At 68.4% G+C, this 115,343-nt stretch carries 96 protein-coding genes, 2 tRNA genes and 2 pseudogenes (2 of these 100 cut by a window edge); 55 read left to right on the forward strand and 45 right to left on the reverse strand.

Translation table 11 applies throughout. The features are described 5' to 3' along the window. The 4 genes from holA to rlmH all read left to right on the forward strand — a co-directional run. Window positions 1-264, forward strand: partial view of a DNA polymerase III subunit delta gene (gene holA / locus G7B67_RS03365; RefSeq protein WP_166207838.1) — the final stretch only. 774 nt of this gene lie to the left of the window's left edge; 264 of the gene's 1,038 nt are visible here — the last part of the coding sequence; its start codon lies off the left edge, out of view; its stop codon occupies window positions 262-264. Then, window positions 261-923 carry a nicotinate-nucleotide adenylyltransferase gene (nadD, locus tag G7B67_RS03370; RefSeq protein ID WP_166207841.1) on the forward strand — a complete coding sequence of 221 codons (663 nt, stop codon included), beginning with the start codon at window positions 261-263 and terminating at the stop codon, window positions 921-923. Before holA ends, nadD begins: the two co-directional genes overlap by 4 nt. 101 nt (window positions 924-1,024) lie before the next feature. Continuing rightward, window positions 1,025-1,438, forward strand: coding sequence for a ribosome silencing factor (gene rsfS, locus G7B67_RS03375; RefSeq protein WP_166207844.1), 414 nt, complete (start codon window positions 1,025-1,027; stop codon window positions 1,436-1,438). A gap of 34 nt (window positions 1,439-1,472) precedes the next feature. Beyond that, a complete protein-coding gene (gene rlmH, locus G7B67_RS03380) occupies window positions 1,473-1,943 on the forward strand; it encodes a 23S rRNA (pseudouridine(1915)-N(3))-methyltransferase RlmH (RefSeq protein ID WP_166207847.1) in 471 nt (156 codons plus the stop codon). A gap of 42 nt (window positions 1,944-1,985) precedes the next feature. On the opposite strand, the gene G7B67_RS03385 is transcribed toward rlmH, so the two are convergent. Together G7B67_RS03385 and G7B67_RS03390 are read right to left on the reverse strand one after the other, a co-directional pair. Beyond that, on the reverse strand, window positions 1,986-2,657 hold the full coding sequence (locus tag G7B67_RS03385; RefSeq protein ID WP_166207850.1) for an energy transducer TonB: 672 nt from the start codon (window positions 2,655-2,657) through the stop codon (window positions 1,986-1,988). Between the two features lie 262 nt (window positions 2,658-2,919). Continuing rightward, the gene (locus tag G7B67_RS03390; protein ID WP_166207853.1) at window positions 2,920-3,666 is read right to left on the reverse strand and encodes an SIMPL domain-containing protein; all 747 of its coding nucleotides are present in this window, start codon (window positions 3,664-3,666) and stop codon (window positions 2,920-2,922) included. Between the two features lie 118 nt (window positions 3,667-3,784). Between G7B67_RS03390 and G7B67_RS03395 the strand changes: the two genes are divergently transcribed. The 4 genes from G7B67_RS03395 (at window position 3,785) to tldD (ending at window position 11,452) form a co-directional block, all read left to right on the forward strand. Beyond that, the gene (locus G7B67_RS03395; RefSeq protein WP_166207856.1) at window positions 3,785-4,444 is read left to right on the forward strand and encodes a Maf family protein; all 660 of its coding nucleotides are present in this window, start codon (window positions 3,785-3,787) and stop codon (window positions 4,442-4,444) included. Next, window positions 4,441-5,934, forward strand: coding sequence for a ribonuclease G (rng, locus tag G7B67_RS03400; RefSeq protein WP_166207859.1), 1,494 nt, complete (start codon window positions 4,441-4,443; stop codon window positions 5,932-5,934). Before G7B67_RS03395 ends, rng begins: the two co-directional genes overlap by 4 nt. 96 nt (window positions 5,935-6,030) lie before the next feature. Continuing rightward, window positions 6,031-9,921, forward strand: coding sequence for a YhdP family protein (locus G7B67_RS03405; RefSeq protein WP_166207862.1), 3,891 nt, complete (start codon window positions 6,031-6,033; stop codon window positions 9,919-9,921). An 88-nt stretch (window positions 9,922-10,009) separates the two neighbouring features. Then, window positions 10,010-11,452: a metalloprotease TldD gene (gene tldD / locus G7B67_RS03410; RefSeq protein ID WP_166207865.1), complete on the forward strand. Its 1,443-nt coding sequence runs from the start codon at window positions 10,010-10,012 to the stop codon at window positions 11,450-11,452. Window positions 11,453-11,583: 131 nt separating this feature from the next. Here the strand turns inward: tldD and yjgA are convergent, their stop codons facing one another. Further along, window positions 11,584-12,132 carry a ribosome biogenesis factor YjgA gene (gene yjgA, locus G7B67_RS03415; protein WP_166207868.1) on the reverse strand — a complete coding sequence of 183 codons (549 nt, stop codon included), beginning with the start codon at window positions 12,130-12,132 and terminating at the stop codon, window positions 11,584-11,586. 64 nt (window positions 12,133-12,196) lie between these two features. Here yjgA and pmbA point away from each other — a divergent pair, with 64 nt between their 5' ends. The 3 genes from pmbA to G7B67_RS03430 all read left to right on the forward strand — a co-directional run bounded on the left by pmbA (window position 12,197) and on the right by G7B67_RS03430 (window position 14,639). Further along, window positions 12,197-13,576: a metalloprotease PmbA gene (gene pmbA / locus G7B67_RS03420; RefSeq protein ID WP_243412237.1), complete on the forward strand. Its 1,380-nt coding sequence runs from the start codon at window positions 12,197-12,199 to the stop codon at window positions 13,574-13,576. A 105-nt stretch (window positions 13,577-13,681) separates the two neighbouring features. After that, window positions 13,682-14,053 carry a DUF4870 domain-containing protein gene (locus G7B67_RS03425; RefSeq protein WP_166207874.1) on the forward strand — a complete coding sequence of 124 codons (372 nt, stop codon included), beginning with the start codon at window positions 13,682-13,684 and terminating at the stop codon, window positions 14,051-14,053. A 109-nt stretch (window positions 14,054-14,162) separates the two neighbouring features. Beyond that, a complete protein-coding gene (locus G7B67_RS03430) occupies window positions 14,163-14,639 on the forward strand; it encodes a DUF4870 domain-containing protein (protein WP_166207877.1) in 477 nt (158 codons plus the stop codon). Window positions 14,640-14,700: 61 nt separating this feature from the next. On the opposite strand, the gene G7B67_RS03435 is transcribed toward G7B67_RS03430, so the two are convergent. The 23 genes from G7B67_RS03435 to rpsB form a co-directional block, all read right to left on the reverse strand. Then, on the reverse strand, window positions 14,701-16,041 hold the full coding sequence (locus tag G7B67_RS03435) for a M48 family metalloprotease (RefSeq protein ID WP_166207880.1): 1,341 nt from the start codon (window positions 16,039-16,041) through the stop codon (window positions 14,701-14,703). 83 nt (window positions 16,042-16,124) lie between these two features. After that, window positions 16,125-17,987: a CHASE2 domain-containing protein gene (locus tag G7B67_RS03440; protein WP_166207883.1), complete on the reverse strand. Its 1,863-nt coding sequence runs from the start codon at window positions 17,985-17,987 to the stop codon at window positions 16,125-16,127. 155 nt (window positions 17,988-18,142) lie between these two features. Beyond that, on the reverse strand, window positions 18,143-19,048 hold the full coding sequence (locus G7B67_RS03445) for a polyprenyl synthetase family protein (protein WP_166207886.1): 906 nt from the start codon (window positions 19,046-19,048) through the stop codon (window positions 18,143-18,145). Continuing rightward, complete coding sequence (locus G7B67_RS03450) at window positions 19,041-19,304, reverse strand: exodeoxyribonuclease VII small subunit (protein ID WP_166207889.1); 264 nt, start codon at window positions 19,302-19,304, stop codon at window positions 19,041-19,043. Before G7B67_RS03450 ends, G7B67_RS03445 begins: the two co-directional genes overlap by 8 nt. A gap of 178 nt (window positions 19,305-19,482) precedes the next feature. Then, window positions 19,483-20,742 (reverse strand): tRNA lysidine(34) synthetase TilS, encoded by a 1,260-nt coding sequence (gene tilS / locus G7B67_RS03455; RefSeq protein ID WP_166207892.1) that lies wholly within the window; start codon window positions 20,740-20,742, stop codon window positions 19,483-19,485. A 74-nt stretch (window positions 20,743-20,816) separates the two neighbouring features. After that, the gene (locus G7B67_RS03460; protein WP_166207895.1) at window positions 20,817-21,776 is read right to left on the reverse strand and encodes an acetyl-CoA carboxylase carboxyltransferase subunit alpha; all 960 of its coding nucleotides are present in this window, start codon (window positions 21,774-21,776) and stop codon (window positions 20,817-20,819) included. A 115-nt stretch (window positions 21,777-21,891) separates the two neighbouring features. Next, window positions 21,892-25,461, reverse strand: a complete 3,570-nt coding sequence (gene dnaE / locus G7B67_RS03465) for a DNA polymerase III subunit alpha (protein ID WP_166207898.1) — start codon at window positions 25,459-25,461, stop codon at window positions 21,892-21,894. A gap of 113 nt (window positions 25,462-25,574) precedes the next feature. Then, window positions 25,575-26,210 carry a YkvA family protein gene (locus G7B67_RS03470; RefSeq protein WP_166207901.1) on the reverse strand — a complete coding sequence of 212 codons (636 nt, stop codon included), beginning with the start codon at window positions 26,208-26,210 and terminating at the stop codon, window positions 25,575-25,577. A gap of 167 nt (window positions 26,211-26,377) precedes the next feature. Beyond that, entirely contained in the window at window positions 26,378-27,094 is a 717-nt protein-coding gene (locus G7B67_RS03475; protein WP_166207904.1) for a ribonuclease HII, read from the reverse strand. Continuing rightward, window positions 27,091-28,287: a lipid-A-disaccharide synthase gene (gene lpxB, locus G7B67_RS03480; protein ID WP_166207907.1), complete on the reverse strand. Its 1,197-nt coding sequence runs from the start codon at window positions 28,285-28,287 to the stop codon at window positions 27,091-27,093. Before lpxB ends, G7B67_RS03475 begins: the two co-directional genes overlap by 4 nt. A gap of 49 nt (window positions 28,288-28,336) precedes the next feature. Further along, window positions 28,337-29,119: an acyl-ACP--UDP-N-acetylglucosamine O-acyltransferase gene (gene lpxA / locus G7B67_RS03485; RefSeq protein ID WP_166207910.1), complete on the reverse strand. Its 783-nt coding sequence runs from the start codon at window positions 29,117-29,119 to the stop codon at window positions 28,337-28,339. A 1-nt stretch (window position 29,120) separates the two neighbouring features. Further along, window positions 29,121-29,582, reverse strand: a complete 462-nt coding sequence (gene fabZ / locus G7B67_RS03490; RefSeq protein WP_166207913.1) for a 3-hydroxyacyl-ACP dehydratase FabZ — start codon at window positions 29,580-29,582, stop codon at window positions 29,121-29,123. Continuing rightward, entirely contained in the window at window positions 29,579-30,604 is a 1,026-nt protein-coding gene (gene lpxD / locus G7B67_RS03495) for a UDP-3-O-(3-hydroxymyristoyl)glucosamine N-acyltransferase (RefSeq protein ID WP_166207916.1), read from the reverse strand. The genes fabZ and lpxD overlap by 4 nt, the downstream gene beginning before the upstream one ends. 53 nt (window positions 30,605-30,657) lie before the next feature. Continuing rightward, entirely contained in the window at window positions 30,658-33,183 is a 2,526-nt protein-coding gene (bamA, locus tag G7B67_RS03500; protein ID WP_166207919.1) for an outer membrane protein assembly factor BamA, read from the reverse strand. 108 nt (window positions 33,184-33,291) lie between these two features. Next, window positions 33,292-34,641, reverse strand: a complete 1,350-nt coding sequence (gene rseP / locus G7B67_RS03505; RefSeq protein ID WP_166207921.1) for an RIP metalloprotease RseP — start codon at window positions 34,639-34,641, stop codon at window positions 33,292-33,294. 12 nt (window positions 34,642-34,653) lie between these two features. Then, window positions 34,654-35,895, reverse strand: a complete 1,242-nt coding sequence (locus G7B67_RS03510) for a 1-deoxy-D-xylulose-5-phosphate reductoisomerase (protein ID WP_243412229.1) — start codon at window positions 35,893-35,895, stop codon at window positions 34,654-34,656. A gap of 49 nt (window positions 35,896-35,944) precedes the next feature. Continuing rightward, the gene (locus G7B67_RS03515) at window positions 35,945-36,784 is read right to left on the reverse strand and encodes a phosphatidate cytidylyltransferase (protein ID WP_166207927.1); all 840 of its coding nucleotides are present in this window, start codon (window positions 36,782-36,784) and stop codon (window positions 35,945-35,947) included. Further along, window positions 36,781-37,536, reverse strand: a complete 756-nt coding sequence (uppS, locus tag G7B67_RS03520; RefSeq protein ID WP_207780866.1) for a polyprenyl diphosphate synthase — start codon at window positions 37,534-37,536, stop codon at window positions 36,781-36,783. Before uppS ends, G7B67_RS03515 begins: the two co-directional genes overlap by 4 nt. Window positions 37,537-37,664: 128 nt before the next feature. After that, the gene (frr, locus tag G7B67_RS03525) at window positions 37,665-38,222 is read right to left on the reverse strand and encodes a ribosome recycling factor (RefSeq protein WP_166207933.1); all 558 of its coding nucleotides are present in this window, start codon (window positions 38,220-38,222) and stop codon (window positions 37,665-37,667) included. Between the two features lie 69 nt (window positions 38,223-38,291). Then, complete coding sequence (locus G7B67_RS03530) at window positions 38,292-39,224, reverse strand: cation diffusion facilitator family transporter (protein ID WP_166207935.1); 933 nt, start codon at window positions 39,222-39,224, stop codon at window positions 38,292-38,294. A 196-nt stretch (window positions 39,225-39,420) separates the two neighbouring features. Next, window positions 39,421-40,143, reverse strand: a complete 723-nt coding sequence (gene pyrH / locus G7B67_RS03535) for a UMP kinase (protein ID WP_166207938.1) — start codon at window positions 40,141-40,143, stop codon at window positions 39,421-39,423. A gap of 112 nt (window positions 40,144-40,255) precedes the next feature. After that, window positions 40,256-41,134, reverse strand: coding sequence for a translation elongation factor Ts (tsf, locus tag G7B67_RS03540; protein WP_166207941.1), 879 nt, complete (start codon window positions 41,132-41,134; stop codon window positions 40,256-40,258). Window positions 41,135-41,295: 161 nt separating this feature from the next. Continuing rightward, the gene (gene rpsB, locus G7B67_RS03545) at window positions 41,296-42,168 is read right to left on the reverse strand and encodes a 30S ribosomal protein S2 (RefSeq protein WP_166207944.1); all 873 of its coding nucleotides are present in this window, start codon (window positions 42,166-42,168) and stop codon (window positions 41,296-41,298) included. Window positions 42,169-42,484: 316 nt separating this feature from the next. On the opposite strand from rpsB, the gene map reads away from it, so the two are divergent. The 5 genes from map (at window position 42,485) to dapE (ending at window position 48,595) form a co-directional block, all read left to right on the forward strand. After that, window positions 42,485-43,261, forward strand: coding sequence for a type I methionyl aminopeptidase (gene map / locus G7B67_RS03550; RefSeq protein WP_166207947.1), 777 nt, complete (start codon window positions 42,485-42,487; stop codon window positions 43,259-43,261). Window positions 43,262-43,425: 164 nt separating this feature from the next. Next, complete coding sequence (glnD, locus tag G7B67_RS03555) at window positions 43,426-46,071, forward strand: [protein-PII] uridylyltransferase (RefSeq protein ID WP_484482026.1); 2,646 nt, start codon at window positions 43,426-43,428, stop codon at window positions 46,069-46,071. Continuing rightward, complete coding sequence (gene dapD, locus G7B67_RS03560) at window positions 46,044-46,967, forward strand: 2,3,4,5-tetrahydropyridine-2,6-dicarboxylate N-succinyltransferase (protein ID WP_243412240.1); 924 nt, start codon at window positions 46,044-46,046, stop codon at window positions 46,965-46,967. Before glnD ends, dapD begins: the two co-directional genes overlap by 28 nt. A 113-nt stretch (window positions 46,968-47,080) precedes the next feature. After that, window positions 47,081-47,437, forward strand: coding sequence for a Spx/MgsR family RNA polymerase-binding regulatory protein (locus G7B67_RS03565; RefSeq protein ID WP_166207956.1), 357 nt, complete (start codon window positions 47,081-47,083; stop codon window positions 47,435-47,437). A gap of 30 nt (window positions 47,438-47,467) precedes the next feature. Next, complete coding sequence (gene dapE / locus G7B67_RS03570; protein WP_166207959.1) at window positions 47,468-48,595, forward strand: succinyl-diaminopimelate desuccinylase; 1,128 nt, start codon at window positions 47,468-47,470, stop codon at window positions 48,593-48,595. A gap of 24 nt (window positions 48,596-48,619) precedes the next feature. Here the strand turns inward: dapE and G7B67_RS03575 are convergent, their stop codons facing one another. From G7B67_RS03575 to rnk, 4 genes are all read right to left on the reverse strand, one after another. Then, window positions 48,620-51,058: a penicillin acylase family protein gene (locus G7B67_RS03575; protein WP_243412230.1), complete on the reverse strand. Its 2,439-nt coding sequence runs from the start codon at window positions 51,056-51,058 to the stop codon at window positions 48,620-48,622. A 45-nt stretch (window positions 51,059-51,103) separates the two neighbouring features. Then, the gene (locus tag G7B67_RS03580; RefSeq protein ID WP_166207962.1) at window positions 51,104-51,760 is read right to left on the reverse strand and encodes a thiopurine S-methyltransferase; all 657 of its coding nucleotides are present in this window, start codon (window positions 51,758-51,760) and stop codon (window positions 51,104-51,106) included. 258 nt (window positions 51,761-52,018) lie between these two features. Beyond that, window positions 52,019-54,262, reverse strand: a complete 2,244-nt coding sequence (gene parC, locus G7B67_RS03585) for a DNA topoisomerase IV subunit A (RefSeq protein ID WP_166207966.1) — start codon at window positions 54,260-54,262, stop codon at window positions 52,019-52,021. A gap of 32 nt (window positions 54,263-54,294) precedes the next feature. Then, complete coding sequence (rnk, locus tag G7B67_RS03590) at window positions 54,295-54,720, reverse strand: nucleoside diphosphate kinase regulator (protein WP_166207969.1); 426 nt, start codon at window positions 54,718-54,720, stop codon at window positions 54,295-54,297. 196 nt (window positions 54,721-54,916) lie between these two features. Between rnk and G7B67_RS03595 the strand changes: the two genes are divergently transcribed. The 8 genes from G7B67_RS03595 (at window position 54,917) to G7B67_RS03630 (ending at window position 63,851) form a co-directional block, all read left to right on the forward strand. Further along, window positions 54,917-55,003 (forward strand) — tRNA-Leu (locus G7B67_RS03595). Between the two features lie 164 nt (window positions 55,004-55,167). Then, a complete protein-coding gene (locus G7B67_RS03600) occupies window positions 55,168-57,066 on the forward strand; it encodes a TOL_0244 family TonB-dependent receptor (protein WP_166207972.1) in 1,899 nt (632 codons plus the stop codon). Window positions 57,067-57,082: 16 nt separating this feature from the next. Next, window positions 57,083-57,709 carry a YfiR family protein gene (locus tag G7B67_RS03605; RefSeq protein ID WP_166207974.1) on the forward strand — a complete coding sequence of 209 codons (627 nt, stop codon included), beginning with the start codon at window positions 57,083-57,085 and terminating at the stop codon, window positions 57,707-57,709. Between the two features lie 2 nt (window positions 57,710-57,711). Then, window positions 57,712-59,571 (forward strand): ATP-binding response regulator, encoded by a 1,860-nt coding sequence (locus G7B67_RS03610; RefSeq protein WP_166207977.1) that lies wholly within the window; start codon window positions 57,712-57,714, stop codon window positions 59,569-59,571. Window positions 59,572-59,626: 55 nt separating this feature from the next. Then, the gene (locus G7B67_RS03615) at window positions 59,627-59,902 is read left to right on the forward strand and encodes a hypothetical protein (RefSeq protein ID WP_243412231.1); all 276 of its coding nucleotides are present in this window, start codon (window positions 59,627-59,629) and stop codon (window positions 59,900-59,902) included. Window positions 59,903-59,999: 97 nt separating this feature from the next. Further along, window positions 60,000-62,507, forward strand: a complete 2,508-nt coding sequence (rnr, locus tag G7B67_RS03620) for a ribonuclease R (protein ID WP_166207980.1) — start codon at window positions 60,000-60,002, stop codon at window positions 62,505-62,507. A gap of 320 nt (window positions 62,508-62,827) precedes the next feature. After that, window positions 62,828-63,574: a 23S rRNA (guanosine(2251)-2'-O)-methyltransferase RlmB gene (rlmB, locus tag G7B67_RS03625; RefSeq protein WP_166207983.1), complete on the forward strand. Its 747-nt coding sequence runs from the start codon at window positions 62,828-62,830 to the stop codon at window positions 63,572-63,574. A 13-nt stretch (window positions 63,575-63,587) separates the two neighbouring features. Next, a complete protein-coding gene (locus tag G7B67_RS03630; RefSeq protein WP_207780860.1) occupies window positions 63,588-63,851 on the forward strand; it encodes a CBU_0592 family membrane protein in 264 nt (87 codons plus the stop codon). A gap of 116 nt (window positions 63,852-63,967) precedes the next feature. Here G7B67_RS03630 and rnt read toward each other — a convergent pair whose 3' ends face one another. The 7 genes from rnt to pstS all read right to left on the reverse strand — a co-directional run bounded on the left by rnt (window position 63,968) and on the right by pstS (window position 70,480). After that, window positions 63,968-64,615, reverse strand: a complete 648-nt coding sequence (rnt, locus tag G7B67_RS03635; RefSeq protein ID WP_243412232.1) for a ribonuclease T — start codon at window positions 64,613-64,615, stop codon at window positions 63,968-63,970. Window positions 64,616-64,845: 230 nt separating this feature from the next. Then, on the reverse strand, window positions 64,846-65,547 hold the full coding sequence (gene phoU, locus G7B67_RS03640; protein ID WP_166207986.1) for a phosphate signaling complex protein PhoU: 702 nt from the start codon (window positions 65,545-65,547) through the stop codon (window positions 64,846-64,848). A 19-nt stretch (window positions 65,548-65,566) separates the two neighbouring features. Next, window positions 65,567-66,409, reverse strand: a complete 843-nt coding sequence (gene pstB / locus G7B67_RS03645) for a phosphate ABC transporter ATP-binding protein PstB (protein ID WP_425482406.1) — start codon at window positions 66,407-66,409, stop codon at window positions 65,567-65,569. Beyond that, window positions 66,402-67,253, reverse strand: a complete 852-nt coding sequence (gene pstA, locus G7B67_RS03650) for a phosphate ABC transporter permease PstA (protein ID WP_166207989.1) — start codon at window positions 67,251-67,253, stop codon at window positions 66,402-66,404. The genes pstB and pstA overlap by 8 nt, the downstream gene beginning before the upstream one ends. Then, a complete protein-coding gene (gene pstC / locus G7B67_RS03655; RefSeq protein ID WP_166207992.1) occupies window positions 67,250-68,212 on the reverse strand; it encodes a phosphate ABC transporter permease subunit PstC in 963 nt (320 codons plus the stop codon). The genes pstA and pstC overlap by 4 nt, the downstream gene beginning before the upstream one ends. 107 nt (window positions 68,213-68,319) lie before the next feature. Next, a complete protein-coding gene (locus G7B67_RS03660) occupies window positions 68,320-69,351 on the reverse strand; it encodes a threonine aldolase family protein (RefSeq protein ID WP_166207995.1) in 1,032 nt (343 codons plus the stop codon). 106 nt (window positions 69,352-69,457) lie between these two features. Beyond that, entirely contained in the window at window positions 69,458-70,480 is a 1,023-nt protein-coding gene (gene pstS, locus G7B67_RS03665; protein WP_166207998.1) for a phosphate ABC transporter substrate-binding protein PstS, read from the reverse strand. A gap of 235 nt (window positions 70,481-70,715) precedes the next feature. Here pstS and G7B67_RS03670 point away from each other — a divergent pair, with 235 nt between their 5' ends. Further along, entirely contained in the window at window positions 70,716-71,936 is a 1,221-nt protein-coding gene (locus G7B67_RS03670) for a carbohydrate porin (protein ID WP_166208001.1), read from the forward strand. 46 nt (window positions 71,937-71,982) lie between these two features. Here the strand turns inward: G7B67_RS03670 and nth are convergent, their stop codons facing one another. Genes nth through G7B67_RS03685 form a run of 3 tightly spaced genes read right to left on the reverse strand, consistent with a single transcriptional unit; the run spans window position 71,983 to window position 73,846 of the window. Further along, a complete protein-coding gene (gene nth, locus G7B67_RS03675; protein ID WP_207780861.1) occupies window positions 71,983-72,672 on the reverse strand; it encodes an endonuclease III in 690 nt (229 codons plus the stop codon). Further along, complete coding sequence (locus G7B67_RS13565) at window positions 72,669-73,010, reverse strand: hypothetical protein (protein WP_166208004.1); 342 nt, start codon at window positions 73,008-73,010, stop codon at window positions 72,669-72,671. Before G7B67_RS13565 ends, nth begins: the two co-directional genes overlap by 4 nt. Before the next feature lie 53 nt (window positions 73,011-73,063). Next, window positions 73,064-73,846: an enoyl-CoA hydratase/isomerase family protein gene (locus G7B67_RS03685; RefSeq protein WP_166208007.1), complete on the reverse strand. Its 783-nt coding sequence runs from the start codon at window positions 73,844-73,846 to the stop codon at window positions 73,064-73,066. Window positions 73,847-74,036: 190 nt separating this feature from the next. Between G7B67_RS03685 and G7B67_RS03690 the strand changes: the two genes are divergently transcribed. From G7B67_RS03690 to G7B67_RS03700, 3 genes and pseudogenes are all read left to right on the forward strand, one after another. Continuing rightward, on the forward strand, window positions 74,037-74,717 hold the full coding sequence (locus G7B67_RS03690) for an FKBP-type peptidyl-prolyl cis-trans isomerase N-terminal domain-containing protein (protein ID WP_166208010.1): 681 nt from the start codon (window positions 74,037-74,039) through the stop codon (window positions 74,715-74,717). Window positions 74,718-74,794: 77 nt separating this feature from the next. Then, window positions 74,795-75,609: pseudogene (locus G7B67_RS03695) on the forward strand (NUDIX hydrolase). Next, a complete protein-coding gene (locus G7B67_RS03700; protein ID WP_166208013.1) occupies window positions 75,606-76,454 on the forward strand; it encodes a sulfurtransferase in 849 nt (282 codons plus the stop codon). Before G7B67_RS03695 ends, G7B67_RS03700 begins: the two are co-directional and overlap by 4 nt. Before the next feature lie 113 nt (window positions 76,455-76,567). Here the strand turns inward: G7B67_RS03700 and G7B67_RS03705 are convergent, their stop codons facing one another. Continuing rightward, on the reverse strand, window positions 76,568-77,341 hold the full coding sequence (locus G7B67_RS03705; protein WP_166208016.1) for an enoyl-CoA hydratase/isomerase family protein: 774 nt from the start codon (window positions 77,339-77,341) through the stop codon (window positions 76,568-76,570). A gap of 64 nt (window positions 77,342-77,405) precedes the next feature. Between G7B67_RS03705 and G7B67_RS03710 the strand changes: the two genes are divergently transcribed. Next, on the forward strand, window positions 77,406-77,867 hold the full coding sequence (locus G7B67_RS03710) for a copper chaperone PCu(A)C (RefSeq protein WP_166208019.1): 462 nt from the start codon (window positions 77,406-77,408) through the stop codon (window positions 77,865-77,867). 117 nt (window positions 77,868-77,984) lie between these two features. Here G7B67_RS03710 and G7B67_RS03715 read toward each other — a convergent pair whose 3' ends face one another. Together G7B67_RS03715 and uvrA are read right to left on the reverse strand one after the other, a co-directional pair. Then, complete coding sequence (locus G7B67_RS03715; RefSeq protein ID WP_243412243.1) at window positions 77,985-78,380, reverse strand: acyl-CoA thioesterase; 396 nt, start codon at window positions 78,378-78,380, stop codon at window positions 77,985-77,987. 194 nt (window positions 78,381-78,574) lie between these two features. Further along, window positions 78,575-81,412: pseudogene (gene uvrA / locus G7B67_RS03720) on the reverse strand (excinuclease ABC subunit UvrA); the annotation flags it as partial. Between the two features lie 458 nt (window positions 81,413-81,870). Between uvrA and rplU the strand changes: the two are divergent. The 3 genes from rplU to obgE all read left to right on the forward strand — a co-directional run bounded on the left by rplU (window position 81,871) and on the right by obgE (window position 83,710). Next, the gene (gene rplU / locus G7B67_RS03725; protein ID WP_166208028.1) at window positions 81,871-82,191 is read left to right on the forward strand and encodes a 50S ribosomal protein L21; all 321 of its coding nucleotides are present in this window, start codon (window positions 81,871-81,873) and stop codon (window positions 82,189-82,191) included. 12 nt (window positions 82,192-82,203) lie between these two features. After that, complete coding sequence (rpmA, locus tag G7B67_RS03730; protein ID WP_166208031.1) at window positions 82,204-82,461, forward strand: 50S ribosomal protein L27; 258 nt, start codon at window positions 82,204-82,206, stop codon at window positions 82,459-82,461. A gap of 130 nt (window positions 82,462-82,591) precedes the next feature. Continuing rightward, window positions 82,592-83,710 (forward strand): GTPase ObgE, encoded by a 1,119-nt coding sequence (gene obgE / locus G7B67_RS03735; protein WP_166208033.1) that lies wholly within the window; start codon window positions 82,592-82,594, stop codon window positions 83,708-83,710. Between the two features lie 70 nt (window positions 83,711-83,780). Here the strand turns inward: obgE and rpsT are convergent, their stop codons facing one another. Further along, window positions 83,781-84,050 carry a 30S ribosomal protein S20 gene (gene rpsT / locus G7B67_RS03740; RefSeq protein ID WP_166208035.1) on the reverse strand — a complete coding sequence of 90 codons (270 nt, stop codon included), beginning with the start codon at window positions 84,048-84,050 and terminating at the stop codon, window positions 83,781-83,783. Between the two features lie 182 nt (window positions 84,051-84,232). Here rpsT and murJ point away from each other — a divergent pair, with 182 nt between their 5' ends. The 22 genes from murJ to G7B67_RS03850 all read left to right on the forward strand — a co-directional run bounded on the left by murJ (window position 84,233) and on the right by G7B67_RS03850 (window position 113,270). Beyond that, the gene (gene murJ, locus G7B67_RS03745) at window positions 84,233-85,816 is read left to right on the forward strand and encodes a murein biosynthesis integral membrane protein MurJ (protein WP_207780867.1); all 1,584 of its coding nucleotides are present in this window, start codon (window positions 84,233-84,235) and stop codon (window positions 85,814-85,816) included. A 32-nt stretch (window positions 85,817-85,848) separates the two neighbouring features. Continuing rightward, the gene (locus tag G7B67_RS03750) at window positions 85,849-86,832 is read left to right on the forward strand and encodes a bifunctional riboflavin kinase/FAD synthetase (protein ID WP_166208041.1); all 984 of its coding nucleotides are present in this window, start codon (window positions 85,849-85,851) and stop codon (window positions 86,830-86,832) included. 86 nt (window positions 86,833-86,918) lie between these two features. Beyond that, the gene (gene ileS / locus G7B67_RS03755) at window positions 86,919-89,726 is read left to right on the forward strand and encodes an isoleucine--tRNA ligase (RefSeq protein WP_243412244.1); all 2,808 of its coding nucleotides are present in this window, start codon (window positions 86,919-86,921) and stop codon (window positions 89,724-89,726) included. Window positions 89,727-89,863: 137 nt separating this feature from the next. Then, window positions 89,864-90,361, forward strand: a complete 498-nt coding sequence (gene lspA, locus G7B67_RS03760) for a signal peptidase II (protein WP_207780862.1) — start codon at window positions 89,864-89,866, stop codon at window positions 90,359-90,361. Between the two features lie 7 nt (window positions 90,362-90,368). Continuing rightward, window positions 90,369-91,319, forward strand: coding sequence for a 4-hydroxy-3-methylbut-2-enyl diphosphate reductase (gene ispH, locus G7B67_RS03765; RefSeq protein WP_166208050.1), 951 nt, complete (start codon window positions 90,369-90,371; stop codon window positions 91,317-91,319). A 162-nt stretch (window positions 91,320-91,481) separates the two neighbouring features. After that, window positions 91,482-91,557 (forward strand) — tRNA-Thr (locus G7B67_RS03770). A gap of 161 nt (window positions 91,558-91,718) precedes the next feature. Next, on the forward strand, window positions 91,719-92,153 hold the full coding sequence (locus G7B67_RS03775; RefSeq protein ID WP_166208053.1) for a low molecular weight protein-tyrosine-phosphatase: 435 nt from the start codon (window positions 91,719-91,721) through the stop codon (window positions 92,151-92,153). Between the two features lie 263 nt (window positions 92,154-92,416). Next, window positions 92,417-94,813 carry a UDP-N-acetylglucosamine 2-epimerase gene (locus tag G7B67_RS03780; RefSeq protein WP_166208056.1) on the forward strand — a complete coding sequence of 799 codons (2,397 nt, stop codon included), beginning with the start codon at window positions 92,417-92,419 and terminating at the stop codon, window positions 94,811-94,813. Between the two features lie 98 nt (window positions 94,814-94,911). Continuing rightward, on the forward strand, window positions 94,912-97,146 hold the full coding sequence (locus tag G7B67_RS03785) for a polysaccharide biosynthesis tyrosine autokinase (protein ID WP_243412235.1): 2,235 nt from the start codon (window positions 94,912-94,914) through the stop codon (window positions 97,144-97,146). 59 nt (window positions 97,147-97,205) lie between these two features. Then, the gene (locus G7B67_RS03790; RefSeq protein WP_166208059.1) at window positions 97,206-98,594 is read left to right on the forward strand and encodes an asparagine synthase-related protein; all 1,389 of its coding nucleotides are present in this window, start codon (window positions 97,206-97,208) and stop codon (window positions 98,592-98,594) included. Beyond that, window positions 98,591-100,162 (forward strand): asparagine synthase-related protein, encoded by a 1,572-nt coding sequence (locus G7B67_RS03795; RefSeq protein WP_166208062.1) that lies wholly within the window; start codon window positions 98,591-98,593, stop codon window positions 100,160-100,162. Before G7B67_RS03790 ends, G7B67_RS03795 begins: the two co-directional genes overlap by 4 nt. Window positions 100,163-100,230: 68 nt before the next feature. Then, the gene (locus tag G7B67_RS03800) at window positions 100,231-101,262 is read left to right on the forward strand and encodes a right-handed parallel beta-helix repeat-containing protein (protein WP_166208065.1); all 1,032 of its coding nucleotides are present in this window, start codon (window positions 100,231-100,233) and stop codon (window positions 101,260-101,262) included. A 262-nt stretch (window positions 101,263-101,524) separates the two neighbouring features. Continuing rightward, complete coding sequence (locus G7B67_RS03805) at window positions 101,525-102,664, forward strand: right-handed parallel beta-helix repeat-containing protein (protein ID WP_166208068.1); 1,140 nt, start codon at window positions 101,525-101,527, stop codon at window positions 102,662-102,664. A gap of 525 nt (window positions 102,665-103,189) precedes the next feature. Further along, window positions 103,190-104,356, forward strand: coding sequence for a glycosyl hydrolase family 28-related protein (locus G7B67_RS03810; protein ID WP_166208071.1), 1,167 nt, complete (start codon window positions 103,190-103,192; stop codon window positions 104,354-104,356). A gap of 311 nt (window positions 104,357-104,667) precedes the next feature. Further along, window positions 104,668-105,921 carry a lipopolysaccharide biosynthesis protein gene (locus G7B67_RS03815; RefSeq protein WP_166208074.1) on the forward strand — a complete coding sequence of 418 codons (1,254 nt, stop codon included), beginning with the start codon at window positions 104,668-104,670 and terminating at the stop codon, window positions 105,919-105,921. A gap of 68 nt (window positions 105,922-105,989) precedes the next feature. Continuing rightward, a complete protein-coding gene (locus G7B67_RS03820; protein ID WP_166208076.1) occupies window positions 105,990-107,171 on the forward strand; it encodes a hypothetical protein in 1,182 nt (393 codons plus the stop codon). Beyond that, entirely contained in the window at window positions 107,171-108,361 is a 1,191-nt protein-coding gene (locus G7B67_RS03825) for a glycosyltransferase family 4 protein (protein WP_166208079.1), read from the forward strand. Before G7B67_RS03820 ends, G7B67_RS03825 begins: the two co-directional genes overlap by 1 nt. Before the next feature lie 7 nt (window positions 108,362-108,368). Next, window positions 108,369-109,235: a YdcF family protein gene (locus G7B67_RS03830; RefSeq protein WP_166208082.1), complete on the forward strand. Its 867-nt coding sequence runs from the start codon at window positions 108,369-108,371 to the stop codon at window positions 109,233-109,235. Between the two features lie 161 nt (window positions 109,236-109,396). Next, entirely contained in the window at window positions 109,397-110,491 is a 1,095-nt protein-coding gene (locus tag G7B67_RS03835; protein WP_166208085.1) for a polysaccharide biosynthesis/export family protein, read from the forward strand. Window positions 110,492-110,628: 137 nt separating this feature from the next. Further along, window positions 110,629-110,928, forward strand: coding sequence for a hypothetical protein (locus G7B67_RS03840; RefSeq protein ID WP_166208088.1), 300 nt, complete (start codon window positions 110,629-110,631; stop codon window positions 110,926-110,928). 67 nt (window positions 110,929-110,995) lie between these two features. Beyond that, window positions 110,996-112,387: a DNA repair protein RadA gene (gene radA, locus G7B67_RS03845; protein ID WP_166208090.1), complete on the forward strand. Its 1,392-nt coding sequence runs from the start codon at window positions 110,996-110,998 to the stop codon at window positions 112,385-112,387. A 331-nt stretch (window positions 112,388-112,718) separates the two neighbouring features. After that, on the forward strand, window positions 112,719-113,270 hold the full coding sequence (locus G7B67_RS03850; protein ID WP_166208093.1) for a hypothetical protein: 552 nt from the start codon (window positions 112,719-112,721) through the stop codon (window positions 113,268-113,270). Window positions 113,271-113,360: 90 nt separating this feature from the next. Here the strand turns inward: G7B67_RS03850 and G7B67_RS03855 are convergent, their stop codons facing one another. Continuing rightward, a complete protein-coding gene (locus G7B67_RS03855; RefSeq protein WP_166208096.1) occupies window positions 113,361-113,588 on the reverse strand; it encodes a hypothetical protein in 228 nt (75 codons plus the stop codon). A gap of 199 nt (window positions 113,589-113,787) precedes the next feature. Here G7B67_RS03855 and G7B67_RS03860 point away from each other — a divergent pair, with 199 nt between their 5' ends. After that, window positions 113,788-115,343, forward strand: the 5' portion of a protein-coding gene (locus tag G7B67_RS03860) for a transferrin receptor-like dimerization domain-containing protein (protein ID WP_207780863.1). Its footprint extends 769 nt past the window's final position; 1,556 of the gene's 2,325 nt are visible here — the first part of the coding sequence; the start codon lies at window positions 113,788-113,790; its stop codon lies off the right edge, out of view.

Here is a 115,343-nt window from a genome sequence, read left to right on the forward strand (position 1 = left end):
TGCGCGGCGATTGCGCGGGTGCAGGCGCGTGGCGGCAACCTCGCCGCCGAATTCCGCGCGCAACAGATCTGGGAGTCGCGGCAGGCGGCTTACCGGCGCGCGCTCGCCCGCCATCCGGCACCGCGCTGGGAGCGCTTCGTTGCCGAGGCCGCGCTGGTCGACCGGATCGCGAAAGGCCGTGCGGCAGGCGATGCCTGGGTCGCGCTGGAGCGCCTGCTGCTGGCGGTCGCCGATCCGCGCGCGCAGGCGCTGCTGGCCTCGTGACACCAAACGACAGCCTGCGCATCTTCTACGGCGGCACCTTCGATCCGGTGCACGACGGCCACGTCGCTGTCGCCTGCGCCGCGCGCGATGCCTGCGATGCGGACGTGCGCTTCGTGCCCGCCGGGGATCCGGCGCATCGAGCCCTGCCGGGCGCCGGCGCGCCCGACCGCGCGGCCATGGTGGCGTTGGCGATCGCCCGGATTCCGGGGCTGTGCATCGACCTGCGCGAAGTCGAACGCGGCGGCCGCACCTGGACGGTCGACACGCTGGCGGGACTGCGCTCCGAATTCGGCCCGCAAGCCCCATTGGCGTGGCTGGTCGGCGCCGACAGCTTCCGCGGCCTGCCGAGCTGGAAGCGGTGGGGCGAGCTGCTCGGGCTGGCGCATTTCATCGTTGCCGAGCGCCCCGGCAGCCCGCTGGACGCCAGCCTGGCGCCCGAACTCGACACGGCGCTGGCGGGCCGCCTGACCGACGATCCCGCCCCACTGCACCAGCAGCCGCACGGACGGGTGCTGCGCCTGCGCCAGCCGCTGCAGGCGCATTCGGCGACCGACCTGCGGCAGCGGATCGCCGCCGGGTTGCCCTGGCGCGGGCTGGTGGCGCCGGCGGTGGCCGACTACATCGTGGCGCACCAGCTCTACGGGACGCGGGGAGCCTGACTGTCATCGGGCCCCGACCGGCAGCCCGGCTATAATCCGGGCGCCTCTCCGCGCTCCGGCGCCGGAAGCGCAACCCGCGACCCTCCACGAGTCCATTGCATTTGGCCACCCAAGCCCAGGTCATCAAGACCCAACTTCCCAATCCTCCCCCGCCGACCGACGTGCTGCTGCAGACGGTCATGGACGCGGTCGAAGAACTCAAGGCGCGCGACGTGGTGGAAATCGACGTCCGCGGCAAGAGCAGCGTCACCGACTTCATGGTGGTCGCCTCGGGCACATCGACCCGCCACGTCAAGTCGATCGCCGACGAAGTGGTGAAATTCGCCAAGAAGCTCGACGTCCAGCCGCTGGGCGTGGAAGGCGAGCGTGAGGCCGAATGGGTATTGGTCGACCTGGGCGACGTCGTGGTCCACGTCATGCTGCCGCGCGTGCGCGAGTTCTACGCGCTGGAGCGGCTGTGGACGGTGGGCGACCAGCCGCCGGAAATCGAGACCGCAGCCGAAGGCCGGTTCTGACCGGCGCCTTCGCCGGCGTCGTCGCGACGGCACGTTGAAAGCCAGGCTCATCGCCGTCGGCGAACGCGCACCCGCCTGGGTGTCCGAAGGGTTCGGCGAATACCGCAAGCGCCTGTCGCACTGGCTGCCGCTGGAACTGGTCGAGGTCGAGCCAGGACTGCGTGGCAAGGGTCGCGACGCCACCCGTGCGACCGCCGACGAAGGCGCACGTGTCCTGGCTTCCCTGCCCAAGGGTGCGCACGTCGTGGCGCTGGATGTCCCCGGCAGGCAATGGACATCGGAGCAATTGGCCCAGCGGCTGGAGCACTGGCGCGGGCTCGGATGCGACCTGGCCTTCCTCATCGGCGGTCCGGAAGGACATTCGGGGGAGGTGACCGCACGCGCGGACGAAAGCTGGTCGCTGGGACCCCTCACACTGCCGCACATGCTGGTACGGCTGCTGGTCGCCGAGCAGCTCTATCGTGCCGCGGCGCAACTGGCCAACCATCCTTACCACCGCGGTTGAGCGCCGATGGCCGGCCTGCGCCGGCCATCTTCCACCGAAGGCTTACCGCAGGTTGAAACCGATCGGCACCAGCCCGATCGCCTGCATCGCACGCCCGTCCTTCATCGCCGGACGGAAGCGCCAGTGCTCAAGCACCTGCCTGCGTGCGGCCAGGTCGAGCCGGCGATCGCCACTGCTGCGCTGCACGTCGACCTGCAACGGGCGGCCGTCGACGTCGACCAGCACCCGCAGCAGCACCGTGCCCTCGATGCCATCTCGCAGCGCGTCGCGCGGATAGGCGGGCGCGGGGGCGTCGGCATATTCCAGCCGCACGCCGGGCAGCGGTGTGCCGCTGTCTCCGGTCTCCCGGGTCTGCGTCTGCTGGGTGATCGCGGGCGGATCGGATGCTTCGACGTGCATCGGATCGGCCTGGACGAACACTGGCGCCACCGGCGTCGTCTGCGCCGGCCGGGTTACCGCGGCATGGTGCACGGCGGTGTGGTGGTGCTCGACCGGCACCACCGGCGGATTGGGCGTTTCCGGCTTCGGGACGATCCAGGTCAGGACCGGGCCGCGGTCCGGCAACGCGATCCCGGGCGGCGCATGCAGCGGGACCGCGAGCAGCATGAACAGTCCGACGTTGAACATGATCGCCATCGACAGTCCGGCAATGCGCTTGCCGTCTGGATGCAGGTGGTTGAATGGTTGGGACGAGGGGTGGGTTGCATGGGCCATGTGCCGCCTCCTGTTGTCTGCCGCTGCGTGGATGCGCAGGCGGCATGACAGCGCGCCTGCACGGTCGCGAACGCGCCGGCGGCGGGGAAGGGGTTGGTTGCTGCCCGGTCACGGCCGCGCTTCGAATGTGCGCCGCGCCCATAGGCCTGGATAGCCGCGCCGGACCGCCGGGAGGATCCCAGCGACCGGCGGCGCGGTCGGCCGCATCGAGGCGGCGCGTCCGTCATCGACACGCCCCAGCGGGGTCGGTCGTCGTCAGCGCTCAGCGCCCGAGTTCGAAGACGACGTCGAGCGTTGCGCTGAGCGAGGTCTCGCCGGGTGAAATCGCGGTGTCGCTCTCGGCCTTGGCGCGCGACATCAACATCGGCACCGGACCCGGCGGCCGAAAGCCGCCCCCTTCGCTGATGCTGACGATCCGCCGCACGCGCATCCCGAGCGTCTTGGCGTACATCGCGGCACGTACCTGCGCCTGTTGCAGGGCATCGCGGCGGGCTTCGTCATAGACCGGCTCGGGCTGGTCGATCTCGAAGCTGGGCCCGTTGACCTGGTTGGCGCCGCTTGCGACCAGCGCATCGAGCACCTTGCCGAGCCGGGAAATGTCGCGGACCTTCAGGTTCACCGTGTTGCTGGCCTGGTAGCCGGTGATGACGGGATTCTGGTTCTCGACGTAGCGATACTGCGGATTGAGGCTGACGCCTGCGGTCTGGATGTCGCGCGCAGGGATGCCGGCCGCCCTGATCGCCTGCATCACCTTGTCCATCGTGGTGGCGTTGTCGCGCATCGCGGCGTTGGCATCGGCGGCCTGGGTCACTACACCGGCCGAAACCGTGGCCACGTCTGGGGCGTGCGTTGCTTCGGCTTGCGAAGTGACTTCGAGCAGCGTGCCATCGCCGGGGGCGCCGGTTGCCCCCGTGGGATCCACGGTTGCCTGCGTCGCGGCGGCACCGGCGGCGAACGGGAAGACGAGGGCCAGGATGGCTACGGTCAGGGGCTTGGCGATCGGGGACATGCGGGACTCCGTGGTTGCGGGCGAGGGTCGAGCCGGCCCGGTGAACGAACCGTGAGCCCATTCGGGGTTTGCGCGCGCGACGGCAAGGCCGCCCGGGCACGCGGGTTATTCTTCCCCGATGCTGCATCTTGCCTCGCAATCCCCGCGCCGTCGCGACCTGCTCGCGCTGCTCAATGTCGATTTCATCATCGTCGGGGTCGATGTGCCCGAACATCGGCGGCCGCTGGAACCCGCTGTCGACTACGTTCGCCGTGTGGCTTGGGACAAGGCCATGGCCGGCTTGCGACAGGTGCCGGATGGCTGGGTTTTGGGGGCCGACACCGAAGTCGTCCTCGACGATGTCGTCTTCGGCAAGCCGCGGGACGCCGCCGATGCGGTGGGGATGTTGCGACGGCTGTCCGGCCGCACCCATCGGGTGCTGTCTGCGGTGACCCTCGTCTCGTCGGGCCAACAGGCGCATGCGCTGTCGGAATCGGAAGTCACCTTCGCCGAACTCGACGACGCCACCATCGCGGCCTACGTCGCCAGCGGCGAACCCGAGGGAAAGGCTGGCGCGTACGGCATCCAGGGTGCCGCACAGGCGTTCGTCGCGCACCTGTCGGGCAGCTACTCCGGCGTGATGGGATTGCCACTGCACGAGACAGCGCGTCTGCTGGTCGCCGCCGGCGTGGTTGCGGGTGCGCCACGCGTGGCCGGCGGGCCTCGCGGCCCGAAACCCGCGGGCGACCCCGCCTTCCAGCGCGAGACGCGCGTCGTCCAGCCGGGCACCACGGCATGACCGAAGAAATCCTCGTCAACGTCACGCCGCGCGAGACACGGGTGGCCGTGGTCGAGAACGGCATGCTGCAGGAACTGCACATCGAACGCGGCTGGAGCCGTGGCGTGGTCGGCAACATCTACAAGGGCCGCGTGCAGCGGGTGATGCCCGGCATGCAGGCGGCCTTTGTCGAGATCGGCCTCGAGCGGGCGGCGTTCCTGCATGCCAACGACATCCTGCGCCCGGCGCCCACCCGCGCCATCGATGGCGACGCGACCCCCGTGCCGCCGAGTCCGGCACCGGTGCCTTCGATCACCGAGTTGCTGCGCGAGGGCGCCGAGGTTGTCGTGCAGGTGGTCAAGGATCCCATCGGCAGCAAAGGCGCGCGGCTGACCACCCAGCTGAGCATTCCCTCGCGTTACCTCGTGCTGCTGCCGCAGTCGCGCCTGGTCGGGGTTTCGGCGCGGATCGAGGACGAGACCGAGCGCGCGCGCCTGAAAGGCATCGTCACCGAATTGTCGACCGGGGTCGGCAGCCCCGGCTACATCGTGCGCACCAATGCCGAGGGCCAGCCGGCCGAAGCGCTGGGCGAGGACATTGCCTACCTCGACCGCGCCTGGAAACTGATCGAACAACAGGTCCGATCGACCCGCGTCGGCGCCTGCGTGTACGAGGACCTGAGCCTGCCGATGCGCGCGGTGCGCGACCTGATGCGCCGCGGCGTGGAGAAGGTGAAAGTCGATTCGCGCGAAACCAGCGAGCGCCTGCGCACCTTCGCCGCGCAGTACATGCCCGGGCTTGCGGAGAAGATCGAGCACTACGGCGGGGCGCGACCGGTGTTCGACCTCTACGGCGTCGAAGACGAGATCAAGCGTGCGCTGGAAAAGCAGGTGCCGCTGAAATCCGGCGGTTACCTGGTCATCGACCAGACCGAGGCGATGACGACGGTCGACGTCAACACCGGCTCGTTCCTGGGCCAGCGCAACCTGGAGGAAACCGTCTACCGCACCAACCTGGAAGCAGCCCAGGCGGTCGCGCGGCAACTGCGCCTGCGCAACCTGGGCGGCATCATCATCATCGACTTCATCGACATGCACGACGCCGAGCATCGCCGGCAGGTCCTGCGCACGCTGGAGAAGTCGCTCGCGCGCGACCATGCCAAAACCACGGTCTACGATTTCTCGCCGCTTGGCCTGGTCGAGATGACGCGCAAGCGCACGGTCGAATCGCTCGAGCGCCAGCTATGCGAACCCTGCCACGAATGCGGCGGCCGCGGCATGCTCAAGACCGCCGAAACCGTCACCTACGAGATCTTCCGCGAGATCACCCGCGCCGTCCGCCAGTTCGAGGCCGCGCGCCTGCTGGTGATGGCCTCGCCGAAGGTGGTCGCGCGGATCACCGACGAGGAATCCGCCGCCGTGGCCGAACTCGAGGAATTCCTCGGCAAGTCGATCCGCTTCCAGGCCGACGCGCAGTACCTGCAGGAACAGTTCGATGTCGTGCTCCTTTGAACGACGCGCGCATGGCGGAAGGTGGGTGAGCAGGGCAGCCGGGGGCGTGCCCGGGGCCACTTCCTGCAACCATGGCGTAGGCAGCGGAGTGGAGGCATGACCACGCCGCTGCGCCGCCGCCTGCGGCTCGCACGTCGCGGCGCCTGGTATGCCGTCGCGATCGCGCTGGTGACGATGGCGCTGCTCGCCGGCGTGGTCAGCCAGTTGCTCCCGCTGGCCGAGCGCCACCCAGATCGGATCGCCGCCTGGTTGAGCGAACGCGCGGGACGCCCTGTGCGTTTCGACAGGGTCGAGACGCAGTGGACGCGGCGTGGCCCCCTGCTGCGCCTGGATGGCATGCGCGTGGGCCAGGGTGCCCAGGCGGTGGTGATTGGCGACGCGGAAATGCTGGTGTCGCAGTACGCCGGGTTGCTGCCGGGACATTCGTTCACCCAGTTGCGGTTGCGCGGCCTGGACCTGACGCTCGAGCGCGATCCCGATGGGCGCTGGCGCGTGCATGGACTCCCGGGCCAGGACCAGGCTGCGGCGGGCGATCCGCTCGATACGCTCGAGGGCCTTGGCGAGCTGCAGATCATTGGCGCACGCCTGCGGGTGATCGCCGCGGACCTGGCGGTCGACGCCCGGTTGCCGCGCGTGGATGTCCGCCTGCGCGTGGATGGCGGACGCCTTCGCGCGGGAGTGCGCGCGTGGTCGCAAGCCGGGCGGTCGCCGGTCGAAGCGGTGCTCGATTTCGACCGCGGCAGCGGCGATGGCCGCGCGTGGTTCGCTTTGAAGCGCGCCGACCTGTCGGCATGGGCGCCATTGCTGCACGGCGCGGGCGTCGGGATCATCGGCGGCAGTGGGCAGGCGCAGGCCTGGGCCGAACTGCGGGCGCATCGCGTGACCGCTGTGACGATCGATGCCGCGCTCGACCACGTCAGCCTGCGTGGCGCCCCGGTGCCGGGCGTGGCCGGTTCGGCGGGCGTCGGCAACGTCTATGGGCAAGTGCGGGCGCTGGCACGCTGGCGCGTGGTGCAAGGTGGCTGGCGCGTCGATGCGGCCCAACTGCGGATCGCCAACGATGAGCGAAAGCAGGTTCTCGACGGGCTGGTCGTCGCCGGCGGTGAACGCTACGGGCTGCTTGCGGACGAAGTCGATGCGGGTCCGTTGTTTTCAGCGCTCGCACTGAGCGATCGCCTCGCCCCGGGGTTGCGTCGCTGGCTGCTGCAGGCACGGCCCCAGGCATCGCTGCATGCCATCGTCGTCAGTGGCAGGAGGGGCGGCGCAATGCATGCCAGCGGCCGCATCGATGGACTGTCGTTCGCCGCGATCGGCAACGCCCCCGGGATATCGGGCCTGTCCGGCACGCTCGACGGCGACGATCGCGGCGTGCGTTTCGCATTCGATCCGTCCTCGCTGTTCCGCTTCGATTGGCCCGCCGGTTTCGGACAGCCGCACGGATTCGGGCTGCATGGAGAAGTGGTGGCCTGGCGCACGGACGACGGCTGGGCAGTGGCGACGCCGGCATTGCGCCTTTCGGGAGCCGACGTCGACGCCACGGTGCATGGCGGGTTGGTGTTCGGTGGTCCCGGCGGCGCCCGCATCGACATGACCGCCGAGCTGGGCGACGTGCCGGTGGTGGCTTCGCACGGATTCTGGGTGCATTACCTGATGGCGCCTGCCACGACGAAGTGGCTGGACCAAGCGCTGCTCGGTGGCACGGTAAAGGACGGACGCGCGGTGATTTCCGGCGATCTTTCCCAATGGCCGTTCGCCGGCCAGGCCGGGCCGGTGGCGGGCGTGGCCAATGCACGCACCGCCAAGCGGGCCGGCATCTTCCAGGCGACCGGCCGGATCCACGACGCCTTGCTGAAGTTCGATCCCAAGTGGCCGGCCCTGGAACATGTCGACGCCGACGTGGCGTTCGCGGGGAACGGTTTCCACGTCGCGGGCAAGGGCATCCTCGATGGCGTCGGCGTCCGCCATTTCGATGGCCGGATTGCCGATTTCGCCGAGCCGGAATTGCTGGTGACCGCCGATGGCGGTGGCGATGCGTCGCGGCTGCTGGTGCTGCTGCGCCACAGTCCGTTGCACGACAGTTATGGCGACGCCATCGACAGCATCGTCGCCACCGGATTGGCGGCGGTGACCTTCCGGCTGCAGCAGCCGTTCCATGCCGATGTCCATGGCACGCTCGATGGCACCGTTGCGCTTGCCGGCGCGCGGCTGGTGGAGAAGCGCTGGGACATCGCCTTCGACAACGTCCGTGGGCGCGCGCGTTATGGCGACGGCGGCTTCGAGGCCGATCGGCTCGCTGTCGTCCACGACGGCCAGCCCGGCAGGCTGTCGCTGCGCGCTGGCGGATTCACCCGCGATCGCCGCCAGGCATTCGAAGCCGATCTGGCGGCCACCGTCGCCGCCGATGACCTGCTGCGTCGCGCGCCGGCGCTGGATTGGCTGCAGCCTTACGTGAGTGGCAGTTCGCTGTGGACGGTGGGTGTCGCGATCCCGCGCACCAGCGGCGGCAAGGGCGATGTGGCACCGAGTCGGCTGCGCCTGCGTTCGGACCTGGTGGGGACCGCGTTGAGTTTGCCCGAGCCGCTGCGCAAGGCGGCGGCGGTGGCGCTGCCTGCCAGCATCGATGCCGCACTGCCGCTGGGCAATGGCGAAACCACCGTGGCGCTGGGCAACCTGCTGGCGGTGCGTGCCCGGGGCGGCGACAACACGCCGGTGGCGATGCGGATCGCGTTGGGCAGCAATACCGTCGCACAGGCGCCACCGGCGTCGGGCCTGGTGATCGGCGGCCACGCCGGCACGCTGGACGCGCTGGACTGGATCGCGGTCGTCAAGGGCAAGGGGAGCAACGACAGCGCCGGCGGTGCGGGCGGCAATGCATCCATGCCACTGCGCGCGGTGGACGTCAGCGCCGATCGCCTGCGGCTGGTGGGCGGCATGTTTGGACCCGCCCGCGTGCAGGTCGCGCCGACCGCCGGTGGCACCGCGGTGCAGGTGCAGGGCGATTCCCTTGCCGGCGTGGTGCGCATTCCCGATGCCGACGGCGCGGCGATCAGCGGCCAGTTCCAGCGCGTGCACTGGCGCGCGGTTCCGGCGTCGGCGCCAGGCGCGGCGGCGGCGACGGGACCCGAGATCGACCCGTCGAAGATCCCGCCGCTCTCGCTGGATGTCGCCGACTTCCGGCTGGGCGATGCCAGGCTGGGCGGGGCGATCCTGCGCACGCGGCCGCAGGCTGGCGGCCTGCATGTCGACAGGCTGCAGACGCGCGCACCCGGGCAGCGCATCGACATCGCGGGCGACTGGACCGGCCGCGGCAGCAACGCACGCACGCACCTGTCGAGCACGCTCGACAGCGACGACTTCGGCGCCCTGCTGGCGGCGCTGGGCTATGGCGGCCAGCTCGCACGCGGGCAGGGCAAGGCGCAACTGGATGCGTCGTGGAGCGGCGCTCCGGCAGCGTTCCGCCTGCAGGCGCTCAGCGGCACGCTCAAGCTGGGCGTGCGCGATGGCCAGCTGACCGAAGTCGAACCTGGCGCCGGGCGCGTGCTCGGGCTGTTGAGCCTGGCGCAGATCCCCCGGCGCCTGACCCTGGACTTCCATGATTTCTTCTCCAGGGGCTTCGCCTTCGACAAGCTCGAAGGCGACGTGCGCATCGATGGCGGGCAAGCGCGCACCGACAACCTGGTGATCAACGGGCCGGCGGCCGAGCTGCGCATCCAGGGGACGACGGACCTCGCTGCGCAGCAGTTCGACCAGACGATCGACGTGTTTCCCAAGGCCGGCAACCTGCTGACCGTGGCCGGCGCGCTGGCCGGCGGTCCGGTGGGGGCGGCGATCGGCGCGGCGGCCAATGCGGTGCTGAAAAAGCCGCTCGGCCGCCTGGCCTCGAAGACCTATCGCGTGACCGGGCCGTGGAAAGACCCGAAAGTCGAGATCATCAGCCGCGAACAGTCGCGGCAGGAAACTGCGACCCTGGAATCACCGCCGGGTTGATTGCGACCGCCTGCGCCCGCACTTCCTGCAGGCGGCCTGCACGTCCCCTGCACATCACCTCCCACCGCATCAACTTCCGGACCTGTCGATGACCCAACTGCTGAGTCTTGCGCAATCGCGCCTGCTGCTGCCCGCGGGCCTCGACGCCAACGGCCTGGACCGTGCCTTCGGCACCCTGCTCGGACCGGGCATCGATTTCGGCGATCTCTATTTCCAGCACGCACGGCGCGAAAGCTGGACGGTGGAGGACGGCATCGTCAAGGACGGCGCGCATTCGATCGAGCAGGGCGTGGGCGTGCGGGCGATTTCCGGCGAGAAGACCGGCTTCGCGTACTCGGACGACATCAACGCGCAGGCGCTGATGGAAGCCGCGCAATCGGCGCGCGCGATCGCGCGCGATGGCAACAGTCACGCGCTGCGCGCGCTGGTGCCGGCCAATGCGCGATCGCTGTACGCCGGTGTCGACCCGATCGACGCACTCGGCAACGAGGAGAAGGTCGAGGCGCTGCGGCAACTGGACAAACTGCTGCGCGCCAGCGATCCGCGCGTGCAGCAGGTGATGGTCGGGATTTCCGGTGGCGTCGACACGGTGCTGGTCGCGCGCAGCGACGGCATCATCGCCGCCGACGTGCGGCCGCTGGTGCGGCTGAACGTGCAGGTGATCGTCGAGCAGGGCGGCCGCCGCGAAAGCGGCTATGCCGGCGGCGGCGGACGCTACTCGTATGCGGAGCTGCTGGCCGACGGCAAACCCGAGCGCTGGGCGCGCGAGGCGCTGCGCCAGGCGCTGGTGAACCTGGAAGCGATCGATGCGCCCGCTGGCGTGATGCCGGTGGTGCTGGGCAGCGGCTGGCCCGGCGTGCTGCTGCACGAAGCCGTCGGCCACGGCCTGGAAGGCGACTTCAACCGCAAGGGTACCTCGACCTATGCCGGCCGCATCGGCCAGCGCGTGGCATCCCCGGGCGTGACCATCGTCGACGACGGCACCCTCGAAGGCCGGCGTGGCTCGCTCAACGTCGATGACGAAGGCACGACCACGCAGTGCACGACGCTGATCGAGGACGGCGTGCTCGTGGGCTACATGCAGGACAGCCTCAACGCGCGCCTGATGGGCATGGCGCCGACCGGCAACGGTCGCCGCGAATCCTTCGCCCACCTGCCGATGCCGCGCATGACCAACACCTACATGCGCGCCGGCACCCACGATCCGGAAGAGATGATCCGCTCGATCAAGCGCGGCCTGTACGCGGTCAACTTCGGCGGCGGCCAGGTCGACATCACCAGCGGCAAGTACGTGTTCTCCGCCACCGAGGCCTATCTGATCGAGGATGGCAAGGTCACCGCGCCGGTGAAGGGCGCGACCCTGATCGGCAACGGACCGGAAACCATGCAGCGCGTGACCATGATCGGCCACGACCTGGCGCTGGACGAAGGCGTCGGCGTGTGCGGAAAGGACGGGCAGTCGGTGCCGGTGGGTGTCGGCCAGCCATCGCTGCTGATCGACCAGATCACCGTCGGCGGGACGCAGGCGTGACGCGTTTGTTCCATTCCCTTCTCCCTGCGGGAGAAGGTGGCGCGAAGCGCCGGATGAGGGTCCGGTGCGGCCGTGGAACGGCATCGGCTTCCCGAACCCTGATCCCAACCCCTCTCCCGTCGGGCGAGGGGCTAAAGCTCGGTGTCCCCGCTCGACTCCGCGCTTTCAACCAGCAACTCACGCAACGCACGGAACAGCTCCCGCGCCGCATGCGGCGGCTTGTTGCGGTTGCGCTCCTCGATCGCGTTGCGCACCAGTTGCCGCAGGTGTTGCCGATCGGCGTCGGGATGCTCGACCAGCAGGTCGGCCAGCGCGGCGTCGCCATCGGCCAGCAGGCGGTCGCGCCAGCCTTCGATGCGGTGCAGCAGCGCGGTTTCACGTCGCCCGGCTTCGCCACCGGCGTCCAGCGCGTCGCGGATCGCATCCAGCGTGGCGTCCTCCTCCCGGCGCATCTGTTTGGCCAGGAACGCCAGTTGCCGCTTGTGCGCGACATGCGAAGTGATGCGCTGGGTCTCGCGGATGTGCGGCAGCAGGTCTTCCGGGATCGGCAGCTTGGCCAGCTGCGACGCGCTCAAACCCGACAGCTGCTGCGCCAGCGCCAGCACGTCCAGCGCCGCGCGCCGCTGCTCGCTGCGGCTGGGGCCGAGGTAGTCGCCGGTGTCCTCGTCGCGTCCGCGCATGCTGCGTCGTGCTCCCGATGGGATCGAAACTCTTGCACGCAAGGATAAGCCATTGAACGCAGTCATCCCCTCCACGGGCCATGCCATCGCCGGCGACGACAGCCAGGCCACGCTCGACCGCCTGGCCGACATCGCCCGACAGCTGGTCGAGCGCTGCCGTGAGCGCGGCGCCAGCCAGGCCGAAGTCGCCTGCAGCGAAGAGCACGGCCTGAACGTCAACGTGCGCATGGGCGCGGTCGAAACCGTGGAATCCACCCGCGACCGGGGCATCTCCGTCACCGTGTATTTCGGCAGGCGCAAGGGCAGCGCGAGCACCGCCGACCTGCGCGAGGACAGCCTGGATGCGACGGTCGAGCAGGCCTGTGCGATCGCGCGCTTCACCGAGGACGATCCCGCCTCCGGGCTGGCCGATCCCGAACTGATGGCGACGCCGCCGCCGGGCGGGCGCTTTCCGGATTTCGATGCCTGGCACCCATGGGCGCTGGACGCCGACCATGCCATCGACCTGGCGTTGGCCTGCGAAGCCGCCGGGCGCGACAGCGACGCGCGGATCGAGAATTCCGACGGCGCGTCGGTCGGCACCAGCGCGTCGCTGCACGTGTACGCCAACTCGCATGGTTTCGTCGGCCGCGACCACGGCACCCAGCACACGATCGGCTGCGCGCTGATCGCCGGGCGTGGCGACGGCATGCAGCGCGACGGCTGGTACACGACCGCGCTTGCGGCGGGCGACCTGGAACCGGCTGCGGCGGTCGGCCGCCATGCCGCCGAACGCGCGGCGGCGCGCCTGCAGCCGCGTTCGCTGCCGACAGGCGAAGTGCCGGTGCTGTTTTCGGCCGAAATGTCGCGCTCGCTGGTCGGGCACCTGCTGGGCGCGATCTCCGGCGGCGCGTTGTACCGGCGCGCGAGCTTCCTGCTCGACAGCGCCGGCACGCGAATCTTCCCGGAGTGGTTCGGGATCGACGAATTGCCGTTCCTGCGCCGGGGCTTCCGCTCGGCGGCGTTCGATGCCGAAGGCGTCGCGACGCGCGATTCGGCCATCGTCGACGCGGGCGTCCTGCAGCGTTACGTGCTGGGCAGTTATTCGGCGCGCAAGCTGGGGCTGCAGACGACTGGCAACGCCGGCGGCGTCCACAACCTGCAGGTGCGCGCCAATGCGGGCGACCAGGCGTCGTTGCTGCGCCAGATGGGGCGCGGACTGTTCGTCACCGAACTGATGGGGCAGGGCGTTAATCCGGTGACCGGCGACTATTCGCGTGGCGCCGCCGGTTTCTGGATCGAGGACGGGCAGCCGGTATTCCCGGTCGACGGCGTCACCGTGGCCGGCAACCTGAAGACGATGTTCCAGGCCATCGAGGCGGTGGGCAGCGACGTCGACCCGCGCTCGCACATCGGCACCGGCTCGATCCTTCTGGGGCGGATGACGGTCGCCGGCGAACACTGAATCCGTGACCGCTGACGGCCCAGGTTGACGTTGTGGTGTTCAGGTGGTCCGATGGGCTGCCAACGCTGGCAATACACCCGTCCATCTGTCCATGGGGATCGAATCATGAGTGATATGAACGAAGCCGCTGCTCCCGCGGCCGCCGTCGGTGCTTCGCAGGAAGACAAGACGCTGGCGATGTTGACGCACCTGTCGGGCATCGTGCTCAGCTTCATTGTTCCGCTGGTCATCTGGTTGATCAACAAGGACAAGGCCGACAAGGCGTTCCTGACCGACCAGGCCAAGGAAGCGCTCAATTTCCAGATCACGATCGCGATCGGCTACGCGATCTGCACCGTGCTGGCCGTGATCATCATCGGTGGGCTGCTGATGCCGCTGGTCTGGATACTGAACTTGGTCTTCTGCATCATCGCCGGCATCAAGGCCAACGAGGGCGTGTCCTATCGCTATCCGTTCGCATTGCGCCTGATCAAGTAAGCGCCCGCGGGCGCGCCCTTGGCCACATAGGCCATCGGTTGGGTTGCACGACGCCGGCCTGTCCCCATCATCGGGACAGGCCGGTCCGTTTCCGGGCCAGGAGCGCGCCATGATCCAGGCATCCCAGGCCTTTCCCGCCAGCGGCCACCTGCCCGGAGCCGACGCGCAGGCACCCGGCGAAAACGAGCGCCATTGGGCCGCCAGCGCGCATCTTTCGGCACTCGTGCTGGCGATGCTGACCAGTTGGGTCGCCGGCGGCGCCGGGGTTGCCGGCGCCGGGGTGGTCTATGCGATCAAGCACCAGGAATCGGCGTTCGTCGCCGACCACGCCCGCGAGGCGATCAACTTCAACCTCAGCATGTTCATCTATGCCTGCGCGGCGGTCGTGATCGCGATCGCGCTGGTCGGGGCGACGGTGCTGACGCTGGGCCTGGGGCTGATCCTGACGATTCCGGCCGGCATCGCTCTGGCATTCGCCGCAGCGGGCATCGCGGTGCTGTGGCTGGTGTGCAGCATCGTCGCGACGGTGCATGCGTTCAACGGGCAGCCGTACCGCTATCCGCTGTCGCTGCGGCTGTTCCGGTGAGCGACCGGCGAGGCTGTCCGAAGCGGGCAGCCTGGCAGGAGCGGCCTTTCGCAGGAGCGGCTTACTTGCGCTGGGTGTAGCGCTCCAGGCCGGCGAACGCGCGCTTGTCGATGCGGTCCAGGCGCTCGGCCAGCGGCGGATGGGTCTTGTAGAGCTGCGCCAGGCTTGCCGATCGGGTGCCCAGCGCGGTCATCTTCTGCAGCACCGAGTACAGGCCCAGCGGGTTGTAACCCGAACGCGCGAGGTAGATTTCGGCCGCCTCGTCCGAGCGGTACTCCGCGCCGCGATCCAGGCTGGTCAGCATCACCGCCGCGCCGTGCCTGCGCACGTAGTCCTTGGCCAGGCTGCCGGCAAGGCCGCCGCCGACGTTGACGTTGTCGGCGATGGCGTTCTCGCTGGCCGACGCCATCTCCTGCTTGCGGATGACGTTGTAATGGTCGCGCTGCACGACATGGCTGATCTCGTGGCCGAGCACGCCGGCGACTTCGTCGTCGTTGGCCAGCAATGCGTACATGCCGCGCGTGATCAGGATGTAGCCGCCCGGCGCGGCGAAGGCATTGACTTCGGGCGCCTCGATCACGCCGAACGTCCAAGGCAGTTCCGGACGGGACGAATGCGAGGCCATCCAGCGGCCGATGCGGTTCACCCGGCGCTGTGCCTCGTCATCGGGAATGAGTTTCGCGGCACCCAGGATGCGGCCGGCGATCTCCGGTCCGAGCGCCAGTTCCTCGGCGGTCTGTTCTTCCTCCGACTTGCCGACGGCGGCATCGGCGACATCCAGCGCTGCGTCGCCCGCGGTACCGGTATCCAAGCCCACCGTCGACAGCAGCCCGCGCATCATCGACAGGCCGCCGCGCTTTTTCGCCTGGGTGGCGGCGCCTGTCTTCGCCGATGCCGGTTTTGCCTCGACGGCGTACGCCACCTGGGTGTCGCCCAGGCCCCGTGCGTGCGCCTGCGCGGCGGCGGCTTCCGGCGACAGGCGGTAGCTTTCCAGCTTGGCCAGCTGCGCGGCGTCGAAGCCCGCCGACTTCAGGTCGCTTTCGTCCAGGCCGCGCACGCCCGCGGTCTCGGTGACCCGGCCCTTGCCGGCCTTGCCGGTGAACAGCGCGCTGAGGTTGGCACTGGAGTTTTCCTTCCCCGCATAGGCCATCCGCACCTCGTTGACGCGCACGTAACCTGATTTGCCTGCCGGCAACGCCAGCTCGTACCACAGGCCCTGCTGGCCAGAGACGCTCACCGGCGTGTCGCGCTTGAGCGTGGCCACGGTGGGCGAGGCGAAGTCCGGCCCGCTGTGCACGTCCACGCTTGGTTTGTGGATGACGCCGGCCAGGTCGGCGGCCAGGACCATGGGCGCGAGGGCCACGAGGGCAAGGGCCAGCAGGGAGCGAAGCGAAGCGGGCATGGGATTCTCCGGACACACGGACGGTGCAGTGGTGGATACAACGGATTCGCTGGCGCGCAGGGGCCAGCGTCGCAGCACGGGTTTCATTCGACCAGCGCCGCGGGTACGGGCGTCGTTGCCTGCTCGATCGGCGAAGTCGCCGTCTCGTCGGCGGAAAACGGATCGCGCATCGACAACGGCCGCTCGTCCTGGCTTTGCAGCAGCCGCCCCAGCACCGCGCAGGTGCGTGCGCGCGTCTGCGCGATGGTTTCATCGTCGGCGACGGCGACGCTGATCATGCTTGCCACGCGTACGCTGCCGTCGTCGGGCAGCAGGTGTTCATGCGCGGTGAGGTGCGCGTGCAGCGCACGCAGTTCGCGCTCCGCGGTCGCGGCGACGGCGGCGCGGTCCGGGCCGCCCCACATCAGCACGGTGACGTCGTTCATCGCTTCCCACAGCCAGCTCTTGTATTCGACGATGCCTTCCAGTGCGACCGCGTCGGTGCCCAGGTAGAGGAAACGGCGCAACCGCCGCCGGTATTCGCGCAAGCGCCGCTCCAGCGCAGGCTCGTCGACCCCGGCGTCGGGCACGAAGCGCAGCCGCGCCAGCGCCAGCCAGCGATGCTGGTCGGGATCGAACTGCGGCCGGTAATCGTCATTGCCGATCGCACGTCCGCGCTGGGTCGCGGCATAGATGCGGCAGAAGCCGAAGCACAGGCTCACGAAGCCCAGCGCGGCGAAGATGTCGAAGAACACGCCGAACGCCGTGAGCCCGATGAACGACACCGCCAGCAGCACCAGGTTGCTGGCAACGAAGATCGCATCGATCTCCCAGGCCGGCTCGCCGCGATGGAAGACGAAACCGGTCAGCAGCACCAGCACGGCGGCCAGCAGGTATTTGAAGCCGGCCGGCGGCATCCAGATCGCGCTGTCGTTGAGCAGCGCCTCGACCGCTTCGGCATGGATTTCGACTCCTGGCGTGGCGGCGTTGACCGGCGTGGGCTTGATGTCGCTCAGGCCGGCGGCGGTGTAGCCGACCAGCACGGTCCTGCCGCGCAGGTCCGGCAACGCGGCGTGGCGGTCGCCGCAGACCGTGCGGCCCTCGATCAGGTTGGCGGCGCTGACGTAGGACAGGCGGTCAGCGGGCTTGCTGCGCCAGTTGATGCGGATGCTGTCCGGATACGAGGCCGGGGAACGCCCGCTCGCCGCCGCCGCGACCTGGGTCCCCAGTGAGGGCAGCGCCCAGTCGCCGATGGTCTTGCGCAGTGGTACGTCGCGCATGATCGCGTCGCCGTCGCGCACGACATCCAGCAGCGCGCTGTGTTGCGCCATCGCCTGGCCGTAGGGCAGCAGCAACGCGATGCGCTCGCCCGGGCGCCGCGGATGCGCGACGACCGGGAATGCGCCCGGGGCTTTCGACACCGGCTTCGCGCCCGGCCCGCCGGCGAATGCATCCGGAGCCACCGTCGACCCGAACACGAAGCGGCCATTGCCACCTTCGGCCATGGCCTCCAGCGTGCTGTCGCCCATGGGGTCCGCGCGGGAGGGCTCGACGAACATCACGTCGTAACCGACCGCGCGCACGCCGGCGCGATCCAGTGCATCGAGCAGGTCGGCATGCTGCGCGCGGCTCCAGGGCCAGGGACCTTCGGCCGCGATCGAGCAGTCGTCGATCTCGACCACGACTACCTTGCCCGAAGGCTGGGGTTCCCACGGTCGCAGCTGGATCACCTGGTCGAAGATCGCGTCCTCGGCGGCGTTGAGGCTGCGGCCGTGGTTCCAGTCCCAGGCCAGCCAGCCGACCGCGCACAGGGCGAGCGCGGGATACAGGCCGAAGCCCAGCCGCAACGCGATCTTCGCGAACGGACGCCGGTAGCCGCGCTCCAGCGCGCCCCAGCGATCGACGAAGCTGAAACCCAGCCAGGCGAAGCCGGCTTCCAACGACGACAGCAACTGGCGCCAACGCATGCGCACCCGCAATCCCCATGCGCGCCCCCCGGCGCGCGCCCGCCCGAGCATCGGCCTGCGCGCGCGCGGGTGTCAAGGACGCGACGGATCAGGATCGTGAATTCATGCCCGCTTACCGGACGTGGAATGGCCGGGCGGTCGCCATCCCACCGCCTTCACGACACGCGGTCGATCGCCTGCTGCCCAAGCCGCTGCAGCATCGCGCCACGCGCGCCAAGGGGTGCGAGCGCATCGCGCATCGCGCCGGCCAATTCCTGCAGGCGCTGCCGCGAGCCTGCGATGCCCAGCAGCGCGGGAAACGTCGCCTTGGCCTGCGCCTGGTCCTTGCCGGCGGTCTTGCCCAGGGTGGCGCTGTCACCTTCGATGTCGAGCAGGTCGTCGCGGATCTGGAACGCGAGCCCCAGTGCATCGGCGAAAGCATCCATCCGCAGGGTCGTCGCGGCGTCGATGCCGGCGAAGATTCCGCCCAGCCGCACCGAAGCCCGCAGCAGCGCGCCGGTTTTCAATGCATGCAGGCGTTGCAGCGCCATCGCGTCGGGCAGCGCGAGGGTGCCGGCCGCGCTGCCAGTGGCGGCCAGGTCCAGCGCCTGGCCACCGCACATGCCGCGCGCGCCGGCCGCGATCGCGAGTTCGCGCAGGGCGGCGACGCGGATGTCCGCCGAGGCGGGTGCTTCGACCAGCAGTTCGAAGGCGAGCGACTGCAAGGCATCGCCGGCGAGGATCGCGGTGGCCTCGCCGAACGCGACGTGCACGGTCGGCTTGCCCCGGCGCAACGCGTCGTCGTCCATCGCCGGCAGGTCGTCGTGCACCAGCGAATAAGCGTGGATCAACTCGACGGCGGCGGCAGGCGCATCCAGCGACGATTCCGTCGCGCCGAAGGCCGTCCCGGCCGCATAGACCAGCAACGGGCGCATGCGCTTGCCGCCATCGAGCGTGGCGTGGCGCATCGCGGCATCGAGCCTGGAAGGCGCGGTGCCCAAGGACAGCGCGCGCTGCAGGCAGGCCTCGACGCGCGCGCGCCATCCGGCGGCGCGATCGGCCGCCTCGGACGACTCAGGCATCGGCCGCGGGACCGCCCGGGAAGGCCTCGGCGCTGGCCGGGTGCTCGGGATCGCTGAGCAGGCGCACGCGTAATTCTGCCTGCTCCAGCGCGGCCTGGCAGCGCCGGTACAGCCCGACGCCGCGTTCGTACGCGGCCAGCGATTCCTCCAGGCTCATTTCGCCCTGTTCCATCTTGCCGACCAGCTGCTCGAGCTGGTCGAGCGAGGCTTCGAAGTCGGCGACGGGGGAGGGTTCTTCGACAGGTTTGCGGGCCATGGGGCAAGTGTGCGGCGGCGCCGCGGGACGGTCAATCGAGCCGGCCAGAACGCGCGTCATGCTCGCTGTAGGGGTCGCAGACAGCCGTTGCGGGGCGGCTTCAACCGCGGCGATCCAATGCGTTGAATGACGAAGGACACCTCGCGCGGCGATTGGCTGGACGCGTTGCCGCGCCTCGCTATCCGCGCGACCAGGCCAAGCTCGCCCCGCGTTCACGCAACCACCCTTCCATCGCGGATGAAACCACCACGTCACCCGCCGCCAGGACCTCATCCCCGGTGGAACACAGCAACGGAACGCGCGCGCGCTCCCAGGGTGGCAGCCCCGCGTCCTGCAGGACGTGCTTGAGTGCGTGCGAATGCGTCCTGCCGGGCAGCAGGATGCGCTCCCCGCCCTGCCGCGCGCAGGCGAATACCGGCATGTCGAATGTGCTGGCGCCGACGAGTTCGATCGAGCCGCCAACCGGCAACGGCAATGGTCGGCGGCCATCCCATGCGACGCGCCATGAGGCGGGCCATCCGGGGTGCTCGCGCGCGCCGTGCAGCCGTCCACGCCACTGGCGTACGGCAGCGCCCGACCACGCGAAACATGCCTGCGCATCGGGAGCGGCATGCAGCAGATCGCGTTCGATCCGTTCCACGCCTTGCGCTGGCAACGGTGGCAGGCCCAGCGCGCTGATCCAGGCGCGCAGGACGCGGCTGCGACGCGTGGGCGGCAACGCGCGCAATCCCGCGACATCGAGCGTGGCGCCGTCGCCTGCCTGCAGTTGTTCGAGCAGCCGCGCATCCTCTGCCGCCAGGAGCGTGGAGGCTTCCGCGCAAAGTGCTGCACTGCGCGCCATCACCTGCGCGGCATGAGGCCAGCGTGTCCGCAGCGTGGGCAGTACGTTCAGGCGCAGGAAATTCCGGTCCGGCCCGTCGTTGTCGTTGGACGGATCCTCGATCCAGGCCAGGGCGTGTTCGCGCGCATACGCCAGCAGTCCCGAGCGCGGCACGCCCAGCAACGGTCGCCACAGCCAACCGCGCCCGTACGCGCGCCACGGCCGCATCGACGCCAATCCATCGGGTCCGGACCCGCGTAGCGCACGCAACAGCAATGTCTCGGCCTGGTCGTCCTGGTGATGGGCCAGCACCAGCGTTTCATCGCCGTGCAGTGCCGCCTCGAAGGCGGCGTGGCGCGCGTCGCGTGCGGCGGCCTCGATGCCGTGGCCACTGCACGTAGCGACATCGACCGCGACAACGGTCAACCCGATCCCAAGTCCCTCGCAGATCGCCCGGCAATGCGTGGACCAGCGCGCCGCGTCGGGATGCAGCCCGTGGTCGACGTGGATCGCGCGCACGCCAAGCGCGCGGCAGGCGGGATCGGCGACGAGCAGGTGCAGCAGGACGGCCGAATCCAGGCCGCCACTGAAGCCGACCAGCAGCGGTCGGCCGGTCATGGGAGCCGGGGGTGGGGCGAGGGCGATCACCGGTTCGATCGCTGTCGGCTGGGCGGCGTCGCGCGCGCCTGCGCCTACGCCGCCTCGTAGGCGCCGTAGCCCCGCAGGCGCTCGTAGCGGCGTTGCAACAGGTCCTCGGCAGGCAGTTGCTCGAGCGCGTCGAGTTCGTTGACCAGCACCGCCTTCAGCCGTCGCGCCATCTGGGTCGGGTTGCGATGGGCGCCGCCGATCGGCTCACGGATGAGCTTGTCGATCAGGCCCAGCTCGAGCAGGCGCTTGGCGGTGATGCCCATCTGCTCCGCGGCGTCGCGCGCCTTGTCCGCCGACTTCCACAGGATCGACGCGCAGCCTTCGGGGGTGATCACCGAATAGGTGCTGTATTCCAGCATCAGCGTGCGGTCGCCGACGCCGATCGCCAGCGCGCCGCCCGAGCCGCCTTCGCCGATCACGGTGCAGATGATCGGCACCTGGAGCTCGGACATCTCCAGCAGGTTGCGCGCGATGGCCTCGGACTGGCCGCGCTCCTCGGCGCCGACGCCGGGATAGGCGCCGGGAGTGTCGATGAAGGTCAGGATCGGCAGGTCGAAGCGCTCGGCCAGCTTCATCAGCCGCAGCGCCTTGCGGTAGCCCTCAGGGCGCGGCATGCCGAAGTTGCGCCGGACCTTGCTCTTGGTGTCGCGGCCTTTCTGGTGGCCGATGATCATGACGCTGCGGCCGTCGATCCGCCCCAGGCCACCGACGATGGCCGCGTCGTCGGCGAAGGCGCGATCGCCGGCGAGCTCCTGGAACTCGTCGCAGATCACGCGGATGTAGTCGTTGGTGTACGGCCGTGCCGGGTGCCGCGCCAGCTGCGAGACCTGCCAGGGGTTGAGGTCGCGGAAGATGTGCGCGGTGCGCTGGCGCAGTTTCTCGCGCAGGGCATGGACTTCGGCATCGACGTTGACCGCCGGGCCATGGCTCGCATGGCGCAGTTCCTGGATTTTCGCTTCCAGATCGGCGATGGGCTGCTCGAAATCGAGGTAGTTCGGATTCATCGAGGGCAGGCGGGCGGAAAGCGACAGTCTAGCCGACGGGGGCGGCCAGAGCCCCATTCCCGCCGGGAGAGGGTTGGGGTGAGGGGGAGAAGAGGAAACGGGTGCTCCGACGGCGTCAGCTCGCCCAGGGCTTGGCGATCGCCAGCTTCACCGTGCGCACCCCGGGAAGGCTGCGCAGCAGGCCGGGCAGGGCGGCGTCGACCCGCACGCCCTTGCCGCCGTTGATGCTCAACCGGCCCACCGCCGCGCCGGTGATGGCCTCGACCAGCAGCGGGGTGCTGCCGTGGTGGCCCTGCAGGACCTTCGCGAACTGGCCCAGCGCGTCGCCTTCGCGCAGGTCCAGCTTCACCGACAGTTTCTGCGCATGCTGGGTGCACACCTGCACGTAGTCCCAGCAGCGGCGCGCGCGCAGCGAGAAGCCGCCGCTGAATTCGTCCTCGCGCAGCCCGCCCTCGACCACCAGGATGCGGTCGCGCGTCAGCAGGTGCGCACACTGGTGGAAGGCTTCGGCGAAGAACGCGCACTCGATGCGTCCGCGTCCGTCCTCCAGCTGCACGAACGCCTGGCTGTCGCCGCGCTTGCGCAGCGCGGTGATCTGTCCGGCGACGATGATCGTGGTTTCCTGGCGCCAGCCATGGCGCTCGCTCTCCGGGCGCTCGTTCCAGATCCGGTCGAGGTCGCCCAGGTCGTTGCCGACCAGGCCGTGCAGTTCGTCGCGATACGGATCCAGCGGATGGCCGCTGAGGTAGTGGCCCAGGGTGTCGCGCTCGCCCTGCAGCTTCTGCAGCAGCGGCCAGTCGTCGGCGACGGGCAGGTCGATCTGCAGTTCCGGCTCCGCAGCGCCGCCGCCCGACGGCGCGCCGCCGAACAGCGACACCTGCCCGGCCTCGCGCTCGCGCGCCAGCTGCTCGGTCGCCTTCAGCACCTCGGGCAGCTGCAGCATCAGCGACGGACGGTTGCGGCCCAGCGCATCCAGCGCGCCGGCATGGACCAGCGCCTCCAGCGCGCGGCGGTTGAGCCTGGACGAGTCCACCCGCCGGCAGAATCCGAGCAGGTCGTCGAACGCGCCTGCTCTCGCGCGTTCTTCCGAAATCGCCTCGCAGGCGCCGCGGCCAACCCCCTTCACCGCGCCCAGGCCATACCGGATCGTGGCCGCATCGATCGCCTCGAACATGTAGCGCGAGGCGTTGACGTCCGGCGGCAGCACGGTCAATCCCAGCGCGCGCGCTTCGTCCAGGAAGCCGACCACCTTGTCGGTGTTGTCCATGTCCGAGGACAGCACCGCGGCCATGAATTCGGCCGGGTGATGCGCCTTCAGCCACGCCGTCTGGTAGGACACCAGCGCATAGGCCGCGGCGTGCGACTTGTTGAAGCCGTAGCCGGCGAACTTCTCCATCAGGTCGAAGATCTGCGAAGCCGTGCGCGCATCGACGCCGCGCTCGGACGCGCCGGCTTCGAACTTGGCGCGTTCCTTCGCCATCTCCTCGACTTTCTTCTTGCCCATCGCGCGGCGCAGCAGGTCGGCGCCGCCGAGCGAATAGCCCGCCAGGACCTGGGCGATCTGCATCACCTGTTCCTGGTACACGATCACGCCGTAGGTCGGCGCCAGCACCGGTTCGAGCTTGGGATGCGGATAGCTGACTTCCGCGCGCCCGTGCTTGCGCTCGATGAAGTCCGGGATCAGGTCCATCGGGCCCGGTCGGAACAGCGAGACGAGCGCGATCAGGTCGCCGAAGCGGTCGGGCTTGGCGCGCTTGAGCAGTTCGCGCATGCCGCGCGACTCGAACTGGAACACCGCGTGGGTGTCGCCGCGCGCGAACAGCTCGTAGGTCTTCGTGTCGTCCAGCGGGAGGGTGGTGATGTCGAGGTGCGCGGGTGCGCCCTCCGCCGGGCCCCGGGCCATGTCCCCTGCGAGCGTGGCAAGGGTGCGCCGCGCATTGATCGCCTTCACCGCCCAATCGATGATCGTCAGCGTGCGCAGGCCGAGGAAGTCGAACTTCACCAGCCCGATCGTCTCGACGTCGTCCTTGTCGAACTGCGTGACGGGATTGCGACCGCGGCCGCCGCCATCGTGTTCGGCGAACAGCGGGCAGAAGTCGGACAGCGGGCTGGGCGCGATGACGACGCCGCCGGCGTGCTTGCCGGCGTTGCGGGTCAGGTCCTCGAGTTCGCGCGCAAGCGACAGCAGGTCGCGCACGTCTTCTTCAGCGGCGTGGCGCTGGATGAGCTCGGTCGACGCGAGTTCGGCATTCTTGCGCGCTGCTTCCGACTCGCCCAGCGCATCGTCCAGCGACACGCCCAGCGTCATCGGGATGAGCTTGGCGATGCCATCGACGAAGCCGTACGGATGCCCGAGTACGCGCCCGGTGTCGCGCACCACGGCCTTGGCCGACATCGTGCCGTAGGTGATGATCTGGCTGACGCGGTCGCGGCCGTATTTGGCGGCAACGTAGTCGATCACCTCGTCGCGCCGGTCCATGCAGAAGTCGATGTCGAAGTCGGGCATCGACACGCGTTCGGGATTGAGGAAGCGCTCGAACAGCAGGTCGTACGGGATCGGATCCAGGTCGGTGATGCCCAGCGCCCACGCCACCAGCGAACCGGCACCCGAGCCGCGTCCGGGCCCCACCGGGATGTCGTGGTCCTTGGCCCAGTTGATGAAGTCCGCGACGATCAGGAAGTAGCCGGGGAACCCCATCTTGACGATGACGTCGAGCTCGGCCTCCAGCCGCGCCTCGTAGGCGTCGCGGCCGCCGAATTCGTCCGATGGCGGATGCTTTTCCAGCCGCGCGCGCAGGCCGTCGCGCGACTGGCTGCGGATCCAGCTGTCGAGCGTCTCGTTGGCGGGCACCGGGAAGGCCGGCAGGTAATACGTGCCCAACGACAGTTCGAGGTTGCAGCGCGTGGCCAGCGCCAGCGCGTTGTCGATCGCATCGGGCGCATCGTCGAACAGCGCCTCCATCTGCTCGGACGTCTTCAGGAACTGCTCGCCGCTGTACTCGCGCGGCCGCTTGGGATCGTCGAGCACGCGCCCGGTGGAAATGCACACGCGCGCTTCGTGCGCGCCGAAGCCGTCGGCATCGAGGAAGCGCACGTCGTTGCTGGCGATCACCGGGATGCCGCGCCGCGCGGAGGCCTGCAGCGCGAAGGCATTGAAGGCCTCCTCGCCGTCGCGTTGGGTACGCGTGAGTTCCAGGTGCAGGCGCTCGCCGGTGTGGCGCTGCCAGTCGGCGAGCCATTGCTCGGCCAGGTCGTGCTTGCCCGCGGCGGCCAGGCGACCGGCTTCGCTGTGCCGGCCGGCGAGCGCGAACAGGCCCGTGTTGCCGTCGCGCAGCCACTCCGGGCGCACGACCACGCCATCGGTGCGATGGCCTTCCATCCACGCCCGCGTCAGCAGCCGCGACAGCGCGAGGTAGCCATCGCGGTCGCGGCACAGCAGTGTCAGCCGCGACGCGGGCTCGTTGCCTTCGGCCAGCAGGATGTCGGCGCCGATGATCGGCTTGATGCCGGCGCTTTCGGCGGCCTTGTAGAACTTGACCAGCGCGAACAGGTTGTTCTGGTCGGTGACCGCGACCGCCGGCTGCTGCAACGCGGCGCAGCGCGCGACGAGTTCCGGGATGCGGATCGTCGAATCGACCAGCGAGTACTCGCTGTGCAGGTGCAGGTGGACGAAGCGAGCGGACATTCAAGGAGCCGTCGTAACAGCACCCAGAGTAGGGGCCCGGCCTGTGCCAGACAAGGCTTGACGCCGGGCGCCCGGGCACGGTCCCGCGAATCGGTGCGGCGCTCCCTGAACGGCTATCCGCCGACGCGGAAGGGCTCGGTAGGCGATCCGCCGATCGCGTAGTGGGTGCCGCTGACCCGCTGCTGGTGTTCCACCAGCGCCAGCGCGGCCAGCCGCTCGCGGATCCACGTCGCACGCTGTTGTTCGCCGGTTCCGGTGGGATGTTCGTCCTCGCGGTACCGGCAGAAATCCTCGTACTCGTCGACCTCGGTCGCAAGCGCGTCCCAGGTCAGTTCCAGCAGCAGGATGTCGTCGAGTTTCCCGAGCATCGGCGTGCGGTCGGGGATCAGGGTTTCCTCCTGGTCCAGGTAGCCGAGCATCTTCTCCACGTTCACGCGGTCGCGGTCGGCGCAGTCCCAATCGGGATCGGCGACCATGCGGCGCAGTTCGTCGATGCGCGTGAGCCGTTCGCCCAGGACCTGCGTGGCGCGCGCTTCCGGCATCGCCAGCAGCCAGCGCGCAACATGGGCCACCTGGTCGGCATCCACGCGAGGTGCACCGGGGTGCACCTCGTGCACGAGGGTGTCGAATTTGGCGACTTCCTCCGCGCACAGCGTCCAGTCGCCGACGCGCTTGCGCCGGCACGGATCATTCGACAGGCGCCAGGGAATCTCGTTCTGCCCGGGAAGGTGTTGCTGCAGGTTGGCCATGGGGAACCTCGCGATTGCCGGCTTTGTTGGCGATCGGAAAGCGACCGGCAGGCATTCCGGTGGCATCGCATCGATGCGCCGACAGCATGCGCCCGTGGATTTCGAATGTCGCCATCTGGAAGTCATGCCGACCTTCGATCGAGCGACATGAATGCAGCCTACGGCCGCTAAGCCGGCAGTGGATCGCGCTGCAGAGTCGCGAACAGATCGTCGCTGGCGCGCACCGGCGCGAAACTGCGCCGGTGTTGCGGGCACGGTCCGTGCCGCATCAACGCCGCCAGGTGCCCGGGCGTGGCATAGCCCTTGTGCTCGTCGAACCCGTACTGCGGCCATTGCTCATGCAGTGCGCGCATGTGCCGGTCGCGCGAGACCTTGGCCAGGATCGATGCCGCCATGATCGAGCGGTCGCTGGCGTCGCCGCCGACGATTGCCTCGGCGGCGCAGGGAAGCCCGCGCGGCAGCGCATTGCCATCGATCCGCGCAAGGCAGCCGTGTCCATCGCGCGCGACGTGCAGCACGCCGTCCAGCGCGCGGCGCATGCCGAGCAGGGTGGCGTGGTAGATGTTGAGGCGGTCGATCTCTTCGACTTCGATGAAAACCACGCACCACGCCAGCGCGCGTTCGACGATGCGCGCGTAGAGAACTTCGCGCCGATCCGCGCACAACTGCTTTGAATCGGCCAGGCCATTGATCGGCGTGCGGCCCGGTTCGAAGACGACCGCGGCGACGGACACCGGCCCGGCGAGCGGACCCCGGCCGGCTTCATCGACCCCGGCGATGTACCGCCGCGGCGTCGGTTCGGGTCCTCCCGACTGCGCGACACAGACGCCATTCCCCGGCGGTTGCGCTTTCGGATGGCCGGCCTCTGGCGTGTCGTTGTTCATCGCGTTCCCGGCCCATTGCTTCCGGCCGACAGCAATCCTGCCACCGCCTGCGCGGCCTGCGTCGAGGCACCGCGTCGCAGTTCGGCATGCAGGCCGTGGAAGCGTGGTTGCAGTGCGGTCATCGCCTCCGGGTGGTGGAACCAGTCCAGCACCGAGGCCGCCAGTTGTTCCGGCGTGCAATCGTCCTGCATCAGCTCCGGGACCACGCGGTCGCGGGCCAGCACGTTGGGCAGCGAATAACTGGCGACCTTCAGCATTCCCATGCCCTTGACGATCGCGTGCGTGAGCGGCGCGATCCGGTAACCGACCACCATGGGGCGTTGCGCGAGCATTGCTTCGAGGGTGGCGGTGCCCGATGCGAGCAGCACCACGTCGCTGGCGACCATCGCGGTGCGCGCCTGCCCGTCCAGCAGCCGGGAATGGGGGATCGGGGGGGACCGGGCCAGCAGCGATTCGATCGCCGCCCGGCAGGCGGGGGTCGCGGCGGGTATCACCACGCGCAATCCGGGGACCTGCGCCGCAACGAGCGTGGCGGCCTTCACGAACGCGGGTCCGAGACGCCCGATTTCGCCCAGGCGGGAACCCGGCAGTACGGCCAGCACGGGCGCGTCCAGCGGCAGCGCCAGCTCCTCGCGTGCCGATGCGCGGTCTGGATCCAGCGCCATCGCATCGGCCAGCGGATGGCCGACGAAGCGGGCGTCGACGCCGTGGCGCGCGTAGATCGTCGGTTCCATCGGGAACAGGCACAGCACCAGGTCGGCGCTGGCGCCGATCTTCGCCGCGCGGTTCTCGCGCCAGGCCCAGACCGACGGGCTGACGTAATGCACCGTGCGCACGCCGCGCTGCTTGAGCCAGCGCTCGACCCCCAGGTTGAAGTCGGGCGCGTCGATGCCGATGAAGACATCGGGTTTCCACGCGAGCACCTGCCGGCGCAGCGTGCGCCTCAGCCGCAGCAGCCGCGGCAGGTGGCGCAGGACTTCGCTCAGGCCCATCACCGCCAGTTCGGAGGCGTCATGCCAGGCGTCGAATCCCACCGCACGCATGGCATCGCCGCCGATGCCGGCGAATTCCGCATCCGGAAAGCGCTCGCGCAACGCCGCGACCAGTCCGGCGCCGAGCAGGTCGCCGGACGCCTCGCCGGCGACGAGCGCGATCCGCGGCGCGCGGGTGGTCATGACGGGCGCCCGTGCCATGTCGATCCATGGATCCAGGATGCGGGCTCACCCATCCGGAGCCGCGCCTTCACCGCAACAACGGCCGCTCGCCGCGCTCGATGAAGTCCAGCAGCGCGCGCACGTCGTCGCTGTCGCGTGCCAGCTGCGCCAAGTGCAGGCGCGCCTCGTCGAGCTTGGCTCCGGACGCATAGAGCGCGCGGTAGGCGCGCTTGATCGCGGCGATCCGCGCGCTGTCGAAGCCGCGGCGCTTGAGCCCCTCGGCGTTGATGCCGCGCGGGCGCCCGTAGCCTTCCTGGGCCACCAGCACGTAAGGCGGCACGTCGCCGTTGACGAATGCGCCCATGCCGACGAAGGCGTGGGCGCCGATGCGGCAGAACTGGTGCACGCCGACGAAGCCGCTGAGGATGACGTGGTCGCCGACCTCGACATGCCCCGCCAGCGTGGCATTGTTGGAGAACACGCAATGGCTGCCGACCTGGCAGTCGTGCGCGATGTGCACGTAGGCGAGGAACCAGTTGTCGTCGCCGATGCGGGTGACGCCGCCGCCGTTGCCGGTGCCCCGGCTGATGGTCGCGAACTCGCGGATCGTGTTGCCGTCGCCGATGACCAGCTCGGTGCGCTCGCCGGCGAACTTCTTGTCCTGCGGATCGCCACCAATCGCGGCGAAGCCGTGCACGTGGTTGTCGCAACCCATCCGCGTCGGGCCCAGCACGCTGGCATGCGCGTCGATGACGCTGCGGTCGCCGATCTCGACGTCGGCACCGATGGTGCAGAAGGCGCCGATCGAGACATCCGCCCCGAGCCGCGCCGACGGATCGATGACGGCGCTGGGATGGATGCCGCCAGCCACGTCAGTCCTTCGCCTCGGCGCAGAGGATGTCGGCGCAGGCGACCTGCTCGCCGTCGACGCGCGCGATGCCGGTGTAGAGGGCCATGTTGCGGATCATCCGGCGCAGGGTGACGTCGAGCTCGAGGCGATCGCCCGGCACGACCATGCGGCTGAACTTGGCGTTGTCGATCTTGACCAGATAGAAGATCTTTCCGGTCGCCGGCACGCCGCTGGCCGCCAGGTCCGACAACTGCGTGATCAGGCCGCCGGCCTGCGCCAGGGCTTCGATCACCAGCACGCCCGGCATCACCGGTCGGCCGGGGAAATGGCCCTGGAAGAACGGCTCGTTGAAGGTGACGCTCTTGGTGCACAGCACGCGCGTGTGCGGCTCGAACTCGACAACTCGGTCGACCAGCAGGAACGGGAAGCGGTGCGGGAGCAGTTTCTGGATGTCGACCACGTCGACCGGGAGTTGCAGGCTCATTGCGGGTCCTTGTCGACGGCCTGCACGCGGCGTGCGAGGGCGTCGAGCTGCTTGAAGCGGGCGGCGCTGCGACGCCAGCTGCGATTGTCCATCACCGGGGTGCCGGATGAATACTCGCCGGGCTCGCGGATCGAATGCGTCACCAGCGTCATCGCGGTCACGACGACGCGATCGCACAGCTCCAGGTGCCCGAGGACCCCCGCGCCGCCGCCGATCAGGCAGTAGCGGCCGATGCGCGCGCTGCCGGCGACCGCCGAGCAGCCGGCCATCGCCGTATGGGCGCCGATGTGGACGTTGTGGCCGACCTGGATCTGGTTGTCCAGGCGGACGTCGTCCTCGAGCACGGTGTCATCGAGCGCGCCACGGTCGATGGTGGTGTTGGCGCCGATCTCGCAGTCGTCGCCGATCACGACGCCGCCGAGCTGCGGCACCTTGAGCCAGCGGCCGGCTTCCATGGCCAGCCCGAAGCCATCGGCACCGAGTACCGCGCCCGGGTGGATGAGGACGCGTTGCCCCAGGCGCACGCGGCGCACCAGGGTGACGTGGGCGCCGAGTTCGCAACCGGCTCCCACCACGCAGTCCTCGCCGACAACGCACCCGGCACCGACGACGGCGCCGGCGGCAACCGTGCTTCGAGGGCCGACGACGGCTAGCGGACCGATCTGCGCGGCGGGATCGACCTGCGCCGTCGCATCGACAATGGCAGAGGGATGGATGCCGGGAGCAGGCGGCTCGCGAACGTCGAACAGCGATGCGATGCGTGCGAATGCGGAATAAGGATCATCGGCGATCAGCGCGGTGCCTGGATAACCTTCGGCATCGCCGGCGGCCATCACCACGATGCCGGCCTGGCTGTCCTCCAGCTGCGCACGGTAGCGCGGATTGGCCAGGAACGACAGTTGGGTCGCGTCGGCGCCGGCCAGCGTGGACACGCCGGCGACCCGGATGCCGCCATCACCGTGCAGCAGCAGCCCGAAACGCGCGGCAAGTTCGGTTGCTGAGAATTGGCGAAGGCTAGGCATGCCCGTGGGTCGTCGGCGGATCGCGGCAGGCCGCGCGTCGCTGGCCGCGATGGTCAGTACGCGCCCTGGAAGGTGAACTGGAGGTGCTCGATATCGTCGCCGGGCTTGCTGTTGAGCGGGACCGCGTAGCTGATCGAAATCGGACCGACCGGCGCGCGCCACAGCATCGAGATGCCCGCCGAATACCGCAGCTCATCGACGTTGAAATCATCGGCGTTGCGGTAGACGTTACCGAAATCGACGAACGCCGAGACCCGCGCCGAGGGCGACTTGATCAGGGTCGGGAAGTACATCTCGAACGAGCCGACGGTCTTCACCGCACCGCCCAACGCCTGGTTGCCCTCGCGCGGGCCAAGGGTGTTGTCGCGGAATCCGCGGACGGAATTGGTGCCGCCGGCGTAGAAATTCTCGAAGAACGGCAGGCCGTCGGCGGTCAACGGCGGATCGATCACGTGGTAATCCGGGGACGACGGCAGGCAGGGGTCGCTGGACGGCGGCCGCGGCGGCTGGACCGGCGGCGTCTTCGGGTCGTTGTCGTCGTCCACCGCCGGGGGCAGGGGCTGCAGGCAATAGTTGTCGCGGGTGACCGGGTTGCCGTAGCTGTCCCCGTAGCCCAGTTCGATCCGGGTATCGAGCACGAGCGCGCGCGAGATCGGCCAGTACTTCGAGAACTGGTAATTGAGCTTGTAGTACTGGACGGTCGAGCCCGGCAGCGTGGTTTCGAACGAGACCCGCTGGAAGATGCCGCTGGTCGGAGTGAAGTAGTCGTTGCGGGTGTCGCGGGCCCACGCCAGCTGGCCGCGCCAGGCATGGAAGGTGCGCTGGTCGAGGGCATCCACGTAGCGGATGATCGACAGCGGCGTCGAACCGAGGAATGTGAAGATCTGGTTGCTGTCGACCCCGAACAGCGCCGATACGGTGTCGTTTTCCGTGATGGGCAGCCCGGCAACCACCTGGGCCGAATGGCTGGTGGTCGAGTACGAGGCGGTGTTGAAGTTGGAGTTGTCGAACTCGCGCCAGCTCAGGTTGTAGCCAAGCGACATGCCTTCGTCGGTGAAGTACGGATTGAGGAACGAGAACGCGTACCGCTGCAGGTACGAGTTGCGCTGCGCCTCGATCGAGACCCGGTTCCCGTTGCCCAGGAAGTTGTTCTGCGACACCGAGATCGAGGTTGTGAGGCCCGACAGCTGCGAATAGCCCAGGCCGACCGAGAAGCTGCCCGACGTGGTCTCCTTGACGCTGAAGACGACGTCGACCTGGTCGTTGCTGCCGGGGACCGGTTGCTTGTCGACATCCACCGTTTCGAAGAAGCCCAGTCGCTGCAGGCGGATCTTCGACCGGTCGATGGCGGCCTGCGAGTACCAGGCACCTTCGAACTGGCGCAGTTCGCGGCGCATGACCTCGTCGGACGTGCGCGTGTTGCCCTTGAACACGATCCGGTGGACGTTGACGCGCGGACCCGGCTGGACCTGGAGGTTGATGCCAACGGTACGCTTTTCACGGTCGATGTCAGGGACCGGATTGATCTGCGCGAAGGCGTAACCGATGTTGCCCAGGGTCGCGGTGATGGCGTCGGAAGAGCGCTCCAGCATCTCCCGCGAGAAGACCTGGCCCGGCTTGACCAGCACCATCTTCTCCAGCTCTTCCTTGGGCAGGATGGTGTCGCCGCTGATGGTGATCCCCGAGACCGTGTATTTCTCGCCTTCGGTGAGCCCGGCGGTGATGAACATGTCGCGCTTGTCCGGGCTGATCGCGACCTGCGTGCTGTCGACGCTGAAGTCGATGAAGCCACGGTCCAGGTAGTACTCGTTGAGCTTCTCCAGGTCGCCGGACAGCTTCTCCCTGGAGTACTGGTCGTCGTGGCGGTACCAGCTGAGCCAGTTGCTTTCCTGCGACTCCCAATTGTCGGTGACGGCCTTCTGCTTGAAGGTCTCGTTGCCGATCAGGTTGATGTGCCGGATCCGCGCAGCCTTGCCTTCAGTGACCTGCAGCGTGATGTCCACGCGGTTGCGGTCGAGCTTGGTCACGATCGGATCGATCTTGACGTTGTACTTGCCGCGGTTGTTGTACTGGCGGGTGAGTTCCTGCGTGACCTCGTCCAGGTCGTGGCGATCGAAGGTGCTGCCTTCGCTCAGGCCGATGTCGTTGAGGCCCTTCTGCAGGTCCTCGGTATGGATATCCTTGTTGCCCGTGATGGTGAGCTTGTTGATGCTCGGACGCTCGACCACGGTCACGACGAGGATGTCGCCCTGCCGGCCGAGCCGGACGTCGTCGAAGAACCCGGTCTTGTACAGCGCCCGGATGGCTTCGGCCTCGCGGGTGGAGTCGATCGTGTCGCCGCGCTCGATCGGCAGGTAGGTGAATACCGTGCCCGACGAAATGCGCTGAAGGCCATCGACGCGGATGTCGGCCACGGTGAACGCGTCCAGGCCGGTGGGAGCCGGCGCGGCATCCGGCGTCCCGTCGGCCGCAGCCGCCCCCGTGAACGGATTGGCCGACTGCGCCAGTGCGGGGAATGCCGGCGCAAGCGCCGCGGCAAGGGCGAGGGCGAGCAGGCGGCGGGCGGGGGTTCGCGTCATCGGTACGTCCAATTGGGGGCTATCGAGCGGGGCTTTGGAGCGGAATCTTTCGGCCCATCGCAGGCGTGCGGCGATGGTGGGGTCGCGGGCGTGGTTTCGCGCAGTCGGTCAATGCAGCAGTCGCAGGATGTCGTTGTAGAACGCCAGGCCCATCAGGCCGGCCAGCAGGCCCAGACCGATATATTGGCCGACAGCCATCGCGCGTTCGCTCAACGGGCGGCCTTGGGCCAGCTCGATAAGGTAATACAGCAGGTGGCCGCCGTCCAAGACGGGGATTGGCAGGATGTTGACGATCGCCAGACTGAGTGACATCAGGGCGAGGAAGTTCAGGAACCAGGCCGGCCCCAGCTGGGCTGATGCATTGGCGTAACGGGCGATGGTGATCGGCCCGGAGACGTTGTCGGCCGAGGCGCGGCCCCGCAGCAGGCGGCCGATCATGCCGACCGAATCGGCGGCCAGCTTCCACGTTTCGCGCACCGCCGCCGGCACCGCGGCCACCGGCCCGTACTGCAGTTTCGCGTCGTAGGCCGGCGTGGCGGCAGGGGCCGGAGCGATGCCCAGGGCCCAATAGCGGCCGCCGGACCCATCCCGGCGCAGGCGCGGATGGATCTCCAGTGCCAGCCGGTCGCCGTCGCGCAGGACCTCGACCATGGCCTGGCGGCCACCGAACCGCTGGACCAGGGGTCCGATGTCGTCGAACGCGTGCACCGGCGTGCCATCGACGGCCGTGATCCGGTCGCCGTCGGCCAGCACGCCCCACGCGGCGGATCCGGGTTCGATCCGGCCGACCAAGGGGGGCAACAACTGGTGGCGCGGGGTGAGTCCGATGTCGCGCAGCAGCTGATCCTGGTCGGCAGCGGGCGGCAGTTGCGACAGGCGCAGCGTGCGGACCACCTCGTCGCCATCGGCGGTTTGCACCCGGATGCGGACGTCCCTGCGGTCGAGCGCCGCGGTCGCCAGCGCCAATGCCGCTTCGCTCCAGGTCGGGGTGTCGCGGTCGCCGACCGCCAGCAGCCTGTCGCCTCGCTCGAGCCGCGCCTGCGCCGCCAGCGCTTCGACGTGGCCGACGACCGGCGAGAAATCCGGCCGCCCGATCACGAACATCGCCCACAGCAGCGCCACGCACAGCAGCAGGTTGGCGAACGGGCCAGCGGCGACGATCGCGATCCGCCGACCGACCGACTTGCGGTTGAACGCCTGGCCCAGGTCGCGCGCGTCGACGTCGCCTTCGCGCTCGTCGAGCATCTTGACGTAGCCGCCGAGCGGGATCGCCGCGACAACGTACTCGGTGCCGTCGCGCCCACGGCGCAGCCACAGGGGCTGGCCGAAGCCGACCGAGAACCGCAGCACCTTCACCCCGAACCGGCGCGCGACCCAGAAGTGCCCGAACTCATGGAACGTCACCAGCACGCCGAGGCTGACGATCATCCACCACACCGAACCGAAGAAATCACCCATGGCGTGCGCTCCTCATGACAGCGCGCGTGGACGGACGGCGGTGGGGTTGCGCGCAATCGCCTGCTCGACATGGCGGCGCGACAGTGCGTCGGCGTCGCGTAGCACGTCCAGCGAATCGGCGGCGACCACTGGAAGCGAGGCCAGCGCGTCCTCGACCAGAGCCGGGATCTGCAGGAAACCGATGCGCCCGTGCAGGAAGGCGGCGACCGCAACCTCGTTGGCCGCATTGAGCACGGCCGGCGCGGTACCGCCGGCGGCGAGTGCGTCGAAGGCCAGCCGCAGGCAGGGGAAGGCATCCAGATCCGGCGCTTCGAAGTCCAGCCGGCCCTGCGCCAGCAGGTCCAGCCCGGCGACGCCGGACTCGATCCGCTGTGGCCAGCCGAAGCCCACCGCCAGTGCGGTCCGCATGTCCGGGAGGCCGAGTTGGGCGAGGGTCGAGCCGTCGATGAATTCCACCAGTGAGTGCACCAGGCTCTGCGGGTGCACCAGCACGTGGATCTGCGTGGCGGGCACGCCGAACAGGTGGTGGGCTTCGATCACCTCCAGGCCCTTGTTCATCAGCGTCGCCGAGTCGACCGAGATCTTCGGTCCCATCGACCACTTGGGATGCGCGATCGCCTGCGCCGGGGTGACGTCGGCCAAGGCCGCGCGGGCACGCCCGCGGAAGGGGCCGCCGGAAGCGGTGAGCAGGATCCGTCGCAGCCCGTGGCTGCCCCCGCCCGCTGCGCACGCGCCGATTCCCGCCGGTGCCACCGGCAGGCACTGGAAGATCGCGTTGTGCTCGCTGTCGATCGGGACGATGCAGGCGCCGGCGGCGCCGGCGGCGGCTGTCAGCAGTTCGCCCGCCAGGACCAGCGATTCCTTGTTGGCGAGCAGCAGGCGCTTGCCGGCGCGCGCGGCGGCCAGCGTCGAAGGCAGCCCGGCGGCGCCCACGATCGCGGCGACGACGGTATCGCAGGCATCGCTGGCGACCAGTTCCCCCAGCGCGGGGTCGCCGGCATGGGCCTGCGTGGGCAGCCCCGATTCGCGCAACCCGTCGCGCAGGCGCGCGTGCGCCCCGGTATCGGCGATCACCGCGTGGGCGGGGCGATGGCGCCGACAAAGCGCCAGCAGGGCTTCGACATTGCTTCCGGCCGCCAGCACCGTTACCCGCAGGCGGTCGGGATGGCGCGCGACCACGTCCAGCGCCGACGTGCCGATCGAGCCGGTGGCGCCGAGCACGGCGATGTCGCGAAGGGGAGGTTGGTCGTTCAAGGGGAGCCGGTCTGGAAGGGGGCAGCGGGCGCGGGGAGCGCGGGCGGCCTCAGAATCCGAGCCAGGCCTTGCCAAGCGCGAACACCGGCAGCGCGGCGATGACGCCATCGATGCGGTCCAGGACCCCGCCGTGGCCCGGGATCAGGTCGCCCGAATCCTTGGCCCCGACGTGGCGCTTGAGCAGGCTTTCGAACAGGTCGCCGACCACCGAGAACGCCACCGCGACGGCGGCGACCAGCGCCACCGCCGGCAGTTGCCCGAAGCCGGCACCGGCCAGCGGCGCGAAGGCGACCGCGACTGCGACGCCGGCGACAAGCCCACCCAGCAGGCCTTCGATGGTCTTGTTCGGGCTGATCCGCGGGCTGAGCTTGTGCTTGCCCAGGTGACGCCCGACGAAATAGGCGCCAGTGTCCGCAGCCCAGACCATCATCAAGGCCACGAACAGCCAGCGATGCCCCATCGGTCGCTCGGCGTGGATCCATGCCAGCGCGCACCAGGCGGGCACGATCGCCAGCGTGCCGGCGGCGAGCTTGAACACCCGCGCATGGGTGTCGTGGTCGGAGGCGAATCCGAAGTGCTTCAACCACAATCCCGCCAGCAGCCACCAGATGACGCCGGCCACCGTCGCCAGCTTGAACAACACGAGCGACAACCCTCCGGCGTGGCTGCGCGATCCCCAGACGATCGCCACCATCAGCGCAAGGTTGGCAACCAGCAGCACGGTCCGCGCCAGCGTGTCCTCGACATCGGCCAGCCGGAACCATTCCCATAGGCCGGCCAGGAACACCACCGCGGCCAGGGCCACCAGCCACGGGGTCGGCAACAGCAGGATGGCCGCGATCGCGATCGGGGCGAGTACCAGCGCCGCGAGCACGCGGGTCTTGGTCATGCAGGGGTCTCGTCTGGAGTGGTGGCATTCCCGGCGCCGGCCCCGGGCTGGCCCTGCGCACCGGTCAGCCCGAAACGGCGCTCGCGGCTGGCGAATTCATCCAGGGCGCGCTGCAGTGTGGCGGCATCCAGCGCCGGCCACAATGTCTCGGTGAACCAGAGTTCGGTGTAGGCCAGCTGCCAGAGCATGAAATTGCTGATGCGGAAATCGCCGCCAGTGCGGATGAACAGGTCCGGCGGCGGCAGGTCCGCCAACGCGACGCGGCTGGCGAACAGGCGCTCGTCGATCGCATCCGGATCCAGCCGTCCCGCCGCCACGTCCCGCGCCAGCGCGCGCGCCGCCGCGGCGATGTCCTGGCGGCCACCGTAACTGGCGGCGATCGTGAGAACCAGTGCGTGGTTTGCGCGGGTGAGGGTTTCGGCCCCATCCATGCGCGCCCGGATCGCAGCGCTGAAGCGTTCACGCTCGCCGATGAAGCGGACCTGCACGCCGCGCCGGTGCAGCTCGGCGACCTCGCGGTCGAGCGCGTTGATGAACAGCTTCATCAGCGCCCCGACTTCTTCTTCGGGACGGCCCCAGTTTTCGCTGGAGAAGGCGAACAGGGTCAGCGCGGCGATGCCGCGCTCCAGGCAGAAGTCGATGCAGACATTCACCGCGCGCGCTCCGGCGCGATGGCCGATCACGCGCGGACGCCGACGCTGCTGCGCCCAGCGTCCGTTGCCGTCCATGATGATGGCGATGTGGGCGGGAATGGTCACTGGTCGGTCGCCTGGGGTCGCGCATCGGGGATCGACCCATGCGTGGTCCTCGGCCGGGGACCCGGCAAGCGGCTGCGTACGCGTCCGGATCCGCGATGCTTCATTCGGTAAGGCTCGCCGCCTCAGACCGCCATCAATTCCTGTTCCTTGGCGCGCACGACGTCGTCGACGTCCTTGATGGCCTTGTCGGTGAGCTTCTGGATGTCCGCTTCGCTGCGCGAGGCTTCGTCCTCGGTCACCTGCTTGTCCTTCAGCAGTTCCTTGACCTGGTGGTTGGCGTCGCGGCGGATGTTGCGGATCGCCACCTTGGTGTCCTCGCCCTCCCCGTGCACGACCTTGGACAATTCCTTGCGGCGCTCCTCGGTCAGGGCCGGCAGGTTGAGCCGGATCACGGTACCGGCGGTGTTCGGAGTCAGCCCCAGGTCGGAACCCAGGATCGCCTTTTCGACCGCGCCGACGATCTGCTTCTCCCATGGCGTGATCACCAGCGAGCGGGCATCGGCGACGGACACGCTGGCGACCTGCGACAGCGGGACTTCGGAGCCGTAGTAGTTGACCTTGATGTGCTCGACCAGCGCGGGAGAGGCGCGGCCGGTGCGCACCTTGACCAGCGTGTGGCGAAGCGCCTCGATGCTCTTGGACATGCGCGCCTGCGCGTCCTTGTGGATGTCGTTGATCATGGCCGGCTCCGGAGCTGATGCATCGCGCCAGTATAGCGAACGTCGACGCCCGGCCCCGGCCGCGGCCAGCTATCCGCCGTGCGGGGCGCGATCGTGGCGGTCGTGCTCGCAGGCACTGCCACGCTCGATCTGCAGGGTGGGATGGTTGATCCCGAATCGCTCGTCCAGGCCATGCGCGAGCCGATCGATGAAATCGTCGTGGTCGCCGTCCCCCGGCCGCACGAGGTGCGCGGTCATCGCGACTTCGCCTGCGCCCAATGACCAGATATGCAGGTGGTGCACCGCGACCACGCCATCCTGCGCCTGCAGGAAGGCGCGCACCGCGGCCTGGTCGATGTTCGACGGCACCGCATCCATGGCCGCGTTGAAGGCGTCGCGAAGCAGGGCGAACGCGCTTGCGGCCACCACCACGCCGACCAGCAGCGCCGTCACCGGGTCCAGCCACTGCCAGCCCAGGCGCAGCATCCCCAGCCCCGCCAGCACCGCGGCCAGCGACACCGCCGCATCGGCCATCAGGTGCAGGAAGGCGCCGCGCCGGTTGAGGTCGTGCGCATGCGCGTGGCCATGGCCGTCGCGGATCAGGAAGGCCGCACCGAGGTTGACCACGATGCCGATCGCCGCGACCACGATCACCGGCAGCGCCGGGATCTGCGGCGGCGCGCCGAGCCGGCGCAGCGCCTCCCACGACAGCGCGCCGGCGAAGGCGACCAGCAGCAGCGCGTTGGCCAGCGGCGACAGCAATGTCGCCCGCCGCCAGCCGTAGGTGTGGCGCGCGGTCGGCGCGCGCCTGGCCAGCACGGCCGCACCCCAGGCCAGGCCGAGCCCGAGCACGTCGCCGAAGTTGTGCAGCGCATCGGACAGCAGTGCCAGCGAATCGGTGGAAAACCCGTAGCCGGCTTCGACCAGGGTGTAGGCGAGGTTGATCAGGGTGACGGTGGCGAAGGCGCGGGTCGCGGAGCCGCCGCCGTGGCCATGTCCACCTTCGTGGGAATGTCCGTGCATCGGCCGATCGTGCCGCAATGCCGGCGTGGACACTATTGCGCGAAGCCGTCACGCGCGCGGTGCGCGGGAACCCCAACGCTGGATCCGGTCGCCATGGCCACGTCCGGAGATCGAGCCAAGGTCGCCGGAATGCAGGGCGCGGCTGCGCCTTGCCCGGGCTACGGATGACGCGCGAGGCCCTCAGCGATGCGGCAGATCAGGCGCGACCCTGGACCAACGTGCCGATCGGCTCCCCGTGCAGGATGCGCAGCAGCACGCCCGGCTGGCTCATGTCGAAGATCCGCAGCGGAAGGTCGCTGTCGCGGCATAGCGCGAAGGCAGCGGTGTCCATCACCTGCAGGTCGCGGGCGATGACCTCGTCGTAGTCGAGTTTCTCGAAGCGGGTGGCATCGGCGAACTTCTTCGGATCCCTGTCGTAGACGCCGTCGACCTTGGTCGCCTTGAGCAGCAGGTCGGCGCCGATCTCGATCGCACGCAGCGCCGCGCCCGAATCGGTGGTGAAGAAGGGATTGCCGGTACCGGCGGCGAAGATCACCAGCCGGCCTTTTTCGAGGTGCCGGATCGCGCGACGGCGGATGTAGTCCTCGCACACGTCGTTGATCTTGATCGCGCTCATGACGCGTGCCTTGGCGCCGAGCTTTTCCAGCGCATCCTGCATCGCCAGCGCGTTGATGACGGTGGCGAGCATGCCCATCTGGTCGCCGGTGACGCGGTCCATGCCACCTGCGGCCAGCCCCGCGCCGCGGAAGATGTTGCCGCCGCCGACCACCAGCGCGACTTCGGCGCCGGCCTGCTGGGCCTCGATCACCTCGCGCGCCAGGCGTCCGATCACCTTCGGATCGATGCCGTAATCCTCGTCCCCCATCAACGCCTCGCCGGACAGCTTGAGCAGGATGCGGCGATAGGCGAGTTGGGACATGGCAGGCTCCGATGGCGGACGGCGGATTGTAGCGGATGCGTCGAAGGCGTCCCCAGGGCAACAAAAAACCCGCGGTTTCCCGCGGGTTTCCCGGGTCGCGCGGCGCGATGGCTTACGCCAGGCCGGCCTGCTTCATCACTTCGGCCGCGAAGTCGTCGGCCTGCTTCTCGATGCCTTCGCCGACCGCGAGACGGACGAAGTTCAGCACCTGCGCGCCGCCGGCGGCCTTGAGCGCGGCCTCGACGGTCTGGTTGGTGTCCAGCACGTACGGCTGCCCGGTGAGGGTGATCTCGGACACGGTCTTGGCGACCTTGCCGGAAATCATCTTCTCGAGGATCTCGACCGGCTTGCCGGAATCCTTCACCTGCGCCATCGCGATTTCCTTTTCGCGCGCGACGAAATCGGCCGGCACGTGCGCGGGCGAGATGTACGGGGGATTCATCGCCGCGATGTGCATCGCCAGGCCACGGGCCAACTCTGCATTGCCGCCCTTGACCTCGACCAGCACGCCGATGCGGCCGCCGTGGACGTAGGCGCCGATGGTGTTTTCGCTCTCGAGCTTGGCCATGCGGCGGACCTGCACGTTCTCGCCGACCTTGGCCACCAGCCACTGGCGGGCTTCGTCGACGGTCGGGCCGTAGGAAGTCTTGGTCGACTTCAGCGCCTCGACGTCCTGCGCGTCGCCGTTGAGCGCGGTCTGCGCCACTTCATCGGTGAACTTGACGAAGTTCTCGTCCTTGGCGACGAAGTCGGTCTCGGAGTTGATTTCGACCAGCACCGCCTTGTGCGCCTGTTGCGCCATGGCAATGCGGCCTTCGGCGGCGACGCGGCTGGACTTCTTGTCGGCCTTGGCCAGGCCGGTCTTGCGCAGCCAGTCGGCGGCGGCCTCGATGTTGCCGTCGTTCTCGGTCAGTGCCTTCTTGCACTCCATCATGCCGGCGCCGGTGCGCTCGCGCAGTTCCTTGACCTGGGATGCGGTGATTTCTGCCATGGGGTGGACCTCGTAATGGTTGAAGACGTCATCCCCGCGAAGGCGGGGATCCAGGGCATCGAGCCATCTAAAGCAACGTCGCTGGATTCCCGACTTCGCGGGAATGACGAAGCAAAAAGTAAAGAGCGGCCGCGACGTGCGCGGCCACAGGACGGCCGCGATTACTCGGCGGCCGGGGCTTCTTCGGCAGCGGCCGCGGCGTCGGCGACAGGCGCGGCGTCGGCCTGCGTTGCAGCGGCCTTCTTCGCCGGTGCCTTCTTGGCCGGGGCGCGGCCACGCGGGGCCTTGACCGGATTGCCTTCGGCGTCGAGTTCGACGAACTCGTCCTCGCGCACGGTCGCGGCCTGCGGCGCGGCGGCCTTGCCTTCGAGCACGGCGTCGGCGGCGGCGCGCGCGTACAGCTGCACGGCGCGGATCGCGTCGTCGTTGCCCGGGATCGGGTAATCGACCAGCGCCGGGTCGTAGTTGGTGTCGACCACCGCGATCACCGGGATGCCGAGCTTCTTGGCTTCCTTGATGGCGATGTCTTCATGGCCGATGTCGATCACGAACAGCGCGTCGGGCAGGCGGTTCATTTCCTTGATGCCGCCGAGCGAGGCCAGCAGCTTCTCGCGCTCGCGGCGCAGGCCGAGCACTTCGTGCTTGACCAGCTTCTGGAAGCTGCCGTCGGTTTCGCCGGCTTCGAGCTCCTTCAGGCGCGAGACCGACTTCTTGACCGTGGCGAAGTTGGTCAGCGTGCCGCCGAGCCAGCGCTGGGTCATGTACGGCATGCCGCAACGCTCGGCTTCTTCCTTCACGGCGTCGCGCGCGCTGCGCTTGGTGCCGACGAACAGGATCATGCCGCGCTTCTGCGCGATGGCCGAGATGAAGTTCATCGCGTCGCCGAACAGCGGCACGGTCTTCTCGAGGTTGATGATGTGGATCTTGCCGCGGGCGCCGAAGATGAACGGAGCCATCTTGGGGTTCCAGTAGCGGGTCTGGTGGCCGAAATGGACGCCGGCTTCCAGCATCTGGCGCATGGTGATCTGGGGCATTGCTGACACTCCGAATGGGGAATCGTCCGCCAGTGGATGGGGCGGTCGCCGCTGCAGCGACAGGCTGCGGTGGCGAAGATTCCGGGGTTGGGCCTCCCCGTCGTCACTGCGTCCGAACCCGCTTGCGCGGGCACCCCGGAGCAGGGGTTGTCGACGGGTGTGGATTCGCCTGCATCCCGCGGGATGCTTCGCCGGCGTGGGCGCCGCCCGGCATGGACCCGGGACAGCCGCGGAAGTGTAGTGGCAACAGGCGGTTACGGCAAGCCGAGGGGCGTGCCGCCGGCCCGGGTCGGGCGTGATGGGCGATAATGGACGGATGACGATCCAGCCCAAGACCCCCGAAGAGATCGAGAAGATGCGCGTGGCCGGCCGCCTGGCCGCCGAGGTCCTGCAGGTCGTCGCCCCCTACGTGAAGCCGGGCGTGAGCACCGAGGAGCTGGACCGCATCTGCCACGACCACATCGTCAACGTGCAGCAGGCGATCCCGGCCAACGTCGGCTATCGCGGCTTCCCGGCGACGGTGTGCACGTCGGTCAACAACGTGATCTGCCACGGCATCCCGAGCCCGGTGAAGATCCTGAAGGACGGCGACATCGTCAACATCGACGTCACCGTGATCAAGGACGGCTGGCACGGCGACACCAGCCGCATGTATTTCGCCGGCACGCCGTCGGTGATGGCGCGGCGCCTGGTCGAGGTGACGCGCGAGGCGATGTTCCGCGGCATCCGCGCGGTGCGGCCGGGCGCGACGCTCGGCGATGTCGGCGCCGCCATCCAGTCCTACGCCGAGGCCGAGCGCTTTTCGGTGGTGCGCGAGTACTGCGGCCACGGCATCGGGCAGGTCTACCACGACGATCCGCAGGTGCTGCACTACGGGCGCCCGGGCGAAGGCCTGGTGCTCAAGCGGGGCATGACCTTCACCATCGAACCGATGATCAACGAGGGCACCCGGCAGACACGCCTGCTGCCCGATGGCTGGACCGTGGTCACGCGCGACCGCAAGCTCTCGGCGCAATGGGAGCACACCGTGGCGGTGACCGACGACGGCGTCGAGATCCTCACCCGCCTGCCGGGCGACGACAACGACCTGTGAGCACCTCCGGCGCCGCTCGAGGGACGACGCCGCGCCCGGGTGCTCCTGTCGGTGACGTTGGCGAAAGCGGGCCCGTCGAGCACGCGCCCGTCGAGCACGCGCCTGTCGACCACGCGGCAGCCGGCCACGCCTCAATCGATAGCGACCATGTCGCTGCGACGGCGGTGGCGGATGCATCCGCCGGCGAAGTGCTGGCGGGCGACGCCGGCAACAACAGCGACAGCGCGTGGTCGAGCACCAGCCGCACCGCGCTGGCCAAGGTCGACGTCGCGCTTGCCGAACGCTTCGATCGTGGCGACGACGTCGACCTGCTGCTGGCGGCGCGCACGCGCGCGGTCGATGCGATCGTGCGCGAGGCCTGGCAACGCTGCCTGCCGCAGCCGGCATCGACGGCGTTGTTCGCGGTGGGCGGCTACGGCCATGGCGAGCTGTTTCCGCAATCGGACATCGACCTGCTGGTGCTCGCCGACCCGGCGGCGCAGGCAGCGCATCACGAGGCGCTGGCGCGCCTGTTCGCGCTGCTGTGGGACGTCGGGTTGCCGGTCGGACATGCGGTGCGTTCGCCTGAACAATGCGCGCAGGCGGCCGCGGCCGACATCACCGTGCTCACCGCGCTGATGGAGGCGCGCCCGCTGGCGGAAGACGCCGATGCGCAGGCGACGCTCGCGGCCGCCGTCGCGCCGGGCCGCACGTGGCCGCCGGGCGAGTACTTCGTCGCCAAGCGCGAGGAGCAACGGGCGCGCCACGCACGCTTCGACGACACCAGCGACAACCTCGAACCCAACCTCAAGGAAGGACCCGGCGGCCTGCGCGACGTGCAGACGCTGCGCTGGATGGCCCTGCGCGTGCTGGGCGCGCGCGGCCTGGATTCGCTGGTCGAGCTCGGCCAGCTCGGCCGCGATGAACTGGCGACGATCGAACGCGAGCGGCGGGCGTTGTCGCGGCTGCGCTTCGGCCTGCATCTGGTGGCCGGCAAGCGCGAGGAGCGGTTGCGCTTCGACTACCAGAAGACGCTCGCCGCGCGCCTGGGCCATGTCGACTCCGCGGACGCGCTGGCGGTCGAACAGTTGATGCAGGGCTTCTACCGCAGCGCCGCGCTGGTGCTGCGGGTCAACGAGCGATTGCTGCAGCGGTTCGAGGAGCAGCTCGAAGGCGAGGCGGCCGCCGAGCCGCTGGTCGACGGTTTCGTCATGCGCCGCGGCTACCTGCAGGCGACCGACGCTGCCTGGCCGCGCGGGATCGCGGACGTATTCGCGCTGTTCGCCGCCTGGGCCGCGCATGCGCAGTTGCGCGGATTGCATTCGCTCACCGCGCGCGCGCTGGCCGAAGCGCTGCGTTGGTTGCCCGCCTACAACGAAGCAGAGCATGCGCAGCGCGATGGCTTCATGGCGCTGCTGCGCGGACCGCAGCCGGTCGAGACCCTGACGCGGATGGCGCGGCTGGGCGTGCTCGGCCGCTGGATCCCGGCATTCGCCAATGTCTCCGGGCGCATGCAGTTCGACCTCTTCCACGTCTACACCGTGGACCAGCACACGCTCGCGGTGCTGCGCAACATCGCCGGTTTCGCCTCCGGCACCGCCGACGAGCGCTTCTCGATCGCGCACGAAGTCTGGCCGCGCCTGCGCAAGCCGGAGCTGCTGCTGCTGGCCGGACTCTTCCACGACATCGCCAAGGGTCGCGGCGGCGACCATTCCGAACTGGGCGCGGTCGACGCGCGCGCGTTCTGCACCGCGCATGGGCTGTCAGCCGGCGATACCGCCCTGATCGAATGGCTGGTCCGCCGGCACCTGCTGATGTCGGTGACCGCACAGAAGCAGGACATCGGCGATCCGGAGGTCATCCATCGCTTCGCGACCGAGGTCGCCGATCGCGAGCGGCTGGACCTGCTGTATTTGCTGACCTGCGCCGACATCGCCGGAACCTCGCCGAAGCTGTGGAATGCGTGGAAGGACCGGTTGCTGGCCGATCTGTACCTGGCCACGCGGCTGGCACTGCGCCGTGGGCTGGAACACCCGCTGGCGCGCGAGGAACGGGCGCGCGAGACGCGCGAGGAGGCGCATGCGCTGCTGCGCGCCCAGGGCGTCGCCGAGGATGGCATCGAGCGCATGCTCGCGCGTCTTCCCGTCGCCGCCTTCCAGCGCGGCCGCAGTGCCGACATCGCCTGGCAGGCGCTGGCCTTGCGCGACGTGCATGACGGGGCAACGCTGGTGAACGCGCGGCCGCTGGTGCGCCATGCCGGCGCGCTGGAGGTCTTCGTGCATTCGGCCGATCGCGACGGCCTGTTCGCGGCGATCGTGGCCACGCTCGACCGGCTCGGACTGGCGATCCAGCAGGCGCGGCTGTTCGATGGCCCGGAGGGCAACGTCTTCGACACGTTCGAAGTCATTCCCGCCGAGCAGCACGGCAAGGTCGATGCCGGGCATGTCGCGCGCAGGCTCTCCGACGTGCTGGCCACGCCGGACCTGGACGCCGTGCGGCCGACGCGCCGCGCCCGCCCACGGCACCTGAAGCATTTCCGGATCGCGCCCCAGGTGAGGCTGGAAACGATCCCGGCCAGGGAGCCAAACGGTGCCCGCACCCTGCTCAGCGTGGTTTCGACCGATCGCCCGGGATTGCTCGCCGACGTGACCCAGGCGCTGCGCCGGCAGCGGCTGCGCGTGCACGATGCGCGCATCGCGACCTTCGGCGAGCGCGCCGAGGACGTGTTCCATATCACCGACGAGCGCGACCGCGCGCTCGACGATCCGCAACGACAGCAGGCGCTGCGCGACGCGCTGCTCGCCTGCCTGGAAGGAGACGCACCGCAATGACCGAGCGCAAGGCCAGCAGGAAAGTCGCCAAGGCGAAGGCAAAACCCAAGCCCCGCGGCACTGGCGTCGATGAGCTGAAGTTCATGGTCGACAGCGCCTGGGAAAGGCGCACGATGCTGACGCCAGAGGAACTCGAAGGGTCTACCCGGCCGACCGTGGAGCGCGTCGTCGACGGCCTGGAAAGCGGCGAATTCCGCGTCGCCGAGCCTGACGGAAAGGGCGGCTGGAAGGTCAACGAGTGGCTGAAGAAAGCCGTGCTGCTTTACTTCCGCACCCAGGAGATGGAGCTGATCGAAGCCGACCCGGCGCCGTTCTGGGACAAGGTCCCGGCGCGCTTCGCGGACTTCGACGAATCCAGCTTCCGCAAGCTCGGCGCGCGCGTGGTGCCGGGGGCGATCGTGCGTCGCGGCGCGTTCGTCGGCAAGGACGTCGTGCTGATGCCGAGCTTCCTCAATATCGGTGCGCACGTGGGCGCGGGCACCATGGTGGATACCTGGGCCACGGTCGGCAGCTGCGCCCAGGTCGGCCGCCATTGCCACCTGTCCGGCGGCGCGGGCATCGGCGGCGTGCTCGAACCGCTGCAGGCCAGCCCGACGATCATCGAGGACCATTGTTTCATCGGCGCACGCTCGGAAGTGGTCGAGGGATTCGTCGTCGGCCATCACAGCGTGATCGGCATGGGCGTCTTCCTCGGCCAGTCGACCCGCATCTACGACCGTGCGACGGGCGAGGTGAGCTATGGGCGCGTGCCCCCGGGCAGCGTGGTCGTGTCCGGCCAGTTGCCGGCGAAGGATGGCAGCCATTCGCTGTACTGCGCGGTGATCGTGAAGAAGGTCGACGCCAGGACGCGGGCCAAGACCTCGATCAACGAGCTGCTGCGTGGGCTGGCGGATTAGGAATTGATGCGTGTCGTTCCTGCGCAGGCAGCAACCCAGGGCCCTTACCATGGCGGGTCAAAGTCGCCGGATCCTGGTGTTGCAGGGACGGCGGCAATAGCGGAGCAGCATCCATGACCACCGTCTACGGCCTCTCCAACTGCGACACCTGCCGCAAGGCGCGCAAATGGCTCGACCGCTTTGGCGTCGCGCACGCCTTCGTCGACTATCGCGAGCAACCGCCAACCCCGGACATGCTCGCGCAGTGGAAGGAACAGGTCGGCGGCTGGGACCTGATGGTCAACAAGTCGTCGACCACGTGGCGCAACCTGTCCCCGCATCGAAAGGCGCCAGGCTCCGACGCGGAGTGGCGTTTGTTGTTGCGTGAATATCCCCAGTTGATCCGGCGCCCGTTGGTGGTGACCGACAACGGCGTCGTCTCGCAGGGCTTCAGCGACAAAGGCTTCAAGCAGCGATTTTCGATCGACTGAAACGCGCAGTGGCTGCGCCGAGGAGACTGCGTGTCGGACGTTCTTGACCTGGCCTGTGAACTGATCGGAAAGCCGTCGATCACGCCCGACGATGCGGGCTGCCAGGCGTTGATCGCCGCGCGCCTGCAGGCGGCGGGCTTCGCCTGCGAATCGATGCCCCATGGTGCGGTCGACAACCTCTGGGCCAGCCATGGCAATGGCGCGCCGGTGCTCATGCTGCTGGGCCACACCGACGTCGTGCCCCCGGGCCCTCGCGAGGCATGGAGCAGCGATCCGTTCGTGCCGACGGTGCGCGACGGCGTGCTTTATGGCCGCGGCAGCGCCGACATGAAAGGCAGCGTCGCCGCGTTCGTGATCGCGCTGGAGCGTTTCGTCGCCGCCCATCCCGGCCATCGCGGCACCGTGGCGCTGTTGCTGACGTCGGACGAGGAAGGAGATGCGATCGACGGCGTGCGCAAGGTCGCGGCGGATTTCGCCGCGCGCGGCCGGTCGATCGACTGGTGCATCACCGGCGAACCCTCGTCGACGCGCGCGCTTGGCGACCTGCTGCGCGTCGGCCGTCGTGGCACGCTGTCGGCGACACTGACCGTGCAGGGCATCCAGGGCCATGTCGCCTATCCGGACAAGGCGCGCAACCCGATCCACGAGGCGTTGCCGGCGCTGGCCGAGCTCGTGGCGCGCCGCTGGGACGATGGCTATGCGACGTTCCCGCCGACCAGCCTGCAGGTCAGCAACGTCCACGCCGGCACCGGGGCCAACAACGTCATCCCTGGCGAACTGCAGGTGATGTTCAACCTTCGCTTCAATCCCACATGGCGCGCGGAACAGCTGGAACACGAATGCGAGGCCATCCTGCGCGCGCATGCGCTGGATTACGCGATCCACTGGTACCGCGGCGGCGAGCCCTTCCACACCCCCGAAGGCCCGCTGCGCACGGCGGCGCGCGATGTACTGACCCGCTTCTCCGGCGCGGCGCCGGAGGAAAGCACTGGCGGCGGGACCTCGGACGCGCGCTTCATCGCGCCGCTGGGCGCCCAGTGCATCGAGATCGGCCCGGTCAACGCCAGCATCCACAAGGTGGACGAACATGTGGCGGTGGCTGATCTCCAGGCGTTGCCGGAGCTGTATCTCGCGCTGATCGAGCGACTGCTGCGGTAGAACGGCGACGACGCGCTGTCGGCGCTACTGCGCCGGCAGCAGTCGCAGGGTGTGCAGCGGCTCGCCCGGCAGGAACGCCGTCGGCGCGCCATGCACCCAGGCGGCATGGCCGGCGCCCCAGAAGGGAGAGAGCGGGTTGTCGCTCTGGCCGCCGGGCATGTGGATGATGCCGTCGGCCTCGTGCCCGGGCGAAACCACCATGCGTTCGGACGCACCGAAATCAGGTGCGGTGACGCGCGGCATGTTGCTGTCGCCACGCAGCTGGTCGGGTGGCATGCAGAGCAGTGGTCGCACGAACCCCGGCACTGCGGCGGCCAGCGGATGGCAGATGTTCGCGGTGTTGCGCTCGCCCCACGTACGTTGCGCCAGGGGGCCGTGCGCGGTGAGCTGGTCGCGCACCTGCTGCGCGGCATCCTCGAACAGCGCATCCCAGCTGGCGAACCGTCGCGGCAGCAGGTTCGCGGGCCGCTGGCTGGCCAGTGCCCACGCCACGCCTTCGAACTGAGGCAGGTTGGGCAGGATGAAGTTGTCCCCCAACGTCGCCTGCGCCGGCGCGGTCAGTCCGTCGAGCAGGCGGGCATGTACCGCCAGCCGCCACGCGCGCACGATCCGGTAGCTGGTCGAGCCCGTGCTGGCATGGCCCTGCCAGGTCGCGGCGGCATCGGACAGCGCGCGTAGCGCCGGCGTCCGCGCACGGGCCGCGTCGTCGCGCAGCAACGTCCACCAGCGCTTGAGGAAAACCGCACGGTCGTCCAGTTGCACCGCGAGCAGGTCGCGCTCGTCCCATTGCGGTTGCGCCAGCAGGTCGTCGCGGATCTGTTGCGCACGCGCGCCCAGGGCATATTCCGATCCGCCGATGCGGGCCAGCTCGCTGCCGTCGAGGGTGCGGTTGTTCGCCGTCCACAGGCGCGTGTAGGCGGGCGACTGCCGGGTGACACCCGATTCGCCGACCGCCCAGGGCGGACAGGTGGGCGTCACCAGTACCGGGCGTGGCGCGGTGGACTGGCACTTGCCGATCCGCCGTGGCAGCGGGCCGGCGATGTGCCAGGCGATGTTGCCGCCCGTATCGGCGAGCAGCACGTTCTGCGCCGGAATCGCGGTGGTCCTGAGCGCGGTGAGCGCGGTGCCGACGTCGCGCGTGGTGGCCAGTTGCAGCAGGCCCAGGTTGACCGCGCCGGGACGCTGCCCGACCCAGCGCAGGGCCAGCGCATTGCCGCGCGGATCCTTCGCCAGCACCGGGCCCCAGGCGGTTTCGTTGATGTCCAGGTCCACCGGCGCGGCCCCGGCCACGTCGATGCGCTCGCGATGATGGGTGACCGGCGTGCATGTTTGTCCCGCCGGTCGTGGACAGGGCGCGACCACAGCCCAGTCGGCGACATCGGCATAGCTGTTGGTGAATCCCCAGGCCACGTGTCCGTTGCTGCCGACGATCACCATAGGCAATCCGGGCAGGGTGAATCCGGAGACATCGACCCGCCCGCCCGGGGCGCGGCGATCCGGATAACGCAGGCGTGCGCGGAACCAGATGTTGGGAACGCGCAACTGCAGGTGCATGTCATCGGCGACGATGGCCCGGGCGTCGCGCGTCAGTGCACCGGAGACGGCGAAATTATTGCTGCCGATGACGCGGGTGGGCGGCAGGATGGCAGCCAGTGCGTGCGGATGGGCAGGCACTGGCAGCTGTCGCAGGTCGAGCGTGCCCGGCCCGGGGAGCGAAACTTCACCGCGCGCCGCGCCCACCAGCGGCGCGTCCCAGAGCGTGCCGTCGCGGTCGAGCAAGGCATACAGCGGCGCCGGCAGTGCCTGCCGCAGCTCCCACATCGCAAGTTCGCGCTGGTTGCTGGCGTCCTGCAGGTCGAAATACATCGCAATGCCGACCAGTGGCGAGTCCTCGGCCAGCCAGCGGCGCGGCTTGCTGCGCAACAACAGGTACGGCCACGGCTGCACCTTCAGGCTCGCGAGCCCGGCATTGACGCCGTCGACATACGCATTGAGCACGCCCGAGTCCGCACTGGCGATCGCCGGCAGATGCTCGCGCACGCGATCGCGCATGCGATGGACGCGATGCCTGCGGTCGGTGTCGACGGCGACCGGGCCGAACAGCTCGGCCAGTTCTCCTGCGGCCGAACGCCGCATCAGGTCCATTTCGAAGAACCGCTCCTGCGCATGCACGTAGCCCAGTGCGCGCACCGCATCGGCCTCGCTGCCGGCATCGATGGTGACCACGCCCAGCGCGTCGCGCTGGATCTTCACCGGCGCCGACAAGCCGGTCAGCAACTCCTCGCCATCGATGGTTGCGAGGCTGCCGCGCAGCAACGCCCACGCGGTCACCGCCAGCAGTCCAAGCAGCAACAGCAGCGCCAGGGCCACGCGCTTGAGCCATGTCGCCAGTCCGGCGCGCGGCCGCTGCGGCCGGATCGACCTGGGCGTGGATTGGCGCGTGTCGTTCCGTCGCAAAGCCATCGGTCTTGCAGTCCGGTGTTTTCCCCAACCGCGAGGATAACGGACTCAGCGCCGGCGCAGGCCCCAGGCGCTGGTGTGCAACGCACTCACGCCTTCGGCGACAAATCCGGGCTGGCTGCCGAGGATGTCCCTGCGCTCGAACAGGTCCAGTGTCCAGTCCGTGCCGAAGCGCGCGCGGACCTCCGGCGCGTGGACCGAAAACGGCGGGCCGGCTTTTTCACCTTGCGGATACTCCAGCGTGACCAGCAGGCCACGGCAGCCTGCTGGCAGGTGCCCGTACACGTCGCAGGCGTAGCGGTCGCGCAGCGCCGGCGGCAGCGCAATCAGTGCGGCGCGATCGTAAACGCCGGTGCAGCTGGCGATGAGGCCCGGCTCCAGCGCGAACACGTCGCCCAGGATGATTTCGATATCCCCGGCGACGTGGTGCAGGCCGCTGGCGGACGCATGTATCCGCGGCTCCAGGCCGTGTTCGGTGAAAAACTGCTGCACGGCGATCGGCGACAGCTCGACACCCAGCACCCGGTGGCCGCGCGCCGCCAGCCACGGCAGGTCCAACGACTTGCCGGCCAGCGGCACCAGCACGCGGGCACTGGCCGGGATGCCGGCGGCGTCCCAGTACTGCTCCAGCAGCGGCGTGACCTGCGGCTGGTGGAAGCCGATCCGGCCATCGCGCCAGCGTTGCTGCCAGAAGTCAGGATCCATGTGTCGTGTGTCCCGGTTTCAATTGAATGTGGATTTCGTAGCCCGGGTAGGGCGAAGGCGCACCCGGGAAGGCAATACGACTAAATCCCCGGGTGCGCTGCGCTTTCCCGGCTACGGGATACGGGCCTGCATGTTTCATCCGGTTCCGGGATGTGTTGATTTGTAGCCCGGGTACGCCGTCGGCGCACCTGGGAATGCATTGCCGCCAAACCCCGGTGCACTGCGCTTACCGCGGCTACGGTTATGTCAGGACCGGCGTCATTCGACCGACAGGCCATCGACCTTCTGCCACCCCCGCGGCAACAGCCCGCCGCGCGTGGCCCGGCTGCCCACGTACTCGCCCAGGTCCTTGAACGACAGCGACATCGTGCGTGCGCCCGAGCGCACCTGCAGCGTCGCCCCCGGACCCACCACGGCCACCGCGACCACGCGCTCGGTGCCGAGCTTGGCTTTCGGGATGTCGATGATCTTGTTGCCCTTGCCGCGGTCCAGTTCCGGCAGTTCCGACACCGGGAACGCGATCAGGTGGCCGGCCGTGGTGACGGCGACGACGCGATCGCTGTCGAGGCTGGTGATCGCCGCCGGCTGCACCACGCGCGCGCCGGGCGTCAGCGACAGCAGTGCCTTGCCGGCCTTGTTGCGCCCGGTGAGGTTCTCGAAGCGGGTGACGAAACCATAGCCGTGCGAACTGGCGATCACGAAGCGCGCATCGTCGTCGCCGGTCGCCAGCGCCTGGAACGAGGCGCCGGGCGCGGGGGCGAAGCGTCCCGTCAGCGGCTCCCCGTTGCCGCGCGCGCTGGGCAGCGTGTGCGCGGCGGTGGAATAGCTGCGCCCGGTCGAATCCAGGAAGGCCACCTGCTGCGTGCTGCGCCCGCGCACCGCGGCCAGCAGGCGATCGCCCTCGCGATAGCTCAGTGTCGAGGCGTCCACGTCGTGGCCCTTGGCCGCGCGCACCCAGCCCTTGTCGCTGACCACGATCGTCATCGGTTCGCTGGGGACCAGTTCGGTTTCGTCCAGCGCCTGGGCCGCGCCACGCGCGACCAGCGGCGAACGGCGTGCGTCGCCGAACTTCTTCGCATCGGCCAACAGTTCGTCCTTGACCAGCTTGCGCAGCTTGCCCTTGTTGCCGAGGATCGATTGCAGGCGCTCGCGTTCGGTGGCCAGCTCGTCCTGCTCGCCGCGGATCTTCATCTCCTCCAGCCGCGCGAGCTGGCGCAGTTTCGTCTCGAGGATGTAGTCGGCCTGGTCGTCGCTGAGCCCGAAGCGCGCGATCAGCGCCGGCTTGGGTTCGTCCTCGCCGCGGATGATGCGGATGACCTCGTCCAGGTTGAGGAACGCGGTCAGCAGGCCTTCGAGCAGGTGCAGCCGGCGCTCGACCTTGTCCAGCCGGTGCTGCAGCCGGCGGGTGACGGTGTCGAACCGGAACGCGAGCCACTCGGTCAGCAGCACGCGCAGGTTCTTGACCTGCGGGCGGCCGTCGGCGCCGATCACGTTCATGTTGACGCGGAAGCTCTTTTCCAGGTCCGTGGTCGCGAACAGGTGCCCCATCAGCTGTTCGGCGGCGACCCGGCTGGAGCGCGGGATCAGCACGATGCGGGTCGGGTTGGCGTGGTCGGATTCGTCGCGGATGTCTTCCAGCCACGGCAGCTTCTTGGCCCGCATCTGCGCCGCGATCTGTTCGATCACCTTCGACGGCGACACCTGGTAGGGCAGCGCGGTGACGACGATGTTGGCCGCTTCCCGCATGAACGTGGCCCGCGCGCGCACGCTGCCGCCGCCGCTTTCGTACATCGCCATGAGGTCGTGCGCGGGGGTGATGATTTCCGCTTCGGTCGGGTAGTCCGGGCCGCGCACGTGCTCGCACAGGTCGCGCACGCTGGCGTCGGGATCGTCCAGCAGGCGCACGCAGGCGCTGACGATCTCGTTGAGGTTGTGAGGCGGCACGTCGGTGGCCATGCCGACGGCGATGCCGGTGGTGCCGTTGAGCAGCAGGTGCGGCAGGCGTGCCGGCAGCCACATCGGCTCTTCCAGGGTGCCGTCGAAGTTCGGCGCCCAGTCGACGGTGCCGTGCGCGAGTTCGCCGAGCAGGACCTCGGCGATCGGCGTCAGCTTGGACTCGGTGTAGCGCATCGCCGCGAACGACTTGGGATCGTCGGAGGAGCCGAAATTCCCTTGGCCATCGATCAGTGGATAGCGGTAGGAGAACGGCTGCGCCATCAGCACCAGCGCTTCGTAGCAGGCGCTGTCGCCGTGCGGATGGAACTTGCCGATGACGTCGCCGACGGTGCGCGCGGATTTCTTCGGCTTGGCGCCGGCGCCGAGCCCGAGCTCGCTCATCGCGTAGATGATCCGGCGCTGCACCGGCTTGAGGCCGTCGCCGAGGAAGGGCAGGGCGCGGTCGAGCACCACGTACATCGAGTAGTCGAGATACGCGCGCTCGGCGTATTCGCGCAGCGGGATCTGTTCGAAGCCGTGGAAGGCCGGTCGTACGGTGTCGTTCATGCAGGGTCCGGTGGAGGCGTCGGGACGGCGGATCAGCGATGCAGTTCGCCGGCCGCTTCAGGTTGGTGCCCGATCGATAGCACCTGCAGGCGGGCGTTGCGTCCGCCCGGCATCGGCCACTGGATCGCATCGCCCACGCGCAGCCCGAGCAGCGCACTGCCGACCGGGGCCAAAATCGAGACGGCGTCGGGGCGTTGCCCGGCGTCGCGCGGATAGACCAGGGTGATGTCGCGCTCCTCGCCCGATTCCTCGTCGCGGAAGCGCGCGGTGGAATTCATGGTGATGACGTCGGCCGGCATGTCGCGCGGCTCGACGATGCTGGCGCGCGCCAGTTCGGCCGCCAGTTCGCGGGTGTCCACGCCCGGCTGGCTTTCGAGCAGCGCTTCCAGCCGGTCGCAATCCAGGCGGGAGAGCAGCAGCGGCGGTCGTTCCGTGGGTGCGGGAGGCGGATTTTCCATGGTCGATCTCCAAAAGCTGGCGCCGGCGATGCGCTGGGCGCGACCGCCGCGTCGGGACGTGGGTTGCGGCCGAAGTTAGCCGCGAACGCCGGAGAGGGCAACACCGCCCGCGCCCGACGGATCGGCCCGGACCGCTTCGTTCAATCGCCTCGTTGACAAGCCCATCGCCGCACCGCAACATACGCGCCCTGCACCTGCCCGGGTGGCGGAATTGGTAGACGCACTAGCTTCAGGTGCTAGCGGGGGCAACTTCGTGGAGGTTCGAGTCCTCTCCCGGGCACCAGGTCATGAGACCCCTGAGCAATCAGGGGTTTTTTTTTGCCCGCCCGCTGCGGCGCCCGGGTCATTTGTATGCCGCCGATGCGTGAATCCGGGCATGCATGCATGCGCTAGGCTGCGGGCTTTCACCCTCCAGTCACCTGTGCGACCGCCGGGGAAGGCCACGCGATGTCGAAGTCCACCGTCCTGCTGCTTGCTGCCATCGGCCTGGCGGCGATCGCGCCGCGGGCGCGCGCCGACGCGGCCAGCGACCAGGCGTCGCTGCTCAACCTGAGCCTGGAGCAGTTGGGCGACGTCAAGGTCACCGCGACCTCGCGGCGCGCGACGCCGCTGAGCGACACGCCGGCATCGGTGTACGTGATCCAGGGCGACGACCTGCGCGCGCTGGGCATCCGCACCCTGCCCGAGGCATTGCGGCTGGCGCCCAACCTGCAGGTCGCCCAGATCAACAGCGCCGGCTACGCGGTGTCCGCGCGCGGCATGAAGACCTCGCTGAGCGACAAGCTGCTGGTGATGGTCGATGGGCGCCCGATCTACACCCCGCTGTTCGCGGGCGTGCTGTGGGACCAGCAGAGGGTGCTGGTCGAAGACATCGAGCGGATCGAAGTCGTCAGCGGCCCCGGCGCCGCCGCGTGGGGCGCCAACGCCGTCAACGGCGTGATCAACATCGTCATGCGTCCTGCGCGCGATACCTCCGGCGGCTTCGCCAAGGGCTGGGCTGCCGCCGATGGCCACGGCGTGGCGGCTGCGCAGACGATCGCGGCGGGTAGCGATGGTGCGATCCGGTTGTATGCCGCGCGCGACCAGCACGATGGGTCCGAAACCGCCGATGGCATGGCCATTCCCGACGACTGGACGCAGGACCAGGGCGGCTTCCGCGGCAACTGGCGCAAGGGCGCCGATACCTACTCGTTGGAAGGCGATGCCTTCACCGCGCGCTCGGCGCCGCGCGGCTTCGGTCCCGTCGAAGTGCGGGGCCACAACGTGGTCGGGCGCTGGGCGCGCGAACTGTCCCCCGACGACCAGTGGTCGCTGCAGGCGTATTACGACTATGTCCATCGCCTGGACCCGGCCGTGATCGACGACCGCATGGCGATCGCCGACGTGGAATTCGTGCAGGACAAGCGCGCCGGCGCGCATCAGTTCACCTGGGGACTGGGTTACCGGCAGGCGCGCGACGACAGCCGGCCCGGCGCATTGGCGAAACTGGTGCCGGACGATCGCACGCTGCGCTGGGCCAATGTCTTCGTCCAGGACCAGTTCGCGATCAGTGGGCGATTGACGGCGAACTTCGGCCTGCGCCTGGACAGCAATTCCTATACGGGCGTCGAGGTGCTGCCGACCGCGCGCTTCTCCTGGCGGCAGGACGGCGGCGCGCTAATATGGGGTGCGTTGTCGCGCGCGGTGCGTTCGCCGGCGCGGTTCGACCGCGACTTCTTCTTTCCGGCGAACGAGCCTTATTTCATCCGCGGCGGCCCGGACTTCCAGTCTGAAGTATCGAATGTCGCCGAAGTCGGCTACCGGGCGCAGCCCACCGACTGGATGTCGTTCTCGCTGACCGCCTTCCACCACTGGCACAACCGGTTGCGCGGCGGCACACCGGCGCCGCAGGGCGGCGTCTACGTGGCCAATACGGTGCAGGGCCGCACCTGGGGCGCCGAAGGCTGGGCGACGTTGCGGATGCCGGGGCAGTGGGAAATCGCGGCTGGCTTCCTGGAGTTGCGCGAGCATTTCGAGTTGATGGACGGCGGCGGCGACTCGCCGGCGATCGCCGACCAGGGCAACGATCCGGAACATCAATACCTGCTGCGCGCCACCCGCCGGATCGGCACGCGACAACAGCTGTCCGCCTTTGCCCGTTACGTCAGCGCGCTGCCGTCGCCGGCGATACCGGGCTATGTCCAGCTCGATGCGCGCTGGAGTTTCAGCCCCACGCCGACGACGGAGATCGGGGTCGGCGCGCGCAACCTGCTCGACCATCGCCATGCCGAGTTGCAGCCGTCCGACGGCCTGCAGCCATCGGATTTCGGGCGCGTGGCCTACGTGGACATCACGGTCGGCTGGTGAGCGCATGAGCGGCCGCATGAGCCCGCGCACGGCACCGACCGGTGTCACGGCCGCCATGCGCCAGTGGGCGTCGTGGCTGTTGTGCGCGTGCATGCTTGCGGCGCTCCCCGGCGGCGGTGCGCAGGCGCTGGATGCCGAAAGCATCTACGAAGCCTACGTCCTGAATTTCGTCCGCTACAGTCGCTGGCCCGATAGCGACAGCGGCAACGGCGACTACGTGATCGCTGTCATCGGACCGTCCGCCATCGCCGCCGACCTGCGGCGGCTGGCCGAACGTAACGGACCGGTGCAGGGGCATGCGCTGCGGGTGCGGGCGATCGCGTTGAATACGCTCGCACCCGTGCGCAGGGAAGCGGTGCGCACGCTGCAGGCGACGCTGGACGACGCGCGCGTGGTATTCGTCGCACCCAGCCACCGTAGCTGGAACGGCGCCGTCATCGCCGCCACCGCGGGCAAGCCGGTGCTGACCGTCGGCATCGGCGGCGACTTCGTGCGCCAGGGCGGAATGCTGGCGCTGTTCGATCACCAGGGACGGGTCAACTTCTGCGCCAACGAAGCCGCGATCAAGCAGTCCTCGGTCGATGTCAGCGCGCGCGTCATGGTCCTCGCGCGGACCGCGCCAACCTCACTGGACGAGGAGTGAACATGCGCAACCCGCTGCACCGCCTGGGCACGGTCGGCGCCAAGATCGTCTGGCTGGTGGCGCTGATCAGTGGCACGGCCGCGTTGGCGGTGTCGGTGGCCGCCGGCATCCGCGGCTACACCACCTACCGGCAGTTGCTGATCGAATCGATCACCGCCCAGTCGCTGATCGTGGCCTCCAACGCGAGCGCGCCGTTGTCCTTCGGCGACAGCGAGATGGCCGGCAGCGCGTTGTCGGCCTTGAAGGTGGTGCCCGATGTCGACAACGCGCGCCTGGTCGACATGCATGGGCAGGTGCTGGCGAGCTTCACGGCGCCCGGTGCGCCGCGGCCTTCGGCAAAACTGTATCCACCGGGCCAGTGGCGGGTGGGCCGCGGCTTCGTGCTGGTGGTGCCGGTGCGCGACATGGCCGGCGCACATGGCCGCCTGCAGGTCGGATTCAACGACCGCCGGCTGGCGTCGCGCGCGTTGATGTTGGCCGTGCAGACCGGCGTGCTGTCGCTGGGCGGCGTGCTGCTGGCGGTCGTGCTCGCGCGCGGATTGCGGCGGGTGGTGACCACGCCGGTGCTGGAACTCGAACGCGTCAGCCGGCGCGTGCGCGACAGCGGCGACTACAGCCTGCGTGCGCACCGCATCAGCAGCGACGAACTGGGCAACCTCACCGACGCCTTCAACGAAATGCTCGAGCGCATCCAGGGCAATCGCCAGGCGTTGCTGGAAGCGCACCGGCAGGCGGAGGAATCCAGCCGGCTGAAGGACGAGTTCGTCGCCACCGTGTCGCACGAACTGCGCACGCCGCTGTCGCCGATCCTGGCGTGGATCCAGATCCTGCGCCTGCCGCGCGGCGCGGAGGAACTCTCCAGGGGCCTGGAAGTGATGGAGCGCAACGGCAGGATCCTGGCGCGCATCATCGAGGACCTGCTGGACATGAGCCGGATCGTGTCCGGCTCGCTGCGCCTGGACGTGCATGCGGTCGACATCAATGCGGTGATCCGGGCGGCCGAGGAAACGCTGGCCCATGCCGCCGCCAGCCGGCAGGTGTCGCTGAACGTGAAGCTCGCCTCGCCGCCACCGCCGTTGCGCGGCGACCCGGCGCGCCTGCAGCAGGTGGTGTGGAACCTGTTGTCCAACGCAATCAAGTTTTCGCCCCCCGGCAGCGAAGTCAGCGTGCGCACGGTGCACGCCGGGCAGCAGCTGGACATCATCGTGGAGGACCAGGGCGCGGGCATGGATCCGGCGTTCCTGCCGTACGCCTTCGACCGGTTCCGGCAGGAGGACGGTTCGATCACGCGCGCCCATGGCGGCCTGGGGCTCGGCCTGGCGGTGGTCCGGCAGCTGGTGGAGCTGCACGGAGGCACCGTGCATGCCGAAAGCCGGGGTCGAGACCAGGGCACGCGGTTCGTGGTGTCGCTGCCGATCGCCGTCGAGTCGCGCCGGACGCCGCGCATTGCCGCGCCGCCGGAGGCGACCCCGGCCGCGGCGCTATCCGGCCTGTGGGTGCTGGTGGTCGAAGACCACGACGACATGCGCGCGGTGATCCGCAACATCCTGGAATCGGCCGGCGCCATCGTGGCCGAAGCCGGCAACGCGCGCGACGCCTTCGACCGGCTTGGCGCCGGCCGCACCGACGTGCTGGTCAGCGACATCGGCCTGCCCGACCTCGACGGCTACGATCTCCTGCGGCGCGTGCGCGCAACCCAGGCCGGTGCCCACCTGTCCGCGATCGCGCTGACGGCCTACGCGCGTCCCGAGGAGCAGCGCCGGGCACTCGACGCCGGTTACCAGATCCACCTGGCCAAGCCGGTGGAACCGGACACGCTGGTGGCGGCGGTCGCCAGCGCCGCGGGCATGACGCCCGCCTGAGGCCGTGACGGGAGCCGCGGCTTCATGCAACATCCAGCGCGGGAACGGGGCACCTGTGCGGATTGAAGCCAAGGGGGCGGCGGTGTTCGGTAGCGAGCGTCGACAACAATCCGAGCGGGAGAAGGCGGTCGCGCTGCGCCGTGGACTGACCGCGGCGCAGCTGGACGCGCTGGTGACGCTGGAAGCCTTCGGCTGGCGGCTGGCCTTCGTGCGCAGGCCACTGTTCCGCGATCCGATCCCGGTGCTGTTCCACGCTGGCCAGAACCGCCATGTCGTGCTCCAAGCCGATGGACACATCGATGCCGAGCCCGACCTGCACATCCGTTGCTGACGCCGGCGCCGCCTGCCCACATCGCTGACCGGGCCATCGCGCGACAGGACCTGCCATCGCGACGGGCCCGCCGCGGGCGCCGTGTACCATCGTCGCGATGACCAAACCCCCCAGCAAGCGCAGCGGCGGTCGTGGCCGCGGCAAATCCCCCGGTGGCGATGCCCCGGCACCCCGGGCCAGGAAGAGCGGCGGCGATGCCCCGGCGGCGCGATCGCGCAAGACCAGCGACGCCCCCGCGCGACCCGGCTGGATGCCCGACCCCGGACTGGCACGCGCCATGGGCGGCGCAGGCGCCAGGTCGGCGGCACCCGGGCGCGCGGCGGCGACGCCCGATAGCGGCACGCCGTCGCCGGACCTGCGCGATCCGCACGCCGAGCGCGAAGCCGCCCGTTACGAACAGCCGATCGCCAGCAGGCAGATGATTCTGCAACTGCTGGCGGCGTCCGATGGGCCGATGGATGCCGAGGCGCTGGCCGGGAAGCTCGGCCTGGCCGCGCCCGATCGTTTCGATGCGCTGAACAAGCGCCTGGGCGCGATGCTGCGCGACGGCCAGCTGCTGCAGAACCGCCGCGGCGGCTATGCCCCGGCCGCGCGCATGGACCTGGTTCCGGGCGTGGTGATCGCCAATCCCGATGGCTTCGGATTCCTGCGCCCGGATGCGGGAGGCGGAGACGACCTGTTCCTGCCGCCGTTCGAGATGCGCAAGGCGATGCATGGCGACCGCGTCCTCGGCAGCGTCACCGGCGTGGATCGCCGCGGCCGCCGCGAAGGCGCCATCGTCGAGGTGCTGGAGCGTCGCGTCACCCGCCTGATCGGGCGTTTCACCCTCGAGGCAGGCATCAGCTACGTGGTGCCGGACGACAAGCGCATCCAGCGCAACATCATGATCCCGCCGGACGCGCGGCTCGAAGCACAGGCCGGGCAACTGGTGGTGTGCGAGATCGTGCAGCCGCCCGACGCCCGTCGGCCGCCGATCGGACGCGTGCTGGCCGTGCTCGGCGATCGGCTCACCGCGTCGCTGGCGGTCGAAGCGGCGATCCATGGCCACGAAATCCCGCACGAGTTCCCGCCCGAAGTGCTGGCGCAGGCCGCGGCGGTCCCGGTGGACGTCGATCCCGCGGCCGCCGCCGCGCGCGTCGACCTGCGCGCGCTGCCACTGGTGACGATCGACGGCGAGGACGCGAAGGACTTCGACGACGCGGTGTACTGCGAGCCCAACCGCGACGGCTTCCGCCTGGTGGTCGCCATCGCCGACGTTTCGCACTACGTGCAGCCGGGCACGCCGCTGGACGAGGAAGCGACCCGGCGCGCCACGTCGGTGTACTTCCCGGGCTTCGTGGTGCCGATGCTGCCGGAGACGCTGTCCAACGGCATCTGCTCGCTCAAGCCGAAGGTGGACCGGTTGTGTTTCGTCTGCGACATGCAGGTCGACCGCAACGGCATCGTCGGGTCCGCGAAGTTCTACGAAGCGGTGATGTACTCCCATGCGCGCCTGACCTACACCCAGGTCTGGAATGCCGTCGGAGAGGGCGTTCCGGACGAGGATCGCGACCAAGCGCTGGTGTACGTCGGATCGCTGCTGCCGCAGGTGCAGCGCCTGCACCAGCTCTATCGCGTGCTCGACAAGGCGCGCGCCAAGCGCGGCGCGATCGAGTTCGAGACGTCCGAGGTGCGCTTCGTGCTCGGCCCGCAGGGCGAGGTCACGCAGGCCGGAATGATCCAGCGCAACGACGCGCACAAGCTGATCGAGGAATGCATGATCGCGGCCAACGTGCAGGCGGCCGAATTCCTGCTCGGTTCGCATGTGCCTGCTCCGTACCGCGACCACGACAAGCCGCCGGAAGCCAAGTACGCCGACCTCGTCGAATTCCTCAAGGAGTTCAAGCTGCGCCTGCCGCCCTGGGGCAAGGTGCAGCCGCGCGATTTCCGCCAGTTGCTCGAGACCATCCGCGACCGCCCCGACGCGGCGCTGCTGGAGTCCGTGGTGCTGCGCAGCCAGAGCCTGGCCGTGTACGCGCCGGACAACATCGGCCACTTCGGGCTGGCGCTGTCGGCGTACGCGCATTTCACCTCGCCGATCCGGCGCTATCCCGACCTGCTGGTGCATCGCGCGATCAAGCACGCGCTTGCCGGCGGCCGGCCGGACACTTACCAGTACTCGCCGCATGCGATGGCGGCGCTGTCGCTGCAATGTTCCGAGCGCTCGCGCCGCGCGGACGAAGCGCAGCGCGAAGTCGACGAGCGCTATCGCGCCGCATGGATGGAGCAGCACGTGGGTGGCGAGTTCCGCGGCACGATCAGCGGCGTCACCAGCTTCGGCCTGTTCATCGAGCTGGACGAATCCAAGGTCAACGGCCTGGTGCACGTCACCCAGTTACCGAAGGACTTCTACCACTTCGACCCGATCCGCAAGACGCTTACCGGCGAGCGCCGCGGGCGCGAGTATCGCCTCGGTGATCGCGTGGAGATCGTCGTGCTCAAGGCCAGCGTGGAGGATCGGCGGATCGATTTCCGGTTGGTGGAGGAACGCGACGACGCCGCGGGCGGCCTTCCCCCGCCGCCCCCGCGTGGACAGCCGGCCAAGCGCAGGAAGGCAAAGTATTGACGCCGTCGGCAGGCGCACCTGGTAGAGCGGCTGCGGCCGCGCACTCCCGGCACGGCTCCGGCAACGCCAGCGCTCGCGGTTGAAGCCGCTTCCACCGAACAGCTGCCATGGCGCGCACGGACGTAGCCCGGCTCAGCGCAGCGCACCCGGGATCGCCGATGGAAGGCCATCGGGCGGCCCTGGCCAACCAGCCGCACCGGGCACCGCTGCCCCGGCCGGGTGTGGCCTTCGGCCTTGCCCGGACAGCAGCGACGCCAATGGCGCCTGCAGACACGATCGATCATTCGCGCAACGACAGCCCAACCCGGCACACTACGCACATGAGCAAAGACAGCCAGTGGATCGCCGGCATCAACGCCGTGGCTTCGGCCATCGAGCACGACGCCGACAACGTGCGCGAGGTGCTGCTCGAGGCCGGCGCGAAGAACCCGCGCATCGTCGAGATCGAAGGCAACGCCCGGCGCGTCGGCATCGAGGTCCGTCGTGTCCCGCAGCAGGCGCTCGATGGCGTCGCCGGCGGCCTGCGCCACCAGGGCGCGGTCGCGCGCTACGCCGCCGTGAAGACTTGGGACGAAGGCGAATTGCAGGGGCTGGTGGAGGCAGCCGCGGGCCGTGCGCTGGTGCTGGTGCTCGACGGCGTGCAGGATCCACACAACCTCGGCGCCTGCCTGCGCAGCGCCGCGGCCGCGGGCGTGACCGCGGTGGTGATCCCCAAGGACAAGGCGGTGCAGGTGAATGCCACCGTGCGCAAGACGTCCGCGGGCGCCGCCGACAGCATCCCGGTGATCCGCGCGACCAACCTCGCGCGCTGCATGCGCGACCTGCAGCAGATGGGCGTCTGGATCTACGGGCTGGCGGGCGAGGCAACGGCATCGCTTTACGCCATCGACCTGCGCGGCAATGTCGCGCTCGTGCTCGGCGGCGAAGCCGACGGCCTGCGCCGGCTGACGCGCGAGCATTGCGACCAGCTGGTGAGGATCCCGATGCCCGGGCAGACCGAGAGCCTCAACGTCTCGGTGGCGACGGGTGTGACGCTGTTCGAAGCGGTGCGGCAACGCCAGGGCTGACAGGAGCGGCACGATGACGCTGCAACTGGCGTGGTACGACTGGATCGGGCTCGTGGGCACCCTGATGGTGCTGGTCGCCTTCTTCCTGCTGCAGGCCGGCCGCGTCGTCGGCACCGGGATCGTCTACCAGTTGCTGAACCTGTTCGGCGCCGCCGGCGTGCTGGTGTCGCTGCTGGGCAGCTTCAATCCGGCGGTGTTCCTGCTGGAGCTGACGTGGGTGCTCATCAGCGGCTACGGCATCGCGAGGACGTTGCGGGCGCGCGGCCGCACGCCGTAGCCGCGGCACCCTTCGCGGCGTGCCGCCGCTGGCAGGAGCGGCTTCAGCCGCGAGCTCCTGCCAGCTTGCATGCCTTGAAACCAGCTCGCGGCTGAAGCCGCTCCAACGCAAGGAACCTACGGCGCAGTCGCCGGCTGCCACGCATTGGCGATCTTGCAGAAAAGCTCCGCCGTGCGCTCGGCGTCGTAGACGGCCGAGTGCGCTTCGTCGCCGTTCCACGCCAGGCCCGCGGCCTGCAGCGCGCGCCCGAGCACGGTCTGTCCGTAGGCGATGCCGCCCAGCGACACCGTGTCGAACACGCTGAAGGGATGGAACGGATTGCGCTTGTGCTCCACGCGCGCGACCGCGGCGTTGAGGAAGTTCAGGTCGAAGTGCGCGTTGTGCCCGACCAGGATCGCGCGCTGGCAGCCGTGCCTTCGCACCGCCGCGCGCACCGCGGCGAAGATGTGGTCGAGCCCTTCCTTCTCCGCCTTGGCCATGCGGAACGGATGGCCGATGTCGATCCCCGTGACTTCCAGTGACTTGGGATCGATCTCCAGGCCGGGCGCCGGGTCCAGGTGCACGCAGGCGACCTCGCCGGGCACGAACCTGCCTTCGGCATCGAGCTCGATCGGAATCGCGGCGATCTCCAGCAGCGCGTGCCGGGTCCAGTCGAAGCCGCCGGTCTCCACGTCGACCACCACCGGCAGGAAGCCGCGGAAGCGCTCGGCCATCCGCCGGAACGGCGGTGGCGCGGCGGGTGTCGACGATGGTTCCTGGGTCATCGCGCAAGCCTAGCAGAGGCCCTCGGCGGCACCGCGCGCCGGGTCGACCCGCGCGTCGCCGTTGTCGCCCGCGCCGGCCAGGCGGCGGGCCCTGGCGAGCAGGCGCGGGCGTTGCGGCCAGGCGTTTGCCGTCCCCGCCTTGGCCCGGCCGACGCGATCCAGGCTTCGCGCGACGACGCCGGCGCGATCGATGTCGCCTTCGGGCCGGCAATCCGCAGGCAGCGGCGCGCCTACGCGATCCGTGAGGTACCGTCGCGACGCTCGCGGCGCGGCAACGCATCCTCGCCATGCGCACGGAACCAGATGTTCTCGGCGATGTTGGTGACGTGGTCGCCGATGCGTTCGATGTTCTTGGCCATGAACAGCAGGTGGGTGCAGGCGGTGATGCTGGTTGGATCCTCCATCATGTAGGTCAGCAGCTCACGGAACAGGCTGGTGTACTGCATGTCGAGTTCGGCATCGCGCGCGCGGATGCGTTGGGCGGCATCGGCGTCGTTGTCGCGGTAGGCGACCAGCACGTCGCGCAGCTGGCGGCCGGCGACCGCGCCCAGCGCGGCCAGGCCGCGGACCTGCGGCAGCGGCGGTGCCTGGTTGAACGCCATCGATCGCTTGGCGACGTTGGACGCGTAGTCGCCGATGCGCTCGATGTCGGAGGCGATGCGCAGCGCGGCGAGCAGTTCGCGCAGGTCGCGTGCCATCGGGCCGCGCAGCGCCAGGCGCATGACTTCGTGGCCGGTCTCGTGCTCGAGCGCGTCGATGGCCTCGTCGTCCTCGATGATGCGCGCTGCAGCCTTGTCGTCGCGTCGCTCGACCACGTCCAGCGCGGCCTCCAGCTGCGCCGCCGCCAACTCGCCCATCCGCACGAGTTCGCCGACCAGGCGACGCTGCTCTTCGTCGATGCTTTTCACCATGTGTTCGTGGAACTCGCTCATGAGGGATCCTCCCGGCGCTTCAGCCGAAGCGGCCGGTGATGTAGTCCTCGGTCTGGCGCTTGACCGGGTTGGAGAAGATGGTTTCGGTGCTGCCCTGTTCGACCAGGTCGCCCAGGTACATGAAGGCGGTGTAGTCCGAGACGCGGGCGGCCTGCTGCATGTTGTGGGTGACCATCACGATGGTGTAGTCGCGCTTGAGCTCGTCGATGAGGTTCTCGATGCGGCTGGTGGAAATCGGATCCAGCGCCGACGTCGGCTCGTCGAGCAGCAGCACCTCCGGCCGCAGCGCCACGGCGCGCGCGATGCACAGGCGCTGCTGCTGGCCGCCGGAGAGGCCGAGCGCACTCCCGCGCAGCTTGTCCTTGACCTCGTCCCACAGCGCCGCCTGGCGCAACGCCGCCTCCACCCGCGAGGCCATCTCGGCCTTGGACAGCCGTTCGTGGTGGCGGATGCCGTAGGCCACGTTCTCGAAGATGGTCATCGGGAACGGCACCGGCTTCTGGAACACCATGCCCACCTTGCTCCGCAGCAGCGCCAGCGGATAGTCGGGCTCCAGGATGTCCAGCTCGTCGAGCAGCACCTCGCCGCGCGCCACCTGGCCCGGGTAGAGCGCATAGATCCGGTTGAACACGCGCAACAGCGTCGACTTGCCGCAGCCCGACGGGCCGATGAGCGCGGTCACGCGCCGCTCGGGGACTTCCAGGTTGACGTCGCGTAGCGCCTGCGTGCGTCCGTAGTGGAATTCCAGCGCGCGGGTGGACAGCTTGGTCCGGGGCGACGTCCGCAGCGCCAGCCGCAAGTCCATGCCGGCTACGGCATCGGGGGTGTCGATCATGGTGGAGTTCCGGGCGAGGTCAGTCATGGGTCATCCGATGTCGCGACACGATGGCGCGCGCAACCAGTCCGACGAGCAGCACGAACAGGGTGAGGAAGAACGCGCCGGCCCAGGCCAGGCTGTGCCAGCTGTCGTAGGGGCTCATCGCGTACTGGAAGATCACCACCGGCACGTTGGCCATCGGTGCCGACAGGTCGGTGGTCCAGTACTGGTTGTTGAGCGCGGTGAACAGCAGCGGGGCGGTTTCGCCGCTGATGCGCGCTAGCGCAAGCAGGATGCCGGTGACGATGCCCGGCAGGCAGGCGCGGTACAACACCTGCGTGGTCACCTTCCATTGCGGGACGCCGAGCGAGAGCGCGGCCTCGCGCATCTGTCCCGGCACCAGTCGCAGCATCTCGTAGGTGGTGCGGACCACCACTGGCAGCACGATCAACGCCAGCGACAGCGCGCCGGCGAGCGCGGAAAAGTGTCCCGTGCGCGCGACCACCAGCGTGTAGACGAACAACCCGAGCACGATCGACGGCGCCGACAGCAGGATGTCGTTGACGAAACGGACCAGCTCGCCAAACCACGCACCGCGCCCGTACTCGGCAAGGTAGGTCCCGGCCAGCACGCCGATGGGAGCGCCGATCACGATGCCCAGGCCACTCATGATCGCGCTGCCCGCGAAGGCATTGAGCAGCCCCCCCGTCTCGCCGGGGGGCGGTGTCATCTGCGTGAACAGCGCCAGGTTGATCGACGACAGGCCGTAACGCAGCGTCGTCCACAGGATCCAGCCAAGCCAGAACAGGCCGAATGCGGTCGCCAGCGTCGCCAGCACCTGCGCGATCGCATTCTTGGCCCCGCGTACGCTGGCGTGCCAGGGACTCATCGGTTGCCTTCCTGCCGCGACAGGCGGCGCAGCATCAGCCGCGCGGCGGCGAGCACGACGAAGGTCACCACGAACAGGACGAACCCCAGTGCGATCAGCGACGAGCGGTACATCGCCGAATCGGCTTCGGTGAACTCGTTGGCGATGGTTGCGGCGATGGAATTGCCGGGCATCAGCAGCGATGCCGTCAGGTCATGCGAATTGCCCAGCACGAAGGTCACCGCCATGGTTTCGCCCAACGCACGCCCGAGGCCGAGGAAGATGCCGCCGACGACCGCCGAGCGGGTGTAGGGCAGGACCACGTCCCACACCACTTCCCAGCGCGTGGATCCCAGTGCGTAGGCCGACTCCTTCAGGCGCCCCGGCACGGTCAGGAAGACCTCGCGCATCACCGATGCGATGAACGGGACGATCATGATCGCCAGCACCAGCCCGGCGGTAAGCATGCCCAGCCCCAGCGGCGGGCCGGAAAACAGCGGACCCACCAGCGGCCAGCCGCCCATGTGCGCATCCACCCACGGATAGACATGCGTCGCCAGTGCGGGTACCAGCACGAACAGGCCCCACATGCCATAGATGATCGACGGGATGCCGGCCAGCAGTTCCACCGCCGCACCGATCGACCCGCGCATCCACCGGGGCGCGATCTCGGTGAGGAACATGGCGATGCCGAAGCTGACGGGCACGGCGATCACGATGGCGATCAATGCCGTGACCAGCGTCCCGTAGATCGGGATCAGTGCGCCGAACTGCTGTGCCACCGGATCCCAGGTGCGCGATACCAGGAAGCCAAGTCCGAATTTTTCGAATGCCGCGCGGCCCCCGGAGAGCATCGAGCCGGCCGCGCCGCCCAGCGCCAGCAGCACCAGCAGCGCGGCGCCGGTGGCAAGCCAGCGGAAGCCGCGATCGGGAAGATCGTCGGCAATGCGTCGTGGTCGTGACAGCGGGAGCGCGCTCATGCATCAAGGCGACACCGGCGGCGTGCCGGTTGGCCCGTGCATCTAACCTTGCGCAGATGACATCCCGATGACACCCGCCGGTGCCGGGCCGCACACCGCGGCAGGCGTCACGCCAGGGCGCGGAAGTCGGACAGGAAGCGGTCGACTGCTTCGGATGGCGTCGCCCACGAGGTCACCAGCCGGATCGCGGCATGCGATGCGTCCACGCGCGCCCAGGTGTGGAAGTCGTACTTGGGCCGCAGGCGCGCGATGCGGTCGTCGTCGAGGATCGGGAACACCTGGTTGGCCACCGGCTCGCTGAGGAAGCGCACGCCCAGCGGCCGCAGGCCATCGGCCAGCCGCGCCGCCATCGCGTTGGCGTGCTGCGCCAGGTCGAAGTACAGCCCGCCCTCGAGCAGCGCCGCGAACTGCGCGCCCAGCACCCGGCCCTTGGCCAGCAGCGCGCCGCGCTGCTTGAGGTGGTAACGGAAATGGTCCTGCAGCCGCGGGTTGTTGATGACGATCGCTTCGCCCAGCAGCGCCCCGTTCTTGGTGCCGCCGAGGTAGAACATGTCCAGCAACGACGACAGTTCTGGCAGCGTGATGTCGTTGAAGCGGCTGGCCAATGCAGGCCCGAGCCGCGCGCCGTCCATGTACAGGTACAGGCCGAGCTCGCGGCAGGCCTGCGACAGGGCGAGGAGTTCGGTCTTGCTGTAGAGCGTCCCCGACTCCGTCGCCTGGGCGATGAACACCACCCGCGGCACCACCATGTGTTCGTCGCCGTGCGCGGCGAGGGTGGCGCGGACCTGTTCCGGTTCGAGCTTGCCGTCGCGCGCCGGCACCAGGTTGACTTTATGCCCGGTGGCTTCGATCGCGCCGGTCTCGTGCACGTGGATGTGCGCGGTATCGGCGGCGATCACCGATTCATACGGTTTGAGCATCGACGCCAGCGCGATGGCATTGGCCTGGGTGCCGCCGGAGGCGAAGTGCACGTCGGCCCGGGGATTGCCCGTCGCCTCGCGGATCAGCGCGATCGCGCGCCCGGACAACGCATCGGCGCCGTAGCCAGGCTGCTGCTCCAGGTTGGTCGCCGCCAGCAGTTCGAGCACGCGCGGATGCGCGCCCTCGGAATAGTCGTCCATGAAACGGTATCGGGACATGCGGCGTGGCTGCCTGTGGTCGCGGCCGGCCATCATATCGGCGCATCGCCGACAACAAAAAGGCGGCCCGCAGGCCGCCTGTTCGTCATCGCACGCGCGCTCCGGCTTACTTGAGGTTCTGCGCCCAGTAGGCCTCGATCTGCTGCACCAGCTCCGGCGGCAGCGGCACGTAGTCCAGCGAGGCGGCCTGCGCCTGGCCCTGCTCGAAGGACCACTTGAAGAAGGCCAGGGTCGCCGCCGCCTGCGTCGGCTTCTTCGCGTGCTTGTACATGATCGCCCAGGTGGTGGCGGTGATCGGCCAGGCCTTGTCGCCAGGCGCATTGGTCATGATCAGGTTGAAATCCTTCGCCGACTTCCAGTCCGCGCTGGCGGCGGCGGCGGCGAACGCCTTGTCGTCGGCCAGCATGAAGTTGCCGGCAGCATTCTTCATGCGCGAATAGGCCAGCTTGTTCTGCAATGCGTACGCGTATTCCACGTAGCCGATGCCGCCGCTGATCTGCCGCACGTAGGCCGACACGCCTTCGTTGCCCTTGCCGCCGATGCCGGCTGGCCACTGCAGCGAGGTGCCTTCACCGACCTTGGCCTTCCACTCGGGGCTGACCTTGGACAGGTAGTTGGAGAAGTTGAAGGTGGTGCCGGAACCATCCGAGCGGTGCACGACGGTGATGCGGGTGTCGGGCAGCTTGATGCCGGGGTTCAACGCGGCGATCTCGGGCGCGTTCCAGTGCGTGGTCCTGCCCAGGAAGATGTTCGCAAGCACCGCACCGTCGAGCTTCATGGCACCGGTCGGGACGCCCGGCACGTTGATGACCGGCACGATGCCGCCGATGACGATCGGGAACTGGCCCAGGCGGAACTTCTTCAGCTCATCCGCCGAGAGCGGCTTGTCCGAGGCGCCGAAGTCCACGGTCGCCGCTTCGATCTGGGCGATGCCGCCGCCCGAACCGATGGACTGGTAGTTGACCTTGTTGCCGGTCTTGTCGTGGTACATCGCCGACCACTTGGACAGCACCGGGTAGACGAAGCTGGAACCGGCGCCGGTGATCTCGGTGGCCTGGGCCGCCAGCGCGAGCGATGCGGACAGCAGCGTGGCCGACAGGGCCAGGCGCAGGCGATTGTTGCGGGTCATGCGGGTCTCCATGGGGACGGGAACTGACGACCGCCATTGGAGGGCCGTGGCATGACAGGCCCGCGTCGCCCGGATGACATTCCGATGACAGCCCGCCGCGATTCACGCAATCCGAACAATCTTCGCGACTGTCGTGAAATGGTCATGTTGCGCAGGGAACATCCGCATCGCTCCCTCCATGCCGGCGCCGCCGGCGGCAGGGCGGATGCCTACCCAACCCAACGGAGATCGCTCCATGCGCCACAACCTGCTTGCGGCCGCGATGTCGGCCGGACTCGGCCTCGCGGGCCTGGCCTGCACCGGAAACGCACTGGCCGCCGATGCGGCCACCGACGCACAGATCCAGGAACTGCGGGCGCAGATCGCGTCGATGCAGGAGCGGCTGGACCAGCTGCAGCAGCGCACGGACGCGCAGTCGGACATCAACATCGCCAGCGCGCAGTCGGCCGAGGCCGCCAAGGCCACGCAGGACAAGGTCGATGCCCTGGCCAAGACGGTCAACAGCAACCAGTTCAGCGGCAAGATGTTCTTCGACCTGACCAACATCGACCAGACCAGCCGGGGCACGACCACCGATGCCAGCGGCAACGGCTTCGACGTCAAGCGTTTCTACCTCGGCGTCAACCACACGTTCGACGACACCTGGTCGGCCAACCTCACCACCGATTTCCAGTACGTGTCGAGCCTGGACAGCGCTGCCGACGTCTACGTCAAGAAGGCGTACCTGCAGGGCAAGTTCAGTGACGCATTCGTCGGCCGCATCGGCTCGGCCGACATGCCGTGGATCCCGTACGTCGAGAACTCCTACGGCTTCCGCTATGTCGAGAACACGCTGGTCGACCGGCTGAAGTTCGGCGCCTCGGCCGACTGGGGCCTACACGCCGGCGGCGACCTGGCCGGCAAGCGGGCCAACTACGCGGTGTCGCTGGTCAACGGCGGTGGCTACAAGAACACCAGCCGTAGCAGCAAGATGGACGTCGAGGCGCGCCTGGGCTTCGTGCCGGTCGACGGCATGGTGGTCGCGATCGGCGGTTACTCGGGCACCCTGGCCAAGGACACCCAGTCGGTCGACGCGCAACACACCGCGCAGCGTGGCGACGTCCTGGTGGCCTACGCCAAGGATCGCGTGCGCGTGGGCGGCGAGTATTTCCGTGCCAGCAACTGGACCACGGTGCTGAGCCCGTTGTTGGACTCCGCCGATGGCTACTCCTTGTGGGGCAGCTACGCGTTCGGGTCGTCGGGAATCAGCGCCTTCGCCCGCTACGACCGCGCCAACCTGAGCAGCGACCTCGATCCCAGCCTGACCGACAGGTATTACAACTTCGGCGTCGAATTCCCGGTGCGCAAGGGCGTCAAGCTCGCCGCGGTGTACAAGCAGGACAAGCGCCAGAACGAAAGCAACACCGTCGACCTGGACACGAAGGAAATCGGCGTGTGGGGCGAAGTCGCGTTCTGACCTCGATGCAATTGGAACAACGACGGCGGCCGCAGGGCCGTCGTTTTCATTTTGGCGACTGCTCGACGGTCTTGTCGGGATAGCGGCACAGGTCGCGGATCGGGCAGCGCCAGCATTCGGGCACCCGCGCCTTGCAGGTGTAGCGGCCATGCAGGATGAGCCAGTGGTGCGCATCGAGCTGGAATTCGGGCGGCACCACCTTGAGCAGCCTGTCCTCCACGTCGCGCACCGTCTTTCCCGGCGCGAGGCCGGTGCGGTTGCCGACGCGGAAGATATGCGTGTCCACCGCGATCGTCGGTTCGCCGAAGGCGGTGTTGAGCACGACGTTGGCGGTCTTGCGGCCGACGCCGGGCAGGGCTTCCAGCGCTTCGCGCGTGCGCGGCACCTGCCCGCCATGCAGGGCGATCAGCTGCCGGCACATCGCGATGACGTTGGCGGCCTTGGTATTGAACAGGCCGATGCTGGCGATGTAACGCTTCAGGCCTTCCTCGCCCAGCGCGAGGATGGCCGCCGGCGTGTTGGCGACGGGAAACAGGCGCCGTGTCGCCTTGTTGACGCCGACATCGGTGGCCTGCGCCGACAGGATTACCGCGACCAGCAGTTCGAACGGCGTCGAATACGCCAGCTCGGTCGTCGGCTTGGGGTTGAGTTCGGACAGGCGTGCGAACAGTTCGCGGATCGCGTCCGGGCGCAGGCGGCTTGCGCGCGCCGCGCGCTTCCTGGCGACCGGGCTCACTTGCGATGTCGCCCGGCCGCGCGTGCCATCGCGCGCTCGAGCGCCGCGGCGGCCGCGGGCGGCAAGGGCGTCGTTGCCAGTGTCGGCGCGGTGGCGTTCGCGATCGGAGAGGAATCGCGACTCGCCGCGCGTTCGGCCTGCCTGCGCGCCAGCCGCGCCTGGCGCGCGCGAAAACGTTCGCGGGCCTTTAGTGCGATGCGGCGTTCGTCGCGCGCCGACAGCAGCGCTGCGCGGCATGCGGGCGTGCAGCCGTCGCAGGGGGCGCTGTCGAGCAGGCCGGCGCCCATCGCTGCATCCAGGTCGCCGTCGGCCAGGGCTGTGGCGATGCGGTGCGCCATGCCAGCGCCGGCATCCGTGCAGCCGCAAGGGCAGGCGGCACCCGCATCCATGCTCAGCGGCCGACGAAGGCCGGCGTGCGCCGGGAGAGGAACGCGGCCGTGCCTTCGCGCATGTCGTCGGTGGCGAACATCAGCCCGAACTGCGTGCTCTCGAAGGCGAGGCCTTCCTCGATCGCGCACTCACCGCCGTAGTTGACGCAATCCAGGATCCCGCGCAACGCCAGTGGCGCCGCCGCGGCGAGCTGGCCGGCGAGCTTCATCGTCTCGGCTTCGAGTTCGGCGGCCGGCACCACGCGGTTGACGATGCCCAGCTGCTGCGCGCGCGTGGCGTCGATCGGCGCCCCGAGCAGGCACAGTTCCAGCGTCGCCGCGCGCCCGGCCAGACGCAGCAGGCGCTGGCTGCCGCCGAAACCGGGGATCAGGCCGAGGTTGATTTCCGGCTGGCCCACTTTCGCCGTGTCGGCGGCGATGCGCAGGTGGCAGCACATCGCCAGTTCCAGCCCGCCACCGAGCGCGAAGCCGTTGATCATCGCGATCACCGGCTTGGGCAGCGTTTCCACCGCGCGCATCATCCGCTGCCCGCGCAGGGAGAAGTCGCGGCCCTGCACCGGTGTGAGCGCATTCATCTCGGCGATGTCGGCGCCGGCGACGAACGCCTTCGGCCCCGATCCGGTGAGCACGATCGCGCGCACGGCATCGTCGGCCCCGGCGGCGATGAATGCGTCCTGCAACGCATCCAGCGTGGCCAGGTTCAATGCGTTGAGTTTTTCCGGGCGCGCGACGGTGATGGTGCGGATCGGGCCGTGGTCGGCGATCCGCAAGGGTGAATCGATCATGAGTGGCTCCTGGCAGGAAAGAGGCCCGGCCCACGGCGTTGGAACTTGTGGGCGCGCATCCGGTCCGAGGGGGGCGTCAGTGGCGGTCAAGCCCTGGCGCCAGTATCCTAACGTGTCATCGTGTCCTGTCTGGCGGGGCGGCTCGGCCGCCCCGTTCCATGACCGGACTCCACTCCGGAGGTCGCACCGAATGAAGTTGCGTTTGCTTGCCGCCGCCACCCTGGCGGCCATGACCCTGACCGCGGGCACGGCCCTCGCCCAGGACACCACCTCCGCCAAGGGCCAGCTCAGCTACGCCCTGGGATACCAGCTTGGCCGCGAAGCCGCCGAAAGCGGGGAAGCCCTCGATGTCGCCACCATGACCCGCGCGCTGCAGGACGGCTTCGCGAAGAAGGAACCGACGGTGCCGGTTGCGCAGATGCGCACCGCCTACCAGGGCATGCAGCAGCGGCTGCAGGCCAAGGCCAAGGCCGCGTTCGACAAGGCCGCTGCCGACAACAAGGTCAAGAGCGATGCGTTCCTTGCCCAGAACAAGGCCAAGGCAGGCGTCAAGGTGCTGCCCAGCGGCGCCCAGTACCGCGTGATGGAAGTCGGCACCGGCGCCAAGCCGACGATGGCCAGCACGGTTTCGCTCGAATACGCCGGTCCTTACCTCTTCGGCGATCGCAGCCACGCCCAGCCTGCGCAGAAGGTTCCGGAGATGAAGATCAGCCAGATCGACATGCCGGGGATGCGTGAAGTGCTGATGCAGATGCCGGCGGGATCCAAGTGGGAAATCGTCATCCCCTCGGCCTGGGGTAACGACATCCGCTCCCAGATGCCGCCGAATGCCGCCGCGGTGTACGAAGTCAAGTTGCTGTCGGTGAAGTGACGGGCAACCGTATCCGCTGTTTTCCCATGTAACGCGACAACGCCGGCCCTGCGCCGGCGTTGTCGTTTGAGAGACCGATGACGACCCCGTTCCGCGCCGTGCTCAGCCCATGCATCGGCATCTGCGCCCTCGATGCGACGGGCCACTGCCTGGGCTGCCATCGCACTTCCTCCGAGATCGCGCGCTGGATCCAGATGGGCGATGACGAGCGCCTGCGCTTGATGGAAACGGTATTACCGCTGCGCGAAGCCCGCGCCGCCGAGCGCGCGTGATCACTTCGCCGTCGCTGGATCGAATCCGCCTGGCGGTGCATCCACTGGACCAGCTGCCCCGCGGCCGGTGCTGGAACCATGCCGAAGTGGACGGACTGTTGCCGCCCTCGTCGCCGGTCGCCGCCGCCGTGCTCGTGGGTTTGGTGCCGCGTCCGCAAGGGCTACGCGTGTTGTTGACGAGGCGCACGGACGCGCTGCGCCACCATGCCGGCCAGGTTAGCTTTCCCGGCGGCCGGATCGAGGACTTCGACCTCGACCCCGCGGCAGCGGCCATCCGCGAGACCAGCGAGGAAATCGGCATCGGCCCGGCCAGCATCACCCCGTTGGGCTACCTGGACCCGATCGCCACGGTCACCGGATTCCGGGTGTTGCCGCTGGTGGCCGCGATCGACGTTGGTTACGTGGCCGCACCGGATCCACGCGAGGTGGACGAGGTGTTCGAGGTGGCGTTCGAGGCCTTGATGGCGCCGTCCAACCTGCAGTCGATTCCGATCGACCGGGGCGGGCGCACGCGGTCGGTGCTGCAGTTCGCCGATGCCGTGCATCCCGGCCAGCGCATCTGGGGCGTCAGTGCATCGATCCTGTTGAACCTGCGACACCGACTGGAGGCAAGCCGATGAGCGGATGGACCACGCTGGTGCAGGCCGAAACGCTCGCCACCGCACTCGGGCGCGATGACCTGGCCATCGTCGATTGCCGCTTCGCACTGGTGAATCCTGGTGCGGGCGAGTCCGCCTACCTCCAGGGCCACATTCCCGGTGCCGTCTACGCGCACCTGGAGCGCGACCTGTCAGATCACGCCCGCCATGGCGAAGGCAGGCACCCCTGGCCGGACGAGGCAGCCTTCCTCGCCAAGCTCGGCCGCTGGGGTATCACCCCGCAGCACCAGGTCGTAGCCTATGACGATGGCGGCGGCATGATGGCGGCGCGCTTGTGGTTCTTGTTGCGCACGCTCGGGCACCAGAAGGTTGCTGTGCTGGATGGCGGGTGGGCGCGCTGGACCGCACTGGGGCTGAAGGTCGACAGTTCGGTGCCGCCACCTTCCAGCCTGCGTTACCCGGGCCGCTTCGATCGCAGCCGGCTCCTCGATGCCAGCCAGGTGCAGGCACGCCTGGCGCAGGGCGACCTGCTGGTCGATGCGCGGGCGGCCGACCGCTTCCGCGGCGAGAACGAGATGATCGATCGCCTCGGCGGGCACGTTCCGGGCGCGCGCAGCCGTCCGTACACGGACAACCTCGTCGACGGGCGCCTGCGCTCGCCGATCGAACTGGCCGCGGCATTCCGTGCGCTGATCGACGGCCACGCGCCGGAAGACGTCATGGTGATGTGCGGCAGTGGCGTCACCGCCTGCCATCACCTGCTGGCGATGGAGCGCGCGGGCATCACCGGCGCGAAACTGTTCACCGGATCCTGGAGCGGCTGGATCAGCGACCCCGATCGTCCGGTTGCGACCGGCCCGGAGTGAGGCCGGCGACCCGCGCCCGCTGGCGGAAGGGCGCGCAACGGCACGGCCGACATTCCGCGTTGCGGCTTTGGGGCGGGGAGAAAGCGATCACCTTCCCATGCCGAGGCGGGGCGTTACTTGCCGAGTTTGGCGACCAGCGCCCGCAGCCCGGCCTGGGTGTCGGCGGCGAACCAGGCGTCGATGAAGGCAGGCAGGTGGATGCGTTCCGGTCGCAGCGCGTCGACGAGATCCGCGCGCGCGATCGCGCGCGTCTGCAGCATCGGTTGCGACGGCAACGCGAGCAGCGTCCCCAGCCAGGCCACCGCCCGCGGCGTCACGGCATCGAGCGCGACCACTTCGTCGACGAGCCCGATCGCGAGCGCCTGTTGCGCATCGACCAGTTCGCCGGCCACCAGCAGCCGTTCGGCGCGATGGGCACCCACGACGCGTGCCAGGACGTGCTGGATGCCTTCGGGCGCGACCAGCCCGACCTGGGTCTCGTTCAGTCCGATCCGGAACGGCGATGCGTCATCCGGTGCGCGTCCCATGATCCGGTAGTCGCAGCACAGCGCCAGCACGCAGCCGCCGGCAGGCGCATGGCCCGCAAGCGCTGCGACCACCGGTACGGGTGCCGCGGCCAACGAGCGCGCAGCGGCGAAAAAACAGTTCCAGGCGCTCGCCAGCGCCTGCCGGTCCGGGCCCAGGGACAACAGCAAGGGCACGTCCAGGCCGGCAGAAAACACCTTCGGCCCCCCGGACAGCACGATCCCGCGCGCACCGGCGTCGATCGCCTGCGCCAGGGCGTCGACCAATGCCGTGCACAGCGCCGGATTCAAGGCGTTCACCGGCGGACGTGCGAGTTGCAGCTCGTGGATGTCGCCGTGGACGACGCGTCGGACCAGTTCCATGGGTGCCTCGTGCAGTCAGTGGGCCCGCACGAATTGCGCTGCGGGAGGGCGGTATCATAGGACGATGCACGTCAACCGACCCGGTCTGTCCCTGCGACTCGCCGCTTTCGCGGTATTTTCCTGCCTGGTCGCGGGCCAGGCGTGGGCCGCGGCGGGCGATTGCGCGCCGCAGGTCCGCGATGGCTGGATCCGGGATCCGATCGGGCCGATGCAGACGATGCTCGCGGGGTATGGCCGCATCGAGAACCCATGCCCGGCGACGGTCGTCGTCGTCGGTGCGGAAAGCGCCGCATTCGCGGATGTGTCGATCCATCGCACCACCGTGGCCGATGGCATGAGCCGCATGCGCGCGGTGCCGGAGCTGCCCATCGCGCCGGATGATGCCGCCGTGCTCGAACCGGGCGGCATGCACCTGATGCTGATGCAGCCCGCGACGACTCCCGTGGTGGGCGACCATGTCCGGATCGACCTGCGCCTGCAGGACGGTCGCCGGATCCAGGGCGACTTCGTCGTCCGTTCGCCCTGAACATCGGGCGCTTCACGGGTTGAAACAGCGCGGCGGGTCGCCGCGGACTGTCCGGGATGAATCAATCGCCGCATGAGTCCCGCCTGCAGGTCGCGCCTGCGGAACTCCGATCGGGCGTCAGTCCTGCGCCTGGCAGGCCTTTCGCACGGCGTCCGGCAGTGGCGACGGCTGCCCGCGCTGCTTGTCGATCCAGACCATCACCACGTTGCCGTCGGCGTACAGCACCGATGCATCGTCGGCATGCACGATGCGATGGCCGATGGTCAGGCTCGTCCCGCCCAGCCGCTCGACGAACAGCTCGACCACGACCTCATTGGGCCAGGCGATCGGACGCCGGTAGTTGACATGCGCCGCGGCGACGACAGGCGCGACGTTGTCGTCGATCCATTCGCCCGGCAACTGGATCATCCAGCGCAGGCGCGCTTCCTCCAGGTAGCTGAGGAACTTGGAATTGTTGACGTGGTTGAACGCGTCCAGGTCGCGCCAGCGCACGGAAAGCGGCACGCGGATCAGGCTGGTCGGCGGCGCCCCCGGGGGCGTCGCCGGTGCGGCTGGCGCGACAGGGTCGGCGCCGGTTTTCGCCTGCTTTCGCGGCGGGCCTTTGGGAGCGCTTTTCGCCCCCGGTGCCTTCCGGGCGCGCTTCTTCGACGCCGGTTGCTCGTCGCTCATGCAGCCGATTTCCTCTTGGTGGATTTGGCGTCCATGCCCAGCGACTTGGCGAGGAACTGCCCGGTCCAGGATTGCGGGATGCGCGCCAGCTCCTCCGGCGTGCCCTGGGCGATGATTTGGCCGCCGCGATGGCCGCCTTCCGGCCCCAGGTCGACGACCCAGTCGGCGGTCTTGATCACGTCGAGGTTGTGTTCGATCACCACGATCGTGTTGCCGTCGTTGCGCAGCTTGTGCAGCACGACGAGCAGGTGCTCGATGTCGTGGAAGTGCAGGCCCGTGGTCGGCTCGTCGAGGATGTAGAGCGTGCGCCCGGTGTCGCGGCGCGAGAGTTCCTTCGACAGCTTCACCCGCTGCGCTTCGCCGCCCGACAGGGTGGTCGCCGGCTGCCCGAGCTTGATGTAGCTCAGGCCGACGTCGAGCAGTGTTTCCAGCTTGCGCGCGATCGACGGCACCGGCTCGAACAGCTTCAGCGCGTCCTCGACCGTCATGTCGAGCACGTCGTGGATGCTGAAGCCCTTGTAGAGGATCTCCAGCGTTTCGCGGTTGTAGCGCTTGCCGTGGCAGACGTCGCAGGGCACATAGACGTCAGGCAGGAAGTGCATCTCGACCTTGATCAGGCCGTCGCCCTGGCAGGCCTCGCAGCGTCCGCCGCGCACGTTGAAGCTGAAACGCCCAGGTGAGTAACCGCGCGCACGCGCTTCCGGCACCTGTGCGAACAACTCGCGCAGCGGCGTGAATAAGCCGGTGTAGGTCGCCGGATTCGAACGCGGCGTGCGTCCGATCGGCGACTGGTCGATGTCCACGACCTTGTCGAACAGGTCCAGCCCCTCGATCTCCCGGTGCGGCGCCGGGATGTGCGAAGCGCCATTGATCTCGTTGGCGGCCAGCGCAAAGAGCGTGTCGTTGATCAGCGTCGACTTGCCCGAACCAGACACACCCGTGACGGCGGTGAACAGGCCGGCCGGGATCTCGAGGTCGACGTTCTTCAGGTTGTTGCCCGATGCGCCATGCAGGGTGAGCATCGCCTTGCGATCGGGCTTGTGGCGCTTGCCGGGCACTTCGATCCGCTTCTTGCCACTGAGGTACTGGCCGGTCAGCGAACGCGGCGCCTTGAGCACGTCGGCGTAACTGCCCTCCGCGACGACATGGCCGCCGTGCACGCCCGCGCCGGGACCGATGTCGACGATGTGGTCGGCCAGGCGGATCGCATCCTCGTCGTGTTCGACGACGATGACGGTGTTGCCGAGGTCGCGCAGCCGGGTGAGCGTGCCGAGCAGGCGCTCGTTGTCGCGCTGGTGCAGGCCGATCGAGGGCTCGTCGAGCACGTACAGCACACCGACCAGCCCGGCGCCGATCTGGGACGCGAGGCGGATGCGCTGCGCCTCGCCACCCGACAGGCTGCCGGCCTTGCGTTCCAGCGTCAGGTAGTCGAGGCCGACGTCGACCAGGAAGCGTAGCCGGTCGCTGATCTCCTTGACGATCTTGGCTGCGATCTCGCCGCGCCATCCGGGCAGCTCGAGCCGGGCGAAGAACGTCAGCGCCTCGTCGATCGGCAGCACCGCGATCTGCGGCAGCGCGGTCTCGCCGACGAAGACATTGCGCGCGCTGCGATTCAGTCGCGCGCCGCCGCAGTCGACGCAGGGGCGCTCGCTGATGTACTTGGCCAGCTCCTCGCGCACCGCGGCCGATTCGGTTTCCCGGTAGCGGCGTTCGAGATTCGGCAGGATGCCTTCGAAACGATGCCGGCGCTGGCTGCGCCCGCCGGCATCGGTGAGGTAGGTGAAGGCGATCGTTTCCTTGCCGCTGCCGTACAGCACGGCCTGCCGCGTGGCCTCCGGCAGGTCCTGCCACGGCGTGTCGACGCTGAAGCCGTAGTGGCGCGCGAGCGAGGCGATCAACTGGAAGTAATAGGCATTGCGGCGATCCCAGCCGCGCACGGCGCCGGCGGCCAGCGACAGGTCCGGATGCACGACCACGCGCGAGGGGTCGAAGAACTGGCTGACGCCGAGGCCGTCGCAGGTCGGGCACGCACCGACGGGCGAGTTGAAGGAGAACAGGCGCGGTTCGAGTTCGGGCAGCGAGTAGTCGCAGACAGGGCAGCTGTATTTGGACGAGAACAGCAGCGGCGCGATGTTGGCGTCGTCGATCGACTGCACCTGTGCCATGCCGTCGCCGAGCTTGAGCGCGGTCTCGAAGGATTCGGCCAGCCGCTGCTTGAGGTCCTCGCGCACCTTGAAGCGGTCGATCACCGCTTCGATGGTGTGCTTGACGCGCAGCGCCAACGGCGGCACGGCGTCGATCTCGTGCAGCGCGCCGTCCACGCGCACGCGCACGAACCCCTGCGCGCGCAGCTGCTCGAACACTTGCGCATGCTCGCCCTTGCGCTCGCGGATCACCGGGGCCAGCAGCATCCAGCGCTGCTCGGCGCGCACGGGATCGTTGGCCAGCGCCAGCACCTGGTCGACCATCTGGCTGACGGTCTGCGCCTCCAGCGGATAGCCGTGGTCCGGGCAGCGCGGCGTGCCGACGCGGGCGAACAGCAGGCGCAGGTAGTCGTAGATCTCGGTGATCGTGCCGACGGTCGAGCGCGGGTTGTGCGAGGTCGATTTCTGCTCGATCGAGATCGCCGGGCTCAGGCCCTCGATGTGGTCGACGTCGGGCTTCTCCATCACGCTGAGGAACTGCCGGGCGTAGGCCGACAGCGACTCGACGTAGCGGCGCTGGCCCTCGGCGTAGATGGTGTCGAAGGCGAGCGAGGACTTGCCCGAGCCCGACAGCCCGGTGATCACGATCAGCTTGTCCCGGGGGAGGTCGAGATCGATGTTCTTGAGGTTGTGCGTCCGCGCGCCGCGGATGCGGATGGTGTCCATCGCCATCGGTGGCAGGGTCTCTGGTTCCCGGCAGGGCCGGCAGGGGGAGGGAAGCCCGGCGCGGAGCGCAGGACAACAGGGGAGCGTAACGAGCCATCCAGATGGGGGCAAATCGGCACATTTGCCAGCATCTCAGCGCCGCATCGCAGCACCTGCGACGGCTGGATTCAGGCAGGTGAGGGCGAGGCCGGAGAGCCCGCGGCCTGGAGGCGGGTGGAGGCGGGTGGCGTCCCGGTCGGCGCGGTCCAGTCCGGGCGGCGATGGATCGCGCGGGCCCCGGCCGGGCAGGGGCGTGTCCGCCGGCAGCCCGGGCGATTGCCCGGCGGCGGCCAGCTGGTCCGGGTCCCGGGTGGTCAGGGCGGCGGCAGGTTGACCCTAAGCCACTGAAACCCCTACAATTCCGCTTCTGTCCGCCCTCGATGGCGCGACAGGCGACCAAAAATAACTACAGAGGAAGTCTGGTCATGTACGCAGTTGTTGTTACCGGCGGTAAGCAGTACCGCGTGATGCAGGGCGAGCGGCTCCGCGTCGAGTTGCTCGATCTGGAAGCGGGCAAGGATGTCACCTTCGACCAGTTGCTGATGCTTGGCGACAGCGACGGGGTGAAGCTGGGCGAAGACCTCAAGGGTGCCAGCGTCACCGCCAAGGTGCTCGGCCACGGCCGCGCCGACAAGATCCGCATCGTCAAATTCCGTCGCCGCAAGCACCATCGCAAGCAGATGGGGCATCGGCAGCACTACACCGAAATCGAGATCACCGGCATTGCCGGTGGCGACAAGAAGTAAGGAGAAGCAGCCATGGCACATAAAAAGGGCGTAGGTTCCTCGCGCAACGGCCGCGACTCCAACCCGAAATACCTCGGCGTCAAGATCTATGGTGGCCAGGCGATCGAAGCCGGCAACATCATCGTCCGCCAGCGCGGCACCCAGTTCCATCCGGGCATGGGCGTCGGCCTGGGCCGCGACCACACGCTGTTCGCGCTGGTCGATGGCAAGGTCGAGTTCACCGTCAAGGGGCTGAAGAAGCGCCGCACAGTGAACGTCGTCGCGGCGTAAGCCCGACGCGCTTTAGATGAGAGGCCCCGCTTCGGCGGGGCTTTTCGTTTCTGCCGCCGTTTCCAGCAACCGCTGGAATGACGTGCCCGACACTTCGCGTTAGCCTTCCCGCACAACCGATTCCGATCCCATGAAACTCGTCGACGAAGCTGAAATCACCGTCACTGCCGGCAACGGCGGCAATGGCTGCATCGGCTTTCGCCGCGAGAAGTTCATCCCGCTCGGTGGGCCCGATGGCGGCGATGGCGGCAATGGCGGCGACGTCTGGCTGCAGGCCGACGAGAACCTCAACACGCTGGTCGACTTCCGCCACCAGCGCCAGTTCAAGGCGCAGCGCGGCGAGAACGGCATGGGCCAGCAGCGCTACGGCAAGGCCGGCGAGGACATCACGATCACCGTGCCGATCGGCACCGTGGTGATCAACGTCGGCACCGACGAGGTGATCGGCGACCTCACCACCCATGGCGAGCGCCTGCTGGTCGCACGCGGCGGGCAGGGCGGCCTGGGCAACATGCATTTCAAGAGTTCGATCAACCGCTCGCCGCGACGCGCCACGCCCGGCAGCGAGGGTGAGCAGCGCCTGCTGAAGCTCGAGCTCAAGCTGCTCGCCGACGTCGGCCTGCTCGGGTTTCCCAACGCAGGCAAATCGACCTTCATCCGCGCCGTGTCGGCGGCGACGCCGAAGGTCGCCGATTACCCCTTCACCACGCTCTATCCCAACCTCGGCGTGGTCAGCGTCGAGGTCGGCCGCAGCTTCGTCATCGCCGACATCCCCGGCCTGATCGAAGGCGCCGCGGATGGCGCGGGGCTGGGCAGCCTGTTCCTGCGCCACGTGCAGCGCACGCGGTTGCTGCTGCACCTGGTCGACATCGCGCCCATGGGCTTCGAAGGCGGTGAGGGCGTCGACGTGGCGCCGGCCGAGCAGGTGCGCGCGATCGAGAACGAACTGCGCAAGTACGATCCGGCGATGCTGGACAAGCCGCGCTGGCTGGTGCTCAACAAGGCCGACCTGATGTTCGAGGACGAAGCCCGCGAGCGCGCGCAGCAGATCGTCGACGAGCTCGGCTGGACGCAGCCGTGGTTCCTGGTGTCGGCGATCGGCCGCGAAGGTACCTGGCCGATCATGCTGGCGGTGCAGGCGTTCTTCGACCGCCTGCGCGAGGATGCGGCCGAGGCCGCGAGCGAACTGGCGGCGAGCCAGCGTTCGCATGGCGACACCGACACCGGCGCGGATGCCGATGCACGCTGATCGCGATACGCATTGCCCAACAAAAAACCCGGCCGAAGCCGGGTTTTTCGCTGCCGTGTCGCTGGCGGCCTCAGGCGGCCTGAAGCGCGCGGATGCGTGCGGTCAGGCGGCTCTTGTGGCGGGCGGCCTTGTTCTTGTGGATCAGGCCACGCGCACTGAAACGGTCGAGGATCGGCTGCGCGATCGCGAATGCGGCATTGGCGCCGGCGGCGTCGTTGGCGTCGATCGCCTTGATGACTTTCTTGACGGCGGTGCGCAGCATCGAGCGCTGGGCGCCGTTGCGGGCATTGCGCACGACAGCCTGCTTGGCGCGCTTCTTGGCGGACTTGATGTTGGCCACGATGGAATCCTGGAAATTTGGGATGGAGAAAAAAGGAGTGGAACCGGGTCGGCTGGAGCAGGAAAAGCCGAGGGCATCCGGCCAGCCAGACCGAAAAGTATGGGCGATTCAGCCACTTGCGTCAACCTGGAGGGGGCGGCCCGATGAGCGGCCCCATCGCCCCGGCCGCCCCCCGCGCCAGCCTGCTGCGCGGGCTGCTGTCGTTCAGCAGCATGACCATGGTTTCGCGGGTCCTGGGCCTGGTCCGGGACCAGTCGATCAGCTACGTCTTCGGCGCCAGCGCGGCCACCGACGCCTTCATGGTGGCGTTCCGGATCCCCAACTTCATGCGCCGGCTGTTCGCGGAAGGCTCGTTCTCGACCGCCTTCGTCCCGGTGTTCACGGAGGTCAAGGAAACCCGCCCGCGCGAGGAACTGCGGGAACTGCTGTCGCGGGTCGCCGGCACCCTGGGCGCGGTGTTGATGGTGGTTACCGCCCTGGGCCTGCTGCTGGCTCCCCAGCTGGCGGAAGTCTTCGCCCCGCATGATCCGCACAAGTTCGGGTTGCTGGTGCAGTTGATCCGGCTGACGTTCCCGTTCCTGCTGTTCGTCTCGATGACGGCGCTGGCCGGTGGCGTGCTCAACAGCTTCCATCGCTTCGGCCTGCCGGCGCTGACGCCGGTGATCCTCAACCTGTGCATGATCGCCGGCGCCTTGTGGCTGGCGCCGCGGCTGCAGGTGCCGATCCTGGCAATGGGCTGGGCGGTGCTCGCGGCGGGCGTGCTGCAGCTGCTGTTCCTGCTGCCGGCGCTGCGCGGGCTGAACCTGCTGACGCTGCCGCGCTGGGGCTGGACGCATCCGGGCGTGCGCAAGGTGATGAGGCTGATGGTGCCGACGTTGTTCGGCTCGTCGGTGGCGCAGATCAACCTGCTGCTCGACACCTGGATCGCCGCTTATCTCATCACCCGCTCGCAGACCTGGCTGTCGCTGGCCGACCGCTTCCTGGAGCTGCCGCTGGGCGTGTTCGGCATCGCGCTGGGGACGGTGATCCTGCCGGCGCTGTCGCAGCATCACGTGCGATCGGATCGCGAGGGCTTCTCGCGCGCGCTGGACTGGGGCCTTCGCAACACGTTGATGATCGCGGTGCCGGCGGCGCTGGGCCTGATGCTGCTGGGCGAGCCGCTGGTGGCGACGATGTTCCAGCACGGCCGCTTCAGCGCGTTCGATACCCGGATGACGGCCTTGTCGGTGTTCGGCCTGAGCTTTGGCCTGCCGGCATTCGCCTTGGTGAAAGTGGTGCTGCCGGCGTTCTACGCGCGCCAGGACACGCGCACGCCGGTGCGCGCCGGGGTGACGGCGCTGATCGCCAACATGGTGCTGAACATCGCGATCCTGGCGCTGATGTACGTGTTCTGGGTTCCCGAGGCCTCCAAGGCGGGCGGGGTCTGGGCCACGCTTGCGCAAACCCCGGGACTGCACCTTGCGCTCGGGATCGCCAGTGCCCTGTCCAGCTACATCAACCTCGTCCTGCTGTGGCGCTGGCTCAAGCGCGATGGCGTGTACCAGCCGCAACCCGGCTGGGGCCGCTTCAGCCTGCGCCTGGCGCTGGCGAGCGCAGCCCTGTGCGTGGCGGTGCTGGCGGGCAAGTCCCTGGCGCCCGACTTCACCAGCGCTCCGGTGCTGGCGCGGATCGGCTGGCTGCTGGCGCTGGTCGCGGCCGGCGGCGGCGCCTATGCCATCGCGCTGCTGGCGATGGGCTGGCGCCTGCGCGAGTTGCGCGAGCATTGAGACTCGGCCGCGTGGCTATACTTCAAGGTTCCATGAGCAGGCTGTTCCGTGACGTCGAAGGCGGGCTTTCGTGCCCCCAAGGCAGCGTGGTCTGCATCGGCGCTTTCGACGGCTTGCACCTCGGCCATCGCGCGCTGGTGCGCCACGCGGTCGCGCGTGCGCGTGAACTCGGCGTGCCATCGGTGGCGCTCGGCTTCGAGCCGCTGCCGCGGGAATTCTTCGCCAGCGACGCGCCGCCACCGCGGCTGACGCTGCCGCGGCAGAAGATCGAAGGCCTGCGCGCGCTGGGCGTGGATGTCATCGGCCTGCTGCGCTTCAACGCGCGGCTGGCGGCGATGTCGGCGCAGGACTTCGTGCGCGCCGTGCTGGTCGTGCGGCTGCAGGCGAAGGAAGTCTGGGTCGGTCCCGGATTCCGTTTTGGCCACGGTCGCGAAGGCGATCTGGCGTTGCTGCGCCAGCTCGGGATGCAATTTGGATTCAGCGCGCACGCCATCGCGCCGGTCGCCGTGGATGGCGAACGCGTGTCGAGCACGCGCATCCGCGAGGCGCTGGCGGCGGGCGATTTCGCCACCGCCACGCGCCTGCTCGGGCGTCCGTATTCGATCGCCGGCCGCGTCGTGCGCGGCAACCAGCTCGGACGCACGCTCGGCTTCCCGACCGCCAACCTGCGCTTCGACGGCAAGCAGCCGGCGCTGTCCGGCATCTTCGCCACCCGCGTGCACGGCGTGGGCGATCGGCCGATGCCGGCGGTGGCGAGCTTCGGCACGCGACCCACGGTCGCCGGCACCACGCCGCTGCTGGAAGCGCACCTGTTCGATTTCGACGGCGATCTCTACGGCCGCCACATCGACGTCGAATTCGTCGCCCGCCTGCGCGACGAGCAGCACTTCGCCGGCCTGCCGTCGCTGGTGGCGCAGATGCGCGTCGATGCCGCGCAGGCGCGTGAACGGCTCGCTCCCGATCCCGGATCCGCTCGCCCGCGTGCGGACCTTCCACTCCAACCACAACGAGCCTGAGCGTGAGCGCAGATTCCACCGACAGTTCCGCCAGCGACCCGAACCGCTACAAGGCGACGATCCACCTGCCGGCGACCGACTTCCCGATGCGCGGCGACCTGCCCAAGCGTGAACCCGAGACGCTGAAGCGCTGGCAGGACGAAGGCCTGTACCCGCAGTTGCGCGCCAGGGTGCAGGGACGGCCCTCGTTCGTGCTGCACGATGGCCCGCCGTATGCCAACGGCGCGATCCACCTGGGGCACGCCGTCAACAAGGTGCTCAAGGACGCGGTGGTGAAGTCGAAGCTGCTGGCCGGCTTCGACGCGCCTTACGTGCCGGGCTGGGATTGCCACGGCCTGCCGATCGAGATCGCGATCGAGAAGAAGTGGGGCAAGGTCGGCGACAAACTCGACGCGGCCCAGTTCCGCGCCAAATGCCGCGAATACGCCAACGCGCAGATCGACCTTCAGCGGGTGGATTTCCAGCGCCTGGGCGTGATCGGCGATTGGGCGAATCCCTACCGCACGATGGATTTCAGCTACGAAGCCGACATGCTGCGTGCGCTGGCGAAGATCATCGAACGCGGCCATCTCGCCCGCGGCGTCAAGCCGGTGCACTGGTGTTTCGACTGCGGCTCGGCGCTGGCCGAGGCGGAGATCGAGTACCAGGACAAGCGCTCGCCCGCCGTCGACGTGGCCTACGCCGCGCGCCAGGCGCAGGCGCTGGCCTCGGCCTTCGGCGCCGCACTTACGGATGGCGTTGGCATCGCCGTGCCGATCTGGACCACGACGCCGTGGACGCTGCCGGCAAGCCTCGCCGTCGCGCTCGGGCCGGAGCTGTCCTACGTGCTGGTCGAGGGTCCATCCCGCGATGGCGCCCGCCAATGGCTGGTCCTGGCCGAAGACCTCGCGGCACGCGCGCTGCAGCGTTACGGCGTCGACGAGGTGGTCGTGCACGGTCGCGTGCAGGGCACCGAACTCGAAGGCCAGCGCCTGCAGCATCCCTTCTACGCCGATCGCGAGATTCCGCTGATCCTCGGCGACCACGTGTCGGCGGAAGAGGGCACCGGCGCGGTGCACACCGCTCCCGGCCATGGCCAGGAAGACTTCGTCGTCGGTCAGCGCTATGGCTTCATCGAGCAGTACAGCGCCGCGCAGCTTAATCCGGTCGACAGCCGCGGCGTCTACCTGCCGACGACGCCGCCGCTGGGCGAGCGCGTACTGGCGGGCATGCATATCTGGAAGGCCAACGATGCCATCGTCGAGGGCCTGAAGGACAACGGCTCGCTGCTCGCCTTCTCCACCCTCACCCACAGCTATCCGCATTGCTGGCGCCATCGCACGCCGGTGGCGTTCCGCGCCACGCCGCAGTGGTTCATCTCGATGGAGCAGGAAGGCCTGCGCCGCAATGCGCTGGCCGCGGTCGGCAAGGTCGGCTGGATTCCCGAGTGGGGCGAGGCGCGCATCTACGGCATGGTCGAGGGCCGCCCGGACTGGTGCATCTCGCGCCAGCGCACCTGGGGCGTGCCGATCGCGTTGTTCTTCGACCGGGTGACCGGCGAGCCGCATCCGCGCACGCCTGAACTGATGCGCCAGGTGGCCGATCTCGTCGAGCGCGACGGCGTCGATGCGTGGTACGCGCTGGATCCGGCGACGTTGCTCGGCGGTGACGCCGCGCGCTACGAGAAGGTCACCGACATCCTCGATGTTTGGTTCGACTCCGGCGTCACGCACGCCTGCGTGCTCGCGCAACGACCACAGGACGGGCTGCACAAGCCGGCCGATCTCTATCTCGAAGGCTCCGACCAGCATCGCGGCTGGTTCCAGTCCTCGCTGCTGACCGGCGTGGCGATGGATGGCGTGGCGCCTTACCGCAATTGCCTCACGCACGGCTTCACCGTCGATGCGCAGGGCCGCAAGATGTCCAAGTCGCTGGGCAACGGCATCGAGCCGCAGGACATCATCGGCAAGCTCGGTGCCGACATCCTGCGCCTGTGGATCCTGTCGACCGACTACCGCAACGAGATGTCGCTGTCGGACGAGATCCTCAAGCGCACCGCCGATGCCTACCGCCGCATCCGCAACACCGCGCGCTTCCTGCTGGGCAACCTGCACGGCTTCGTGCCCGCGCGCGACCGCGTGGCCGATGCCGACATGGTGGCGCTCGACCGCTGGATCGTGCATCGCGCGCATGAGCTGCAACAGCGCATCGCCGACGCCTACGCGCGCTACGACTTCGCAGAAGTCGTGCATGCGATCTCCAATTTCTGCAGCAACGATCTCGGCGCGCTCTATCTCGACGTCACCAAGGATCGTCTCTACACGATGGGCGAGGACTCGCCCGGACGACGTTCGGCGCAGACCGCGATGTACCGCGTCAGCGAGGCGTTCGTGCGCTGGATCGCGCCGATCCTGAGCTTCACCGCCGACGAGATGTGGCGGTATCTCCCAGCGCCCGGTGCCGAAAGCGCACGCGAGGGCAACGTGCTGTTCGCCACCTGGTACGACGGCCTGTCGCCGCTGGGCGAGGACGCAGGGCTGTCGGTCGCCGACTTCGATCGCCTGCTCGCGTTGCGCGACCAGGTCGCCAAGGTCCTGGAGCCGATGCGCGCCGAGGGCCGGATCGGCGCGGCGCTGGACGCCGAGATCGCACTGCGTTGCGGCATCGCCGACCAGAACTGGCTGTCGCCGCTGGTGGACGAACTGCGCTTCCTGCTCATCAGCGGCGACGTGCAGGTGGTGGCCGACGCGTCGGCGACCGAGATCGGCGTGGCCGCGGACGTCACCAGCAAACCCAAGTGCGTGCGCTGCTGGCAGCGTCGCGGCGACGTCGGCGTGCACGCGCAGCACCCGCAGTTGTGCGGGCGCTGCGTGGCCAACATCGAGGGGCCGGGGGAAGTGCGGCGGTGGTTCTGAAGCCGGCCGGCGGCCGTGCACGATCCAATGCCCGCGCGCGCACGCCCGCACGCCGCTGGCCTGGATCGCGCCATACGACAAACAACGCCCATGGAGTCCCGCCTGTGCGGGAATGACGGCGACAAATGAAGGCATCCATGCACAACCGCAACTCGGCACTTCCCTGGCTCGCGCTGTCCGCGCTCGTGATCCTGCTCGACCAGCTCAGCAAGGCGTGGGTCCTGGCGACGCTTCCGGAGTTCCAGCCGGTGCCGGTGGTCGACGGCTTCTGGAACTGGTTCCGCACCTACAACACCGGCGCGGCGTTCAGCTTCCTCAGCGATGCCGGCGGCTGGCAGAAATACCTCTTCGTGGTGCTTGCGGTCGCGGTCTGCGCCGGGCTCACGCGCGCGCTGTGGCGGATGCCGCGCAGCGACTGGCGCACCGCGTTGCCGTTCGCGCTCGTGATCGGCGGCGCGCTGGGCAATGTCATCGACCGGCTCGTGCACGGGCATGTCGTCGACTTCATCCAGTGGTACTGGCGCGGCCACTACTGGCCGGCGTTCAACATCGCCGACTCGGCGATCGTCGGCGGCGCCATCGGCATCGCACTGTTCGGCCTGCTGCAACGCAGTCCGGCGAAAAACGCGGGATAATTGCCCGATGGACATCGTCCTCGCCAATCCCCGCGGCTTTTGCGCCGGTGTCGACCGCGCGATCGAGATCGTCAACCGCGCACTCGACACCCTCGGCGCGCCGATCTACGTGCGCCACGAAGTCGTGCACAACCGCTACGTGGTCGACGACCTCAAGCAGCGCGGGGCGATCTTCGTCGAGGAACTGGACGAAGTGCCCGACGGTGCCACCGTCGTCTTCAGTGCCCATGGCGTCTCGCAGGCCGTGCGCGCGGTCGCCGCGAAACGCGGCCTGAAGGTGTTCGACGCCACCTGTCCGCTGGTGACCAAGGTGCACCTGGAAGTCGCGCGGCAGTGCCGCGCCGGGCGCGACATGGTGCTGGTCGGCCATGCCGGCCATCCCGAAGTCGAGGGCACCATGGGCCAGTGGCGCGGCGAGGAAGGCGATGGCCGCATCTACCTGGTGGAAAACCTCGCCGACGCCGCCACGCTGGTCGTCAGCCAGCCCGACAACCTCGCCTATACCACCCAGACGACGTTGTCGGTCGACGATACCCGCAGCATCATCGGCGCGCTGCGCGAGCGCTTCCCGGCGATCCAGGGTCCACGCAACGACGACATCTGCTACGCCACCCAGAACCGCCAGGACGCCGTGCGCGAACTCGCCCAGGGCTGCGACCTGGTGCTGGTGGTGGGCTCGCCCAACAGCTCCAATTCCAACCGCCTGCGCGAACTGGCCGAGCGCGAAGGGGTCGAGGCGCACCTGATCGACGGGGCGGGGGAGATCGACCCGCGCTGGGTGCAGGGCAAGCGCCAGGTCGGCGTCAGCGCCGGCGCCTCCGCGCCCGAGGTCCTGGTGCGCGGGGTGATCGACCGCCTGCAGGCGCTCGGTGCCGGCTCCGTGCGCGAACTGGCCGGCAAGCCCGAGGACATGGTCTTCGCGCTGCCGCGCGAGCTGCGGGTGCAGCTGGTCGACTGAGGCGCACGCCGTCCGGCAGGAGCGGCTTCGGCCGCGAGTTTTCTGCCCGGCAGGGAAGCGCTTGCGGCTGAAGCCGATCCCACGAGGGCGCTCTTGCCATTGGCGGCAGGCGGCGCTCCCCGATTGACCCGCCCGCGCGGCCTACCTACACTTCGCGTCCACGCCGGAATAGCTCAGTTGGTAGAGCGGCGCATTCGTAATGCGTAGGTCGTAGGTTCGATTCCTATTTCCGGCACCACTTTCCCCCGACACGGACCGCCCGGCGTCACCAGGCGGCGGCTCGCGTGCGACAAAAAGCCCGCTATTGCGGGCTTTTTCGTGGCCCGCGTCGACGAGGGCGGCCGTGGTGGCGGGCGCGCCGGTGAATACGCGTTGTGCTTGCCTGGCTAGACTGGCCGGATGATCAACCGCGTGCTCGTCGTCTGCGTCGGCAATATCTGCCGAAGCCCCATGGCCGAATTCCTGTTCCGCGAACGCATCCGCCGTGCGGGCGTGGTGGTCGAATCGGCCGGTCTTTCGGCGCTGGTCGGCAACCCGATCGATCCGATGGCGGCGGCGGTGCTCGCCGAGCACGGCATCCGCGCCGACACCCACGTCGCAAGGCAGGTGTCGGTGGACATGCTCAGCGCCGCCGACATCGTTCTGGCGATGGACAAGCGGCACCTGTCGGCGATCCATGCGCAGGCGCCGCATGCCCGCGGGAAAACGTTCCTGCTCGGCCGCTGGGAAAAAGACGCCCCGATCCCCGATCCCTACGGGCAACCACGGGCGGCCTTCGAAAACGTATTCAGCATGGTCGACGTGGCCGTCGAAAGCTGGCTTCGGCGTTTTTGAAAAAAGCCGCCACGGCGGCGATTCCCTTCGCGGGATTCCCGCGCAACGCCCCTGTTCAGTGCGCGAGACCAAAGTCTCGCTGAACACGTGTCGTGTTCTTCATCTTTTCATCAACAGCCGCCCACTAGCCTCGTTTGCACTTTCGCACGCGACGGATTTTTAACGGCGGCGCGCGCGGATTCAGATCCAGGCCATGGCTTCGCGCACCCATCCACCGTGCACGGGGCGACGATTAACATGAATGCGGTTCCAAGAGGGCGCACATGGATGATGCAAAGCTGGTAGCCGCAAGTGCGATCGCGTTGGCGGTGACATTGTTCTCCATTTTTTCGATGCGCCCGATCGCGCGTCGGCTCGGGCTCGTGGACAGGCCCGACGCCCGCAAGCGGCACCGTGGCCGGGTGCCATTGATCGGCGGGCTTTGCTTCTTCTTCGGGACCATCGCCGGGCTGCTCTACCTGGGCTACATCGACCGCTTCGTCGCCGCGCTGCTGGTGCCTTGCGCGCTGATCGTGATGACGGGCCTGGTCGACGACATGCACGACCTGAGCGTTCGCTCGCGCCTGGTGATCCAGTCCTGCGCCGCCGGGCTGGTCATCGCCGCGTCCGGCGTCTACCTCGACCACACCGGGGAATTGTTCGGTTCGCCCGGATTCGACCTGGGGATGTTCGGCATCCCGCTCACCATCGTGGCGATCATCGGCCTGATCAATGCCTTCAACATGCTAGACGGAATCGACGGGCTGGCCGCCAGCCTGGCGATGGTGAGCATCGGCTCGATCATGCTGTTTTCCGGTGCCGGCCTGCCGATGCTGGGCGTGATGCTGCTGCTGCAGGTACTGTTCGCATCGCTGATCCCGTACCTGTTCGTCAATCTCGGCTGGCCCGACGGCCGCAAGATTTTCATGGGCGATGCCGGCAGCACGTTGATCGGTTTCCTGCTGGGCTGGAGCCTGGTCTTCCTCAGCCACAAGGGCGTGCAGCGGATCGAGCCGGTGGACGCGCTGTGGTGCGTGGCCTTGCCGGTCATGGATACGTTGGCGGTCATGTTCCGGCGCATTCGCAACGGGAAGTCGCCGTTCAAGCCGGACCGCCAGCACCTGCACCACCTCCTCCAGGATACCGGTTGCTCGGCGCGCACCACGTTGGCGGCAATCGTCGTTTCCGGCGGCATGCTGGCGCTGACCGGCTATGCGCTTCGGGACGCGCCCCAGGTCATCAGCGTGGCGGCGTTCGCCGTGTTGCTTGCCCTCTATGTGCTGCGGTTCCAGGACGTGCTCGAGTGGTTGTGCCGGTACATCCCCGGGGCTGTCGATGAAGGGGAAGGGCCGGAACCGTCCCCGGTGTCGGTCGAGACGCGCGCGACCGTCGGTTCGGTACCGGCGAAAATCCGCGCGCTGTGCATGATGGCCACGCCATCGGACGCGATCCGCATGGCGCCGCTGGCGCGTCGATTGTCGGCTGATGTCCGTTTTGAGACCCGGGTCTGCATAACGGCACAGCCCGACCAGACGCCAGTGCAGGTGCTCAAGCTTTTCGGCATGCGCCCGGACATGCAGTTGCGCGTGGCGCCCCGCCCGGGACAGCCTGACGACGTCACCTCGATGACCCTGGGTGGCATGAAGCGCGTGCTGCGCGAATTCAAGCCCGACGTGGTGGTTGTGCCGAGCGAAGCATCCTCCACCCTCGGCACCACGCTGGCGGCGTTCTACCAGCAGATCCCGGTCGTCTGTGTCGAACCCGATGCCGCCGCGTCCACGCGGGGCATGGCGCATGCCAGCCGCCATATCGCGGCCGAACTGGCGGCGCTGCATTTCACTCCCAATGAGCTGGCAGGCAGGCTGCTGCGCGAACATGGCGTGCCCGATGAGCGGATCGTGGTCAGCGGTAATCCCGCGATCGGCACCGTGCGTGCGGCAGCCGAGCGAATCCGCCAGGACACCACGCTTGGCCGCGACCTGGCGCAGTGCTTCGCCTTCCTGCGCGCGGGGAGCCCGTTGCTGCTGGTGGCAGACGCGCACAACATGCAGTTCAGCGGTTATGACCTGTTCGACGGCGATTCGGCCGAGGTGGCGCTCGCCGATGGCGCCGGTTACAGGCGAACCGCAACCGGAAGCGCTCCGGCAAGCGTCGCCTTCGAACCGATCTGCAGGGCGCTGCGCAAGATCGCGATGCGCCGGCCGGACGTGGACATCGTGTACCCCACCAGCCAGCGGATCAGCCCCCGCCTGGACGCACTGCTGCATGCATGTCCCAACATCCACCTGGTCGGTTCGACCGATTACCTGAGTTTCGCTTACTTGCTGCACCACGCACGGCTGGTGCTTGCCGACGGTGCCGAACTGGCGGAGGAGGTGGCCGCGCTCGGCAAGCGTGTCCTGCTGCTGAAGGCCGCCGACGCCGCCGTTGCCGCCCGCGACATCAGTTGCGTCGCACTGCAGGAGCAGGCGATCGCCGCCGGGGCGCTGGCGTTGCTCAATGACCATGGCCCGGTCGAGGCACCGGCGAGCCCGCCCGCCGATGGCCTGCGCGACAGCTGCGAGCGCATCGTCGAAGCGCTCGCAGGCTTCATCACCCGCGCCACCAGCCCGGTGGTGCCCCGCCCGTCGCTGCAATTTCCATTGTCGGCGGTCTCCGAAGCCCTGCGGGAGGCCTCGTGATCGTGGGCGGCGCGGAGCGCCCCCGGGACCGACATCCCGCGCGGTACTGACGGCTTCATCTTTCTCCGATCGACTTTTCTTCCTACTCGGTACACCCCATGGCAACGCACCTGGCAACCAAGATGGCGACGTACGCGCCCTCCGTACGCGACAACGAGATCGACCTGCGCACGCTGCTGTCGACGCTGGGCGACCACAAGCACTTGATCCTGCTCGGCACGGCGGTTTTCCTCGCCCTGAGCATCATGTACGTGGTCCTCGCAACGCCCGAGTACGAGGCCAACGCCGTCGTGCAGGTGGAGAAGAAGACCCCCGTCGTCCCGGGCCTGAACGCCAATGCCCAACAGTCGAGTGGTCCCCAGGATGCCCCGGCGTCGACCGAGATCCAGCTGCTGACTTCGCGGCAGGTCCTCGGCGAGGCGCTTAGCGACCTCGGGCTGGATGTGCGGGTCGAACCCAAGCACTTCCCGTTCTTCGGCAATTTCGTCGCGCGCAATTTCCAGCCCGCGCAACCCAACGATGTCGCCTCGCCATGGTTCGGCCTGAGCAGCTTCGGCTGGGGTGGCGAGCGCCTGCAGTTCGCCCGGCTCACCGTGCCCGATGAACTGGTCGACGTGCCGCTGCTGCTGGTCGCAGGCAACGATGGCCTGTATACGCTGAAGGACGACGACGGCAACACGCTGCTCACGGGTCGTGTCGGCGAACAGGCGACCGGCAACGGCATCACGTCGCTGGTGACCACGCTGCACGCCAATCCCGGGATGCGTTTCAAGGTAACGCGGCTGAACTCGCTGGTGATCCTTGACCAGATGAAGGACGACATCACCGCGGTGGAGCAGGGCCGCGACTCCGGTGTCATCGCGCTGCGCTATTCCAATGCCGACCCAGTGCTGGCCAAGCGCGTGCTGGAGAACATCTCCAATACCTACGTGCACCAGAACGTGGCGCGCAACTCGGCCGAGGCCGCCAAGCGGCTGACCTTCGTCAAGGCGCAGTTGCCCAAGGTCCGCAAGGAGCTGGAAAAGGCGCAGGCATCGCTGACGGCGTTCCAGGCGCAGACCCAGACCCTGGACGTCGGCGTGCAGAACCAGGCGTTGCTCAACCAGAGCGTGGCGCTGGAATCCAACATCCAGCAGCTGCGCATGCAGCAGGCGGAACTGGCGGCGAAGTACACCCCGCAGCATCCGGCCTACAAGGCGCTGCTCGGCCAGATCGGCCAGTTCGAGCGCGAGCGCGGCGCGATCCAGCAGCGGATCCGCGAGTTGCCGGAGACCCAGCAGGGCTTGTTCTGGCGTAGCCGCGACGTCGAGGTCACCAACCAGACCTACGCCAACCTGCTCGACCAGGCGCAGCAGCTCGACATCGCCCGCGCCGGCGCGGTCGGCAACGTGCGCGTGATCGATCCGGCCGCGGTCAATCTCGACAGCCCCACCTGGCCCAAGCCGATCCCGACGATCATCGGCGGCACCGCGTTGGGCGCGCTGCTGATGGTGGCTTTCGTGCTGTTGCAGCAGATGCTGCGGCGCGGGGTCGAGGATCCGGTCGACATCGAACTGCTCGGGCTGCCGGTTTATGCCTCGATTCCCTACAGTGAGAAAGGTCGGGAACTGGGCGTGGGCGCCGGCCGCCTGACCCACTCGGGCCACCAGCGCCTGCTTGCGCTCAAGGCACCGACCGACCTGGCGATGGAAGCCTTGCGCAGCCTGCGCACCAGCCTGCACTTCGCGCGCTTCAAGACCAAGAACAACCTGCTGATGATCACCGCGCCGAGCCCGGGCGTCGGCAAGACCTTCGTCTGCGCCAACCTGGCGGTGACCATGGCGCAGGCCGGGCAGCGCGTGCTGTTGATCGACGCCGACATGCGTCGCGGCACCCTGCACCACGCGATGGGTGCGCGCTCGGAGAATGGACTGTCCGAATTGATCTCGGGCCAGATTCCGCTGGAAACCGCGCTTCGGCGCGTGGCCGGCGCGGAGAACCTGTCGTTCATCTCGCGTGGCGACGTTCCGCCCAATCCATCGGAGCTGCTGATGCATCCGGCGTTCGGGGAATTGCTCGAGCAGGTGGCCCCGCTATACGACATCGTGGTGATCGACACCCCGCCGGTACTGGCGGTGACCGACGCGGCGGTGATCGGCCACCAGGCCGGGACCTGCCTGATGGTGGTGCGCTTCGGCCTCAACCAGCAGCGCGAAATCGCGCTGGCCAAGCAACGCCTCGAACAGAATGGCGTCGAGGTCAAGGGCGCGATCTTCAACGGCGTGCAGAAGCGCAGCGGAGGGCACTACGCCTACAGCTACTACGACTACCTGCCGGCCAAGGAAACCGCCTGAACGACATGGACGTGGTGGATTTATCGGATGCCGAAGGGGGCAGGCCCGTACAGATCAACATGTCTCCCTATCTTGGTCGGCCGGATTTCTCCGGCCTCGGCAAGCGCAGCGCAGACCGGCGCATCGACCTTGTATCGGTGGCCGACCTGCTGCGCAACTCCGTGGTCTACGCCCCGCATTCGAGCCTGCAGGACATCAAGCTGGTGCCTTACGGTTTCTCGCCCGAGCACGACATGGCGGCCAGTCCGCCGTTCCGGTTCCCGTTCCACCATGCCGAAAAGGGCAGGGAGTTCGACGGGAAGCCACAGGATTGGGTGGCGACCTACCATCGCCTGCTGTGCGAAGCCATCACCCGCTCATGCGCCGACATGGCGTCTCCGTGGCTGTTGCAGAGCGGGGGCAAGGATTCGACCACGCTGGCGATCGCTATCGCCGATGCACGCCCGGACACCACCTGCATCACGTACCTGGGAGGTCGCGAGGAGGACGAGGTTGCCTCGGCCCGTCGCGTGGCGGCAACGCTCGGCCTGCGGCATGAGCAACTGGTCTGCGATCCAGGCCGCGCCTACGACCGCTACCTCGACATCGTTCCGCGCATGCCTTTGCTGTGCGCCGACTTCGCCGTGCTGTCCTACGTGGACCTGGCGACGGAGATTTCGCGGCGCGGCGGCGATGGCGTGATCGACGGGCTTGGATCGGATACCTACTTCGGTGCGCCGGTGAAGCTGCAGCAGCGGATGCTGTTCTGGCTGGCGCGAGGCTTGCGGCTGCCTTCGTTCGTGTTCGAGTTGCCGTGGATCGGGCACAGTTTCCAACTCTGCTACGCGCTTTCCACGCTGCAGATGGATCCGGTTGAGCGCGTGTTCCCTGGCTCGCGCTTCTCCGATGCGGAAGTGGACGAGCTGTTCGGACGCCCGATCGCACACCTCTCACGCGAGCGGCTGTCGCCGTTCAAGGGGGAGCTGTCTTCGGCGGCCAGCCTGGACGAATGGCGCGATATCTCATTGTCGATCGCGGGTGCGGCCGGCGGCTTCGCCAAGGGCCTCTACACCGCCGACGCACTATCTCTGCAGGCGGCGTTTCCATTCTGCGACAAGGCGCTGCGCGAATGGATCTACCGCCATATCCCGGTTGAAAAACTGGTCGACCCGGTGTCGAAGATAAACAAGGTCCTGGTGCGCAACCACATCGCCACGCGTTTCGAATCGCTTCCCTATGTGTCAAAAAAGGGGAGCTTCCGCTTCGATTTGTGCGGGCTGGCGCGCCAGCGCTTCGACCAGGTCCGTGCCTATGCGCACCAGGCCGACGACGTGCTCCCGGGCGCAGTGCGCTGGCTGGATCGCAATCGCAGCCGGCTCGACAACAAGTACCACGCATCCAAGTTCTACCTGCTGGCCATCGTCCTGCCCTGGATATGCGAACACCATAAGAAGGCAAACAGCCCATGAAACGAGAACTCGCCACCGAGGGCGCCATCCACGGGCCTGCGTCGCAACTGCAGGACGCCGTGGACACCATCGCCGCGGCCAAGCGCCATGCGCTGGATTCGGCAGGCTTCCGCACCCTGGATGATGTCCAGCCACCTGCGTACGGCATGTCCGCTGCGGCCAGCCCGATGCAGATCACGATGTCGCCGTACTACGGCAAGCCAGACTTCTCTGGCCTTGGTGCGGGAAAGCCGCGCGACGTCATCGACCCGATCTCGGTCGCCGACCTGTTGCGCAATGCGTTCGTCTATCCGCCCCACTCGATCTACCAGGGGGTCAAGCTGGCGACGTTCGGCTTCTTTCCCCACCACGACATGCAGGCCGCCCCGGAGTTCCGCTACCGCTTCCGTGACGCCGGAAAGACCGTGGCGAGCGACAAGACGCCCGCGCAACTGGTCGAGACCTGGCATCGCCTGCTTTGCGAAGCGGTGACGCGCTCATGTGCCGACATCCGGACGCCGTGGCTGTTGCAGAGCGGCGGCAAGGATTCGACGACGCTGGCGATCGCCATCGCGGAGAGCCGCCCGGACACGACCTGCATCACCTACCTTGGCGGCCGTGAGGAGAATGAGGTCGAGTCGGCGCAATACGTCGCCCGGACCCTCGGACTGCGCCATGAAACGCTTGTCTGCGATCCGGGGCGGGCGTACGACCGATACGTCGCCATTTCACACCGGATGCCGTTGCTGACTGCCGACTTCGCACTGTTGTCCTATGCTGACCTGGCCACCGAGGTGGATGCCCGTGGCGGCGACGGCGTCATCGACGGCATGGGCTCGGACAGTTATTTCGGCGCGCCGGCGCAGACGAAGAAGCGCTTCCTGTACTGGCTGGCCCAGCGCCTGCGCTTGCCGCCAGGTGTGGTGGAGATGCCGGTGGTGGGCGACAGCTTCGCCCTGTGTTACCTGCTGGGCACCGTGCAGATGGATTCGATCGAGCGCATCTTCCCTGGCTCACGCTTCTCCGACGCAGAGGTCGACGAGCTGTTCGGGCGTCCGGTGGCGGCATTGTCGCGGGCGCGGCTGGAGCCCTTCAAGGCGGAAATCGATTCGGCGGTCGACCACGACGAACTGCGGGTGATTTCGATGTCGATCTCGGGCGCCGCGGCCGGGTTCGCAAAGGGCCTGTACACCACCGAGGCGCTGTCGATGCACGCGGCCTACCCGTTCTGCGACCACACCCTGCGCGAATGGGTCTACAACGAGGTGCCGGTCGACCAGATGATCGACCCCGGGGCCAAGGTCAACAAGGTACTCGTGCGCGCCCACATCGCGGCCAAGTTCGGGCCATTGCCCTACGTCGAGAAAAAGGGAAGCTTCCGGTTCGACGTCTGCGGGCTGGCAAAGGCACGCTTCGACCAGGTGCACGACTACGCGAAGCAGGCGTCGCACATGCTGCCCGGCGCGGTCGAATGGCTGGAACGCAACCGGCCGCGGCTTGGGAACAAGTACCACGCATCCAAGTTCTACCTGCTTGCCATCGTGTTGCCATGGATCATCCAGCGCGACCAGGCCGCGCCGCGGCATTGAAGCCGATCCGCCCCGGTGGCGTTTCCGTCGATGCCCGGCGCCGCCGGTTGCTGGCGGCCGGAGCATGCATGCCACTTGCGGCCTGGCTGCCGGCGGTCGCGGCGGATGGGACCAGCGTCGAGGGCAGGGCACGCGGCAACCACCGGATCGATGCTGGAACGATGGGTGTCGCCGCGGACGGCGTCACTGACGACACGGCCGCGCTGCAACGGGCAATCGATGCACTGCCCGTCGCCGGTGGCACGGTGCACGTCCCGGCCGGGCGGTACGCGATCGATGCCACGCGCAAGTTGCGGTTGCGCAGCCACATGCACCTGCAGCTGGCGCCAGGGGCCGAGTTGCTCGCGATCCCGAACGACGCTGAGCGCTCCTACGTGATCCTGGTGGAGGACGTTGTCGACGTGGAGGTTTCCGGCGGGCACATACGTGGTGATCGCCTTAGGCACCATGGGACGAAGGGCGAATGGGGCCATGGCGTGGCGACGCGCGGCGCATCGCGCGTCACCCTTCGCGACATGCGCGTTTCCGAATGCTGGGGCGACGGCATTTCGATCGGATCCAATCCGTCACGGCGCGGGCGCATCGTCGCCCCCAGCGAGGACGTCCTCGTGGCGAGGGTCACCTGCACGGGCAATCGACGGCAGGGGCTGACCATCGGGCGCTCGCGACGGGTGCGGGTGGTGGATTCGGAATTCCTGGATACCCATGGCACGCCGCCCGCCGCCGGGATCGACATCGAACCCGACTCCGGTGACCCGCCCGATGGAACCGGCGCGCGCGACGTGGTCATCGAACGTTGCCTGTTACGGGGCAACCGGGGACCAGGCATCCAGCTGTTCAAGCGCGTCCGCGGCGTCCGCATCGCCAATTGCCGCCTTCTGGGCAACGGCATAGGCGTGCTCTGCACGGCGGCGATGGATGTCACCATCGTGTCGAACATCCTGGCGCAAAACCGCCACCATGCGATTGAACTCAAGGCGACGCACGGCGCGCGGATCGACGGCAACCGGATTGCCGCGCAAGCGCCGTGGCAACGACGCATCCGGGTATCTCCAGACAGCAGCGCGGTGTCGATCGGGGACGACAACCGCAACGACTGAATGCGCGCTATCGCGCAGTCATCTACCTTGACGTCGAATGAAGCAGTGCTCCCTGTTGTGTTTGGTGAGCGCCACCTTCACGTTTTCTTTGCACGCACGCATGGCGTGCCGTCTAGTCTCTCCCCACGATTTCACGCCAGCTCCACGTCGCTAAATCAACGCGGCCTGCCTGATACGTGGTTTCGTTTTCCGTCCGGACCTGACGTCCGATCCGACTGAAAAGACGCCGGTCCCCGCTGGCGCCAATCATGGGGTTTTTACATTGAAGAATTTTGAACTCGCGCACGACGTGCTCGAGGCTGGGATGCCTCGCCGGGAATTCCTCTGCAAGTCCGCGATGCTCGCGGTACCGATGGTCCTTGGAGGCAGCGTGCTTCCGGCGATGGCTTCCTCCTATTCGCCGCCGGTGCGCAGCCACAGTTCGGCAACGCGCTCGGTGAAGTCCTATGGGGCAGTCGGCGATGGACGCCACGATGATACGGCCGCCTTCCAGGCGGCAATCAATTCGCTGCCCTCCAGTGGCGGCACGATTACCGTTCCGGCGGGCACCTACCTGATCGATCCGGTCAAGAAGATCCAGCTGCGAAGCTATAACCACCTGAGCATGAGCCAGGACGCGGTGCTCAAGGCCAAGACCAATTCGGCCACCCGTGCCTACCTGATCTACGCCTACAAGCGCACCCAGGTCGAGATTTCCGGCGGCCGGCTGGTCGGTGACCGTTCCACCCACCATTACGTCAGCGGCAGCACGTCGGAATGGAACCACGGCATCCAGATCCTGGGCTGCACCCACGTGACCATCCGCGACCTGCACGTCTCGAGCTGCGCTGGCGACGGCATCTGCATCGGTGGCGGCGCCAGCGACGTGCGCATCGCCAACGTGGTGTCTACCGGAAATCGCCGCCAGGGGCTGTCGATCACCCATTGCCACGACGTCCGCGTCTACGACTCGGAATTCAGCTACACCAAGGGAACCAGCCCGGAGTGCGGCATCGACATCGAACCCGATGGCACCAGCACCGCCTACGACATCCGGATCGAGAACTGCCGGCTCAACAACAATGCGATGTACGGCATCAACGTCTGGAAGCGGGTCAGCAACGTCACGCTGAACCATTGCACCATCGAGCGCAACGGCAGCTGCGGCGCGGTGACGAGCTACTGCTCGGCGATCCATTTCACCAACAATACCGTCCGCTACAACTCCGCGACCGGAATCTTCCTGCGCGAAGGCTCGAAATCCTGCACGATCAGCGGCGGTACCTCGTACGGCAACTACACGCGCCTGGGCACCAAGACCCGCTCGCCGTTCTACCTGACGGGTTGGGCTTCGAAGGTGGAGCGCGACATCCTGCTGCGCAGCACCAGCGGCACCAGCATCGGCAAGAACTACTACAAATAGGACGCGGCCGGATTGCCGGCGGCCCTACTGTTACGCCCCCCGGAGGCCTGCGCAAGCAGGCCTTCTTTTTGCCTCCTGCACTGCGCTTGCGGCGTGGCCGTCCAAGGTTGCCGCACGCGTGGAAGCAGCCGCGGACGGTCTCGCGGCTGGTCCGGAACCACGCCTGCCGGGTGTTCCGCGGCTGCCTTGGACGGCGATTGCACGCCTGCAGGACAGAGGCGGCTGCGCGCTTCACAACCGGATCCGCAATTTCCCGCGGACTGCTCTGCACCGTCAACCCCAAGTCATGTAAATGAATAGGTGGGCGCCGGGTGCGAATCCGTGTGAAGTGTTGCTCGACAGCACAGATCGGCAAATTGACGGATGACAGCGGCGCGGCGACGCGTAATTTCCGCCTTGTCACGGCGTCATCACGCGGCACACACGCAATGCCGCATCGATATTCTCCCAATCGTCATGTGAGCGTGCCGTGATCAACCTGTTCCCGCCAGACCGGCGTTTCAATTCTCTCCAGGGGTCGCGATCGTGAAAGCCAATCAACTCGTCAATACCGTGCTGTCGGCCCAGATGCCGCGCCGCCAGTTCCTCCGCAATTCCGTGCTGATGGCCGTGCCGATGATGGCCGCTGGCAGCGCGTTCGCCGGCGTCCGCATGGCGGACGGCCTGGCCGCGAGCACCCTGGCGTACGTCCCCCCGAAGCGCACCCGCGGTTCGACGGTGATCAACGTGCGCGACAAGGGCGCCGTGGGCAACGGCATCCATGACGACACCGCTGCCTTCCAGGCCGCGATCAACGCGCTGCCGAGCAGTGGCGGCACCGTCTACGTGCCCGCCGGCACCTACCTGATCGACCCGGTGAAGAAGGTCCAGCTGCGCAGCTATATGCTGCTGCAGATGGACCCCGCCGCCAAGCTGCAGGCCAAGACCAACAGCGCCACGCGCGCCTACATCCTGTACGCGTACAAGCGCACCCAGGTCGAGATCGCCGGTGGCCAGCTGATCGGCGATCGCGACACGCACACCTATGTCTCGGGCAGTACCTCCGAGTGGAATCACGGCATCCAGATCCTCGGCTGCACGCACGTCACCGTGCGCGACCTGTGGGTCGGCAAGTGCGCGGGCGATGGCATCTGCACCGGCAGCAACACTTCGGACCTCGTGATCGCCAACGTGGTTTCGACCCAGAACCGCCGCCAGGGCCTGAGCCTGACCCAGTGCACCAACGTCAAGGTCTACGACAGCGAGTTCTCGTACACCAAGGGCACCAGCCCCGAGTGCGGCATCGACATCGAGCCTGACAACGACTGGGTGGCCTCCAACATCTGGATCGAGAACTGCCGCCTGAACAACAATGCCAAATACGGCATCAACATCTTCCTGCGGGTCAGCAAGGTCACGTTGAACAAGTGCACGATCGAGAGCAACGGCAGCTGCGGCGTCGTCAACGTGGGTGGTTCGGAAGTCACGTTGCAGAACAGCCGCATCCAGAACAACTCCGCCACCGGCGTGCTGTTCTCCGGCGGAAGCACCATGAAGATGACCAGCAATACCTCGTACAACAACTACTGCCGCCTGGGCAACAAGGACCGTGTCGACTTCACCCTGACCGGTTGGGCGAAGAAGATCGAGCGTGACGTGCTGATCAAGTCGGCGGCCACGGGCGTGACGATCGGTACCAACCGCTACCTGTAAGCAACAAGGGGAGGGACCCGATGCGGCGACATGCCGCACCGGTGGGACTGGCGGCGCCGGAAGGCGCCGCCTTTTTTTTGACCGGCAGGAACCGCCCGCGCCAGGCGGCAGGCCGGTGCAGCGCCATTCACCTAGAGCGGACCTTCACTTCGCGGCCGGTAGGGTTCCGTGTTGTCATTGCCCGGACGTGGTGGATGGAATTGCAGACGAGTGGGCCCGATGTCGCGGCGACGGGCCCTGCCAGGGTCCTTGCGCGTTGGCGGGGGCTTCACGTGCCCCCGGGCCTGAAGCGGGCCCTCACCACTGTGTCGATGCTTGGCCTGGCCACCGCCAGCGGTGCGTTCATGGTGTTCCTGACCCAGACGCTGCTCGCGCGCGAACTGGGCCCGGCCGCCTACGGATTGTTCGCATCGTCGCTGGCGACGGTGACGATGGTCGGTCCGCTGGCTGGGTTCGGCCTGACCCAGTTCCGGCTCAAGGTCTATGGCGCGGAAGGGTGGGCGGCCAATCGCTGGCTGCGGCCATCGCTGCGCTTCACCCTGCTCACGACGTCGCTGGCGCTGGGGATCCTCGTTGCATGGTCGCTGTTCATCGCCCCGCACAACGGCACCCGCTTTGCCTTGCTGGCGCTGACCCCGGTGGTGTTCAGCATCCTGGCGATCGACCTGGTCAGCAACAAGCTGCGACTGGAAGAGCGCTTCGGGGCGATGGCGTTGTGGCAGATGGCCATCCCGGCCAGCCGGTTGCTGGTCGCGTTCGCCCTGTTGTTGGTGCCGCAGCTGACCGGACGCTTCGTGGCGCTGAGCTATTGCATGATCTCGATCCTCGTCGCGCTGTCGGTATTCCCGCATGTGCGCAGGATGGTGAGCGGGGATATCGAGTTGCACGGGCACGGGCCGCGCCCGGCGGCCTCCGACCGGGTGGCGATCGATCCCGGGGTTGCCTCCCTGTGGTCGCAGGCGTGGGCCTACGGCGCCTTCGCGGTGCTGTATCCGGTGTTCTTCCAGATCAGCACGATCCTGCTCAAGTACCTGCACAGCGACGCCCAGGCAGGCATGTACAGCATTGGCCTGGCGATCATGACCGCGGTCTACCTGATCCCGGCGACGATCTACCAGAAGTACCTGCTGCTGAAACTGCACCGCTGGAACACCCATGACGTTGCGAAATTCTGGCGGGTGTACCGGCAGGGCAACGTCGCGATGCTGCTGCTCGGGCTGGTGATCAGCGCCGGGATCGTGCTGGTGTCGCCGTGGATCGTGCCGCTGGTGTTCGGTGAGCGCTATCGCGGCGTGGTCGGGATCCTGATGATCCTGGCGATCTGCGCGCCGATACGCTTTCTCTCGACGGCGATGGGCTCCGCGCTTGTCACCGACAACCACATGCGCCTGCGGGTAGTCGCGATGGCGATGGCGACGGTGGTCGCGGTACTGGCCAACCTCCTGCTGATCCCGCGTTTCGGCGCGCATGGGGCGGCATGGGCCACGGTTGCGAGCGAACTGGTGTTGCTCGCAGGCACGTATTGGGGCGTGCAGAAGTTCAATCGGCCGCAGCGTGCGGCGTGACTGAATCCTCCATTCAGGCAGGCGCAGATTTAACAAGCTTGTCACGGCGCGATCCTTATCAAGGCAGCATGCCAGCCCACTCCGGTTACCGCCCCAGGTCGCCCAGCTTCAAACCGCGCGAGCCCGAGGGGCCGCGCGTGTTCAGCGTCCGCGCCATCTACGCGCTCTTCGCCTGCTGGACGTTGTTCTCGGTGTTCGTCTACAGCCACTTCAGCCAGCTGGGCGATGCCAATTCCTACCTTTCCGGCGCCTACGACGACACCGGCCAGGCGCGGACCTATTTCATCACCCTGTTGGCCACGCGCCTGATGGCGCTGGTGCACAGCGACCTCGTCGCGCACCTGGTCTATTCGATGTTCGCCGCAAGCGGCGTGGCCTACATGGTCAAGCAGGCGCGGGTGCATGGCCGCTATCGATGGGCGCTGCTGGCGATCCTGCTGTGTCCCAATTTTGGCGTCTGGGCATCGGTGATCGGGCGGGAGGCGTTGTTCATCGGCCTGCTCGGATTTTTCATGGGCGCGGTCATCGGCTATTACACCCAGCGCGGCTTCGGGCGGCTGCTGCTGGCGCTGGCCTGCGTGGGCGGGATGGTGTTCATCCGCTCGCCCTATGGCATCGGCACGGCGTTGTTCCTGCTGATGTTCCTGGTCTACCTGTGGGGCCCAAGGACGCAGCTGAGCGTGGGCGTGCAGTTCCTGGGTTTCGCGGCGGTGGCGGGATTCGTGCTGTTCCTGTGCTGGCCGATGCTCGACGACTACATCGCCGGCGACGTGCTGCCCAAGGCCAAGACCTTCTTCACCATCAATTCCGACACCACGCGCCTGTGGATGAACCTGACCACGACGCCGCAGCTGTTCAAGAGCCTGTGGTGGACGCTGCCGATGGCGCTGGTGGGTCCGACACCCGGCGAAGTGGCGTCGCGGCCCTTGATGCTGCCGTTCTTCCTGTCTGGCGTGATGGTGCTGTGCGTGCTGCTGTTCTCGCTGCACGTCGCGTGGCGCCGCTCGCCACCGGGACTGGTGCGCAAGATCCTGGTGCTGGGCTGGATGCCGGCGATGGCGCTGATCCTGGTGTCGTACGTGCCGTTCGGCGTCTACAACCCGGGAAGCGGCATCCGCTACGAGTCGTGCTTCCTGCTGTTCATGATCCTTCCTTCCATGTTCCTTTCTGCCGTCACCGCCGAAGAGCCGGAGGCGCCGCTGGTCGGCGTCATCCCGCGTGGCGAGGAATGGCGCGTCCTGGTGCACTGATGAAATTCGTCTTCTACGCCAACACCGACTGGTACCTGTTCAACTTCCGGTTGTCGACCGCGCTGGAATTGAAATCGCACGGACACGAGGTGGTGATGCTGTCGCCGCCGGGCGAATTCGGAGGGCGCTTCGCCGCGCTTGGCTTCCGCTGGATCGCGTTGCAGATGGATCGGGCGAGCCTGAATCCGCTGCGCGAGGCGGCGACGCTGCGCCGGTTGGTGCGCGTGCTCAAGGACGAGAAGCCGGACGTGCTGCACAACTTCACCGTCAAGTGCGCGGTGTACGGCGCGCTGGCGGCGCGTGCAGCGCGCGTACCGGCGGTGGTGAATGCCGTCGCCGGGATGGGGTATGTCTTCACCAGCGAGCGCGCCCACGCCCGTGCGTTGCGACCGGTGGTGAAGGCGCTGATGCGCGGCACGCTCGGCGGCGGGCATTCGCGGCTGATCCTGCAGAATCCCGACGACGCCGATGCCTTCATCCAGGCGCGGATGGTGGCGCCCGACCGGATCCGGGTGATCCGCAGCTCCGGCGTCAACACCAGCCGCTTCGTTCCGCGCCAGAGACAGGCCGATCGCAGGCCGCTGCGGGTACTGCTGGCGGCGCGACTGCTGTGGGAAAAGGGCGTCGGCGAATACGTCGAGGCCTCGCGCATGCTCAAGGCCGAGGGGCGCGATGTGGAGTTCCTGCTCGCCGGCATGCCGGATTACGGCAATCCTCGCTCGGTCAGGCTGGAGCAGGTGCAGCAATGGGCCAGCGAAGGCGCCGTCGAGTGGCTCGGGCATGTCGACGACATGGCGGCGCTGCTCGGTTCCGTGGACGTGATGGCCTTGCCCAGCTATTACCGCGAAGGAGTCCCGAAAAGCCTGATCGAAGGCGCGGCGAGTGGGCTGGCACTGGTCACCACCAACCTCGCCGGCTGCCGCGAAGTGGTCAGCCGGCACGGCGTCGATGGATTGCACGTGGAGCCACGCGATCCGCGTGCGCTTGCCGAGGCGCTGAAGCAACTGGACGATGACCGCAATCTGGTCGCGTTGCTTGGTGCCCGCGCGCGGGAGAAGGCATTGGCGCATTTCGACGAGCGCGCGGTGATCCACAGCACGATCGACGTCTACGACGAGCTGCTGCGCGATCGCGTCACCCGCCGCAAGGAGCCCGCGCGCGTGGAACTCTGCGACCTCGGCACGTCCTGACACGGCCATGGGCCTGATCCATGCGATCGTCGTCTGGCTGACGTACCCGCTCGCGCTGACGACCTGCCTGCTGCTCGTCGGCGTGCTCGCGCTGGCGTTGCGGCGCAAGGTCTGGGCTGCGGCGCTGGTCGCGGTCGGGTTGGGCTGGTCGGCCCTGTGGTCGATGCCGGTGATGTCCGATGCCCTGCGAATGAGCCTGGAGCGCGAGCACACAGCGGTGCCCGCGCGCGCCCTGCCGCACGCCGACGCGATCGTGGTGCTTGCCGGCGGTGGCGGCTACGCGCGCATGGATCGCGCTGGCCTGGACCTGGACGAGATGCACGACAGCAGCAGGATCGCGGCTGGCGCGCGCGCGTGGGTTGCCGGTGTCGCGCCGGTGGTGATCCTCAGCGGTGGCGTCGGTCCGCCGGGCCATCGCGAGGCGGACAACATGGCGCGCGTGATCGCCCGACTGGGCGTTCCGCGCAAGGCGCTGCTGCTCGAGGATCGCAGCCATTCCACCCGCGAGAACGCGCAGTACACGGCGCAACTGGCGCGAGAGCATGGCATCCATCGTGTGGTGCTGGTGACCTCGGCGTTGCACATGCCGCGGGCCAGCCTGCTGTTCCGCAAGGCCGGACTGGACGTGATCGCGCAGCCGGTTCCGGAGATCGCCGATCGCGACGACTGGCTGGATCGCTGGTTGCCTTCTCCACGCGCGTTGTGGCGCAGCGGCCGCGCATTCAAGGAATACGCCGGCCTGCTCGGCGCGACGCTGCGAGGACCCCTCGGCGACGCCGCACCGCGCGTGCAGTGCACGGGTGAAGACGCGGCGAAGACATCGCCAGGATGCGCGCCGGAATCTTCACGCCATTCAGGCATGGGCGGCCCTTAGGCTTCCTGAACGGCGGGAGTCCTGCCGAGTCCAGCCACCCGCGATCCGCGTTCGATGTTGACGATGCGATCGTGTTTCCCCCGCATGGCGGCGGTTTCGCTGCCGGCACGATCGGAAGATCGTCGTGCCAGAGAGCCACGGAGATCCGACTAGTGAATACCATGATCCGCGCCCTTGTGATTCCGGCTGCCGCGCTCGTGCTGCTCAGCGGCTGCATGGGACAGCAACTGTCGACCGGTGAAACGCCGCGCGACAATTTCATCCAGACCGGCGAAGTGAAGGTGGTGCCGATCACGCCCGAACTCGTCGCGGCCAATGGCCCCATCGCCGAAGCGCCGGCCAGCGTCCCGCAGGAACTGCTGTCCTACCAGCCGTCGTCGTACGAAATCCAGCCGGGCGACACGCTGCTGGTCACCGTTTGGGACCACCCGGAACTGTCCACGCCCGCCGGCAGCCAGCAGCAGGCCGTCGCCAACGGCCGCCAGGTGCAGCCCGACGGTAATTTCTTCTTCCCGTATGCGGGCAAGACCAACATCAAGGGCAAGACCATCGAACAAGTGCGCAGCATGCTCACGAGCAAGCTCGGCCGTTACCTCAACGATCCGCAGGTCGACGTCAACGTGGTCGGCTACGGCAGCCGGGTGACGCTGCAGGGCGCATTCACCAACCCCGCGCCGATCGACATGACCACGGTGCCGATGACGCTCGCGCAGGCCGTTGGTCGCGCCGGGATCGACGCAGATCGCGCCGACACCTCGGGCCTGCTGCTCACGCGTGACGGCAAGACCTACGCGCTGGACCAGGATGCGCTCAACCGCAACGGCAGCCTGGCCCAGGACATCTACCTCAAGGCCGGTGACCGGATCTTCCTGCCGTACAACGACCGCAAGGAAATCTATGTGGTCGGCGAAGTCACCAAGCCGCAGTCGATGAGCTTCCGCACCACCAACCTGAGCCTGACCCAGGCGCTCGGACGCGCCGGTGGGCTGGAGCAGAGCACGTCCAACGCCAGTGCCGTGTACGTGATCCGCGGCAGCGAGGACATGAAGACGACGCCGGCCACGGTGTACCACCTGAACATCAAGTCGCCAGCGGCGTATGCACTGGCGGACCAGTTCATGCTGCATCCGGGCGACGTGGTGTTCGTGGGCGCCGCCGGCATCACCCGCTGGAACCGCTTCGTGAACCAGCTCCTGCCCTTCAGCGGCATCCTGCGCAACGCCTCGTTGCTGAATGGCAACGGCAGCGGCCTTTGATCCGGCAGTGACCGACAAGCCCGCCCAGGCGGGCTTGTCGCATTTTGGCCGGCAGGCCGCCGCAGATTTCCTTTGAACCCGCCGACGCGCGGTCCCATACTTTCACACCGCTTTTACCGGACACCGTCATGGAGCCCATGTCGCTTGAAGATCTGGCCCTGCTCGAAGTCCTGCAGAGGATCGACCAGCACGTCGTGCTGACCGACAACGACAATGCCATGCGCCAGCGCATGATCGATGGCGCGCTCATCGAGGAGGGCGAGTACGGCCTGTCGCTGACCGCGGCCGGCATCGAGTTGTGCAAGTCGCTCCAGCACCGCCTCGCCGCCGACCAGCAGGCCGCGAAGATCACGCAGCAGCGGGAGGACGACGCCGCCGGGCAGCAGGGCACGCAGGTCCCGCAGTCGCACGAGGAAGGCGTCACCGCCATCGATTGACCGCGCTGGTCTCGCCCGCTGCGATTCCGGCGGGCTAGAGTGTCGGCACTTCAACGCCGGCATCCCAATGGCCAAGACCGCTACCGCCAAACGCTCCGCCTATGTCTGCGGCGAGTGCGGCGCCGACCACAACAAATGGCAGGGCCAGTGCGGCGAGTGCGGCGCGTGGAACTCGCTCAGCGAGATCGTGCTGGACGCGGTGGCTGCGCGCCCCGCGGCGGCGCGGCGGGACGGCTGGGCAGGCCAGGTCGACGCGCCGGCGGTCACCGCGCTCAAGGACGTCCAGCAGGGCGAACACGCGCGGGTTTCGACCGGCATCGGTGAATTCGACCGCGTGCTCGGCGGCGGCCTGGTCGAAGGCGCCGTGGTGCTGGTGGGCGGCGATCCCGGCATCGGCAAATCGACGCTGTTGTTGCAGGCGGTGGCGTTGATGGCATCGACCCTGCCGGGACTGTACGTCACCGGTGAGGAATCCCTGGCACAGGTAGCCGGACGCGCACTACGGCTCGGGCTTCCGATCGATGGCCTGCACGCATTGGCCGAAACCGGCATCGAACGCATCCTCGAGCATGCCGCGCGCATGCGTCCGCGCGTCATCGTCGCCGACTCGGTGCAGACGCTGTGGACCGAGCAGCTCACCGCCGCGCCCGGTTCGGTCAGCCAGGTGCGCGAATCCGCTGCCCGCCTGGTGCGCTACGCAAAGGAGACGGGGACGGCGGTCTTCCTCGTCGGCCACGTCACCAAGGAGGGCGGCATCGCCGGCCCACGCGTGCTCGAGCACATGGTCGATGCGGTGCTGTATTTCGAAGGCGAAAGCGGCAGCCGCTTCCGCGTCCTGCGCGCGTTCAAGAACCGCTTCGGGGCGGTCAACGAGCTCGGTGTGTTCGCCATGGGCGAGAAGGGCCTGAAGGAAGTGCCCAATCCCTCGGCGATCTTCCTCTCCGGTGGCAGCACGCCGCAGTCCGGGAGTTGCGTCATGGTCACGCGCGAAGGCACCCGGCCCTTGCTGGTGGAAGTGCAGGCGCTGGTCGACGCCTCGCCGCTGTCCAATCCGCGCCGGGTCGCGGTCGGCCTGGAGCAGAACCGGCTGGCGATGCTGCTCGCGGTGCTGCACCGCCATGGCGGCGTCATGGTCGGCGACCAGGACGTGTTCGTGAACGTCGTTGGCGGCATCCGCCTGCAGGAAACCGCTGCCGACCTGCCGGTGTTGTTGTCGGTATTGTCCTCGCTGCGCGACCGGCCGCTGCCCGACAAGACGATCGCCTTCGGCGAAGTCGGATTGTCCGGGGAAATCCGGCCGGTCCCCAACGGCGAGGAGCGCCTGCGCGAAGCCGCCACGCACGGCTTCCGGCGCGCGATCGTGCCGAAGGCGAACGCGCCCAAATCCGGTCATTTCAAGGGGCTGGAGATCATCGCCGTCGAGCGGCTTGCCGACGCCATGGCGACGGCCGAAGCGTAAGCCGGCGACCGGCGTCCGCCCCGTTCCCGCGCCGGGCCCGAGTGACGGATTCCAGGTGCCCGGCGTGGTCGCGGAGCCATGCCGCCGCTCGGGCAACGGGAGGGTACCAGACGTCGCCAAGGCGCTGCTCTTGGCGCGCCGCCAGCGCTTTGCCGGGTCGCGATCGACGTCGCAGCCGGCTGCCCGTCGCCACGCGTGGCGCAGCCGCTTCGCGCCTGCTTCACCGTCGTCGCATCTTGGCCTCACGCCTGCGCGCGATGCTGTCTCCGGTGGACACAGGTTGGCGGGGATCGGCTCCGCTGGTCGCCACCCATCGCACGAGGAGCAACATATGGCAGCTGACCCGCGACCGGCACTGACTCGACATCCCCGCCGCTGGAGCAAGGTGATCTGGGGCACCGCCGCCACGCTGCTCCTGGCCCCGTGGGTCGCCATGCATTTCACGCGCGAAGTGGACTGGGCGCCTGGCGACTTCGCGGTGATGGGGGCCCTGCTGGCGATCACCTGCGGTCTTTGCGAACTGGGCATGCGGCTGTCGGGCAGCACCACCTACCGCATGGGTTTTGGCGTCGCCGTGGTGACGGGTTTCCTCACCGTCTGGGTCAACCTCGCCGTCGGCATGCTCGGCAGCGAAGGCAATCCGGCCAACCTGGCTTTCGCCGGGGTATTGCTGGTGGCGGCCACCGGAGCGTTGCTCGCGAAGTTCCGGCCGATTGGAATGGCCCGCTCGATGCTGGCCGCGGCGCTTGCGCAGGTCGCGGTCGCCGTTTATGCCTTCGCGGGAGGTTATCGCGAGGTCGTGGTGCACATCACGGTGTTCGCGATTGCGTGGCTGGTCTCGGCGTTGCTCTTCCGCGCGGCGGCGAAGCAACAGCAGGGCTAGGCCGTGGCAGGCGCCCGGCATCGGCCAGGGATGCGGGCATGGCCGGGAAATGCCTGCATCGCGCGGGTTTCCCTGCGCGAATACGCGCGGTCAGCGGGGCGCGTTGCCGCCTTGCGGTTGCTCGTCACCCCACATCCGCTCGGCCATCGCCGCGATCATGCTCTCCGCCTTGCCGCCGTCCTGGTCGTCGCAGGCGTCCATTGCGGGCGGCTGTTGCCCTGTCGCGGCGATTGTCGCGTCGGGACGATTGCCCTCATGAAGCGGGCGCTCCGAGCGGTCGGTGGCCTGCTGCGACTGGCCATTCGTCGGGTTGGTCATGGATCTTTCCATCGTTTGCCTTGCGGCTGTGCGATCACGATCGGGGAACCGATGTTGCGGCCGGGTGATGCCATGGGAAATGGTTCAGCTCACGCACGGGTGCCTGCGGTTGGGGCCTCGGTCGCGCCGCGGAAGAATGCCGCGCCCTCTGCCGGTGCCTGATCCGTGAGAAATTAGCGGTTCGACCCGGGAGGACAGCATGTTGCGGAAGACGAAACGCCTGCCCATCGCCCTGGCCTGCGCCAGCCTTGCCTTCGTCGCCGGCACGGCGCTGGGCGCGGCGCCCTCCACCGGCCGTCCGGCAGCGGGGGCCGAAGCCATGCTCGGTTTCACCATCGACCATGCGGCGGCGCAGCGGACGCTGGAGCAGCGATTCGATGCCGGACTCAGCGCCCAGGACCAGCGCGAGTGGCTCAGGCGGATGTCCTCGCAGCCCAACCACGTGGGATCGCCGCACGACCGTGAAAACGCGGCATGGATGCTGGCCCGCTTCAAGGAATGGGGCTGGGACGCGCGCATCGAAACCTTCAGCGTGCTGTACCCGACGCCGAGGAGCGAATCCCTCGAGCTGGTCGCGCCAGCGCACTACAAGGCGACGCTGCATGAGCCACCGGTCGCGGGCGATGCCAGCTCGGCGCTGCCTGGTGCCTTGCCTCCCTACAACGTGTACGGCGGCGATGGCGATGTCACCGCCGCGTTGGTGTATGCCAACCAGGGCATGCCGGACGATTACAAGGAACTCGCGCGGCGCGGCATCGACGTGCGCGGCAAGATCGTCATTACCCGTTATGGCGGCGGTTGGCGTGGGTTGAAACCCAAGCTCGCGCAGGAACATGGCGCGGTGGGCTGCCTGATCTATTCCGATCCGCGCAACGACGGCTACGGCGCCGGCGATGTCTATCCCAGGGGCGGATGGCGCCCGGAGGACGGCGTGCAACGCGGTTCGGTCCAGGACATGCAGCAGTATCCGGGCGATCCGCTGACGCCGGGCATCGGCGCCACCGCCGATGCACCCCGCCTGGCGCTGGGGGATGCGAAGACCATCCTCAAGATTCCGGTGCTGCCGATTTCCTACGCCGACGCGCTGCCCCTGCTGCGCGCGCTCGATGGGCCGATGGCGCCGCGCAACTGGCGCGGCGGCCTGCCTATCGCCTACCACATCGGCGGCGGCGATTCCGCCCGCGCGCACCTGGTGGTGCAGTCGGACTGGCAGCGCAAGGACATCCACGACGTGATCGCCGTGATGCCCGGATCCGTCGAGCCGGACCAGTGGATCCTGCGTGGCAACCACCATGACGGCTGGGTCTTCGGAGCTTGGGATCCGCTGGCCGGCAACGTCGCCTTGCTGGATGAAGCCAAGGCGATTGGTGCCTTGGTCAAAGCCGGCTGGCGGCCGAAGCGGACGCTGGTCTACGCCAGCTGGGATGCCGAGGAGCCGGGCCTGCTGGGTTCGACCGAATTCGCCGAAGCCCATGCCGACGAACTGCAGCGCAAGGCAGTGGTTTACGTGAATTCCGACACCAACAGCCGGGGATTCCTCGACATGGCGGGCAGCCATTCGCTGCAGCGCCTGGTCAACCAGGTTGCTGCAGGCGTCGAGGATCCGGAAACCCACGCCAACGTCGCCGAGCGCGCGCGCGCCAGGATGCGGCTGGACGGCGCATCGGACGACGCGAGCGCGCAGGACAGGGACTTCGCCGCACTCGCGGCCAAGGGCGGTGACCTGCCGATCCAAGCACTAGGTTCGGGTTCGGA

The organism is Cognatiluteimonas telluris, assembly GCF_011320095.1.
Classification (GTDB): domain Bacteria; phylum Pseudomonadota; class Gammaproteobacteria; order Xanthomonadales; family Xanthomonadaceae; genus Cognatiluteimonas; species Cognatiluteimonas telluris.

What these genes read in the sequence shown, in the direction of transcription:
- G7B67_RS03795 (WP_166208062.1), top strand. Translation starts at nt 98,591, where the DNA reads ATGAAACGAGAACTCGCCACCGAGGGCGCCATCCACGGGCCTGCGTCG.
- G7B67_RS03530 (WP_166207935.1), bottom strand. Translation starts at nt 39,224, where the DNA reads ATGCACGGACATTCCCACGAAGGTGGACATGGCCACGGCGGCGGCTCC.
- G7B67_RS03600 (WP_166207972.1), top strand. Translation starts at nt 55,168, where the DNA reads ATGTCGAAGTCCACCGTCCTGCTGCTTGCTGCCATCGGCCTGGCGGCG.
- lpxD (WP_166207916.1), bottom strand. Translation starts at nt 30,604, where the DNA reads ATGCCTAGCCTTCGCCAATTCTCAGCAACCGAACTTGCCGCGCGTTTC.
- dnaE (WP_166207898.1), bottom strand. Translation starts at nt 25,461, where the DNA reads ATGTCCGCTCGCTTCGTCCACCTGCACCTGCACAGCGAGTACTCGCTG.
- G7B67_RS03660 (WP_166207995.1), bottom strand. Translation starts at nt 69,351, where the DNA reads ATGTCCCGATACCGTTTCATGGACGACTATTCCGAGGGCGCGCATCCG.
- rseP (WP_166207921.1), bottom strand. Translation starts at nt 34,641, where the DNA reads ATGGGTGATTTCTTCGGTTCGGTGTGGTGGATGATCGTCAGCCTCGGC.
- rnt (WP_243412232.1), bottom strand. Translation starts at nt 64,615, where the DNA reads ATGACCCAGGAACCATCGTCGACACCCGCCGCGCCACCGCCGTTCCGG.
- G7B67_RS03565 (WP_166207956.1), top strand. Translation starts at nt 47,081, where the DNA reads ATGACCACCGTCTACGGCCTCTCCAACTGCGACACCTGCCGCAAGGCG.
- tsf (WP_166207941.1), bottom strand. Translation starts at nt 41,134, where the DNA reads ATGGCAGAAATCACCGCATCCCAGGTCAAGGAACTGCGCGAGCGCACC.
- bamA (WP_166207919.1), bottom strand. Translation starts at nt 33,183, where the DNA reads ATGACGCGAACCCCCGCCCGCCGCCTGCTCGCCCTCGCCCTTGCCGCG.
- lpxB (WP_166207907.1), bottom strand. Translation starts at nt 28,287, where the DNA reads ATGGCACGGGCGCCCGTCATGACCACCCGCGCGCCGCGGATCGCGCTC.
- G7B67_RS03425 (WP_166207874.1), top strand. Translation starts at nt 13,682, where the DNA reads ATGAGTGATATGAACGAAGCCGCTGCTCCCGCGGCCGCCGTCGGTGCT.
- obgE (WP_166208033.1), top strand. Translation starts at nt 82,592, where the DNA reads ATGAAACTCGTCGACGAAGCTGAAATCACCGTCACTGCCGGCAACGGC.
- G7B67_RS03575 (WP_243412230.1), bottom strand. Translation starts at nt 51,058, where the DNA reads ATGGCTTTGCGACGGAACGACACGCGCCAATCCACGCCCAGGTCGATC.
- ispH (WP_166208050.1), top strand. Translation starts at nt 90,369, where the DNA reads ATGGACATCGTCCTCGCCAATCCCCGCGGCTTTTGCGCCGGTGTCGAC.
- pstB (WP_425482406.1), bottom strand. Translation starts at nt 66,409, where the DNA reads ATGACTGACCTCGCCCGGAACTCCACCATGATCGACACCCCCGATGCC.
- G7B67_RS03440 (WP_166207883.1), bottom strand. Translation starts at nt 17,987, where the DNA reads ATGCGTTGGCGCCAGTTGCTGTCGTCGTTGGAAGCCGGCTTCGCCTGG.
- G7B67_RS03785 (WP_243412235.1), top strand. Translation starts at nt 94,912, where the DNA reads ATGGCAACGCACCTGGCAACCAAGATGGCGACGTACGCGCCCTCCGTA.
- rnr (WP_166207980.1), top strand. Translation starts at nt 60,000, where the DNA reads ATGACCAAACCCCCCAGCAAGCGCAGCGGCGGTCGTGGCCGCGGCAAA.
- G7B67_RS03405 (WP_166207862.1), top strand. Translation starts at nt 6,031, where the DNA reads ATGACCACGCCGCTGCGCCGCCGCCTGCGGCTCGCACGTCGCGGCGCC.
- G7B67_RS03610 (WP_166207977.1), top strand. Translation starts at nt 57,712, where the DNA reads ATGCGCAACCCGCTGCACCGCCTGGGCACGGTCGGCGCCAAGATCGTC.
- rplU (WP_166208028.1), top strand. Translation starts at nt 81,871, where the DNA reads ATGTACGCAGTTGTTGTTACCGGCGGTAAGCAGTACCGCGTGATGCAG.
- G7B67_RS03690 (WP_166208010.1), top strand. Translation starts at nt 74,037, where the DNA reads ATGAAGTTGCGTTTGCTTGCCGCCGCCACCCTGGCGGCCATGACCCTG.
- rng (WP_166207859.1), top strand. Translation starts at nt 4,441, where the DNA reads ATGACCGAAGAAATCCTCGTCAACGTCACGCCGCGCGAGACACGGGTG.
- G7B67_RS03830 (WP_166208082.1), top strand. Translation starts at nt 108,369, where the DNA reads ATGGGCCTGATCCATGCGATCGTCGTCTGGCTGACGTACCCGCTCGCG.
- G7B67_RS03430 (WP_166207877.1), top strand. Translation starts at nt 14,163, where the DNA reads ATGATCCAGGCATCCCAGGCCTTTCCCGCCAGCGGCCACCTGCCCGGA.
- G7B67_RS03435 (WP_166207880.1), bottom strand. Translation starts at nt 16,041, where the DNA reads ATGCCCGCTTCGCTTCGCTCCCTGCTGGCCCTTGCCCTCGTGGCCCTC.
- pstA (WP_166207989.1), bottom strand. Translation starts at nt 67,253, where the DNA reads ATGAGTCCCTGGCACGCCAGCGTACGCGGGGCCAAGAATGCGATCGCG.
- G7B67_RS03685 (WP_166208007.1), bottom strand. Translation starts at nt 73,846, where the DNA reads ATGATCGATTCACCCTTGCGGATCGCCGACCACGGCCCGATCCGCACC.
- ileS (WP_243412244.1), top strand. Translation starts at nt 86,919, where the DNA reads ATGCGCGGCGACCTGCCCAAGCGTGAACCCGAGACGCTGAAGCGCTGG.
- G7B67_RS03670 (WP_166208001.1), top strand. Translation starts at nt 70,716, where the DNA reads ATGCGCCACAACCTGCTTGCGGCCGCGATGTCGGCCGGACTCGGCCTC.
- lspA (WP_207780862.1), top strand. Translation starts at nt 89,864, where the DNA reads ATGCACAACCGCAACTCGGCACTTCCCTGGCTCGCGCTGTCCGCGCTC.
- G7B67_RS03445 (WP_166207886.1), bottom strand. Translation starts at nt 19,048, where the DNA reads ATGCCTGAGTCGTCCGAGGCGGCCGATCGCGCCGCCGGATGGCGCGCG.
- G7B67_RS03780 (WP_166208056.1), top strand. Translation starts at nt 92,417, where the DNA reads ATGGATGATGCAAAGCTGGTAGCCGCAAGTGCGATCGCGTTGGCGGTG.
- G7B67_RS03815 (WP_166208074.1), top strand. Translation starts at nt 104,668, where the DNA reads ATGCTTGGCCTGGCCACCGCCAGCGGTGCGTTCATGGTGTTCCTGACC.
- G7B67_RS03790 (WP_166208059.1), top strand. Translation starts at nt 97,206, where the DNA reads ATGTCTCCCTATCTTGGTCGGCCGGATTTCTCCGGCCTCGGCAAGCGC.
- G7B67_RS03700 (WP_166208013.1), top strand. Translation starts at nt 75,606, where the DNA reads ATGAGCGGATGGACCACGCTGGTGCAGGCCGAAACGCTCGCCACCGCA.
- G7B67_RS03855 (WP_166208096.1), bottom strand. Translation starts at nt 113,588, where the DNA reads ATGACCAACCCGACGAATGGCCAGTCGCAGCAGGCCACCGACCGCTCG.
- G7B67_RS03385 (WP_166207850.1), bottom strand. Translation starts at nt 2,657, where the DNA reads ATGGCCCATGCAACCCACCCCTCGTCCCAACCATTCAACCACCTGCAT.
- map (WP_166207947.1), top strand. Translation starts at nt 42,485, where the DNA reads ATGACGATCCAGCCCAAGACCCCCGAAGAGATCGAGAAGATGCGCGTG.
- yjgA (WP_166207868.1), bottom strand. Translation starts at nt 12,132, where the DNA reads ATGCGCGGACGCGACGAGGACACCGGCGACTACCTCGGCCCCAGCCGC.
- tilS (WP_166207892.1), bottom strand. Translation starts at nt 20,742, where the DNA reads ATGACCGGCCGACCGCTGCTGGTCGGCTTCAGTGGCGGCCTGGATTCG.
- G7B67_RS03460 (WP_166207895.1), bottom strand. Translation starts at nt 21,776, where the DNA reads ATGAATCCGAACTACCTCGATTTCGAGCAGCCCATCGCCGATCTGGAA.
- G7B67_RS03450 (WP_166207889.1), bottom strand. Translation starts at nt 19,304, where the DNA reads ATGGCCCGCAAACCTGTCGAAGAACCCTCCCCCGTCGCCGACTTCGAA.
- G7B67_RS03605 (WP_166207974.1), top strand. Translation starts at nt 57,083, where the DNA reads ATGAGCCCGCGCACGGCACCGACCGGTGTCACGGCCGCCATGCGCCAG.
- G7B67_RS03515 (WP_166207927.1), bottom strand. Translation starts at nt 36,784, where the DNA reads ATGACCAAGACCCGCGTGCTCGCGGCGCTGGTACTCGCCCCGATCGCG.
- rnk (WP_166207969.1), bottom strand. Translation starts at nt 54,720, where the DNA reads ATGGAAAATCCGCCTCCCGCACCCACGGAACGACCGCCGCTGCTGCTC.
- radA (WP_166208090.1), top strand. Translation starts at nt 110,996, where the DNA reads ATGGCCAAGACCGCTACCGCCAAACGCTCCGCCTATGTCTGCGGCGAG.
- G7B67_RS03825 (WP_166208079.1), top strand. Translation starts at nt 107,171, where the DNA reads ATGAAATTCGTCTTCTACGCCAACACCGACTGGTACCTGTTCAACTTC.
- G7B67_RS03395 (WP_166207856.1), top strand. Translation starts at nt 3,785, where the DNA reads ATGCTGCATCTTGCCTCGCAATCCCCGCGCCGTCGCGACCTGCTCGCG.
- pyrH (WP_166207938.1), bottom strand. Translation starts at nt 40,143, where the DNA reads ATGTCCCAACTCGCCTATCGCCGCATCCTGCTCAAGCTGTCCGGCGAG.
- rpsB (WP_166207944.1), bottom strand. Translation starts at nt 42,168, where the DNA reads ATGCCCCAGATCACCATGCGCCAGATGCTGGAAGCCGGCGTCCATTTC.
- fabZ (WP_166207913.1), bottom strand. Translation starts at nt 29,582, where the DNA reads ATGAGCCTGCAACTCCCGGTCGACGTGGTCGACATCCAGAAACTGCTC.
- G7B67_RS03705 (WP_166208016.1), bottom strand. Translation starts at nt 77,341, where the DNA reads ATGGAACTGGTCCGACGCGTCGTCCACGGCGACATCCACGAGCTGCAA.
- pstS (WP_166207998.1), bottom strand. Translation starts at nt 70,480, where the DNA reads ATGACCCGCAACAATCGCCTGCGCCTGGCCCTGTCGGCCACGCTGCTG.
- G7B67_RS03580 (WP_166207962.1), bottom strand. Translation starts at nt 51,760, where the DNA reads ATGGATCCTGACTTCTGGCAGCAACGCTGGCGCGATGGCCGGATCGGC.
- phoU (WP_166207986.1), bottom strand. Translation starts at nt 65,547, where the DNA reads ATGAGCGAGTTCCACGAACACATGGTGAAAAGCATCGACGAAGAGCAG.
- rpmA (WP_166208031.1), top strand. Translation starts at nt 82,204, where the DNA reads ATGGCACATAAAAAGGGCGTAGGTTCCTCGCGCAACGGCCGCGACTCC.
- G7B67_RS03850 (WP_166208093.1), top strand. Translation starts at nt 112,719, where the DNA reads ATGGCAGCTGACCCGCGACCGGCACTGACTCGACATCCCCGCCGCTGG.
- G7B67_RS03470 (WP_166207901.1), bottom strand. Translation starts at nt 26,210, where the DNA reads ATGGCCAACCTGCAGCAACACCTTCCCGGGCAGAACGAGATTCCCTGG.
- G7B67_RS03390 (WP_166207853.1), bottom strand. Translation starts at nt 3,666, where the DNA reads ATGTCCCCGATCGCCAAGCCCCTGACCGTAGCCATCCTGGCCCTCGTC.
- parC (WP_166207966.1), bottom strand. Translation starts at nt 54,262, where the DNA reads ATGAACGACACCGTACGACCGGCCTTCCACGGCTTCGAACAGATCCCG.
- G7B67_RS03840 (WP_166208088.1), top strand. Translation starts at nt 110,629, where the DNA reads ATGTCGCTTGAAGATCTGGCCCTGCTCGAAGTCCTGCAGAGGATCGAC.
- G7B67_RS03710 (WP_166208019.1), top strand. Translation starts at nt 77,406, where the DNA reads ATGCACGTCAACCGACCCGGTCTGTCCCTGCGACTCGCCGCTTTCGCG.
- G7B67_RS03835 (WP_166208085.1), top strand. Translation starts at nt 109,397, where the DNA reads ATGATCCGCGCCCTTGTGATTCCGGCTGCCGCGCTCGTGCTGCTCAGC.
- G7B67_RS03820 (WP_166208076.1), top strand. Translation starts at nt 105,990, where the DNA reads ATGCCAGCCCACTCCGGTTACCGCCCCAGGTCGCCCAGCTTCAAACCG.
- G7B67_RS03800 (WP_166208065.1), top strand. Translation starts at nt 100,231, where the DNA reads ATGCCACTTGCGGCCTGGCTGCCGGCGGTCGCGGCGGATGGGACCAGC.
- G7B67_RS03475 (WP_166207904.1), bottom strand. Translation starts at nt 27,094, where the DNA reads ATGAACAACGACACGCCAGAGGCCGGCCATCCGAAAGCGCAACCGCCG.
- G7B67_RS13565 (WP_166208004.1), bottom strand. Translation starts at nt 73,010, where the DNA reads ATGGCGCACCGCATCGCCACAGCCCTGGCCGACGGCGACCTGGATGCA.
- G7B67_RS03775 (WP_166208053.1), top strand. Translation starts at nt 91,719, where the DNA reads ATGATCAACCGCGTGCTCGTCGTCTGCGTCGGCAATATCTGCCGAAGC.
- frr (WP_166207933.1), bottom strand. Translation starts at nt 38,222, where the DNA reads ATGATCAACGACATCCACAAGGACGCGCAGGCGCGCATGTCCAAGAGC.
- tldD (WP_166207865.1), top strand. Translation starts at nt 10,010, where the DNA reads ATGACCCAACTGCTGAGTCTTGCGCAATCGCGCCTGCTGCTGCCCGCG.
- G7B67_RS03750 (WP_166208041.1), top strand. Translation starts at nt 85,849, where the DNA reads ATGAGCAGGCTGTTCCGTGACGTCGAAGGCGGGCTTTCGTGCCCCCAA.
- G7B67_RS03630 (WP_207780860.1), top strand. Translation starts at nt 63,588, where the DNA reads ATGACGCTGCAACTGGCGTGGTACGACTGGATCGGGCTCGTGGGCACC.
- rlmB (WP_166207983.1), top strand. Translation starts at nt 62,828, where the DNA reads ATGAGCAAAGACAGCCAGTGGATCGCCGGCATCAACGCCGTGGCTTCG.
- pstC (WP_166207992.1), bottom strand. Translation starts at nt 68,212, where the DNA reads ATGAGCGCGCTCCCGCTGTCACGACCACGACGCATTGCCGACGATCTT.